This window comes from Acinetobacter baretiae (genome assembly GCF_015627105.1).
Classification (GTDB): domain Bacteria; phylum Pseudomonadota; class Gammaproteobacteria; order Pseudomonadales; family Moraxellaceae; genus Acinetobacter; species Acinetobacter baretiae.
In genome coordinates this window covers 1-115,343 of record NZ_VTDM01000002.1, presented here as the reverse complement: position 1 = coordinate 115,343, position 115,343 = coordinate 1, and the positions used below count along the sequence as shown (strand labels likewise).

Annotated in this window: 100 protein-coding genes and 1 pseudogene (1 of these 101 running past the window's edge); 53 read left to right on the top strand and 48 right to left on the bottom strand. The window is 37.9% G+C overall.

Going from position 1 to position 115,343, the window contains the following annotated elements:
* Together I2F17_RS01305 and I2F17_RS01300 are read right to left on the bottom strand one after the other, a co-directional pair.
* On the bottom strand, positions 1-64 hold the 5' portion of the coding sequence (locus I2F17_RS01305) for a TonB-dependent receptor (RefSeq protein WP_211138896.1). Its footprint begins 2,195 nt before the window's first position; the window shows 64 of its 2,259 coding nt (coding positions 1-64); the start codon lies at positions 62-64; its stop codon lies off the left edge, out of view.
* Between the two features lie 270 nt (positions 65-334).
* The gene (locus I2F17_RS01300; protein WP_211138895.1) at positions 335-2,608 is read right to left on the bottom strand and encodes a TonB-dependent receptor; all 2,274 of its coding nucleotides are present in this window, start codon (positions 2,606-2,608) and stop codon (positions 335-337) included.
* Positions 2,609-2,992: 384 nt separating this feature from the next.
* On the opposite strand from I2F17_RS01300, the gene tig reads away from it, so the two are divergent.
* From tig to clpX, 3 genes are all read left to right on the top strand, one after another.
* Positions 2,993-4,330, top strand: a complete 1,338-nt coding sequence (gene tig, locus I2F17_RS01295) for a trigger factor (RefSeq protein ID WP_196423191.1) — start codon at positions 2,993-2,995, stop codon at positions 4,328-4,330.
* A 195-nt stretch (positions 4,331-4,525) separates the two neighbouring features.
* Positions 4,526-5,131, top strand: coding sequence for an ATP-dependent Clp endopeptidase proteolytic subunit ClpP (clpP, locus tag I2F17_RS01290; protein WP_196423190.1), 606 nt, complete (start codon positions 4,526-4,528; stop codon positions 5,129-5,131).
* 23 nt (positions 5,132-5,154) lie between these two features.
* Positions 5,155-6,450, top strand: coding sequence for an ATP-dependent Clp protease ATP-binding subunit ClpX (gene clpX / locus I2F17_RS01285; protein ID WP_196423189.1), 1,296 nt, complete (start codon positions 5,155-5,157; stop codon positions 6,448-6,450).
* 47 nt (positions 6,451-6,497) lie between these two features.
* Here the strand turns inward: clpX and I2F17_RS01280 are convergent, their stop codons facing one another.
* From I2F17_RS01280 to I2F17_RS01215, 14 genes are all read right to left on the bottom strand, one after another.
* Positions 6,498-7,025, bottom strand: coding sequence for a DUF2059 domain-containing protein (locus I2F17_RS01280; RefSeq protein ID WP_235985895.1), 528 nt, complete (start codon positions 7,023-7,025; stop codon positions 6,498-6,500).
* A 106-nt stretch (positions 7,026-7,131) separates the two neighbouring features.
* Complete coding sequence (locus I2F17_RS01275; protein ID WP_211138893.1) at positions 7,132-7,668, bottom strand: DUF2059 domain-containing protein; 537 nt, start codon at positions 7,666-7,668, stop codon at positions 7,132-7,134.
* A gap of 109 nt (positions 7,669-7,777) precedes the next feature.
* Positions 7,778-8,530, bottom strand: a complete 753-nt coding sequence (locus I2F17_RS01270; RefSeq protein WP_211138892.1) for a carbonic anhydrase — start codon at positions 8,528-8,530, stop codon at positions 7,778-7,780.
* A gap of 533 nt (positions 8,531-9,063) precedes the next feature.
* Positions 9,064-9,603, bottom strand: coding sequence for a DUF2059 domain-containing protein (locus I2F17_RS01265; protein WP_196423185.1), 540 nt, complete (start codon positions 9,601-9,603; stop codon positions 9,064-9,066).
* 148 nt (positions 9,604-9,751) lie between these two features.
* Positions 9,752-11,278, bottom strand: a complete 1,527-nt coding sequence (locus tag I2F17_RS01260) for a fumarate hydratase (protein ID WP_211138891.1) — start codon at positions 11,276-11,278, stop codon at positions 9,752-9,754.
* Positions 11,279-11,418: 140 nt separating this feature from the next.
* A complete protein-coding gene (pta, locus tag I2F17_RS01255; protein WP_211138890.1) occupies positions 11,419-13,536 on the bottom strand; it encodes a phosphate acetyltransferase in 2,118 nt (705 codons plus the stop codon).
* 35 nt (positions 13,537-13,571) lie between these two features.
* Positions 13,572-14,744, bottom strand: coding sequence for an acetate/propionate family kinase (locus I2F17_RS01250; protein WP_211138889.1), 1,173 nt, complete (start codon positions 14,742-14,744; stop codon positions 13,572-13,574).
* Positions 14,745-14,987: 243 nt separating this feature from the next.
* Positions 14,988-16,253, bottom strand: coding sequence for a glutamate-5-semialdehyde dehydrogenase (locus tag I2F17_RS01245; RefSeq protein WP_211138888.1), 1,266 nt, complete (start codon positions 16,251-16,253; stop codon positions 14,988-14,990).
* Between the two features lie 109 nt (positions 16,254-16,362).
* A complete protein-coding gene (locus tag I2F17_RS01240) occupies positions 16,363-17,022 on the bottom strand; it encodes a methionine ABC transporter permease (RefSeq protein ID WP_196423180.1) in 660 nt (219 codons plus the stop codon).
* Positions 17,003-18,058, bottom strand: a complete 1,056-nt coding sequence (locus I2F17_RS01235) for a methionine ABC transporter ATP-binding protein (RefSeq protein ID WP_196423179.1) — start codon at positions 18,056-18,058, stop codon at positions 17,003-17,005. The genes I2F17_RS01240 and I2F17_RS01235 overlap by 20 nt, the downstream gene beginning before the upstream one ends.
* A 5-nt stretch (positions 18,059-18,063) precedes the next feature.
* Positions 18,064-18,882, bottom strand: coding sequence for a MetQ/NlpA family ABC transporter substrate-binding protein (locus tag I2F17_RS01230; protein ID WP_196423178.1), 819 nt, complete (start codon positions 18,880-18,882; stop codon positions 18,064-18,066).
* Positions 18,883-18,900: 18 nt separating this feature from the next.
* A complete protein-coding gene (locus tag I2F17_RS01225) occupies positions 18,901-20,247 on the bottom strand; it encodes an LLM class flavin-dependent oxidoreductase (RefSeq protein WP_211138887.1) in 1,347 nt (448 codons plus the stop codon).
* Entirely contained in the window at positions 20,247-21,476 is a 1,230-nt protein-coding gene (locus I2F17_RS01220) for an SfnB family sulfur acquisition oxidoreductase (RefSeq protein WP_211138886.1), read from the bottom strand. The genes I2F17_RS01225 and I2F17_RS01220 overlap by 1 nt, the downstream gene beginning before the upstream one ends.
* Before the next feature lie 11 nt (positions 21,477-21,487).
* Positions 21,488-22,681 (bottom strand): SfnB family sulfur acquisition oxidoreductase, encoded by a 1,194-nt coding sequence (locus I2F17_RS01215; RefSeq protein ID WP_196423175.1) that lies wholly within the window; start codon positions 22,679-22,681, stop codon positions 21,488-21,490.
* Positions 22,682-22,896: 215 nt separating this feature from the next.
* Between I2F17_RS01215 and I2F17_RS01210 the strand changes: the two genes are divergently transcribed.
* The 8 genes from I2F17_RS01210 (at position 22,897) to I2F17_RS01175 (ending at position 31,172) form a co-directional block, all read left to right on the top strand.
* Positions 22,897-24,198, top strand: a complete 1,302-nt coding sequence (locus I2F17_RS01210; RefSeq protein ID WP_211138885.1) for an acyl-CoA dehydrogenase family protein — start codon at positions 22,897-22,899, stop codon at positions 24,196-24,198.
* 69 nt (positions 24,199-24,267) lie between these two features.
* Positions 24,268-25,629 carry an LLM class flavin-dependent oxidoreductase gene (locus I2F17_RS01205; protein ID WP_211138884.1) on the top strand — a complete coding sequence of 454 codons (1,362 nt, stop codon included), beginning with the start codon at positions 24,268-24,270 and terminating at the stop codon, positions 25,627-25,629.
* A 176-nt stretch (positions 25,630-25,805) separates the two neighbouring features.
* Complete coding sequence (locus tag I2F17_RS01200; RefSeq protein WP_211138883.1) at positions 25,806-27,254, top strand: MFS transporter; 1,449 nt, start codon at positions 25,806-25,808, stop codon at positions 27,252-27,254.
* Between the two features lie 141 nt (positions 27,255-27,395).
* Positions 27,396-28,115, top strand: a complete 720-nt coding sequence (msuE, locus tag I2F17_RS01195; RefSeq protein WP_211138882.1) for an FMN reductase — start codon at positions 27,396-27,398, stop codon at positions 28,113-28,115.
* Positions 28,116-28,140: 25 nt separating this feature from the next.
* A complete protein-coding gene (gene sfnG, locus I2F17_RS01190; protein WP_196423099.1) occupies positions 28,141-29,223 on the top strand; it encodes a dimethylsulfone monooxygenase SfnG in 1,083 nt (360 codons plus the stop codon).
* A gap of 306 nt (positions 29,224-29,529) precedes the next feature.
* On the top strand, positions 29,530-29,838 hold the full coding sequence (locus tag I2F17_RS01185; protein WP_235985893.1) for a cupredoxin domain-containing protein: 309 nt from the start codon (positions 29,530-29,532) through the stop codon (positions 29,836-29,838).
* A gap of 10 nt (positions 29,839-29,848) precedes the next feature.
* Positions 29,849-30,661, top strand: a complete 813-nt coding sequence (locus I2F17_RS01180; protein WP_211138881.1) for an FTR1 family iron permease — start codon at positions 29,849-29,851, stop codon at positions 30,659-30,661.
* Positions 30,651-31,172, top strand: a complete 522-nt coding sequence (locus I2F17_RS01175) for an iron transporter (RefSeq protein ID WP_196423102.1) — start codon at positions 30,651-30,653, stop codon at positions 31,170-31,172. Before I2F17_RS01180 ends, I2F17_RS01175 begins: the two co-directional genes overlap by 11 nt.
* 88 nt (positions 31,173-31,260) lie before the next feature.
* Here the strand turns inward: I2F17_RS01175 and nagZ are convergent, their stop codons facing one another.
* The gene (gene nagZ / locus I2F17_RS01170; protein WP_211138880.1) at positions 31,261-32,271 is read right to left on the bottom strand and encodes a beta-N-acetylhexosaminidase; all 1,011 of its coding nucleotides are present in this window, start codon (positions 32,269-32,271) and stop codon (positions 31,261-31,263) included.
* Positions 32,272-32,467: 196 nt separating this feature from the next.
* Between nagZ and I2F17_RS01165 the strand changes: the two genes are divergently transcribed.
* Together I2F17_RS01165 and lysM are read left to right on the top strand one after the other, a co-directional pair.
* Complete coding sequence (locus I2F17_RS01165; protein WP_196423104.1) at positions 32,468-34,654, top strand: carboxy terminal-processing peptidase; 2,187 nt, start codon at positions 32,468-32,470, stop codon at positions 34,652-34,654.
* A 182-nt stretch (positions 34,655-34,836) separates the two neighbouring features.
* Positions 34,837-35,349, top strand: coding sequence for a peptidoglycan-binding protein LysM (gene lysM / locus I2F17_RS01160; protein ID WP_196423105.1), 513 nt, complete (start codon positions 34,837-34,839; stop codon positions 35,347-35,349).
* Positions 35,350-35,444: 95 nt separating this feature from the next.
* Here the strand turns inward: lysM and I2F17_RS01155 are convergent, their stop codons facing one another.
* The 4 genes from I2F17_RS01155 to I2F17_RS01140 all read right to left on the bottom strand — a co-directional run bounded on the left by I2F17_RS01155 (position 35,445) and on the right by I2F17_RS01140 (position 39,673).
* Complete coding sequence (locus tag I2F17_RS01155; RefSeq protein ID WP_196423106.1) at positions 35,445-35,603, bottom strand: hypothetical protein; 159 nt, start codon at positions 35,601-35,603, stop codon at positions 35,445-35,447.
* Between the two features lie 134 nt (positions 35,604-35,737).
* Positions 35,738-37,207, bottom strand: a complete 1,470-nt coding sequence (locus tag I2F17_RS01150; protein ID WP_211138879.1) for an amino acid permease — start codon at positions 37,205-37,207, stop codon at positions 35,738-35,740.
* 22 nt (positions 37,208-37,229) lie between these two features.
* A complete protein-coding gene (locus I2F17_RS01145) occupies positions 37,230-38,237 on the bottom strand; it encodes a class I SAM-dependent methyltransferase (protein ID WP_196423108.1) in 1,008 nt (335 codons plus the stop codon).
* Positions 38,238-38,305: 68 nt separating this feature from the next.
* Positions 38,306-39,673 (bottom strand): uracil-xanthine permease family protein, encoded by a 1,368-nt coding sequence (locus I2F17_RS01140; RefSeq protein ID WP_211138878.1) that lies wholly within the window; start codon positions 39,671-39,673, stop codon positions 38,306-38,308.
* Positions 39,674-39,843: 170 nt separating this feature from the next.
* Here I2F17_RS01140 and typA point away from each other — a divergent pair, with 170 nt between their 5' ends.
* The 3 genes from typA (at position 39,844) to I2F17_RS01125 (ending at position 43,061) form a co-directional block, all read left to right on the top strand.
* On the top strand, positions 39,844-41,682 hold the full coding sequence (gene typA / locus I2F17_RS01135) for a translational GTPase TypA (protein ID WP_196423110.1): 1,839 nt from the start codon (positions 39,844-39,846) through the stop codon (positions 41,680-41,682).
* Positions 41,683-41,866: 184 nt separating this feature from the next.
* Positions 41,867-42,304 carry a large conductance mechanosensitive channel protein MscL gene (mscL, locus tag I2F17_RS01130; RefSeq protein ID WP_196423111.1) on the top strand — a complete coding sequence of 146 codons (438 nt, stop codon included), beginning with the start codon at positions 41,867-41,869 and terminating at the stop codon, positions 42,302-42,304.
* 109 nt (positions 42,305-42,413) lie between these two features.
* Positions 42,414-43,061, top strand: coding sequence for a hypothetical protein (locus I2F17_RS01125; RefSeq protein ID WP_235985891.1), 648 nt, complete (start codon positions 42,414-42,416; stop codon positions 43,059-43,061).
* Between the two features lie 193 nt (positions 43,062-43,254).
* On the opposite strand, the gene I2F17_RS01120 is transcribed toward I2F17_RS01125, so the two are convergent.
* Both I2F17_RS01120 and mutM read right to left on the bottom strand, forming a co-directional pair.
* Positions 43,255-43,542 carry a peptidylprolyl isomerase gene (locus tag I2F17_RS01120; protein ID WP_211138877.1) on the bottom strand — a complete coding sequence of 96 codons (288 nt, stop codon included), beginning with the start codon at positions 43,540-43,542 and terminating at the stop codon, positions 43,255-43,257.
* Positions 43,543-43,549: 7 nt separating this feature from the next.
* Positions 43,550-44,362: a bifunctional DNA-formamidopyrimidine glycosylase/DNA-(apurinic or apyrimidinic site) lyase gene (gene mutM / locus I2F17_RS01115; protein WP_196423113.1), complete on the bottom strand. Its 813-nt coding sequence runs from the start codon at positions 44,360-44,362 to the stop codon at positions 43,550-43,552.
* Positions 44,363-44,505: 143 nt separating this feature from the next.
* Here mutM and I2F17_RS01110 point away from each other — a divergent pair, with 143 nt between their 5' ends.
* The 7 genes from I2F17_RS01110 to I2F17_RS01080 all read left to right on the top strand — a co-directional run bounded on the left by I2F17_RS01110 (position 44,506) and on the right by I2F17_RS01080 (position 52,931).
* A complete protein-coding gene (locus I2F17_RS01110; RefSeq protein ID WP_211138876.1) occupies positions 44,506-46,623 on the top strand; it encodes a TonB-dependent receptor in 2,118 nt (705 codons plus the stop codon).
* Positions 46,624-46,652: 29 nt separating this feature from the next.
* The gene (locus I2F17_RS01105; protein WP_196423115.1) at positions 46,653-47,768 is read left to right on the top strand and encodes an NADH:flavin oxidoreductase/NADH oxidase; all 1,116 of its coding nucleotides are present in this window, start codon (positions 46,653-46,655) and stop codon (positions 47,766-47,768) included.
* Between the two features lie 32 nt (positions 47,769-47,800).
* Positions 47,801-48,715, top strand: coding sequence for an AEC family transporter (locus I2F17_RS01100; protein ID WP_211138875.1), 915 nt, complete (start codon positions 47,801-47,803; stop codon positions 48,713-48,715).
* 470 nt (positions 48,716-49,185) lie between these two features.
* Entirely contained in the window at positions 49,186-50,163 is a 978-nt protein-coding gene (locus I2F17_RS01095) for an aliphatic sulfonate ABC transporter substrate-binding protein (protein ID WP_196423117.1), read from the top strand.
* 15 nt (positions 50,164-50,178) lie between these two features.
* On the top strand, positions 50,179-51,348 hold the full coding sequence (gene ssuD / locus I2F17_RS01090; protein WP_211138874.1) for an FMNH2-dependent alkanesulfonate monooxygenase: 1,170 nt from the start codon (positions 50,179-50,181) through the stop codon (positions 51,346-51,348).
* Positions 51,345-52,133, top strand: a complete 789-nt coding sequence (gene ssuC, locus I2F17_RS01085; RefSeq protein ID WP_196423119.1) for an aliphatic sulfonate ABC transporter permease SsuC — start codon at positions 51,345-51,347, stop codon at positions 52,131-52,133. The genes ssuD and ssuC overlap by 4 nt, the downstream gene beginning before the upstream one ends.
* Before the next feature lie 12 nt (positions 52,134-52,145).
* Entirely contained in the window at positions 52,146-52,931 is a 786-nt protein-coding gene (locus I2F17_RS01080; protein ID WP_196423120.1) for an ABC transporter ATP-binding protein, read from the top strand.
* A gap of 45 nt (positions 52,932-52,976) precedes the next feature.
* On the opposite strand, the gene I2F17_RS01075 is transcribed toward I2F17_RS01080, so the two are convergent.
* Positions 52,977-55,181 (bottom strand): OsmC domain/YcaO domain-containing protein, encoded by a 2,205-nt coding sequence (locus I2F17_RS01075; protein WP_211138873.1) that lies wholly within the window; start codon positions 55,179-55,181, stop codon positions 52,977-52,979.
* Between the two features lie 465 nt (positions 55,182-55,646).
* On the opposite strand from I2F17_RS01075, the gene I2F17_RS01070 reads away from it, so the two are divergent.
* Positions 55,647-56,531 (top strand): alpha/beta hydrolase, encoded by an 885-nt coding sequence (locus tag I2F17_RS01070; RefSeq protein ID WP_211138872.1) that lies wholly within the window; start codon positions 55,647-55,649, stop codon positions 56,529-56,531.
* A gap of 157 nt (positions 56,532-56,688) precedes the next feature.
* Here the strand turns inward: I2F17_RS01070 and I2F17_RS01065 are convergent, their stop codons facing one another.
* Together I2F17_RS01065 and I2F17_RS01060 are read right to left on the bottom strand one after the other, a co-directional pair.
* Positions 56,689-57,909: a glycosyltransferase family protein gene (locus tag I2F17_RS01065; protein WP_211138871.1), complete on the bottom strand. Its 1,221-nt coding sequence runs from the start codon at positions 57,907-57,909 to the stop codon at positions 56,689-56,691.
* A gap of 17 nt (positions 57,910-57,926) precedes the next feature.
* Entirely contained in the window at positions 57,927-58,736 is an 810-nt protein-coding gene (locus I2F17_RS01060) for an HAD-IIB family hydrolase (RefSeq protein ID WP_211138870.1), read from the bottom strand.
* 314 nt (positions 58,737-59,050) lie between these two features.
* Here I2F17_RS01060 and rpmI point away from each other — a divergent pair, with 314 nt between their 5' ends.
* The 5 genes from rpmI (at position 59,051) to I2F17_RS01035 (ending at position 63,576) form a co-directional block, all read left to right on the top strand.
* Complete coding sequence (gene rpmI / locus I2F17_RS01055; protein WP_001096359.1) at positions 59,051-59,245, top strand: 50S ribosomal protein L35; 195 nt, start codon at positions 59,051-59,053, stop codon at positions 59,243-59,245.
* A gap of 11 nt (positions 59,246-59,256) precedes the next feature.
* The gene (rplT, locus tag I2F17_RS01050; RefSeq protein WP_195769113.1) at positions 59,257-59,616 is read left to right on the top strand and encodes a 50S ribosomal protein L20; all 360 of its coding nucleotides are present in this window, start codon (positions 59,257-59,259) and stop codon (positions 59,614-59,616) included.
* A gap of 227 nt (positions 59,617-59,843) precedes the next feature.
* Positions 59,844-60,824 carry a phenylalanine--tRNA ligase subunit alpha gene (gene pheS / locus I2F17_RS01045; protein WP_196423123.1) on the top strand — a complete coding sequence of 327 codons (981 nt, stop codon included), beginning with the start codon at positions 59,844-59,846 and terminating at the stop codon, positions 60,822-60,824.
* A gap of 77 nt (positions 60,825-60,901) precedes the next feature.
* On the top strand, positions 60,902-63,280 hold the full coding sequence (gene pheT / locus I2F17_RS01040) for a phenylalanine--tRNA ligase subunit beta (RefSeq protein ID WP_196423124.1): 2,379 nt from the start codon (positions 60,902-60,904) through the stop codon (positions 63,278-63,280).
* Positions 63,277-63,576 carry an integration host factor subunit alpha gene (locus I2F17_RS01035; RefSeq protein WP_196423125.1) on the top strand — a complete coding sequence of 100 codons (300 nt, stop codon included), beginning with the start codon at positions 63,277-63,279 and terminating at the stop codon, positions 63,574-63,576. Before pheT ends, I2F17_RS01035 begins: the two co-directional genes overlap by 4 nt.
* Positions 63,577-63,642: 66 nt before the next feature.
* On the opposite strand, the gene I2F17_RS01030 is transcribed toward I2F17_RS01035, so the two are convergent.
* From I2F17_RS01030 to trxA, 4 genes are all read right to left on the bottom strand, one after another.
* Positions 63,643-64,248, bottom strand: coding sequence for an HAD-IB family hydrolase (locus I2F17_RS01030; RefSeq protein WP_235985114.1), 606 nt, complete (start codon positions 64,246-64,248; stop codon positions 63,643-63,645).
* 52 nt (positions 64,249-64,300) lie between these two features.
* On the bottom strand, positions 64,301-64,537 hold the full coding sequence (locus tag I2F17_RS01025) for a hypothetical protein (RefSeq protein WP_196423126.1): 237 nt from the start codon (positions 64,535-64,537) through the stop codon (positions 64,301-64,303).
* A 391-nt stretch (positions 64,538-64,928) separates the two neighbouring features.
* The gene (gene rho / locus I2F17_RS01020) at positions 64,929-66,191 is read right to left on the bottom strand and encodes a transcription termination factor Rho (RefSeq protein WP_196423127.1); all 1,263 of its coding nucleotides are present in this window, start codon (positions 66,189-66,191) and stop codon (positions 64,929-64,931) included.
* A gap of 325 nt (positions 66,192-66,516) precedes the next feature.
* Positions 66,517-66,840 carry a thioredoxin gene (gene trxA, locus I2F17_RS01015; RefSeq protein ID WP_211138869.1) on the bottom strand — a complete coding sequence of 108 codons (324 nt, stop codon included), beginning with the start codon at positions 66,838-66,840 and terminating at the stop codon, positions 66,517-66,519.
* A gap of 266 nt (positions 66,841-67,106) precedes the next feature.
* Between trxA and ppx the strand changes: the two genes are divergently transcribed.
* Genes ppx through I2F17_RS00990 form a run of 5 tightly spaced genes read left to right on the top strand, consistent with a single transcriptional unit; the run spans position 67,107 to position 72,250 of the window.
* Complete coding sequence (gene ppx / locus I2F17_RS01010; RefSeq protein WP_196423129.1) at positions 67,107-68,627, top strand: exopolyphosphatase; 1,521 nt, start codon at positions 67,107-67,109, stop codon at positions 68,625-68,627.
* 34 nt (positions 68,628-68,661) lie between these two features.
* Positions 68,662-69,486 carry an acetyl-CoA carboxylase carboxyltransferase subunit alpha gene (locus tag I2F17_RS01005; protein ID WP_196423130.1) on the top strand — a complete coding sequence of 275 codons (825 nt, stop codon included), beginning with the start codon at positions 68,662-68,664 and terminating at the stop codon, positions 69,484-69,486.
* Positions 69,423-70,778, top strand: a complete 1,356-nt coding sequence (gene tilS / locus I2F17_RS01000) for a tRNA lysidine(34) synthetase TilS (RefSeq protein WP_211138868.1) — start codon at positions 69,423-69,425, stop codon at positions 70,776-70,778. Before I2F17_RS01005 ends, tilS begins: the two co-directional genes overlap by 64 nt.
* A gap of 22 nt (positions 70,779-70,800) precedes the next feature.
* Positions 70,801-71,640 (top strand): pyrroline-5-carboxylate reductase family protein, encoded by an 840-nt coding sequence (locus tag I2F17_RS00995; protein WP_196423132.1) that lies wholly within the window; start codon positions 70,801-70,803, stop codon positions 71,638-71,640.
* 10 nt (positions 71,641-71,650) lie between these two features.
* Positions 71,651-72,250 (top strand): YggT family protein, encoded by a 600-nt coding sequence (locus I2F17_RS00990; protein WP_196423133.1) that lies wholly within the window; start codon positions 71,651-71,653, stop codon positions 72,248-72,250.
* A 37-nt stretch (positions 72,251-72,287) separates the two neighbouring features.
* On the opposite strand, the gene trhA is transcribed toward I2F17_RS00990, so the two are convergent.
* The gene (gene trhA / locus I2F17_RS00985; protein WP_211138867.1) at positions 72,288-72,932 is read right to left on the bottom strand and encodes a PAQR family membrane homeostasis protein TrhA; all 645 of its coding nucleotides are present in this window, start codon (positions 72,930-72,932) and stop codon (positions 72,288-72,290) included.
* A gap of 101 nt (positions 72,933-73,033) precedes the next feature.
* Between trhA and I2F17_RS00980 the strand changes: the two genes are divergently transcribed.
* Positions 73,034-74,245 (top strand): class I SAM-dependent methyltransferase, encoded by a 1,212-nt coding sequence (locus I2F17_RS00980; RefSeq protein WP_196423135.1) that lies wholly within the window; start codon positions 73,034-73,036, stop codon positions 74,243-74,245.
* Between the two features lie 34 nt (positions 74,246-74,279).
* On the opposite strand, the gene I2F17_RS00975 is transcribed toward I2F17_RS00980, so the two are convergent.
* Positions 74,280-75,314: an AraC family transcriptional regulator gene (locus I2F17_RS00975; RefSeq protein WP_196423136.1), complete on the bottom strand. Its 1,035-nt coding sequence runs from the start codon at positions 75,312-75,314 to the stop codon at positions 74,280-74,282.
* Between the two features lie 401 nt (positions 75,315-75,715).
* On the opposite strand from I2F17_RS00975, the gene I2F17_RS00970 reads away from it, so the two are divergent.
* From I2F17_RS00970 to I2F17_RS00950, 5 genes are all read left to right on the top strand, one after another.
* Entirely contained in the window at positions 75,716-76,954 is a 1,239-nt protein-coding gene (locus I2F17_RS00970; RefSeq protein ID WP_235985889.1) for a carbohydrate porin, read from the top strand.
* A gap of 195 nt (positions 76,955-77,149) precedes the next feature.
* Positions 77,150-79,558: a glucose/quinate/shikimate family membrane-bound PQQ-dependent dehydrogenase gene (locus I2F17_RS00965; protein WP_196423138.1), complete on the top strand. Its 2,409-nt coding sequence runs from the start codon at positions 77,150-77,152 to the stop codon at positions 79,556-79,558.
* Between the two features lie 160 nt (positions 79,559-79,718).
* Positions 79,719-81,362: a nitrite/sulfite reductase gene (locus I2F17_RS00960; protein WP_196423139.1), complete on the top strand. Its 1,644-nt coding sequence runs from the start codon at positions 79,719-79,721 to the stop codon at positions 81,360-81,362.
* Positions 81,355-81,843 carry a DUF934 domain-containing protein gene (locus I2F17_RS00955; protein ID WP_196423140.1) on the top strand — a complete coding sequence of 163 codons (489 nt, stop codon included), beginning with the start codon at positions 81,355-81,357 and terminating at the stop codon, positions 81,841-81,843. The genes I2F17_RS00960 and I2F17_RS00955 overlap by 8 nt, the downstream gene beginning before the upstream one ends.
* A gap of 131 nt (positions 81,844-81,974) precedes the next feature.
* On the top strand, positions 81,975-82,589 hold the full coding sequence (locus I2F17_RS00950; RefSeq protein ID WP_211138865.1) for an HAD family hydrolase: 615 nt from the start codon (positions 81,975-81,977) through the stop codon (positions 82,587-82,589).
* 10 nt (positions 82,590-82,599) lie between these two features.
* Here I2F17_RS00950 and mdtD read toward each other — a convergent pair whose 3' ends face one another.
* A complete protein-coding gene (gene mdtD, locus I2F17_RS00945; protein WP_407926535.1) occupies positions 82,600-83,997 on the bottom strand; it encodes a multidrug transporter subunit MdtD in 1,398 nt (465 codons plus the stop codon).
* A gap of 62 nt (positions 83,998-84,059) precedes the next feature.
* Complete coding sequence (gene ygfZ / locus I2F17_RS00940; protein WP_196423143.1) at positions 84,060-84,791, bottom strand: CAF17-like 4Fe-4S cluster assembly/insertion protein YgfZ; 732 nt, start codon at positions 84,789-84,791, stop codon at positions 84,060-84,062.
* Positions 84,792-85,026: 235 nt separating this feature from the next.
* Here ygfZ and I2F17_RS00935 point away from each other — a divergent pair, with 235 nt between their 5' ends.
* Positions 85,027-85,368 (top strand): YegP family protein, encoded by a 342-nt coding sequence (locus I2F17_RS00935; protein ID WP_196423144.1) that lies wholly within the window; start codon positions 85,027-85,029, stop codon positions 85,366-85,368.
* A gap of 121 nt (positions 85,369-85,489) precedes the next feature.
* Here the strand turns inward: I2F17_RS00935 and I2F17_RS00930 are convergent, their stop codons facing one another.
* Positions 85,490-86,929, bottom strand: coding sequence for an NCS1 family nucleobase:cation symporter-1 (locus I2F17_RS00930; RefSeq protein ID WP_211138864.1), 1,440 nt, complete (start codon positions 86,927-86,929; stop codon positions 85,490-85,492).
* A 196-nt stretch (positions 86,930-87,125) separates the two neighbouring features.
* On the opposite strand from I2F17_RS00930, the gene I2F17_RS00925 reads away from it, so the two are divergent.
* Positions 87,126-87,824, top strand: coding sequence for an aspartate/glutamate racemase family protein (locus I2F17_RS00925; RefSeq protein WP_211138863.1), 699 nt, complete (start codon positions 87,126-87,128; stop codon positions 87,822-87,824).
* 202 nt (positions 87,825-88,026) lie between these two features.
* Here the strand turns inward: I2F17_RS00925 and I2F17_RS00920 are convergent, their stop codons facing one another.
* From I2F17_RS00920 to I2F17_RS00910, 3 genes are all read right to left on the bottom strand, one after another.
* Positions 88,027-88,572 (bottom strand): YceI family protein, encoded by a 546-nt coding sequence (locus tag I2F17_RS00920; protein ID WP_196423169.1) that lies wholly within the window; start codon positions 88,570-88,572, stop codon positions 88,027-88,029.
* Positions 88,573-88,783: 211 nt separating this feature from the next.
* Positions 88,784-89,737, bottom strand: coding sequence for a tRNA dihydrouridine synthase (locus tag I2F17_RS00915; RefSeq protein ID WP_196423146.1), 954 nt, complete (start codon positions 89,735-89,737; stop codon positions 88,784-88,786).
* 71 nt (positions 89,738-89,808) lie between these two features.
* A complete protein-coding gene (locus I2F17_RS00910) occupies positions 89,809-90,618 on the bottom strand; it encodes a cytochrome C assembly family protein (protein WP_196423147.1) in 810 nt (269 codons plus the stop codon).
* A gap of 144 nt (positions 90,619-90,762) precedes the next feature.
* Between I2F17_RS00910 and ffh the strand changes: the two genes are divergently transcribed.
* A complete protein-coding gene (gene ffh, locus I2F17_RS00905; protein WP_196423148.1) occupies positions 90,763-92,163 on the top strand; it encodes a signal recognition particle protein in 1,401 nt (466 codons plus the stop codon).
* Between the two features lie 380 nt (positions 92,164-92,543).
* The gene (locus I2F17_RS00900; protein WP_196423149.1) at positions 92,544-93,713 is read left to right on the top strand and encodes a GGDEF domain-containing protein; all 1,170 of its coding nucleotides are present in this window, start codon (positions 92,544-92,546) and stop codon (positions 93,711-93,713) included.
* On the opposite strand, the gene I2F17_RS00895 is transcribed toward I2F17_RS00900, so the two are convergent.
* Both I2F17_RS00895 and I2F17_RS00890 read right to left on the bottom strand, forming a co-directional pair.
* On the bottom strand, positions 93,692-94,423 hold the full coding sequence (locus I2F17_RS00895) for a type III pantothenate kinase (RefSeq protein ID WP_211138862.1): 732 nt from the start codon (positions 94,421-94,423) through the stop codon (positions 93,692-93,694). The two genes, I2F17_RS00900 and I2F17_RS00895, sit on opposite strands and share 22 nt — an antisense overlap.
* A 29-nt stretch (positions 94,424-94,452) precedes the next feature.
* Positions 94,453-95,205, bottom strand: a complete 753-nt coding sequence (locus I2F17_RS00890) for a biotin--[acetyl-CoA-carboxylase] ligase (protein ID WP_196423151.1) — start codon at positions 95,203-95,205, stop codon at positions 94,453-94,455.
* 28 nt (positions 95,206-95,233) lie between these two features.
* Between I2F17_RS00890 and I2F17_RS00885 the strand changes: the two genes are divergently transcribed.
* The gene (locus tag I2F17_RS00885) at positions 95,234-96,043 is read left to right on the top strand and encodes a sulfite exporter TauE/SafE family protein (protein ID WP_211138861.1); all 810 of its coding nucleotides are present in this window, start codon (positions 95,234-95,236) and stop codon (positions 96,041-96,043) included.
* On the opposite strand, the gene I2F17_RS00880 is transcribed toward I2F17_RS00885, so the two are convergent.
* Positions 96,015-96,632, bottom strand: coding sequence for an alpha/beta fold hydrolase (locus I2F17_RS00880; RefSeq protein ID WP_196423153.1), 618 nt, complete (start codon positions 96,630-96,632; stop codon positions 96,015-96,017). The genes I2F17_RS00885 and I2F17_RS00880 overlap by 29 nt on opposite strands.
* 155 nt (positions 96,633-96,787) lie before the next feature.
* Here I2F17_RS00880 and smc point away from each other — a divergent pair, with 155 nt between their 5' ends.
* The 4 genes from smc to ftn all read left to right on the top strand — a co-directional run bounded on the left by smc (position 96,788) and on the right by ftn (position 103,967).
* Positions 96,788-100,225, top strand: a complete 3,438-nt coding sequence (smc, locus tag I2F17_RS00875) for a chromosome segregation protein SMC (protein ID WP_211138860.1) — start codon at positions 96,788-96,790, stop codon at positions 100,223-100,225.
* A 4-nt stretch (positions 100,226-100,229) separates the two neighbouring features.
* Positions 100,230-101,156: a cell division protein ZipA C-terminal FtsZ-binding domain-containing protein gene (locus I2F17_RS00870; protein ID WP_211138859.1), complete on the top strand. Its 927-nt coding sequence runs from the start codon at positions 100,230-100,232 to the stop codon at positions 101,154-101,156.
* Between the two features lie 55 nt (positions 101,157-101,211).
* Positions 101,212-103,248 (top strand): NAD-dependent DNA ligase LigA, encoded by a 2,037-nt coding sequence (ligA, locus tag I2F17_RS00865; protein ID WP_211138858.1) that lies wholly within the window; start codon positions 101,212-101,214, stop codon positions 103,246-103,248.
* A gap of 254 nt (positions 103,249-103,502) precedes the next feature.
* Positions 103,503-103,967: a heteropolymeric bacterioferritin subunit Ftn gene (ftn, locus tag I2F17_RS00860; protein WP_196423157.1), complete on the top strand. Its 465-nt coding sequence runs from the start codon at positions 103,503-103,505 to the stop codon at positions 103,965-103,967.
* Positions 103,968-104,092: 125 nt separating this feature from the next.
* On the opposite strand, the gene I2F17_RS00855 is transcribed toward ftn, so the two are convergent.
* The 3 genes from I2F17_RS00855 to I2F17_RS00845 form a co-directional block, all read right to left on the bottom strand.
* On the bottom strand, positions 104,093-105,391 hold the full coding sequence (locus tag I2F17_RS00855; RefSeq protein ID WP_211138857.1) for a flavin monoamine oxidase family protein: 1,299 nt from the start codon (positions 105,389-105,391) through the stop codon (positions 104,093-104,095).
* Between the two features lie 49 nt (positions 105,392-105,440).
* Positions 105,441-106,793: a WS/DGAT/MGAT family O-acyltransferase gene (locus I2F17_RS00850; protein WP_196423158.1), complete on the bottom strand. Its 1,353-nt coding sequence runs from the start codon at positions 106,791-106,793 to the stop codon at positions 105,441-105,443.
* A gap of 101 nt (positions 106,794-106,894) precedes the next feature.
* Entirely contained in the window at positions 106,895-107,632 is a 738-nt protein-coding gene (locus tag I2F17_RS00845; protein WP_196423159.1) for a phosphoadenylyl-sulfate reductase, read from the bottom strand.
* A gap of 382 nt (positions 107,633-108,014) precedes the next feature.
* Here I2F17_RS00845 and I2F17_RS00840 point away from each other — a divergent pair, with 382 nt between their 5' ends.
* The gene (locus I2F17_RS00840; protein ID WP_196423160.1) at positions 108,015-109,217 is read left to right on the top strand and encodes a sugar transporter; all 1,203 of its coding nucleotides are present in this window, start codon (positions 108,015-108,017) and stop codon (positions 109,215-109,217) included.
* 561 nt (positions 109,218-109,778) lie between these two features.
* Here I2F17_RS00840 and I2F17_RS00835 read toward each other — a convergent pair.
* Positions 109,779-111,131 carry an amino acid permease gene (locus tag I2F17_RS00835; RefSeq protein WP_211138856.1) on the bottom strand — a complete coding sequence of 451 codons (1,353 nt, stop codon included), beginning with the start codon at positions 111,129-111,131 and terminating at the stop codon, positions 109,779-109,781.
* Between the two features lie 216 nt (positions 111,132-111,347).
* On the opposite strand from I2F17_RS00835, the gene I2F17_RS00830 reads away from it, so the two are divergent.
* The gene (locus I2F17_RS00830) at positions 111,348-111,692 is read left to right on the top strand and encodes a zinc ribbon domain-containing protein YjdM (protein WP_196423162.1); all 345 of its coding nucleotides are present in this window, start codon (positions 111,348-111,350) and stop codon (positions 111,690-111,692) included.
* A 33-nt stretch (positions 111,693-111,725) separates the two neighbouring features.
* On the top strand, positions 111,726-112,631 hold the full coding sequence (locus I2F17_RS00825) for a polyprenyl synthetase family protein (protein ID WP_211138913.1): 906 nt from the start codon (positions 111,726-111,728) through the stop codon (positions 112,629-112,631).
* A gap of 1 nt (position 112,632) precedes the next feature.
* Here I2F17_RS00825 and I2F17_RS00820 read toward each other — a convergent pair whose 3' ends face one another.
* The 3 genes from I2F17_RS00820 to I2F17_RS00810 form a co-directional block, all read right to left on the bottom strand.
* The gene (locus I2F17_RS00820; RefSeq protein WP_211138855.1) at positions 112,633-113,490 is read right to left on the bottom strand and encodes an SPFH domain-containing protein; all 858 of its coding nucleotides are present in this window, start codon (positions 113,488-113,490) and stop codon (positions 112,633-112,635) included.
* A gap of 28 nt (positions 113,491-113,518) precedes the next feature.
* A complete protein-coding gene (locus I2F17_RS00815) occupies positions 113,519-113,965 on the bottom strand; it encodes an NfeD family protein (RefSeq protein WP_211138854.1) in 447 nt (148 codons plus the stop codon).
* Between the two features lie 80 nt (positions 113,966-114,045).
* Positions 114,046-114,975 (bottom strand): patatin-like phospholipase family protein, encoded by a 930-nt coding sequence (locus I2F17_RS00810; RefSeq protein WP_211138853.1) that lies wholly within the window; start codon positions 114,973-114,975, stop codon positions 114,046-114,048.
* 262 nt (positions 114,976-115,237) lie between these two features.
* Here I2F17_RS00810 and I2F17_RS00805 point away from each other — a divergent pair.
* Positions 115,238-115,343 (top strand): annotated as a pseudogene (locus I2F17_RS00805) (IS982 family transposase); the annotation flags it as partial.

The following is a 115,343-nucleotide window of genomic DNA, read 5'->3' as shown; positions in this document are numbered from 1 at the left end:
CAAGAGAAAGCGAAGAAAGCAGGGCTGAGGAAACGATAGTTTTTCGTGTTTTAATGAACGACATGTATTTTCTCGTAACAAACTGTAGTGATTTTATAAACAATAATGATTATCGTTAGTTTTCATATTTTTTAAAATAGAAAAATATATATTTTTAAGTTGTACTATTTTCTTAATGTTATATTTTTAGATATATTTTTGATTTATATACTTATTTTTATTAACAATGAGTTTTGAGTTTTGATTGTTATTATGTTTGATTTATTTTTTAATTTTAATATTCATTTAAGATTAAACCTAGACACATGTTTTTTATGTGACTAGGTTGATGTATCTAGTATTTAAAGTTGATCGCTAACACAGCATTGCGTCCGTCTGCTTGCATGGCATAATGATAGTGTGCATTTGTGAAATAAAGTTTATCGGTTAGGTTATTGATGTTGAGTTGTACATTAATATTGTTGGTGACTTTGTACTTTAACATGGCATTGTACACCGTATACGCAGGCACGTACTTTGGTGCATTATTGTTGGCAAGATAAGACACTACAGATTTATCATTGTACTGTGTGCCTGCACCAACAATAAACTTTGGTGTTATTTTATAGGTTGTCCAAAGGGTTGCACTGTTTTTAGAAACAAATGGCAATGCTTGACCTTGACCTGCAAGAGATCTTGCGTCAAATGGAGATGCTTTCGTTAATTTACTGTTTAAGTAACTATAACCAGTTGCAATGTTCCATCGATCTGTAAGGTCACCTGTTAAACCCAACTCAAACCCATTGACACGACTTTTACCAATATTGGCATATCCTGAAGTATCAATTTGAATACGTGTATTTTGTTTTTCGGTACGAAAGACTGCAGCAGTGACATTGGCGTGGTTATTTAAAATGTTCCACTTAGTTCCGATTTCGTAAGTGCGTGCTTCTTCTGGTTTTAGTGAATTTGCTTGACTGTTGTTGGTAATGGAATCTGAACCATCGCCTTGGTCAACACCAACAGGGTTAGCAGAGGTTGCAAAGCTGGTATAAATACTGCCATTTTCAGTGGGTTTGTAAATTAAACCTGCTTGATAAGAGAAAAAGTCGGTATCGCTACGATAACGTTGGCCTGCACTATATTGGGTGCCACGAAGTTTCAATGCATAATTATATTTTACATCGGTATTAAATTTATCCCAACGTAAACCCAAATTGAGTAACCATTGCGGTGAAAATTCAATACTGTCTAGAGCATATAAGCCTACAGTTCGACTGCGTGTTGTTGAGTAGTTTTTTACAGCCGTTGCAGTGTCGCTGTATGTATCATATGGGGTTGGACTATATAAGGTCGTGCAGTAACCATAGCTACGATTCTGACAAGATTCTCCGTTGCCATTGGCATTATGGCTTTGGTCTTGTATATCTAAGCCAGTGGTTGAATTGAAACCATTAAATGAATAAATGCCCATATCGGTAGATTGATAACTCCAATCTGCCCCTGTGCTAAAGTTATGTTTGATACTGCCTGTATTAAATTGACCCGACAATGCCATTTGATCGTTGTAAGCATCGGTATTGGAAATACGGCTGACTGCACGACGGAAAATTGTTCCATATTTTGCAATGTTTCCGCTAGAGTCATCTGGGTTGGTGGCAATATAATTGGTGGTTGAGCGATTATACGTTAAGGTGTTACTTATGTTTAATGTGTCGTTAAAATCGTGTTCTAATTTTAATGTACCGACTTGATTTTGACGACGATCAAAGTCTCGATTTCGCCAACCATAATATGTGCCTTTTGCAACAGAATATGGTGCACCTCCTGTGATAGGAAAGGGGATGCCTGCATCAGGTAAATCATCGCTTTGCAGGTAATAATAGCTTAACGTCCCTCGAGTAGGTGTTCCTAATCCAAAAGTCAGGCTTGGGGCAATACCGACACGGTTGTATTCTGCGCCATTTTTTTCACCTGCTTTATCATTTTGATGCCCCATAATAATGACACGCCCTGCCATGCCATCTCCAAAATCTTTATTGGCATCTAGGCTAATATGTTTGTAATTGGCTGTTCCACCTGCGATCGTGCCCTCATAACTGTCGCCTGCATGTGCTTGTTTAGTAATCAAGTTGATGCTACCACCGGCACCTCCACCGCCTGAAATGGCAGAACTAGATCCTTTTGTGATTTCGACTTGTTCTATATCAAACATATCTCGATTTTGAGACGTCGCATTTTTTACACCATCGACATAAATGGACGATTGAGCGCTATAGCCACGAATATATGGAATGTCTGTAAAAGGTGTACCACCTTCACCTGCAGCGAGAGTCACACCGGGCGTGTTTTGTAATGCTTGAGTCAGTGAATTGGCACTTGTGTCTTGCAGAAGTTTTTGTGAAATAACATCAATGCTTTTGGGGGTGTTTATGAGTGGTGCAACATATTTATGATTTGCAGATTGGGTGGTGGTGTAACTGGCGGTATCTACTTTTTCTAAAGCAGCATGGGCATCAATGGTACCGAGAGTTGTTGCTTCTTGTGCAAAAGTCACCCCAGCAACTAAAGATAATGAAGAGGCAATGGTGGAAGAAACGAGTTTTTTGTGTGCTTTGATAAACGACATAATTGGTATGTAACCCTGTATTGGTGTTGTTGTGGGATAAATAATAATCATTATTAATTCTGTTGCTAGCGTGCTGTATAGTGAACACGTAAACGCTATGTGTACTTGTGTAACTTTTTTTGTATTTTTTTATTTAAATCATGTATTTAATATGTTATTTTTTATAACAATGATCATGTGCAATTTAAGTATTATTTTAAATAAACAAGTTGTGTTTTGTTAAGTTTTTATTAAGAAGATTATGAAATAAAATAAAAAACTAACATAAAATTTTGGATAAAACATAAACTTACAGCAAATCTTTGTATATATTGCTGGTATAGAATATAATATTCCACTTTAAAAATTGTTTATTACTCACACATTAAGTAAATAGAGGAAGCCATGCAAGTAACGACTGAAGCGGTTTCGGGCGTTGCCCGTCGTTTAAACGTATCTGTACCGACGAGCCGTATTAATGAGCAGTTTGAAGCTCGTTTAAAGCGCACTGCCAAAACTGCCAAAATCAACGGCTTCCGTAAAGGTAAAATTCCTTTAAATGTGGTGCGCCGTGAATTTGGTGCAAGCGTTTATCAAGAAGTTGTTAACGACATTATTCGTGACACGGTATTTGAAGCAATTCAACAAGAAAAAATCAATGCTGTTGGCATGCCAAACATTGAAAAAGTTGAAAACAAAGAAGATGCTTTAGTGTATGAAGCAACGGTTGAAGTTTATCCTGAAGTTGAAGTGAATGCATTTGATGCATTGGAAGTTGAACGCCAAGTAGCTGAAATAAAAGATAAAGATGTCGATCAAATGATTGAGAACTTGCGTAAGCAACGTCAAACTTTTGTTACAACAAAAGGTATGGCGAAAAAAGACATGCAAGTGACTTTCGATTTTGAAGGTTCAATAGACGGCGAAAAATTTGAAGGTGGTTCAGCACAAGACTTTAAATTAGTGTTGGGCGCAGGTCAAATGATTCCTGGTTTTGAAGATGGCATTATTGGCATGAAAACTGGCGAAGAAAAAGTGATTGATGTCACTTTCCCAGCAGATTACCAAGCAGAAAATCTTGCAGGCAAAGCTGCACAATTTAAAATTAATGTAAAATTGGTTGAAAAGCCAAAATTACCAGAAATTGATGCAGAATTTCTTGAAATCTTCGGTTTGACGGAAGAGCAAGGCATTGAAAAACTTAAAGCAGATGTTCGTAAAAACATGGAACGTGAAGTGAAAAATGGCTTACGTAACCAAGTGAAATCTGCAACATTTGATGCACTTGTTGCAGCAAATGATATTGAAGTGCCAAATGCAATGCTTGCACAAGAAATTGACCGTCTACGTCAACAAATGATTCAACAATTTACTCAACAGTTTGGTGAGCAAGGTGCAAAAGCATTTGATGCAAGCTTACTGCCAGATGAATTGTTTAAAGAGCAAGCTGAACGTTCTGTAAAATTAGGCGTTTTGGTGAGCACTGTGTTGGCAAATGCAAAACTTGAAGCAGATGCTGCTCGTGTAGAAGCGTATATTGAAGAAATGTCATCTTCTTATGAAGATCCAACAGAAGTGATCGAGTACTTCAAAAATGATGCACAGCAACGTGCACAAATTGAAGCTGTTATTTTAGAAGATCAAGTGGTTGATCACATTTTAAGTACAGCTAAAGTCACTGAAAAAGCAGTATCTTATGAAGAATTGTTGAAAGAGCAACAAGCTCGTCAGCAACAAGGTTAAGACAATCAAATAAAAAAAGGCGCACAAATTGCGCCTTTTTTTATGAAAAAATTTGAAAACCACCAGCTTGTATAAAATCAGTACAACTATTTGCGCCAAGTCGATACGAATTTTAGGATACACTTTGCAATTTTAAGGATTATCCCTCATATTGTTGTCGTAAGTAACAAGAAAATTTTAGGAATAAATAAAGCTATGTATGTTTCAAATATAGAAAATGCTTTAGTCCCAATGGTTGTCGAACAATCTTCTCGTGGTGAGCGTTCTTTTGATATTTTTTCTCGCTTACTGCGTGAGCGTGTGATTTTTCTCACAGGTGAAGTTGAAGACAACATGGCAAATCTAATTGTAGCGCAAATGCTATTTTTAGAAGCAGAAAACCCAGACAAAGATATTCATTTATATATAAACTCACCGGGTGGGTCGGTGACTGCAGGCATGGCAATTTATGACACCATGCAGTTTATTAAACCAGATGTGTCGACCATTTGTATGGGGCAGGCAGCATCAATGGGTGCATTTTTGCTTAATGCAGGTGCAAAAGGTAAGCGTTATTGCCTAGACAATGCTCGTGTGATGATTCATCAACCTTTAGGTGGTTTTCGTGGTCAAGCATCTGATATAGAAATTCATGCGCGTGAAATTTTATTTATTAAAGAACGTTTGAATCGCTTGATGGCAGAGCATAGTGGGCAAGACTATGAAACTTTAGCGCGTGATACAGACCGTGATAATTTTATGACAGCACAAGCTGCAAAAGAATACGGTTTAGTTGATGATGTACTGAGCAAACGCCCATAATTTAATTAGTGATTGGAGAAACCATGTCCGATAATCCTCAAGGACAAAAACACTGTTCATTTTGCGGAAAAACTCAGGCAGAAGTCGGTAAGTTAATCGCTGGTGAAGATGCATATATTTGTAATGAATGTGTTGATGTATGCTTAGATTTAGTACAAACCAGTCAGCAAGTTGATGGTGGTGATTGGGCATCACGTCCGTTGCCAAAACCACATGAGATTCGAGAAGCACTTGACCAATATGTGATTGGACAAGATGTGGCGAAAAAAACCTTATCTGTGGCTGTATATAACCATTATAAGCGATTGAAAGTGACTGCTACAGCGCATCAGCATGCAGAAGTTGAACTGGCAAAAAGTAATATTTTGTTAATTGGGCCGACAGGCTCGGGTAAAACATTACTTGCACAAACGCTAGCACGTTTGCTCGATGTACCTTTTGCTATGGCAGATGCAACAACACTTACAGAAGCAGGATATGTTGGTGAAGATGTTGAAAACATTGTACAAAAGCTATTACAAAAATCTGATTATGATGTAGATAAAGCACAAAAAGGCATTATTTATATTGATGAGATTGACAAAATCACTCGTAAGGCTGAAAACCCATCTATTACCCGTGATGTGTCGGGTGAAGGGGTACAACAAGCTTTATTAAAAATGATTGAAGGAACTGTTGCTTCTATTCCACCACAAGGTGGCCGTAAGCATCCACAACAAGAGCTGATTCAAGTAGATACTTCAAATATTTTATTTATTTGTGGTGGTGCTTTTTCTGGTTTAGAAAAAATTGTACAACAGCGTCAAGAAAAAGGCGGTATTGGCTTTAATGCAGAAGTAAAAAACAAAGATGACAGTAAAAAAGCATCTGAGTTGTTTAGTCAAGTTGAAGCGACTGACTTAGTCAAATTTGGCTTGATTCCAGAATTTATTGGACGCTTACCTGTACTTGCTACACTAGAAGAGCTTAATGAAGATGCACTCATGCAAATTCTTACAGAGCCTAAAAATGCGTTAACACGCCAATATCAATATTTATTTGATATGGAAAATGTAGATTTAGTCTTTGAAGATGCAGCTTTACGTGCTGTTGCTAAAAAAGCATTAGAACGTAATACAGGCGCACGTGGACTACGAACAATCTTAGAAAATGCATTATTAGAAACAATGTATGATTTACCGAGTCGTAGTGATGTAGGGACAGTTGTCATTAATGCAGATGTTGTAAACAATAAAGTACAACCTGAGCTTCAATCTGAACGTCAGCCGAAGGTGGCATCAGAGCATAAGCACAGTGACCTCACGTTATTAAATAAATAATCAGACATTGGTTTGATGTGGAAAATCGCACTTTAGAGTGCGATTTTTTATTTTTGAAGAGGTAGTTGATTTAAAATACTTTGCGTATCTTGGGCAATTTTTTGCTGAAAGCTGACACTTTTTGCAAGATTTGCAATGGATACAGCAATTTGTTGTTCCACCGCAGCATTGAGCTGTGCATTTTTACTGGTAATTGAGCGGCCTTCTGGCGATTTTAGAAATTTCAAATATGCCTGAATTTCTTGGTCGGTATAGTAAGTGGCATAAACCCCTTCAATGCTTTGTAGCATGTTCATACGCTTCAAATAGTCTTGTGAAGTGTTAAACATACTTTGTGTGAGTTGGTCAACGACCTGTATATCTTTGGCATTGAGCGTAGTATGGCCTGTTCGTTGTTGAACCATTTGTGTTGCACGCTGTTTGTAAATCGGCAACATACTATTGACTGTATTGTTTAAATTACGATTTGCATCGGTAATGCTCATTAATTCTTGTGTTGGTGTGTTCGCATACAAATGAGTGCTTGATGTGACTGCTACAGTCCATAAAGCAATGTGTAATAGTTGTTTATACATGAACATCTCAAAATAAAAAGGTGTATTAAGGTAAATTTACAATCGTTGTGATGTCAGAAGTTTTGGCTCGTAAAAATGATGTCTTACCAATCAAAACAATAAACGATTATTTATGGGTTTCAGGTAAAGTTTTTAAAATCTCAGCAATCTGCTGATACGTTTTTTTCATCTCTGCTTTGTGTTCTTCAGTATTGAGAATATTGAATACATTTTGAATCGTTTCTTGAACAATTAATGGTTGTTTTTCATTAATTGATTGTCCTTCGGGGGTTTCTAAAAACTTAATCAAAACTTGTAATTCTTCTTCAGAATAATATTTTTTAAAGGATTGGCTGGCTAGTGCAGATAAATTTGTTTGTTGAATGAGATGATGGGTATTATTTTTAATCATTTGCCCAATGTCTTGTGCAACTTTTTGCTCTTGTGGTGAAAGAGTTTGATGTCCGGTTTTCTTTTGCACAATCTGTACAGCTTGTTGGTCTAAAATTGTACCTGCGCTTTGCATATTTTTTTCAAGAATTTGCTGAATATGACTTAATTCAATCGCTTTTTTTACCGATGCATCTGTTGCAGAAGCTGCAAATGTTGTGTTGAGTAAACTGCTACCAATGAGTGTGGTTGTCAATAATACTGTTTTTAACATAAAAAAATCTCATGATGTTTATGATGATTAAATCGATTATTTTCAGCTACTTTATATGAAAGAAGGATGAAGGAAAAGCTTAAATCTGCTTTCCTTCATGCCATGCATTTTAATCTTCGATAATAATACGACCATTTAAAGGCTGAATAGGGCGCTGATTATGTTGATGTAATAGTCGTGATTTAAATGTTGTTAATTGTTGGGGGGAAAGTGTTAATGGTTGTTTTAACACGATCCAAACAATACCTTCGGTGCATGGAGGTGTAGTGAGTGACCCAGAAAAACGATAATAACCATGATTTTTAGGAATGAGTTTTTCAATATTAATTCTTTGACTGAAGGTTTTTTCTTTATTTTCTTCAGGAGAGAGATCTTTCCATAATTTACTTAGTTCACTGTTCGGTTTGCCAAGGTTAAACATGACAGCCAATACTGCAAGTTCTCCTTTTGTGTTTGCGTGAACAAAGTGCAATTCGAGTGGATATTGTTTACCATAAATTTGATTTTCACTTGGCGTATGAAAATGAAATTGTTTTAGAAAAAATTGGTCGTGATCTATGACAATATAGTCATGATGGTCATTGGTTTTAGTGTTGATTTGTACAGTATGGCCATTAAATATAATGTCATTTGGTGAAGTTTTATATTGAATATTTAACTGGTGTATTGCTTGGCTTTTATATGTGTTTTGGATATTGATGGGCGTTTGATTCTTACCTGTATCACAACTTTTAAATTGATCACTTAAATGTCCCCAATGTTCTGGTGATATTTGCTCATCATACCCCCAATGTATAGATTCAGAGGCCATAACAGGTAAATTTAAAGCAAAAGCAAAGCAACCGAGTAAAAAATTTCTCATCGTCGTAAAGCCTAATTGATATAAATGGATCTTTTATTGTGATTTAAATCACATTTTTATCATAGTAACGCAAAATTAAGTGAATCTTAGTTTTTATGATCGATCCGCAATATCTGTGTTTAAGTGTAATGAGAGCATCTCATTATTTATATTGCCCAATAGCAAGGTCTTTTCTCATAAGATTCTTGCTTTACTGTTTTGTATTTTTAAGGGTTTTACCATAGCTCTCTAAAAAAATATGAAATAATTAAACACAGAAATGATTGTGATGATGAACATAGACGCAATTTAATCAAGTGAAAAATGTAGTCAAATAGCAGTAATTTAAGCTTTGAATGTGAAAAGATCTTGTTTTAAAGAGCACTTTTTAGAATTGAATGTGAAAGAAGCGAATGCTTCTTTCACATGATAAAGTCTGTGTCGGTTTTACAATGAAAGCCTCTTGTTATATATATCGCCCAATACTAAAATCTTTTCGAGCGCAGGTCTTTCATCTTTATTGGGTTCACTATATATACTCAATATCCGTTTAATCACTTTCCTTTTGGAAGTACAGAAAGAATTTGACCAATTTCTTGATTTGTTTTCTCTGTCATATTTTGTTGTGTGCTTACCATTTGAGTTTTTTGTGTAATGGCTTGATTGAAATTACTACTAAACGTAGGCATTTTTTTGATGATAGATAAACCTTCAGGTGACTCTAAAAATTTTTTATAGGCTTGTAATTCTTCTTCAGTGTAATTTTGGCGATATATTTCGCTTCCTACTTGTTTTACATCTACAGATTTTGCGATGGTTGCAGTATTTTTATTAAATAATTGAATGATTTTTTCAATAGCTTGGTTATCTGCGGCGGTGAGGGTTTGATGATTGGTGTAATCAGTCACTAATTTAGTGGCTTGGCTGATATACATCGACTGTAAGTTACTCACGTTTGTATTAAATTCATTTTCTAATTGTGTAAGCTGTACGATCTTTTGTGCAGTGTCTAGCTGCGCTGGCGTTGCAAAAGCAGTTGCGATTGACTGAGAAAGAATACATGTGAACAAAAATGATTTTGCATATTTAGTCATTATAAATGCCTTTTGATTATATAGATTTATGATAGAAATTGTGATTCAAAAATACTATGACTTGAATATGAAAGCAATTTTGTTGCTGAAAGTAAAGTAGATATCGTGTAACAGTGCGCAACATCATATCCACTTTACTTTCATCGTTTTATGGACTCATTGCATCTACAAGTGCAATGTTTGCTATTTTTTCTTGCCAAATTTTTGGTGCAATGGCATGGATTGAGGTTCCATTGACATCTACCGCAACCGACACAGGCATGTCTTCTACTACAAATTTATAAATCGCTTCCATACCTAAATCAGCAAATGCAACCACTTCTGCATGTCGAATGGCTTTAGACACTAAATACGCAGCACCACCTACAGCCATAAGGTAGGTGGCTTGATTGTCTTTAATCGCACTAATGGCAAGTGGGCCACGTTCTGCTTTGCCAATCATGCCAAAAAGCCCTGTATTTTCGAGAACTTGGCGAGTAAATTTATCCATACGAGTGGCTGTGGTTGGGCCTGCGGGGCCAACGACTTCATTGTTAATTGGGTCTACAGGGCCGACGTAATAAATAAACTTTCCTTGAAGATCGACAGGTAATGGCTGTTGCTTTTCAATCATTTCAACTAAACGTTTATGAGCCGCATCTCGACCTGTATACATAGTGCCACTTAAAAGTAACGTATCACCGGGTTGCCACGTGTTCATTTCAGCTTGGGTGATGGTGTCTAAATTGACATGTTTGGCTTTTGACGATGACCATGTAATTTCTGGATAATCATTTAAGCTTGGGGCTTGAATGTGTGCAGGACCTGTACCATCGAGGTGAAAATGTGCATGGCGTGTCGCTGCACAATTTGGAATCATACCCACAGGTTTACCTGCCGCATGACATGGATAATCTTTGATTTTAATGTCGAGTACTGTAGTTAAACCACCTAAGCCTTGTGCACCAATACCTAAAGCATTCACTTTTTGAAAAATTTCAATTCTAAGTTCTTCAATTTTGTTACGTGGTCCACGTTGAAGTAACTCATGCATGTTAATTTCTTCCATGAGTGACTCTTTGGCAAGCATCATGGCTTTTTCAGCAGTTCCTCCAATACCAATACCGAGCATACCCGGTGGACACCATCCTGCGCCCATTGTTGGTACAGTTTTAACAACCCAATCGACAATGGAGTCTGATGGATTGAGCATGGCCAATTTTGATTTATTTTCAGAGCCACCACCTTTTGCTGCAACGGTAATATTGACGGTATTTCCTTGTACTAGCGTATAGTGAATGACAGCTGGTGTATTGTCTTTGGTGTTTTTACGACCAAAAGCTGGATCTGCCAATACAGAGGCACGTAAAATATTACTATTTTCTAGATAGCCTTGGCGTACACCTTCGTTAATTGCATCGTCTAAACTGCCACTGAGTTCAAACTTAACATCGAGTCCAACTTCAACAAAAACGTTGACGATGCCTGTGTCTTGACAAATCGGGCGATGGCCTTCAGCACACATGCGAGAATTAATTAAAATTTGCGCAATGGCGTCTTTGGCAGCAGGGTTCGCTTCATAATCATAGGCACGGCTCATGGCTTGTATGAAGTCTTTAGGATGGTAGTAAGAAATAAACTGGAGCGCATCTTTGATAGATAGGATCAAGTCTTCTTGCTTGATAATTGTGGTCATCGTGTATTCTCTATGTGCGGGCGTTGGCTGGCAAATCGAATTATATGACAAAATATAACGACTGTGCGGGATTTGGTATTTTTTAGTGGTGGAAGCCATCACTGCGTGTTCTTGGACATCAACACGCAGTGATAGTCACACTATACTTGTGCTTGAATTGCCGTTAGTGCAATGGTAAAGACAATATCATCGACCAATGCACCACGAGATAAATCATTTACAGGCTTGTTAAGCCCCTGAAGCATTGGACCAACACTAATGACGTTTGCAGAACGCTGTACGGCTTTATACGTGGTATTGCCTGTATTTAAGTCAGGGAAAATATAAACATTGGCTTTTCCTGCAACTTGTGAGTCAGGGGCTTTTGATTTACCAACACTTTCAACAGACGCGGCATCATATTGTAATGGGCCATCAATCACCAAATCAGGACGTTTTGCTTTTACAAGTTGTGTGGCTTGTGTGACTTTTTCAACGTCTGCACCAGCACCAGATGAGCCTGTAGAGTAGCTGATCATGGCAATACGCGGTTCAATGCCAAAGGCTTTGGCAGAATCTGCTGATTGGATGGCAATTTCAGCCAATTGCTCAGCATTTGGATTGGGGTTAATCGCACAATCGCCATACACATAGACTTCATCGGGTAAAAGCATGAAAAATATAGAAGAAACAAGAGAGTATTCAGGTGCAGTTTTAATGAGCTGAAATGCAGGTCTTACTGTATTTGCTGTGGTGTGCACAGCCCCTGAAACGAGACCATCGACCTCATTGAGTGCAAGCATCATGGTGCCAAGCACTACAGTGTCTTTAAGTTGCTCTTGGGCTTGTGTAAGTACCAGTTTGCCTTTACGCCGTTCAACCATGGCGTCTGCATAACGATCTTTAATTTGCTCTGGGTCTATAATTTCTAAATCTGGTGGAAGTGTAAGCTGTCGTGCTTTGACAATGTCGTATACGGCTTCTGGTTTGGCGAGCAGTACGCACTGTGCAAGACCACGTGTTTGACAAATAATGGCTGCTTCAATGGTGCGAGGTTCATCGCCTTCAGGTAAGACGATACGTTTTTTGTGTGCGATAGATTTTTGTACCAACTCATAACGAAATGCAGCAGGTGAGAGTCGTGCTTGGTCTTGCGATGTGGTGTATGTAGATAACCATGTTTGATCAATATGGCTAGCAACAAAGCGAGATATTTGTTGTGCACGTTCAATATCTTGAATCGAAATTTCGTAATTTAAATGTTTTAAACGCTGTATAACATCAAGTGAGCTTAATGGTGTGTGTAATATTGGCAATCCTTGCTCAAGTGCAGATTGACAAAAGGCCAAAACATGCTCATGTGGGGGCTGTCTTTCAGTCAGTACAAGACCTGCTAATGGAATACCATTTTGAATGGCCATACTGCTGGCAAAAAGAACATCTGTACGTTCGCTTGCACTAATAATCAATTGGCCTGCACTAAAGTGTGCTAGCTCCACATCAATATATGAGTGAATTAAACGATGGCCTAATACACGCCGTTGTTTTGCTAGACCTTGGTTAAGCCATGTTGCATTGAGTGTATCTGCAATATCGAGTGTACGAGGGACGCTTAATATATTACTAAAAGGCACTAAACCGACAATAGGAAAAAGAGGCGTGGCAACAATTTGACTGTATTGTTTGAGTTGTTGACTAAATTGTTGAATTTCGCGAGTGAGTTTTAAACTTGGATCAAGTGTAACAGGAATGTGTGCTGAGGGTTCAGGCAGTCCTTTGGTTCGCATGAAAAGGACACCCATGACCCGATGGTTGTCTAATCCACCAAATGACTTGAGGTTGGCTTCAAGGTGAAGAGCTGTTTGTTTCGGTGCTGTTAAATCAGCTTCACTAACAAACAAAATTTTAGCATTGAGTGCTTTGGCCAATTGTAAATTAAATTGTTGACTGGCATATCTGTCATTCAGTGGTGGTAGCCCTTCAACCACGACTACATCTCTAGATTGGGCGACATGGCGGTGTAGGCGAACTGTTTCTTCGAGCAGTTCATCTATTTGATTAGAGGTGATGGCATCGAGTACTTGTTGCTGTTGTAACGAAGCGACAGGTAAATCTTGAAATAGTTGTTGATACAATTCCGATGTTTGGCTATGGGGCGCTTCAAATGATTTTAAAAAACTTGATTTAATACCATTACAGTCAAGTGCGTAGATTAGGCCTAAACTGGCAGATGTAAGACCAACACTTTCTTTTGTAGGTATAAGGAGCAAAGTATTCATAGTTTAAATTCCGACAAAATAAAGAGGCAAAGAAGTTATAAATGACGAATGACGTGCTGTGTTTCTTGAGCAATACGGCCTTCTTCATCCGTTGGAATGACCCAAATTTGTGGGCCTTTGCCTTGATCGATACGTCCTTCTGTACCACGAGGTAATGTCTTATTTTTTTCAAAATCGAGTGAAAAACCAAAATGAGGTAAATACTTTAAGGCTTTTTCTCGAATATATGCAGAATTTTCGCCAATACCGCCTGTAAACACTAAACCATGAATTTGTGGCAGGGCACAACTAATGGCTGCCAACGATTTTGCTAAATGATAAGCAAATACTTCAATGGCCAGTGTTGCATCTGCATGACCTTGTTCGGATGCTTCGACTAAGGTACGCATGTCATTAGAAAGATTAGATAACCCAAGTAGACCACTTTCATGATTGAGCATTTTATCAATTTTTTCTAAACTCCAACCTAAATTGTTGGCCAGAAATTGATGTAGGCTTGGGTCGACATCGCCACTGCGTGTGCCCATGACAATACCCTCAAGCGGTGTTAGTCCCATAGAAGTGTCTAAACTTTTACCATTCCAAACAGCACATGTTGAACTGCCATTGCCTAAATGGGCTGTTAACCATCCACCATGTTGAATGGCACCTGCAAGCTGTGATGCACGTTCTGAGACATAAGCATGGCTTGTGCCATGAAAACCATAGCGACGAACATGATGTTCATGAAATAAAAATTGAGGAAGTGCATATCGGTATGCATGCGCAGGCATGGTTTGGTGAAAGGCCGTATCAAATACAGCAACTTGAGGTAAATCTGGAAATAGACGCATAGTGGCTTCTATACCAATCAGATGTGCAGGATTGTGTAACGGAGCAAGTGGTGTTGCATCACGAATAGATTGAATAATTTCAGGGGTGAGTTTTTCGGCTTTGGTGAGTGTGCCACCATGAACAACACGATGACCAATCGCGGTAGGTTGATGCTGAGAAAGTCGCTGTAAAAGTATTTCAAGTGCTTGTTCGTGATCTGCGTAAGGAATACTAAGGTCAAGCGGTTGTTCGCCAAAGGTCATGCCTCGAATTCGTGCATGTTCTGAACCTAAATTTTCGGCAAGACCTGAAATGCGGGTGTCGAGCTGATCAGAAAGAAGGGCATACTTAATGGAGGACGAACCGCAATTAATAATTAATGTAGATGTTGACACGTCATATTTCCTTATTTGAGCAAATGTTACTTCACCGTAAGCAAATTTAAGCGCCGAAAATACCCTCTCAACGCATTGCTTATGTTATGACTTTAACAGCATGTTTATGAAATGGGAATGGATTTTTACGTATCAAAGATCAAGAGTTAAGTATGAGTTTTTTGCTTTTTTTATGAAGATTTAGATAGAAAAAAAGCACATGGTAAATGCACCATATGCTCGATGAAACAGGTATTTTTGATTTTATTGGCGAATTTCACCATGTCCGAACACAATCCATTTTTGTGAGGTTAAACCCTCTAAGCCTACGGGGCCTCGTGCATGAATTTTATCTGTAGAAATACCAATTTCAGCACCTAAGCCATATTCAAAGCCATCGGCAAAACGTGTAGATGCGTTAATAATCACTGAGCTTGAATCTACGCAAGCTAAGAACTGTTGTGCTTTAGAAAAATTTTCTGTCACTATGGCATCGGTATGGTGTGAACCATAATGATTAATATGTTGAATCGCATCATTCATATCTGTCACGACTTTAATGGCTAAAATAGGTGCAAGATACTCTGTGCCCCAATCTTCTTCTGTGGCTGCAATGACATGTTGTCCTAAAATGGCTTGTGTCTGTTCACAGCCTCGTAGCTCTACATGTTTTTCGAGATAATACGGTGCAACCTTGGGTAAGAATGTTGCTGCAACGGCTTGATCCACTAATAACGTTTCCATGGCATTACATACGCCGTAACGATGTGTTTTTGCATTGATTGCAATGGGTAATGCTTTGGCGAAGTCTGCTTGAGCATCGATATATACATGGCAATTGCCATCTAAATGTTTAATCACAGGGATGCGAGCATCTTGAGTAATACGTTGAATAAGTCCTTTGCCACCACGTGGAATAATAACATCTACGTAGTCTGTAAGCGTAATCAGTTCACCTACGGCTGCACGATCTGTTGTTGAAACCACTTGTACGGCTGCAGTTGGAACATTAACCTGTTGCAATGCAGTTTGAATCACTTGAGCCAAGGCCTGATTTGATGCGAGTGCTTCTGAACCACCGCGTAAAATAATTGCATTACCTGATTTAAGCGCTAAAGATGCAGCTTCTAAGGTCACATTTGGGCGTGATTCGTAAATCATACCCACAACGCCTAAAGGCACACGCATTTTACCAAGCTGAATACCGCTTGGGCGATAAGACATATCTGTAATTTCACCAATTGGATCTTTGAGTGAAATGACATCTTTTAAACCTTGCAACATGCCATCAAAACGTGCAGAAGTGAGTTCTAAGCGGTCTAGTAAAGCTTCATCGAGTTGGTTGGCTTGGCCATTTTTCATATCAATGGCATTGGCTGCTAAAATATGTTCTTTTTGTGCAATTAGTGCATCATGTATGGCGTGTAATGCGTCATTTTTCGTTTTCGTAGATGCAGCTGCTAAAAATTGTGCAGATGCTTTTGCATGCTTGCCAAGCGTGCGCATATAGTCTTGAATAGAGGATTGCATAGATAAAAATAGTCGTCACGAGGTTGCTTTAAATATTAACAGCCTCGTCGTTGAAAGAGAATCAAATGAGGCGATTGAATTCGACTAATTTACCAAATATATAGGATATTTATAACGTTCGTTTATTGAGATGTTGTGATAATTGATCGCCAAAATATTGAATGAGCATGACCAATACAACCAATACAACAATCACGGCTAACATGATTTGCACATCAAAACGTTGGTAGCCATAACGGTAAGCAACATCGCCTAAACCACCTGCGCCAATTGCCCCTGCAATGGCAGATGAATTAATCATGGTCACCACAGTCACTGTAAAACCAGCAACGATACCCGATAAGGCCTCGGGTAAAAGAACATGCCAAATGATTTGTCGTCGGTTACAGCCCATGGCTTGTGCAGCTTCAATTAAACCCAAGTCGACCTCTTTTAAACTCACTTCTGCAATTCGAGCAAAAAAAGGTGTAGCCGCTAAAGTCAGAGGAACAGTTGCAGCCCATAATCCATAGCTTGTGCCCACAATCCAACGGGTGATGGGAATCAGTGCTACCATTAAAATTAAAAAAGGAATAGATCGAGTAATATTTACTAAAGTACCAATGATGGTATTGGTCATTTTAGAGGGGTAAATTCCTTTTTGGTCGGTGCAGACCAGTGCAATTGCCAAAGGTAATCCAAAAATAAAGGCAAAAAATGCCGATACACCAACCATAACAAGGGTATCTAGAGTACCTGAAAAAAGAAGATCAAATAATGGATTCGACATAGCCATGCTCCTTAATGTGTAACGAACACAATGTCGATGTGTGTGTGATACGTGGCGTAGATGGCTGTATAGGATACGCAATCAAAAGATGCCCAACACTGTACTGTTGAATATGGTTGATCTGGCTGTAGAGCAAAAGCGCAGATGGGAAATCTTGCAACAGTATTTGTAGGTCTAAAGGATCTTTTATTGCATGTGCATACTGAACACTCACCAAATGAAAGCGGTGTTGTGACAATCGTTTTATTGAAATGTCAGTGGGTAAAGATGGCGTATCTCGTTGTAATAATTCTTGGGTGATTTGATGTTGTGGTGAGGAAAAAACCTGCCAAACTTGCCCTTGTTCAATAATTTCCCCTGCATCAATGACGACCACTTCATCGCAAATTTGTTGAATAACCTGCATTTCGTGAGTAATTAGAACAATAGTAATACCTAAGGTTTGATTAATTTGTTTGAGTAATTGCAAAATAGTGTGTGTACTTTCGGGATCTAAAGCAGAAGTTGCTTCATCACACAATAAAATTTTAGGTTGATGAATTAATGCTCTAGCAATACCTACGCGTTGCTTTTGACCTCCTGAGAGTTGTGAAGGGTAATGTTGTGCTTTAGTGTCTAGTCCAACGAGGGCAATGATTTTTTCAACTTGCTGTTTAATTTTGATACTAGAGAAACCTGCCACTTTAAGTGGTAGAGCAATATTTTCCCAAACCGTTTTACTAGAGAGTAAATTGAAGTGTTGGAAAACCATGCCAATGTCTTGTCTTAGATGAATAAGCTGTGCATGGTCTAGCTCGGAAATAACGTGGCCTAACACATGAACTTCACCACTACTGATCGATTCTAATCCATTAAGTGTACGTAAGAGTGACGATTTACCTGCGCCACTACGACCAATAATACCGCATATGTGACCATGTTGAATGTCTAAATTAATGTTCTTCAGAGCATGTGTGTTTTCATTGCTGCTTCTGCCAGCATAGTATTTATTCACATGTTGGAGAGAGATAAGAGGCTTAGGATGCAGGTCTGTCATTATGATTACCAGCCTGCATACCATAAAGAAGCACCAATTTCACGATCTAAAGCGGCTTTGACTTCAGGTGAGTTTTGATAAATTTCAACAAATTTTTTCAGTTGGTCATTTTTATCATCGTAATTATTTTTTACTGCAAATACAATCGCATAAATCTTATCGGCATTTTTATTGAGTAAAAGTGCTTGATCGGGGGCAATGGTTTTTGCAAGTTTTAAATATTGAGGATAACTAAATGCAAGGTCTACATCATCCACAGCTCGTGCTGTTTGAGGACCTTCCATTTCTATAAATTGTAAGTTTTTTGGATTTTGACGAATATCTTGTAGCGTTGAAAATGGATTGTTCGGATCTTTTAATGTAATGAGTTTTGCTTCTTGCAATAAAAGCAATGCACGCCCTTCATTGACAGGATCATTTGGAATAGCAACGCGTGCTTGGAGAGGTAAATCATCTAAATGTTGATATTTTTTAGAATATAGTCCGACACGAGATGCAGCGCCTACACCAAAGATTTTGAGTTGATAATTTCCTTCTTTAATTGCATTGTTTAAAAAAGGTTGATGCTGAAAAAAGTTAGCGTCAATGTCGCCATGATCTAATGCGATGTTAGGCATTTTCCAGTCGGAAAATTCAACCAATTTGACATGAACCCCTTGTTTTTTTGCTTCATTGACAGCAACGTTTAAAATTGAAGTGAAGGCAGGTGTAGTACCAATAACCAGTTCATGAGATTGAGCTTGACGCTGTTTATTCCATATAAATAATCCAGCAATCACAATGACGACTGTGATGATACTAAGAAGTGTTTTTTTATTTGACATAATAAGACTGCTCTATATTTATTCAGGTTTTTTTGCAGGGTGCGTGCTTGGAAGTTGTGCGCCTTTTTGAAAAAATTTATCTCGCAAAGTTCCCGTGTTGTATTGCGTTTTATAACGTCCGTGTTGCTGTAGTGCAGGAATGACGTAATCAATAAAATCTTGGTAAGATTCAGGCGTGACTGTACGTGTTAGATTAAAACCATCAATGCCTGTTTCATCTAAAAAATGAATGAGTTGTTGAGCAATGTGTTGTCCACTACCGACAAACAAGGGGTAGCGTCCACCCAATTGATGCTGTTTTTTAAGGCTGTGTGGTGTAATTTCTTGTGTTTTAAATTTTTGATTAATAGATTGAATACTATTGGTTTTTTGATAGGGAATCGCATCGTGTTCTGCATATTGAGACAGATCTATGCCGACAGAACTTGAATAGTGCGCTAAACCAGCTTCGGGGCTGGCATAAGATTGGTATTCTTTAAGTTTATCGTCTGCTTGTTGTTCGGTCTGTGCAGTAACAACGGTGATTCCAACAAAAATTTTCACCTCAGAACGATCTCTGCCATGCTCTAAAAGCTGTTGCTGAATATTGTTTACATGTTGTTTGATGTGTTCAATTTGATCGCCACCAATAAAAATACATTCGGCATGTTGAGTGGCAAAGGACATTCCCTTGTTTGAAGCCCCTGCTTGAAACAATACAGGTGTTCTTTGTGGTGATGGAGACACTTGAAAAACGCCTTGGCTTTGGTAAAAATTGCCGTGATATTGGACAGAATGAACTTTAGAAGGGTCTGTAAAAATACGTGCTTTTTTGTCGTGGAGTAGGGCATTGTCTTGCCATGAATGTTCCCAATATTGGTAACATACGTTTAAAAACTCGTCAGCTTGTTCATAACGTACATCATGATCACGTAAATGTTGACGGCCAAAGAGTCGTTCGGCACTGTCTAAATAGCCTGTCACGATATTCCAACCCATTCGGCCTTGTGTGAGGTGATCGAGGCTGGCAAAACGTCGTGCAAGTGTATAGGGCTGTTCGTAACTTAAATTAACGGTTACGCCAAAACTGATATGCTTTGTAACCGATGCCATGGCTGAAATGAGTGTCATTGGGTCATGACTAGGCAATTGCACAGATTCTTTTAACGTCACATCGAGGTTGTTTTGATACACGTCATACACGCCAAGAATATCTGCAATAAAAAGGCCATCAAATAAACCTTGTTCAAGTGTTTTGGCCAAATCCGTCCAATACTTCAATTGATTAAATTGAGCAGATTGATCACGAGGATGTGTCCATAATCCATGATTAATATGCCCAGCACAGTTCATGTCGAAGGCATTGATTAAAATGTGCTTGGGCATCACAAAGTTCCTCGTCTAGGGGGTGAAATCTGATTGAGTACATAATTACCTATGAAGTAATATTTCCACCGTGCGGCATCGTGCAATGTATGTACTCGGGTATTACGCCAATAACGATCTAATCCTTTGTTGCGTCTGCTTCCTCGACTGCCTGCAAGTTCAATTAATTTAGACGATGCTTTTAAGGCAGTGTCGGTGCTATGTGCACGAACACGAGCTACATCTATAGAGGCTTGGGCAATATTTTCAGCATTGGCTTGGCTGACTTTAATGTCATGAATAGACTGTGCTGCTTTTTTTAATAAGAGTTCAGACGCTTTTACATCTACAGCGATCTGCCCAAGTTCGTACAGGGTTAAAGGGTCTTGTGTGGCAGATGTAACATTGGCATCAATCCAAGGCCGTGCATCTTTAACATGATGTAAGGTTTCTTCAAAAGCTGCTCTAGCAATCCCCACTTCAATAGAGGCATGGAGTAGCTGTGCATAAGGACCAACCAATGTGGGTTTTAAAAACACATCACTAAACGCCACAACATCTTCAGCATCTACATAGACATTTTCAAGTTTGACGGTACCACTGCCTGTGAGGCGTTGTCCAAATGCAGTCCAGTCATCAATAATCGTTAAACCTTCTGCATCTTTAGGAATAAAAGCAAGAAACTCATGCCCTTGTTGATCTTTAACTAACGTTGAAATTCGATGGGCAAATAGACTTCCTGTACAATAGAATTTTTCACCTTGAATCGCATAGCCTTTGCCATGTGGTGTTAAATAACTATGTTTTTGCGCTGATGTTTTTGATTTAAACTCGGCCAATGCATTACCAAAACGAGCACCGTTTAACACTTCGGTATACAAGCGTTTTTTTTGTTCTTCTGTCCCTGTATTTCGTAAAACTTCTAAAGCATAAAAATGATTTTGTGGTATTTGTCCGATTGAGCCATCTGCACCACTTAAGAGTGCAATCACTTGTGCGATGGTATATGTAGAAACATCTGCACCACCATATTGTTTAGGTACACTAATTGCCCATAAGCCTGATTGACTGAGCGTATCTATTTCTTGAAAGGGTAAAATACGTTGCTGATCTCTTTGTACGGCATGCGTTTTAAATTGTTCGCTGAGTTTTTTTGCAACGTCTAATGCTTCTTGATCTGAGCGAATAATATGCGCAGGTATATGGTTTTTTTCTACTGAGCGATGATGCGTAAAATGAGATGAAGTCATGTGATGTTCTCTTAGATCCAAGCATGTTTATTTGGAAAAACTTGATTTAAGTAATAGTTGCCAAGGGCGTAGTATTTCCACCGAACAGGGTCGTGTAAGGTATGTACCCGAGCATTGCGCCAATGCTGATCTAAATGGTGTTCAGCAAGTGCCGAACGACTGCCACCGAGCTCTAATAATTTTTCTGATGTTTGAAGTGCAGCATGGTGTGCATATATTTTCGCCTCAGCCACTTCAATAGATGCTTTGGCAATGTCTGCATCTGTTAATGTATCTTTTTTATCGAGTTCATCTAGCGTTTCAGCCGCATGATTTAACAATAAAATACTGGCTTGAAGGGTGACATCTAATTTTCCTACTTCTTGCAATAAGTAGGGCTCTTGTGATGCTTGGTCGACATTTGCATCGGCAATTGGACGAGCTTTTTTAACAGTGCTTTGTAAGTCTTGGAATGCAGATTCTGCAATACCTACATCAATGGCCACTTGTAGCATTTGAGAATATGCACCTCGATAGTGGGGAGATTGTGTTAACTGTCGTTCGTCAAAAATAAGAAATGGGTCAACGTGAACATGATTGAATTTTACGCTACCACTTGCTGTGGTTCGCTGTCCAAAACTATCCCAATCATCAATCACTTCAACGCCTTGAGTTTCTTTAGCCACCAATACTAAAGCGACATAACCTGCTGGGTGTTGTGCTTTAACGGCCAACCAGTCGGCAAAAATACTGCCTGTAGAGTAAAATTTTTCACCATTTAAAATATAGTCTTGTCCAACTTTTTTTAATGAGGTTTGTATATCTTGAACATCTGTAGTGTTTTTTTCAGGTCCTGCATTGGCTAATAATTTACCTGCTAAAATTTCTTTAAAAACAAATTCTTTTTGCTGTTCGGTACCAATTAAATCAATGCTATAGAGTAAGCCAAATTGATTTTGTGGAATTTGACCAATATTTGCATCTGCTTTGGCCAAAGTACGAAAGATTTGACAGAGGGTTTGGTGTGAAACATGTGCACCACCATATTTTTTAGCAATACGACAGCCAGTTAAACCTTTACGAGCCAGTGTTTGAATGATCTCAGTTGGTAAAATTCGGTGTTGGTCACGTATATTTCGTTGTTCTAATGCAATGTCTGCAATGTGGTAGGCAGCATTGATTGCATCAATGTCATTGTGAATAATTTTTTGTTTAAATAGACTCATAACCAACACCTCGTTTTTTTATAAACTAGTGTGATGGTCAATAAATCACAAATAAAAAATATCGCAAAACTTATCATATAATATGCAGTGTTTATATTTTTCAGCATACATATGTAATAGCATATAAAGCTATTTACTTATCTAAAAATAATGGTGTTCTTTTAAAATAATTCTTTTAGTTTAATAAAAATACACATAACAAGAGTATTTAAAATATGACACATTTAAACCCTGAATTTAACTTCACAAATTTATATGTAAAAACAGATCAACATTCTTTAATTGGTCAATTGTGGGGAAATCCACCATCTGAACGTTATGAAGAATTAGCACGTCAATTTAGACCGACTTTTTTAAAAATAAAACAAGGCGCATTGCACAGAGAACAGCAACATATTTTACCGCATGAACAATTACAGTGGTTAAAACAGGTGGGTTTTACTCGTTTGAGATTGCCAAAAACATATGGTGGTGCCGATGCCACGATTCCTGAGCTTTTTGCATTGCTCGTAGAGCTTGCAGAGGCAGATGCAAATTTACCTCAAATTCTTCGGGTACATTTTGGTTTTAGTGAAGAATTATTGTTGTCAAAAGATGAGGTATTTAAGCATAAATGGCTGCAAAGATTGGCCAACAATGAAGTGGTCGGCAGTGGTTGGTCTGAAGGAGGCAACGAACCCCAACAACAATTTAAAACACATATTTATAAAGATGATCAAGGACGCCTTAAAGTCTCTGGCAAAAAATACTATACCACGGGAAGTTTATTTGCAGATTGGGTCGATGTTGGAATTACTGATTTACAAGGACAATCTGCCTCTGTATTGGTTAATCGTCATCATGAAGGGGTATCTATTGTTGATGATTGGAACGGGTTTGGTCAACAGCTCACAGCCAGTGGTAGTGCTATTTTTCACGCTGTTCATGTGGAAGAAACAGATGTGTTACCAGATGCTGTGCGTTTTAAATATTCAGCAGCATATTATCAGTTGGTTCAATTGGCCATTATTGTTGGATTAGGCCGTGGGTTAACGCAACAGCTTTCTCAGGCCGTACAAAAACGGACACGTAACTACAGCCATGCTAATGCAAATTATAGCCGAGATGATGCCCAAGTCTTACAGGTTGTGGGGAAAGTGCGTAGTGCTACCTATACTTCTGGGGTGATTGTCGAAAAAAGTGCTCAGGCGTTACAGCGAGCTTTTATTGCAGGATTGGCAACTGATTTACAAGCCGAAGCTGAACAAAATGCACTGGTAGAGTTGGAAACAGCACAGGCACAAACCATTGTCACTGATTTATTACTCAATGCATCAACCATTGCTTTTGACGCATTAGGTGCATCGGCGATAGATAAAAAAAATGGGTTAGATCGATATTGGCGTAATATCAGAACATTAGCATCACATAATCCACGAATATATAAAGATCGAATTGTTGGTGATTTTAGTGTGAATGGAACATTGCCACCCTATCAATGGCGTATTGGTCATATTGAGTCATTAAAAGCCAGTTAATTAATAATAATATACATTATTTATATCTCATTTTTTTATGAGTAATATAATGTGAAGTGGTGATTTAAAATGACAAAAAGAATAAGTTTTAATGCGTTTGAAATGAATTGTGTTGCTCATCAATCTCCCGGTTTATGGCGTCACGAACAAGATCGATCATTAGAATACAATCGCATTGAGTATTGGACTGATCTGGCAAAAATTTTAGAGCAAGGCAAGTTTGACGGTATTTTTATTGCGGATGTTTTAGGGATTTATGATGTTTATCAAAAAAGTACCCATGCCGCATTAAATGGTGCAGTGCAAGTACCTGTCAATGACCCTTTGCAGGTCATTCCAATTATGGCAGCCGTCACGAAGCATTTAGGTTTTGGTTTAACAACATCTGTTTCGTTTGAGCATCCTTATCCATTTGCTCGCCGTATGAGTACGTTAGATCATTTAACGCAAGGGCGAGTAGGGTGGAATATTGTTACCTCTTATTTGGAAAGTGGATCAAAAAATATAGGCTTAAAGCAACAGTTAAATCATGATGAACGTTATGACTTTGCTGATGAGTACTTAGAGGTCTTGTATAAGCTATGGGAAAATTCTTGGCAACAAGATGCTGTTCATAGAAACAAGGCCAGTGGGGTTTTTGCAGATTCAAACAAGGTGCATGCCATTGAACATGCTGGAAAATATTTTTCAGTCCCGGGCATTCATTTGTGTGAACCATCACCACAGCGTACTCCTGTACTTTATCAAGCAGGTGCATCACATCGAGGGCAAATTTTTGCAAGTCAGCATGCTGAATGTATTTTTATTGCAGCACCATCTAAAATTGCTACACAAAAATTGGTTAAAAGTATTGAACAACAATTGATTCATGCAGGCCGTAGGCGTGAAGATGTAAAAATTTATGCTTTAGTTTCAATTGTGACAGATGAAACAGATCAAAAAGCAACGCATAAATTTAAGCAGTATCAAGATTATGGCAGTCGTGAAGGTGCTTTGACTTTATTGTCGGGTTGGTCGGGTGTTGATTTTTCACAATACCAAGCGACAGATCATGTGCAATATGTGCATAGTAATGCCATTCAATCTCTGCTAGACGCTTATGTTAATGCCGATCCTCATCGTGTATGGACGGTCGATGAAATTGCACATTGGAATAGTGTGGGGGGAAATGGTCCTGTTTTTGTGGGATCCGCCACCACAGTGGCTGATACTTTGCAGTCTTGGGTTGAAGAAACAGGAGTAGATGGATTTAATCTTGCTTATATTTTAGCGCACCAAAGTTTTATAGATGTTGTGCGTTGGATTGTTCCAGAGTTACAACGAAGGGGTGTATATCAACTCGATTATACCGATGGAACACTACGACATAAATTGTTTAAGCAAGGTGATTTTGTTGCTCAATCACATCAAGCATATCAATATAAACGTTAGTTTGGATTTTATTTTAATATTTTAAGTATTATATATGAGTTTTACTTAGGGCTTTAATGCCCTATTTTTTATTTTATTAAAGATTTTTTGTTTATTAATAAAGCATTTATAATTGTTTTTAAATACTTAAAAATACACATATATTTAATGGAGGTTTTCATACAAGGTAAATAATAATGTCTAATAAAACATATGAAGCTAAACATGCAGAAGATATTACAAGATTGATTTCACAATATGCGGGAAAAGGTAAATCAAATAAAGTGATTTGGCTTGCGCTAGTAGGTGTGTTTATCGATGCTTATGACTTAACGACTTTATCTTTTGGCATAGAGCAAGTCATTTCTGAGTTTTCACTCACCCCTCTAATGACAGGAGTTGTGGCATCTTCGATTGTCTGTGGCACCATTGTGGGGAATTTGGTCGGTGGCTTTTTGACAGATAAAATTGGACGTTATCGTGTGTTTATGGCGGATATGGTTTTGTTTGTTGTTGCGGCCATAGTTGCCGGTTTGGCACCAAATGTATGGGTACTTATTGCTGCTCGCTTTGTGATGGGCATGAGTGTGGGTGTTGATTTGCCTGTTGCGATGTCATATTTATCTGAATTTTCTAAGTTTAGTGGTAAAAGTAATAAGGCTGCTCGTTTAGCTGCGTGGTGTCCAATGTGGTATGCGGCTTCTTCTGCATGTTTTGCCTTAGTTTTGGCACTTTACTTTTTATTGCCAGAGCATTATAGCCATTGGTTATGGAGAGTTTCTTTAATTTTTGGTGCTGTTCCTGCATTATTCATTATTTTTATTCGTGGTAAATATTTGACTGAATCGCCAATCTGGTTGGCAAACCAAGGGCGTTTAAAAGAAGCGACCGAGATTTTAAAGACATCGTATGATATTCATGCTGTTGTATCTTCAGATTTAACAAAGACTCAAAAATCTATTGAAAAAAAGGTTAAACTTAGTTTTAAGGTTTTGTTTAATAAGAAATATTTTTCTAGAACGATGGTTGCAGTCACAATTCATATTTCAGTTGCTTTTCAATATACAACGATTGCTTTTTTTCTACCGTCTATTTTAACTCGATTTTTTCACACAACAACATTGACCACACTTACAACCACTCTTGGGCTGAATTTATTGTTTGCGTTTACAGGTGGGCTACTTGGCGTTTATTTGGCCAGTAGATTGGCATCTAGGCATATTTTACTTTTGGGGTTTGTATTGCAATTCATTGCACTTATTGCGCTTGCTTGGATTGGTCATCCTTCAGATCCATTCTTGCTGTATTTGGCAATTGGTTTACTTGGATTATGGCTTTTTGCCGAAGGTTTTGGTCCTGGTGCACAAATGATGGTGTACCCAACCATGGCGTATCCTGCAGAAATTCGTGGTGTAGGTGTGGGCTTTAATCGGGCAGTAACAGGCATTGCACAAGCCATTGCATTATTTGTATTACCTGTATGGATGACCAAATACCAAACCGATGTATTTAATATTATTGCAATTTTTGCATTTATTCCTTTAGTAGTGATTGGATTTATTTTTAAATTTGAACCCACAAAAAATGATGTGGATTTAATCTCTGATGATGTTGTTCAAGAATCAGGAGTAAAACAATTGAATTAATATTATTTTGATGATTTAAATAATTATATATTAATAATTCATTAGTTTAAAAGTGTATAAATAATACCGTATTTCATATTTTACAAAAAATGAAATACGGTTATTAATAGATGAAATATTTTATTTAATGTGGTTTTTAATATGTCAAACAATAATGGTCATGTACTTCAGGTTGTTGCTGTATCTGGTGGATTAAATACACCTTCAAAAACAGAAAGCTTGATTCAAAATATTTTAGATGAATTATCAAGTGCAATTGCGATTCAAGTTCATTTTGTCAAATTGAGTGAAATAGGCCCATTACTTGGTGGTGCAATTTATCGTCATCAATTGCCAGAAAAAGTACAAGATGACTTGGCGAAAATAGAATCTGCAGATGCGTTAATTGTAGGAACGCCTGTCTATCGTGCTTCATTTACAGGATTGTTTAAGCATTTATTCGATTTTGTTGAGCAAACAGCTTTAGTCGATGTACCTGTACTGTTGGCGGCTTCAGGTGGTAGTGAACGTCATGCGTTGGTACTTGAACATCAGTTACGTCCGTTATTTAGTTTCTTTCAAGCTCAAACACTTCCGATTGGCGTTTATGCAACAGATAAAGATTTTACACCAGAATATACCTTGCATAGCGAACAGTTAAAACAGCGAATTACTTTGGCGGTTGCACGTGCTTTACCTATTTTAGAGTGGGCGCCTGCTAAAGGAATTCGTGCAACCGCATTAGAACAAAAATCTAAACAAGCCAACCAACACTTAGGAATTAATAAACAAATCGAGCAAGATGGTGTGTTGCCTTCCATTACTATTCCCGATCTAAATACAGCAGAGGCTCGCATTCATAAAAAACCATTTATTGTTTAATTTATGATTATAAAAGGAAAATAATATGACGACTGTATCTTCTGAAGAATTAAAGTTTGCCTACTGGGTGCCTAATGTAAGTGGTGGCTTAGTTGTGAGTCATATTGAACAACGTACAGATTGGAGTTATGACTACAACGTACGTTTAGCTCAAACGGCTGAAAAAAATGGTTTTGATTATGCGCTCACGCAAATTCGATTTACTGCAGGTTATGGTGCAGAAAATCAACATGAGTCTGTTAGTTTTAGTCATGCTTTATTGGCTAAAACCACACGCTTAAAAGTGATTGCTGCCATTTTACCGGGGCCTTGGAAACCTGTTTTAGCAGCCAAACAGCTAGCAACGATTAGCCATTTAACACAAGGCCGTATTGCCATTAATGTTGTTAGTGGTTGGTTTAAAGGTGAGTTTGATGCAATTGGTGAAAAATGGCCAGAGCATGATCAACGTTATGCACGTTCAGAAGAGTTTATTCGTAGTCTCAAAGGAATTTGGGCAACAGATCAATTCTCTTTTCAAGGTCAATACTATCAATTTAAAGACTACACCTTAAAGCCAAAACCAGAAACACCATCTACAATAGAGGTTTTTCAAGGTGGAAGTTCCAAGGCTGCTCGAGAAATGGCTGCTCGAGTATCAGATTGGTATTTTACCAACGGTAATACGGTTGAAGAGATCAAAAAACAAGTTGATGATATTCGGGAAAATGCTCGAATGAATGGGCACAATGTAAAAATTGGTGTGAATGCATTTATTATTGCTCGTGATACAGAAGAAGAGGCAAAAACAGTTCTTCAAGACATTATTTCACAGGCCAATAAAGAAGCTGTTCATGCATTTGCTGATGCAAGCAAAGAAGCGGGTGCATCAACCAAAGAAAAAGAGGGGAATTGGGCCAATTCAACCTTTGAAGATTTTGTACAGTATAATGATGGGTTTAAAACCAATCTGATTGGTACACCGCAACAAATTGCACAGCGAATTATTGCGTTAAAAAAAGTAGGTGTAGATTTAATTTTGTCTGGGTTTTTACATTTTATAGAAGAAGTTGAATATTTTGGTCAGCATGTTCTACCGCTTGTAAGGGCACTAGAAAAAGAAAAATAAAGCATGATTGTTAAAACATAAAAAACATTCAATAGGTCACGTATCACAGTGGCCTATTTTTATAATGATTTTGAAATTTAAATGATTTAATATATTGTTTTTTATAAAAAATAATTAATAAATGGCATTGACTATAAATGGGATAGATGAAAAATATAACCCATACTTTACATATTATTTTTGATAAAAATGGATTCTTATGGCGAATAGATGATCTATTTGCTATAGTTTTTGATAATAAGAATTATTTAAGATTACCTGTATATGATAAAAATCAAGCAAACATTGAACCTGATGATGGCGATAATGAGTTTCTTTTTAACCCCTCTTGTGGCACATGCCGCGGAGCGAGAAGTGATTCATTTGAAATTGACAGATCAAGGATTTCTACCTAATAAAATAGTGGTTCATCAAGGTCAGAAGATTTTAATTCAAATGACCAACGACACACAAAAAGTTGCAGAACTTGAAAGTTATGATATGAAATTTGAGAAAATTGCCACACCACATGCCACCATCACTGTGTTTGCAGGGCCTTTAAATGTTGGAACATATACATTTTTTGATGATTATAGCTCAACGGGCGTAAAAGGAAGTCTTCAAGCGACGCCATAAGGTAATAACCATGTTTGCAACTCTTCTCATTGTATTTAGAGAAGCTTTTGAGGCGGGCTTAGTCATTTCAGTTATTTTGTCTGCATGTAAAGGCATTAACATTCGATGGCAAGTGATTACAGGTATTACACTCGGTTTGATCTTTGCCTGTCTCTTAGCTGTATTCACAAATAGTATTGAAAATTTACTCTCAGGCCGTGGACTAGAAGTATTTAATGCATGTTTATTGTCACTCACCGCAGTGATGTTGGTGTGGCAAATTACATGGATGTCGACACACGGCAAAGCTTTAGCGCAAAAAAGTTCAAATCAAGCCATTGATGTTATTAAAAATAAAACCAATCGATTTTCTATTGCAGTGATTGTTATGGTCGCGGTGATGAGAGAAGGCTCTGAGGTGGTGATGTTTTTATACAGCATTATGGTGTCTACAGGTACAGGCATACACAGCATTATTGTGGGCGGCATACTTGGGATCTTATTGGGTGTGATGGTCTCTTGGATTACCTATAAAGGTTTAGTGCTCATCTCAATTCGTAAAATATTCTTGTACAGCAACATTTTATTGTCACTCATTGCCGCTGGCCTTGTTTCACAAGCCATAGGACTGTTGGCTTCCATCGATCTGTTGCCTGCGCTTGGCTATAACATTTGGGATACTTCACGTTTTCTTTCAGACAATGGCTGGTTAGGTAATGTCATGCGTGCAATTTTTGGCTATACCTCTACACCTATGGGGATTCAATTATTGTCATGGGTTGTCACTATATTGGTCATTATTACACTTACTCAAATATTTAAAAGGGTTGCACATGCAAATTAAACCGTTATTGATGAGCGTATCGCTCAGTACATTACTATTTTCAGGTGCTGTTTTTGCCAAAGAGTACCCTGTTGGCGGACCAGTGAAAAAAGAAGGCATGGAAATAGCTTCTTCTTATCTTTTAGGTATAGAAACCAATCCTATGCCTGTATCTATGGATATGGGGCAAGATGTCATTCACTTAGAAACAGATGTTCATGCAACTGCAGACAATAAATGGGGATTTCCAGCAGATGCATGGATTCCATATTTAACCATTAACTATGTGGTTCAAAAGATTGGGGACAGTAACTTTTTAGAGTTTGGTCAACTGATTCCAATGTCTGCGGCAGACGGTGCACATTATGCGCATAGTGTACATATGGCAGGTGCGGGCACCTATAAAGTCACCTTTAAATACACTGCACCAGATGAAATGGGGTATGAACGCCATGTCGATACAGCCACTGCTTTGCCACAGTGGTTTAAACCATTTAATGAAACGTTTACTTTTAAATATCCACAATCTTAGAAAAACAGCCAATAGATAGATGGCTGTAAAAAGTGTGCTGAGGTAGGGCATCGGTGTTTTTGATGACACAGATGCTTTAGACTCGAAGTTATTCGATTTGCATGATACGCTGTTTGGTGTTGAGCCACTCATCGCCAAGGTCAAGCTCATCTTTAATGCTAAGAGCAGGAATATTTCCTTTCATACGTGTTAAGCGTGTTTGATCAGGTAGAGGTAGGTCTTGAATGGCTTGCAGGGCTAATAAAGCATCACTGCGATTATTACACACCAGTCCCATATCACAGCCTGCTTCAAGTGCAGCTAAAATACGTGCATCTGCACCACCCACAACACAAGCAGCTTGCATGGTTAAATCATCAGAAAATAATACCCCTTCAAAACCCAATTGTTTACGTAAAATTTCTTGAATCCAATATCGAGAAAAACCCGCAGGGTTTCGGTCAACTTGAGGGTAAATGACGTGTGCAGGCATGAGGGCATTGAGTGTTGGCATGAGCCCAACAAAGGTTTGCATGTCTGTTGTTGCAATTTCTTCATAACTACGATGATCAAGTGCAGTGGCAATATGTGAGTCTGCTTTTACTGAGCCGTGACCGGGAAAGTGTTTTCCTGTAGTAGCCATACCTGCGCGTTGCATTCCTTGCATAAATGCGCCTGCAAGCAGTACAACATCTTCAAGATTATTTGAAAAACTACGATCACCAATCACATCGCTAATGTTATTTAAATCTAGTACAGGGGCAAAACTTAAATCAATGCCTACAGCCAACACTTCGCTAGCCATGAGCCAACCGCATTGTTCTGCAAGTATAAGTGCCTGCTCAGGTGCAGTTTGATAAAGGTTGCCGAATTTACCCATGGCAGGCAAAGCAGTAAAACCGTGTTTTAAACGTTGTACTCGGCCACCTTCTTGATCAACTGCAATTAAAATCTCTGGACGAATTTGCCGAATGTGGTCAGTTAATGCTCTGACTTGGCTTGGAGATTCGATATTACGAGAAAATAAGATGATGCCGCCCACCTGAGGGTTTGCTAAAATCTGTATATCTTCTGTAGACAAAGCAAGGCCTGCAATGTCTAACATGAGCGCACCAATCATAGTATGTGTTCCATTTACGCAGTATATTTTTTAGATAAGTATATTTTGCAATGATTTGCTACATTGTGTTGCTACAGAATATGATAAAACTAAAACATATAGAAGATATAGTTTGTATTGATCGATGCAATACACAACAGCTTCATCGACTAGATTTAGTATGGTCAAGCAAAACCCAAGGAAATATAATTCGTTTATGAAACTACAAATGATTGCGTGTGCTGTTGCTTTGGTAACAGGTAGCCTGTTTTTTAATCATACAATGTCGGATGCGATTGCGGCCACTAATACAGGCACAGATCGCCGTAGCATTGAACCCACACAAGAGCAAAAATTAGTGACTCGTCAATTAGCCACTTTAATTGATCGTCAACATTACTTGAACATGCGTCTAGATGCAGGTACATCACAACGTATTCTAGATATGTATTTAGACAGTTTAGACCCTGACCATACATTGTTCCTAGCCTCAGAAGTAGAAAGCTATAAAAAAAATTATGGTGATATGTTAGGCGCAGGATTAAAAACAGGTGATTTGTCTGCAGCTTATCAAATACATGCGCAGTACAGAGAGCGTTTAAACACATATTATAACTACATGCTTGCTGAGCTGAAAAAAACGCAAGATCTTGAACAAAAAGGTGTGTATTTAGACACAGATCGTGAAAAAGCAGCCTATTTTGCAACGACTGCGGAGCAAAAAGAATATTGGCATAAAGTGTTAGTATCACAACTGATTAATTTAACCATTACTAAACAAGAAGATCTTGCCAAACAAGCTGTGGTAAAAGCCGATCCAAGTTTGGCCAATGGTCAAGATTTAACAGAATCTGAAAATTTAACACCTGCACAAACCTTAACCAAGCGTTATAAACGTAAACTTGAACGTATTGGTCGTTTGAAAAGTGATGATGTTTTAGAAAAAATACTCAATGCCATGACATTGACTTACGATCCTCACAGTAACTACTTTCCACCTATAGATGCGATGGAGTTGAATCGTCAAACGACATTGGAGCTAGAAGGCATTGGGGTTTCTATTCGCCCTGAACGTCGTAATGAAGATTACACTCGTATAGAAACCATTGTTGAAGGTGGCCCTGCAAGTAAGTCTGGGCAAGTGCATTCAGGTGATCGTATTATTGGTGTGGCCCAAGACGGCAAAAAAATGGAAGATGTCGTGGGGTGGAGCAGTCAAGAAATTGTTGGCTTGATTCGTGGTAAACGAGGAACAAAAGTTACTGTACGTCTGTTAGGTGCAGGTATGTCTATGAACCAAGCACGTAACGTTACGTTGGTGCGTGGTGTAATTAAAGAAGAAGATGAAGGGGTGCGTACACGTACAATAGATATTGTGCGCGACGGTAAAACACATACTTTTGGTGTGCTTGAAATTCCATCTTTTTACTTAAATTATCGTGCACGTCGTGATGGGGCTGATTACCGCTCAGTGGCACAAGATACTGCAAAAGCGTTACAAACACTGCAAGCACAGCGTGTAGATGGCATTATTGTTGATTTACGTAATAATCCCGGTGGTTCGTTAGAAGAAGTTGCACGAATGATTGGTCAAGTGATTAAATCTGGGCCTGTGGTACAAATTCGTGACGGTAATGGTACTGTTAATATTTTCCAAGATAACGACAGTGGTGATCAGCTCTACGCTGGGCCTTTGGCGGTCTTGATTAATCTTGCATCTGCATCTGCAAGTGAAATTTACTCAGCAGCCATTCAAGATTATGGTAGAGGAATTATTATTGGGAGTACCACGTTAGGAAAGGGAACTGCACAAGTACAGCTCGATAGCTTGGCATATGGTCAAGCCACACTAACGCAACGTAAATTTTATCGTATTACGGGGGGGAGTACTCAAAATAAAGGGGTTGTCCCAGACATTAAATTGGTTGATATTTACAACGATGAATTTGGTGAACGCAAAGCTAAAAATGCATTGAAATGGGATACTATTCCGACAGCACCCTTTAAACGAGAGGGTGATTTGGCAGGATACATGCCACAGTTGGAAAACCTTTCTGCACAACGTGTAGCAAAAGATCCACAGTTTAATTATTTAGAAGCACGGACTAAACTTCTAAAGAAAGAAGATGATCAAAAGAAAGTGGTATTGAGTCTAACAGAACGCCGTGCTGAAATTGATACGATGGAACAACGTACGCTTGAGGCTGAAAATAAACGCCGTGAGCTTACGAATTTAAAGCCATATACCAATTGGGAAAGCTACCAAGCTGCACTTGATGCACAAGCGGAATCTCGAGCAAAAATGAAAGCCAGTAAGCGTCCTTTATTGCCAGAAGACAAAGCATTTGTAGATGAAGCTGCAAATGTATTATTAGACTATGCAGGTGCATCTGCCAAGAAATAGTCTGACGCATGTTGTAGGCAATGATATAAAAAACGATCTGCTCAATAGCAGGTCGTTTTTTATGTCGAACTGCTTACATAATTTTACGTATTGTTGAGTAATGTAAAAGAAAAATCAAAAAAATTTGTTATAGTAAAAATGGTTAAGACAACAACATCATTTTAATAACGGAGTAAATTTACATGGGTATTTTTGATTTTGTAAAAGGAATTGGTGATAAGCTACAAGGTAAAAAAGAGCAGTCTCAACCAACCACATCTGAGCCAACAGCGTCTACACCTACACCTGCACCAACAGAACCTACTGCTCAGGAAATTGCAAATCAATTACTATCGCATATTCAAGGTTTAGGTTTGGCAATCACCAGTTTATCTGTAAATTATAACAGTGATACAGATACTGCTGTGATTCATGGTCAGGCACAAAGCCAAGCAGATAAAGAAAAAGTCATTTTAGCGGCAGGAAATGTTGCACATGTTGCACAGGTCGATGATCAAATGACAGTTGTAGAAACGGCAGAACAAGAAAGTCCAAGCCAGTTTTATACAGTACAGTCTGGCGATACACTGTCAAAAATTTCTAAACAATTTTATGATGATGCAAACAAATACAATACGATTTTTGAAGCGAATAAACCGCTACTAAAAGATGTAAATTCAATTTACCCAGGCCAAGTTCTACGTATTCCTGAGTAATTTGACACTGTAAATTGTGCATAAAAAAAAGCCTGATTGAAGATCAGGCTTTTTTTTGCTTTTAAATGGATATACATGCGATATCTCCTGATGGGTTATTGATTCCAGTCCATACGTTTAAGTGATAATTTTGATTGCTTGCGATTCTTACGGTGGACTGTTTGAATGTCTTCGCTGTGGTGTAACCCACCTTTATGTAATAAAGGCGAACGCGCAACAGGGTTTCGTACTTTAGTGTGTGCTTTTAGCTTCATGCTAAATATCCTTTACTGAAAGAAAAAAGCCTAGCTTGAGCTAGACTTTTAGTCATATACAATACATTGATTTATTGTAAAGTATATATTTTATTGCTTATACATTGTACAGTAAAACAAATGTGGATCAAGCATTAGTCCATGGTGTCTTTTGTCATGGGTTTGACATCCATGTCTGTATAAGAGACCATTTTAGTCTTGTATTTGAATTTATAACCTAACCAAATGGCTAAAAATACAGGGATAGTAATGTATGTGGCAACAATCCCTTTCCAGTCAATTTGATGGCCAATAAAAGCTTGATAGTTTTGGCCAAGCGTAATCATTAAACACAAAGCAAAAGCAAATAAAGGGCCTAATGGAAATAATTTAGCGCGGTAAGATAAGTCTTGTAGTTTGTATCCTTGTGTGATGTAACCTTTACGAAAACGGTAGTGACACACAGCAATGCCTAACCAAACAATAAATCCACACATACCAGACATATTGAGTAACCAGAAATAGACTTCTTTTTCACTAAAAAAATAAGTGAGCAAGCATAAAGCAGCAACAACAGTTGTTGCATATAAGGCATTCATAGGAACACCACGTGCATCAAGTCGAGCAAAGGCTTTAGGTGCACTTCCTGATTTTGCCATATTCCATAACATACGTGTAGATGAATATAATCCTGAATTTCCAGCTGAAAGAACAGCTGTTAAAATCACGGCATTCATTAATCCTGCAGCAAATGCAAGCCCTGCTTTTTCATATAAGAGTGTAAATGGCGATAACGCAACGTTATTGTCATTTGCAGCTTGAAGCAGTAACGGGTCATCATAGTGAATTAAAGTCGCAATAATAAAAATACAAAAAATATAAAATAATAAAATACGCCAAAAAATTTGCTTAATGGCTAAAGGAATGGTTTTTTCAGGGGATTTCGATTCGCCTGCGGCAACTCCGACCATTTCAGTGCCTTGAAAGGAAAAACCTGCAATCATTGCAACACCAATCATGGCTTGTAAGCCACCAACAAATGGCGCATCTTTATACTGCCAATTTGCAAATACTGCACTAGGTTCACTAAACATGATTTTACCAATCATAAATAAACCTAAAATAATGAAAGCAATAATGGCAATGACTTTAATCAAAGAAAATACAAATTCACTTTCCCCAAATCCTTTCACAGTCATCGCATTAATGGAAAAAATAATACCAATAAATGCTAAACTCCACCAAAAACCTGCAATCTCTGGAAACCAAAACTTCATAATAAACTGTACAGCAACCAACTCAAATGCAACCGTAATGGCCCAGTTATACCAATAGTTCCAACCGAGTGCAAAACCAAAGCCTTTATCTACGTATTTGTTACCATAGGTGAAAAATGCACCCGATGTCGGGTTATGTGTTGCAAGCTCACCAAGGCTTGTCATGAGAAAGTAGATCATGACGCCAATCAGTGTGTAGGCAAGTAATGCACCCCCTGGTCCTGCATTGGCAATGGTCGAACCAGATGCAAGAAAGAGCCCCGTACCAATAGATCCACCGATCGCAATCATATTGAGATGTCTAGCACCCAATTGGCGTTTTAAATGGGTGGGTTGATTTTCGCTCATTTAAATTCCTTATGTCTTGCTTTTAAGCATGGGCATATAGCACTTTAAAACCATTTTCATCGGTTTTTACCGTACATTTCCCAAAAGATTGTTCAATAATTGGAGGGTAGTTTAAGAAGCGGTTAGCCACTAACCACAATTCACCTGTCGTTTTAAGATGTAGTTTGGCGTCACGACACAAAGTTTCACTAACAGCATAATGAGTATTCACCCCTTGATGAAATGGTGGATTACTCACAATGGCATCTAAGCGATCAGGCGCATCAGCAATTCCTTGAACAGCACAACACTCAAGTTGTGAGGTGAGTTGATTGGCTTCAAAGGTCATTTTGGTGGATTCAAGTGCAAATGCATCTACATCTAAGGCATAAATTTTATTTTTGGCATTTTGTTTTGCTAAGTAACACGCAATTACACCTGCACCACAGCCAAAATCTGCAATACGTCCTGTACGAATATGGTTGAGTTGAGGAAGTAATACGGCTGTTCCGATGTCTAAGCGGTTTTGACTAAAAACACCCGGTAAAGCACAAATGTGTAAAGTGGTCTTTGCGGTGGGGATTTGATAAGTCTTTACCCAATCTTGAAGGGGTTTTTTTTCTACAATGGTGTCGAGTTGTGTAAGCCATAGTTGGCAGTGTCGAGCACTATCTAATTTTAATGTTTGACCATAGTATTTTAGTTGTTTTGCAGCGCGTTCAATACCAATTTTTTTTTCACCCACTAAAAAAATTTGACTACCTTGTGGGAGGTGGCTTGCAACTTGATGGAATACGTAACTTAACAACTCTTTAGATTTTGGGACAAAAATCACCACTTGATCGTAATGTTGTGTGGGAATAGTGGTACCAAAATGCGTATTGTATTCAGGATGATATTGTTGATGGTCTGTAAAATTCCATGTCCAAATACTGGCGTCAATGTGGTCATCTAAATGTGAGAGTAAGGGGTCACTAGGTGCATTAATAAAAAGAATTTTTCCTTTTAAGTACGCTTTTTGGCGTAAGATGACCTCACTGCGTGGATCCATAATTTACTCTCATATCTATACAACAATAGGTTGTCCAATGCATTGGCAATTGGGCAAAGCAGGGTACTTTATTCGTTATTTTCAGGCAAGACAATATTTAAAATAAGTGCAGCTATACCACCTGTGGCTACCCCAGAGCTAAAAATATTGCGCATGAGCTCAGGCATATGTTTTAAAAAGTCAGGTACTTGAGAAATGCCTAAACCTAAAGCTAAAGCAACGGCAATAATTAGCAGTGCTCTGCGGTCAAGTTTAATACTGGCTAAAATATTAATTCCTGAAGCTGCCACTGCACCAAACATTACAATGACTGCACCACCCAATACAGCCTGTGGTACGGCTTGAATAATGCCTGCAATTTTAGGAAATAAGCCTAAAATCACTAACATTGCAGCAATAAAAAGACCAACATAACGACTAGCCACACCTGTAATTTGAATCACACCATTATTTTGCGCAAATACAGAGCTTGGAAAAGTATTAAAAATACCTGCAATAAATGAGTTAACCCCATTAACTAATACACCACCTTTAATGCGCTGCATCCAAACAGGACCGCTTACAGGTTGCTGAGAGACTTTACTTGTTGCGGTAATATCACCAATTGCCTCTAAAGAGGTGACTAAATAAATAAAAGCTAAAGGAATAAACAAAGACCAATCGAAAGATATGCCAAAATGCAAAGGGGATGGCACTTGAAACGTGGGTGCGTTATAAAAACTATCAAAGTTTAAATGGCCAAGTAGACCTGCTAAAATGTAACCTGCGATAAGAGCAATAAATAATGATGCACTCTTGAGCCAAATAATACGTGTACGGTTAAGTAAAATAATTAGTGTTAATACAAAGCATGACATGAGTAGATTATCACCATTGGCAAAAGATCCATCTGCCATTGCACCATAACCACCACCCATACTAATCAAACCTTCCTTCACTAAAGTCAGACCAATTAATAAAACGACAACCCCCGTCACAAGTGGTGTAATCAGTTTTTTAATCCATGGTAGAATTTGTGACACGCCCATTTCAATAAAGGCACCTGCAATGACCACACCAAAAATGGCTGCCATAACGTGTTGGTAAGGTGTTCCATTGGCAATTATTAAGCTACCAATGGCCATAATTGGACCAATAAAGTTAAAACTTGTACCCTGAACAATCAGTAATCCTGCACCCAAAGGGCCGACTTTTTTGCATTGTAAAAAAGTGGCAATTCCTGAAATCACCAAAGACATCGATAAAATCATGGTGGTTTCATGTGCAGGCACTTTTAGTGCGCCACAAATTAAAAGACCTGGGGTTAAGATCGGTACAAGAATCGCAAATAAGTGCTGTAACGCTGCAAGTAATGTCACAGATGCTTTTGGGCGCTCATCAAGATGAATAATTAACTCCGACGAATGCTCTTTATGAGATGATAGTGGGTCAGACATAGAAAAGTGTGGTATAGTTTGGGAGTCGTTATTCTAATCGACTTACATGTCTTTACAAAATAAAACATGTGATTGAACCGAAAAAAGTGTGATTGTCAATTAAATGTCACTACTCAATGGTAGTGTTTTTTTGTATAATTTGCCCTCAAATTTTAGGCGTATCGAAATTCATGTCATCAGATATTAAAAATCTCCGTAATATTGCAATTATTGCGCACGTCGACCATGGTAAAACAACTTTGGTTGATAAACTTCTTCAACAATCAGGTGCTTTAGGTGATCGTGCAGGCGAGATTGAGCGTGTCATGGACTCGAATGCGCTTGAGAGTGAGCGTGGTATTACCATTCTTGCTAAAAACACGTCTATTACTTGGTTAGACAAGCGTACAGACACTACGTATCGCATTAACATTGTAGATACCCCAGGACACGCAGACTTCGGTGGTGAAGTTGAACGTGTAATGTCTATGGTTGACTGTGTACTACTTCTTGTCGATTCACAAGATGGCCCAATGCCACAAACACGTTTTGTAACGTCTAAGGCGTTTGCTCGTGGTTTAAAACCAATTGTTGTATTAAACAAAGTTGACCGTCCGGGCGCACGTCCTGATTGGGTAATGGATCAAGTATTTGATCTATTTGATAACCTTGGTGCAAACGATGAACAGCTTGACTTTCCAATCGTATACGCATCTGGTTTAAACGGTATTGCTGGTCGTGAAGTGGATAACCTTGCTCCAGACATGACTCCGTTGTTTGAAACGATTGTTGATATTGTTGAACCACCAAAAGTAGATGCTGATGGTCCATTCCAAATGCAAATTTCATCACTTGACTATAACAGTTTTGTTGGTGTAATTGGTGTTGGCCGTATTCAGCGTGGTTCAGTGAAATTAAATACTCAAGTGACTGTGATTGATAAAGAAGGTAAAACCCGTAACGGTCGTATCTTAAAAATCATGGGTTATCACGGCCTAGAGCGTGTAGATGTGGAATCTGCAGGCGCAGGTGATATCGTATGTATTACAGGTATTGATGCATTAAACATCTCTGATACGATTTGTGATCCGAAAAATGTGGAAGCATTACCGCCATTGTCTGTTGATGAACCAACAGTATCGATGACATTCCAAGTAAACAACTCACCATTTGCTGGTCGTGAAGGTAAATTTGTTACTTCGCGTAACATTCGTGAGCGTTTAGATCGTGAATTGATTCATAACGTGGCTTTACGTGTTGAAGATACAGACAGTCCAGACCGTTTCAAAGTATCAGGTCGTGGTGAGCTTCATTTATCTGTATTAATCGAAAACATGCGCCGTGAAGGCTTTGAGATGGGTGTATCTCGTCCTGAAGTGATCATGAAAGAAGTTGATGGTAAAATTGAAGAGCCATATGAAAATGTAACGTTTGATGTTGAAGAACAACATCAAGGCGCAATCATGGAGCAAATGGGCAACCGTAAAGGCGAAATGACCAACATGGAGCTTGACGGTAAAGGTCGTATGCGTATTGAAGCGACTGTTCCTTCTCGTGGCTTAATAGGTTTCCGCTCTGAATTCCTAACCATTACTTCTGGTTCAGGCATCATGACATCAAGCTTCTCGCATTATGGCCCTGCAAAGCAAGGTGCAGTTGCGAAGCGTCAAAATGGTGTACTTGTATCGATGGTTAACGGTACATGTTTAGCGTTTGCTTTGTTTACTCTACAAGACCGTGGTCGTTTATTTGCAGAACCACAGCTTGAAGTGTACGAAGGGATGATTGTGGGTATTAACTCTCGTTCAGACGACATGACAGTCAACCCAACTAAAGCGAAGCAATTAACGAACATGCGTGCATCTGGTACAGATGAAGCATTAACGTTAACGCCTGCAATTCGTATGACCCTTGAGCAAGCGCTTGAGTTCATCGAAGATGACGAGCTTGTTGAAGTAACACCAAAATCGATTCGTGTTCGTAAAAGATATTTAACTGAAAATGATCGTAAGCGTAATCGTGGTAAATAAGTAAGTACCATATTCTCGCATTTGAAAAAGCCATCTTTAAGATGGCTTTTTTATCTTCATATTTGTATATTTCATGTATTGATTTTTTTTGTTTGTCAGATAAACATGGTTTAATTAGTGTCAGTAAATAATTTTTAATAAATGGACTGATCCTGTCTAACTGATAATAATAGCGGAGATTAATATGAGTATCGTGAAGGAATTTCGTGAGTTTGCAATCAAGGGTAATATGATTGATCTTGCAATTGGTGTGATCATTGGTGGTGCTTTCGGAAAAATTGTCGATTCTTTAGTAAAAGATATTTTTATGCCAATTATTAGCTTGATTACAGGCGGTGGCGTTGACTTTACTCAGAAATTTTTTGTGTTAGGGCGTAATCCAAATAATTTGCAATCTTTAGCAGATTTACAAAAAGCGGGTATTAATGTTTTAACGTATGGTAATTTTATTACTATCTTCCTGAATTTTATTATTTTGGCATTTGTAGTATTTATGATGGTGCGCTTAATTAATAAAATGCGTCGTAAAGAAGAAGAAGCACCTGCAAAACCTGCACCAACCCCAGAAGATATTCAGTTACTTCGTGAAATTCGTGATGAATTAAAACGTAAAGATGCATAATTAACTTCTTGAAAAGCCACCCGAATGGGTGGCTTTTTTTGTTTGATATAAAGTGGAATAGTTAGTTATAACTGTGCTAATTTTAAGGTAAATACTTAAAAGTGATTTAATGATGTATGCTCCCCATCCAAATAAACAGCTTCATCAAGTGTTTAGTGAAAAACCATATCAGGGCTGTTGTCCAATTGCAGCAGAGTTTTTATTTATTGGTCTCGATGCAAATTATGCCAGTGATATAGAGAACCAGTTAATTTTCCCTAAGCTCATTGAATATCATCAAGATGCCGTTTTATTTTGGAAAAGATATGGTTTACATCATCCATTTTTATTGGACAGTTACAAAGGGAGTGGTCGGAAGTATCACAAAGAATTTGCTAAAATTGGAATATCTGCAAAGTATGCAGATAAAATTTCTTTTATTGAGGTATTGCATGTGCCAACAACAGGAAGAAATGTTTTAACATTGGCTGATTTAAATGATCATCATCTCGATTACATTAAACAAGCAATCTTTTCTCAGCAGAAGAAAGCTGTTTTTATATCAGATACTGTGTTTAGGTTATTGAAAAAAACAACTATGTTTGCATGGTTAAATGATGCAGTTGTTGTCACAAGTTCTGTACTGAAAGTATTTCATCAACCATTTCCAATGATCTATAAGCATTTGCACTTTTCGACATATGGTAAGTTTCAAGTGCAAAAAGAGGCCGAAATGAAAGCAATATTTGACATCATTTGCCAAGAAAATAAATGTTAATAGCTAGGGGCGTGTCCTCATTTGGAAAATAGCTCAAAAAATGGTTTTTTACCATTGAAATATAGCTGCTCAGCAAGAGTAGTGACCATAAATTAAACGATTTATCTGCTATTTAGACATGAATTTTCATCATAAAGTGATGAACTGGTTTGATTAAATGAAATGAGGACACGCTCTAATGTAATTAAAAGGGTTAAAAGTGAGACATACGAAATTTCACTTCAACTAAATGATAGCCAAATTTACTTTTAACAGGCCCTTGAATGGTTTTTTCAGGGGCAGAAAAAACCAATTTATCAATGACGGCAACGAGTTGTCCTTTTTTTATTTCACCCAATTCACCACCGCGCTTTGCTGAATTACAGGTCGAGTGTTGTTTGGCCAATTTTGCAAAATCTGCACCATCTGCAAGTTTTTTTTTCAGTTGTTGAGCAAGAGTAATATCCTTGACTAAAATATGACGAACAATGGCAGTACTCATAAGTAGTTTAGACCTTTAAGGGTTGGCATTGTGGACAAAATACGCTTGCACGTTGTCCAAGTTTAATATTTTCTAGTGTGGTTTCACAATTCACACACATTTCACCTGCACGTCCGTAAGCCAATAAGGTTTGTTGAAAATATCCATTTTCACCCACGGCATTGGTATAGTCTCGTAAGGTTGAGCCCCCAAGTTGTATTGCTTGAGCCAAAATACGTTTAATTTCTAAAGTGAGTTGTTCAATATGTTTTTCTTGGAGTGTATTTGCAGGTTGGGCAGGATGAATGCCGATATTAAATAAACTTTCTGTGGCATAAATATTGCCAACACCCACCACAACATGATTGTCCATGATCGCCACTTTAATTGGTGTTTTTTTACGTTGTAAAGCTTCTTTAAGGTACTTGGCATTAAATGCTGTACTGAGTGGTTCAGGCCCTAACGGTTGAATGAGTTTTTGTTGGGTATCTTCATTGAGCCATAAAATACAGCCAAATCGTCTTGGGTCATGGTAGCGTAGTTCGATGGTTTCAAATTGAATGACTAAATGATCATGTTTGCGTAGCGGTTCATCTAGTGCACATAATCTAAAGCTACCAGACATTCCTAAATGCCATAGCATACTGTGTGTTTCAAATTCGGCAAAAATATATTTAGAACGTCGAGATAACGAAGAGAGTCGTTGACCAATCAGTTGCTCTATGTCTGATGGCATAGGCCAGCGTAGTTTAGGCTGATAGACAGTGACGGCCATAACTTTTTGGTTCAATAGTGGTAATAAACTATTTTTTGTGGTCTCAACTTCAGGAAGCTCTGGCATATTGTAGAAATGGTCATTTAAATATGATGCGTTATTTTAGCATGCTTCGTTTTCTTGAGGGAATCGGTACTGATTTATCTGTGCAATGCCTGCTATACTTTGTCGTGATTGAAATCATAATAAAGCATAGTTAGGAATAAATAATGTCATTGTTACACAACAAAAGATACAACTTTACTTTGGCGTTATTGACCTATTGTATTGGACAACATCTATATGCAGATCCACTCGCGCCACGCGTTGAACATTTAGCCACAATTGTGGTCGATGCTACCCGTACAGATACGAATTATTTAACGACACCTGCCTCGGTATACCGCATTGATTCAGCGCCTTATAACAATAGTCTAGGGGTGAATTTAACCGAAGCTGTGCAAGGTGTTCCGAGTTTACAATTAAATAATCGACAAAATTATGCACAGGATTTACAGCTCTCTATGCGGGGGTTTGGTGCGCGTTCTACTTTTGGTGTGAGAGGAATTCGTATTTATGTGGATGGTATTCCTGCCACAATGCCTGATGGGCAAGGTCAAACATCTAATATTGATTTAAACAGTTTAGATCATGTTGAAGTATTGACAGGGGCATTTTCATCGCTGTATGGCAATTCTTCAGGAGGTACATTGTTGACCACAACAAAGGAAGGAAAAGGCCCAGACAGTGTCACAGTGAACTATAGTGGTGGAAGTCATGCAAGTCATCAATCGAATGTGGTTTTACAAGGTGGTTCAAATACAGCATCACAGCCTGCGTATGTAATCAGCTCTTCTTATTTTGATACCCAAGGTTTTAGAGATCATAGTGCAGCAAATAAAGTACAAAATAATGCAAAATTGACGTGGCGTTTAGATGATGGCAGTAAAATTAATTGGATCACCAACTATACTAAAATTAATGCCGATGACCCTATGGGTTTAACACGCCAAGATTGGTTGAAAAATGCGAAGCAAGCTGTGAGTTCCGCGTATACTTTTAATACTCGTAAAGCTGTTGAACAATTACAAACTGGCGCAACGTGGAATAAACCACTGACAGATCATCAATCTATTTCAGTGATGGGGTATGTTGGACAGCGACAAGTTACACAGTATCAATCTATTCCTAAAGCCAGCCAAACCAATCCTAAACAAGCAGGTGGCGTGATTGATTTTGATCGTCATTACTACGGTACAGATATGCGTTGGGTTGGGCGAAATTTATTGCCTAATACAACCTTGAATGTGGGGGTTGCTCTTGATGCAATGAATGAAAGCCGTAAGGGATATGAAAACTTTATTGGTAATCAGCTTGGAATTACAGGAAATTTACGCCGTGATGAAAATAATACGTTATGGAATATTGATCCATATATGCAAGCCTCTTGGCAATTTTTGCCAACATGGCGACTAGATACAGGATTACGTTATAGCAATGTACATTACAAGTCTAAAGATCATTACGTGACTTTAACCAATCCTAATGATAGTGGTCAAACAAAATACAATAAAGCATTGCCATCGGCTGCCATAAGTTGGCAAATTTTGCCGAATTTGATGGCTTATACAAGTTATGCAAAAGGGTTTGAAACACCGACATTTACAGAAATGGCTTATCGTACAGATCGTTTGTCTGGTTTTAATTTTGATCTATTGGCATCAAGCAGTGATAACTATGAGATTGGTTTGAAAACAGACAATATGCTGGGCTTTTTTACTCTAGCAGCTTTTCAGAGTCGTACAAAAAATGACATTGTTTCCGCAGGTAGCTTAGAGGGTCGTGCTACATTTCGTAATGCAGATCAAACGTTACGTGAAGGCATTGAGCTGAGCTGGAATAAGAAGTTATGGAAAGAATTAACAGCACGTGCAAGTTATAGTTATTTAGATGCCACATTCAATGCAGATATTCCTGCAAAAGGCAGTTTAACTCAAATTAATCGGGGAACGTATATTCCAGGTGTTGCAAAAAATCAGGCATTTACTCGCCTTGAGTGGCAACCTGAAACAGGGTTTCATGCAGGCATAGATCTTCGTTATACAGATCGGATGTATGTGGATGATCGAAACTCAGATTCAGCTCCAAGTTATGTCGTGACTGCATTAAATATAGGGTACAACTATAAGGTGAAAGATTGGTCATTTAATACCTATGCCCGTGTAGATAACCTATTTGATCGTCATTATATAGGTTCTGTGATTGTAAACGATGGCAATGCTCGATATTTTGAACCTGCAGATGGGCGAAATTGGAGTGCAGGACTGAGTATTAGTAAACCATTTTAAGTCAAACTTAGTGTGAAGAGAGGTTGTATATGAGTGAGTTATTTCAATCTATTGCGTTCGATTCATTGACTTTAGACAATAAAATAATTATTGCCCCAATGTGTCAGTACTCGGCTGTAGATGAAGGATGTTTGAGTTATTGGCATGAGCAACAATGGGCAAGTTATGCACTTTCTGGTGCAGGTTTGTGTATTGTAGAAGCGACAGCCGTTCACCCTGCAGGGCGGATTAGTTATGCAGATTTAGGCTTATGGAATGATGATCAAGCTGAACGCATGAAAGCATTACTGCATAAAATACGTGCAATTTCACCAATGCCATTTGCCATTCAACTAGCACATGCAGGAAGAAAAGCATCGACTGAACTTCCTTGGCGTGGCCGTGGGCAAATTGCAAAAAATGATGTTTTAGGTTGGCAAACGGTTGCACCTAGCCCGATTCCATTTTCTGCCGATGATGCTGTACCACATGAGTTGAGTATTAAAGAAATTAAAAGTATTCAACAAGATTTTGTCGCTGCTGCACAACGTGCTGTAGAAGCAGGTTTTTCATTAATTGAATTACACGCAGCACATGGGTATTTATTGCATCAATTTTTATCACCTTTGTCTAATCACCGTACAGATGAATATGGTGGCTCACTAGAAAATCGTGTGCGTATGCTGTTAGAAACATTTCAAGCCATTAAAGAGGTCGTGCCAACGCATTTCCCGATAGGTGTACGTGTTTCTGCAACAGATTGGATGCAAGTAGAGAGTTGGGATACTGCCTCGACAATATATGTATCACAAGTATTACAGCAATTAGGTGCAGCATACATTCATGTCTCTAGCGGTGGCTTACATGAACACCAAGTCATCGATGTGAAAGAAAATTATCAAGTACCTTTTGCTCAAAGTGTTAAAGAAGCGGTGCATATTCCTGTAATTGCAGTAGGGTTAATTACAGCACCTCAACAAGCTGAAGATATTTTGAAGCAACAACAAGCGGATGCTATTGCATTAGGACGAGTTATGCAATATAACCCACGTTGGCCATGGCATGCAGCTGCAACCTTGGGTGCGGAAATGAGAATTTCTCCACAATATATGCGATGCCAACCCCACGGTTTAAAAGATTTTTTTAAACCATTTAGAACGAGCTAAACTGATTTAGAGAGTGCCACGTGTTGCTGAGCATGATGTTACCCATTTTTATACTGATCCTAATGGGGTATGCCAGTGTTGGCATGAGGCTGATTCACTTAGATCAAATCAAAGTTTTAGGCACTTTTGTGATGAAGGTGTCTTTACCTGTATTTATGTTGTGTGCTTTATCTCAAGATCGAACATTTAATCATTTGTGGATATCTTCTTATTTTTCTGTATATGGCATATCCTCTTTAATTGTTTTTTTTATGGCATATTATTGCTTTAAACATTGGTTTATACAGCGTTCTGCATCTGCTTTAATTCTATCTTTAGGCGCAGCCACTTCAAATACAGGATTGGTCGGTACAGCAATTTTACCGCTATTGATTGGTCAAGAAGTCATGCATTATTTGGCGCTGACCATTTTGTTTGAAAGTTTTATTTTGACCAGCTTAATGCTGTTTTTAGCAGATTCAGGTCAATCATCTTCTACTCCATTTTCTATTTTATCTAAAAAAACACTACAGCATATCTTTAGAAACCCATTGGTTTTAGCGATTTTAATCGGTTTGCTATGCTCGATTTTTGAGTATGAGCCACCTTCATTTTTGATGGAGCCATTGGAATGGTTAGGAAAAGTATCTGCACCACTTGCTTTATTTGTTATTGGAGGCACACTCAGCAAGTTACGTTTAAGGCAAATAGATCGACAAGCAATTTGTTTAATGTCATTTAAAACCCTCATTTTGCCTGCATTGGTTTTTACGTTATTTACAATGCTTCCTAAGGTTGATGATGCCATGATTCATACTGCTGTGATTATTGCGATGCTTCCAATGCCTACCTTATTTATGACCTTAGGGCAAATTTATGGTATTGAAAAAAGAACTAATAATGCCTTTGTTTTAAGTAATATAACAGCACTGTGCGTACTGAGCGGTTGTATTTATTTTTGGTATTAGCCACTAAAATGGTCGAAAACAGTGATATTTAGTTCATGATGAGGGCAGTTTATTTCGCTGGGTAAATATAATAAATAGAAAATTAAATATTAAACTTAGATAATAGATATGAGTAAAAATCATAAATAGAAATTTTCTTTCAGCTGGTTTTTTAATTAAATATTATATATCAATAAGATAGATGTTTTTTGTTTTTTGGTATTTAGTCTTTAATCAGATAAGCATAGCAAGATTTATTTTATATTTTTATGGCATAAACAATTCTAAAAAATATACTTTTATAAAAAATGCACAAAAGATACGGTATATAAATCAATCAATAACTCTTTTGGTTTCACGAGTAAACACATGGAATATCAGCAAAAAAATTTAGCATGGGTCTTGGGCTTTACATCATTTTCGTATATGTACATGTGACTAAAAATAAATCTAACAGCACTTTTTTTTGATATTACTTTTTGAGGTCACATATGGCGTATTTAAAATCTTGGGCGACACTTACTTTAGCAACGATGAGTGTCGGTTTAACTGCATGTGCTGAAAAAAAAGCAGAACCAAATGCCACAACAGATATTCAAACATTGACGATTGGTTTTCAAAAAGCATCTTTGAGTTCGATTGTTTTAAAGTCTGAACAAGAATTACTTAAAAAACAATTTCCAAACACCCAAGTACAATGGCGTGAATTTCCTGCAGGCCCACAAATGCTTGAGGCACTTTCTGTAGGTGCGATTGATTTTGGTTCAGTTGGGAACACGCCACCTGTATTTGCTCAAGCTGCCAATAAAAATATTACCTATGTGGGGTATGAAAATATTCATCCTAAATGGCAATCGGTTTTAGTGCCTCAAGACAGTGATATTCAAACCATTGAGCAATTAAAAGGTAAACGTATTGCGGTACAAAAGGGATCTAGTGCTCATGATTTACTTGGGCGAGTATTGCAAAAAGCCAACTTGAAATGGTCTGATATTCAACCAATTTGGTTAGCACCTGCCGATGCACGTGCAGCATTTGATAAAAAATCGGTAGATGCATGGGTCATTTGGGAACCGTTTTTGAGTGCTGCTGAAGTCGAAGGTAAAGCACGTTCAATTGTAGATGGTTCAAGCTTTGAAACCACTTATAATTTTTTAATTAGTCGTCCAGATTTTGTAAAAGCACATCCAGAAGAAGTGAAAAAATTTATTAGTGTGTCTAATGATGCTGCACGTTGGATTGTTGACCATCCACAAGAAACACTTAAACTTTATTCACAAGCCATTGGTTTAAATGAAAATATTGCACAACGTGTATTAGATAAGCGTGACAAACCATCACTCATTCACAACATGACTGATAGTGTGACACAAGCGCAACAACAGATTGCAGACCGCTTTTATACAGAGCAATTAATTCCACAAAAGATCGATGTTCAGCACGCTGTTTTCAATGGTGCATCACAGTAAATTTACGAGGGTGGTATGAAAATTTTTTGGTTTATTCCAACACATGGCGACAGTCGTTATTTGGGTACAAGCAAAGGTGCTCGTCAAGTTGATCATGCATATATGAAGCAAATCGCTGTTGCAGCAGATCATTTAGGATATGAAGGGGTACTCATTCCGACAGGTCGTTCATGTGAAGATCCATGGATTGTTGCTGCAAGTTTAATTGATGCAACAACACGACTTAAATTTCTTGTAGCGCTACGCCCTGGTGTAACTACACCTGCATTAGCAGCACGTATGTCTGCAACGTTTGATCGTTTATCGGGTGGTCGTATATTACTTAATTTAGTGACAGGTGGTGATGAACAAGAGCTGAAAGGCGATGGAGTGTATGAAGATCATGCAACTCGCTATGAAACAGCACAAGAATATGTTCACATTTGGCGTGAAGTTTTAACGCGTTCACACACAGGTGAATCACTCACTTTTCATGGTCGACGTTTAAGTGTGGATGATGCCAAACTTTTATATCCGCCTATTCAAAAACCATATCCACCATTGTGGTTTGGTGGATCATCGGATGTCGCTACCGATTTAGCTGCTGAACAAGTAGATACTTATTTAACATGGGGTGAACCACCTGCGGCAGTCAAAGAAAAGTTGGCTGTGGTGCGTGAAAAAGCTCAAGCACGTGGTCGTACGCTAAATTATGGTATTCGATTACATGTGATTGTTCGTGAAACCAATGAACAAGCATGGGCAGCTGCCAATGAATTGATTGGGTATTTAGATGATGCCACCATAGAAGCTGCACAAAAAAAGTTTGCTCAAATGGATTCAGTGGGTCAACAACGTATGGCTGCACTGCATGGTGGTCGTAAAGATCGTTTAGAAGTGTCGCCAAATCTATGGGCGGGTATTGGTTTAGTGCGGGGCGGTGCGGGTACTGCTTTAGTGGGTGATGCGCAAACTGTTGCCGCACGTATTCAAGAGTATGCCGATTTAGGAATAGATACTTTCATTTTTTCAGGGTATCCGCATTTAGAAGAGTCGATTCGTTTTGCAGAATTGGTGTTTCCATTATTGCCATTAAAGTTACAGCAAAAACTCACCCAACCACATTTGACAGGGCCATTTGGTGAAATTGTTGCCAATAATTATACACCAGAGGAAAACACTAAAGCGAAGCAGGTGGCAACATGAGTCAAATCAAAAGGGCGTTACGGCAACCCGTAAAATACCTTTTGCCGTGGCTTGTACCCATAATATTGATTGTGCTGTGGCAAGTTGCATCGTCTTATGGTGTGTTGAGCGCACAAATACTACCTGCTCCAAGTGCGGTCGTGTTGGCATTTTGGCATTTATTGCTCAGTGGAGAGCTTTGGCAAAATGTTAAAGTCAGCGCAGGGCGAGCTTTGCTTGGGTTACTTGTAGGAGGTGGGTTAGGTTTTGTTCTTGGGCTGTTAAATGGCTCTTCAAAAATTGCCTCTACACTTTTCGATACCAGTATACAAATGGTACGTAATATTCCTGCATTGGCGCTAATTCCATTGGTCATTTTATGGTTTGGTATAGACGAATCTGCCAAATTATTTTTAGTTGCTGTAGGTGTATTTTTTCCAATTTATTTAAATACGTATCATGGCATTCGTTCTGTTGATCCAGAACTCATTGAAATGGGAAAAAGCTACGGTTTGAGCCGTTGGCAATTGTATAAAGATATTATTTTACCCGGTGCGATGCCGTCTATTTTAGTTGGACTACGTTTTTCACTCGGTTTAGTTTGGGTTCTTCTGATTGTTGCAGAAACTATTTCGGCACAAGCGGGTATTGGTTATATGACCATGAATGCCAGAGAATTTTTGCAAACAGATATTGTTTTGGTCGGTATTTTATTATACGCCTTATTGGGTAAATTGGCTGATGTGTTTGCGCAATATCTCGAACGTTATTTATTGCGCTGGCATGCTGGGTATCAGCGTAAATAGGAGTGAGAAAGAATGTCAAATTTAAATGTAACACATTTGGAACAACAAGCTTTCACACGTTCAACACCTGTGTTACCGACGTCAGAATCAAAAGGTGTTGAAATTCAGATTAAAAATCTGCACAAGTATTATGGTCAAGTGACTGTTTTAGAAAATTTGGATTTAAACATTCAAGCAGGAGAGTTTCTCGCGATTGTTGGGCGAAGTGGCTGTGGTAAAAGTACCTTACTTCGTTTGATTGCAGATCTAGAGCAAAGTAGTTCAGGTCAAATTCAATTAGATGGTAAACAGGCCAGTCATCAGCCAGATGTAAGAGTCATGTTTCAAGATCCAAGGCTATTACCTTGGCGTAGTGTGGTTGATAATGTGAATCTGGGGCGTTCTAAAGCACAAAAAGTACAGGCTTTTACGTTGTTAGAAAAAGTAGGTTTGAAAGATAAAAGCCAATTATGGCCAGCACAGCTGTCTGGTGGTCAACGCCAACGTGCTGCATTAGCACGTGCCTTACTACATCGCCCTAAGGTATTGCTGTTGGATGAACCACTTGGTGCATTAGATGCACTCACACGCTTAGATATGCAACAATTGATTGAAAATTTATGGCTAGATCAAGGATTTACCGCAATTTTAGTCACACATGATGTTAGTGAAGCTGTTCAACTTGCAGATCGCATCATTTTACTTAATCGGGGTGAGATTGAAGCGCAATTTACAGTTGACTTGCCACGACCAAGACAAAAAAGCCCAGCATTTACCCAACTTGAACAAGAGGTGTTAAATGCGGTCTTGGCGACTTAATGTTAAAGCACCACTCGATGTTTTTAATCATCGAGTGGTGTTGTTTTAACGATGGTTTTGAAATGCACGAGCACGAGCAGCATGCAGTTTTTTATAACTGTCAATGAGTCGTAAGTGACGGTCTAATCCTTCTAGTTGCATATTGGTTGGAGTGAGGCCAAAAAACTTAATCGTACCATTGATTGATCCAATGACTGCCTCTATACGCTCATGACCAAACATACGACGGAAGTTAAATAAGTAATCCTCAAGCTCTAACTCATCATCGAGCATCACTTCTAACACCACATTCATGGCTTGGTAAAATAAACCACGTTCAACCGTATTTGTGTTGTATTGTAAGAATGCCTCGACCAAGTCTTTGGCTTCTTCAAACTGCTTGAGTGCGATATAAATCAATAACTTTAGCTCTAAAAGTGTCAGTTGCCCCCAGACTGTATTGTCATCAAACTCAATACCAATTAAAGTTTTAATTTCGGTGTAATCATCAAGCTCAGATTCTTCTAAACGCTCAACTAAAGCTGTTAATGCATCATCATCGAGTATATGTAAATTTAAAATATCTTCACGGAACAGGAGTGCTTTATTGGTATTGTCCCAAATGAGATCTTCCACTAAATACACTTCAGAGTAGTTTGGTACTAAAATACGGCAAGCAGTAGCTCCAAGCTGATCGTAGACCGCCATATACACTTCTTTGCCCATATCTTCTAAAATTGAAAATAAAGTTTTGGCTTCTTGAGCAGTGGCATGTTCACCTTGTTCAGAAAAGTTCCATTCTACAAAGTCAAAATCAGATTTGGCACTGAAAAAATGCCAAGATACAACCCCTGTTGAATCAATAAAATGCTCGACAAAGTTATTAGGCTCAGTGACTGCATGGCTGCTAAACGTGGGTTGAGGCAAATCATTAAGGCCTTCAAAACTGCGTCCTTGTAACAGCTCTGTTAAACTCCGTTCAAGCGCCACTTCAAGTTTAGGGTGTGCACCAAATGATGCAAAAACACCGCCTGTTCGTGGATTCATTAAAGTGACACACATGACAGGGAATTTCCCACCCATTGAGGCATCTTTAACGAGTACAGGAAAACCTTGTTCTTCAAGTGCTTGAATACCTGAAAGAATGCTTGGGTATTTGGCTAAAACATCTGTTGGAACATCGGGTAAAGTGATCTCTTGTTCTAAAATTTCACGTTTTACTGCACGTTCAAAAATTTCAGATAAGCATTGTACTTGCGCTTCCGCTAAGGTATTTCCTGCACTCATACCATTACTTAAAAATAAGTTTTCAATCAGGTTTGATGGAAAATAAATGGTTTCACCATCTGATTGACGTGTATAAGGTAAGGCACAAATACCACGTTCTGTATTGCCTGAATTAGTATCGAATAAATGTGAACCACATAATTCTTGATCAGGATTGTAAATCCTTAAGCAATACTCATCGAGTAATTCGTTAGGTAGTTCATCATTTGGCCCAGGTTTAAACCAGCGTTCATTGGGGTAGTGAACGAAGTCTGCATGGGCGATGTCTTGTCCCCAAAATTGATCGTTATAAAAGAAATTACAGTTGAGGCGTTCAATAAATTCTCCGAGTGCAGATGCTAAAGCACTTTCTTTGGTTGCGCCTTTACCATTGGTAAAACACATTGGAGATTGTGCATCTCGAATATGCAATGACCACACATGAGGTACAATATTTCTCCAAGATGCAATTTCAATTTTCATACCGAGATCAGCTAAAAGCGCTGACATATTGGCAATGGTTTCTTCAAGTGGTAAATCTTTACCTGCAATGTAGGTATGAGCGATTTGATCTGTATTTTTGATGAGTAAAGCTTGAGCATCTGCATCTAAATTATCGACTTCTTCAATAATAAACTCAGGGCCTGTTTGTACGACACGCTTTACTGTGCAGCGTTCAATTGAACGCAAAATGCCTTGACGGTCTTTGGCTGAAATATCATGTGGTAATTCCACTTGAATTTTAAAAATTTGTTGATAACGATTCTCTGGGTCAACAATATTATTTTGTGATAATCGAATGTTTTCGGTAGGAATATCACGTGTTGAACAATACAGTTTGACAAAATACGCAGCACAGAGCGCAGATGATGCCAAAAAATAATCAAATGGGCCAGGTGCAGAACCATCGCCCTTGTAGCGAATGGGTTGATCTGCGATGACAGTAAAGTCGTCAAACTTTGCCTCAAGTCGAAGGTTGTCAAGAAAGTTAACTTTAATTTCCATGCAGGCACCTAATTTCTACGTACACGATGTGCATCGTATTTTGAATCAATGTATGTGAGTGTGAGTGCGAAAAAACGAACTGACAGTGAATTGAGCGCTATTATACGGTGATTTGTTTTAATTAATGAAGTCGCTGTGGTGGGTTCGGGTAAATTTTAAAAACTTTAAGGCTATTGTTTAATTTAGATTTCATTTGAGGAGTTGAAATAAGTTAATGTTTTATACTTGTTGGGTATATAGCCTATTTATTAATTTATTTTAAAATCAAATATTTATATTGCATTTATTTTATGTCACTTGTACTTAGCTTTTTAAGCGAAATCCCCTTGTTTGTCATGCAAGATGGTCAAGAAGAGTTTATGATTTATATAATAGTATATAAATCATAAACTTAATTGTATTTTTTATTCGTAATTAGGGTTAAAATATTGGTGTTAAAGTAAAATAATTGGGGGGCGTACGTAGTTGATTGATTTTTCAAAATTTATAGAATCTTTAAAAAAGCATGATTTTTTTGTAGAACACTCTACAAATATTCTAGAACATTATCTCGATGAGTTATATCTACGTATTTATAAGCCCATTTTGGATATTGAAGAAATCATCATTGTTTATCATGGTGGAGGTGTTAATTCAGATGCAGGGTACGATATATTAGCAAAACAATTAATCCAATACGAACAAACGTGTGTTTGTCTTGTAGACATTCGAGGACATGGACGCTCATGTAGAAACGAAAAAAATTTAAGTTCCAAGCAGATTTGGCAAGATGTTGATATTGTTGTTCAGTACTTTAATCATTCTTTTCCTCAGGCACGGATTCATTTGCTTGGGCATTCTAGTGGTGGAGGAATGCTTTTGAATTATCTTACAAGATATATACCTACAGTTAAAATTGATAGTCTAATTCTACTTGCTCCTGAATTTGGTCCATTTACGCCAACCAATTTACATATAAGCTCTTCAACTCCATTTGCTTCAGTAAACAAATGGATATTTATTATCAATGCCTTCAGCTTCGGTTTTGTATTTGGTAATCATGTTGGTGTTAAATTGAATTTTCCTCAAGAAGTTATTCAGTTAAAACCTGATTTTGTTCAATATTATAGTGTAAATGTGGCAAATGCATTGACTCCACATCAGCCATTGCAACAGCTAAAAAAAATAGTATTACCTGTAGCTATTCTTATTGCTGAAAATGATGAATTATTTGATGCAGATCAAATGCTAGCTTTTGCTAAATTAGCAAAAAACACAAATTTAACCAGTAAAATTATTAAATCAAGTACTCATCTAGATTGTATTTTTAACGCAAGTGAGGCCATTCAAACATTTATAAAAAACAAATAAGCTAAATCATAGTTATAGAGTATGGTGGATTAGATTCATTTAGGACATGACATTATAGATAAACCTAAGTTCTAACGACCATGTGTGAGATTACACTTTATTTATATAGCATAGCCAAAATTTTTTCTAAAATTAGATGAATACCCATCACAGTTGACTACACTAGGCCAAGGTTATCTTGCTCTACTGCATGATAGATGTCTTCATAAATATGTGGAAAGGCTGAAACCACACGATTCCAACTAGGTACAAATGGTTGTTCATTGGGCTTTGCGATAAACTCTTGGCCTGCATCTAATATGGTTTGAGCGAATAACTCTACAGCCACCTCTTCCATATGTTGATCAAAATCAAATCCATTCATCTTGGCATCATGACTATAAATTTCAATCATATCTAACGCATTACGATAATAGGTCGCTTTGAGTACTCGAAAGGAGTCATTGGTAATATTCACGCCAAGCGTGGCTAATTTTCTAAGTACAGATTCAATAATATCGGTACTCATGCGAGCAAGCCCACCTGTACCATCTTCATCACTTAAAGGTTGATGTTTGTGTTCATAATTATCTGAAATGTCGACTTGGCAACTTCGACGTGTACTATAATTTCGATAAATTTCAGACAACATACCCATTTCAAGTCCCCAATCACTTGGAATTTTCAAATCATTGAGTACACGAGTACGCATAGCAAACTCTCCTGAAAGAGCGTAACGGAAACTGGTTAAATATTCTAAATATTCAGAATGGCCATATACCATTTGCATTGAACGTAACAGTGGCCCAACCAATAAACGACAGACGCGACCATTGAGTTTGTTGTTAGCAACACGTGCATAAAAACCTTTACAGAAGGTGTATTGAAACTGTGGGTTTGCTACAGGGTAGAGTAGACGTGCTAACATGCCACGCTCATAAGTCACGATATCGCAATCGTGTAATGCAACGCAGTCGGTACGATCTGAGGCTAAGGTATATCCCATACAAAACCAAACATTACGTCCTTTACCTGCTTCATTTGGAGATAAACCTAAGCCTCGTAATTTTTGATCAATGGCTTGTAGTCTAGGGCCATCATTCCATAAGATTCGATGTCGTTGAGGGAGCCTTGAAAAAAATGCTTTGGCATACAAAAACTGTTCTCTATTGGCACGATCAAGTCCAATAACAATCTCATCTAAATATGGAATATGTGCAATTTCATCAATAATATGGTTAAGTGCAGGTCCTTCAAGTTCTGAAAATAAAGATGGTAAAATTAAGCCCATTTTTCGTTTTTCAGAAAATGTACATAACTCTGCTTCTAAAGAGTCGGTAGATCGATGACTTAAATTATGAAAATTTGTAACAATTCCATTTTGATAAAAATCTGACATAAATATACCTCTATTATTTAAACGTTTTTGTGCTGAATAAAGAAAGTTAACCCTTCAGCCCAACCTGTTGGACCACACGCATTTGTATATTTAACTTGTTGTTGTTTTTTTAATTGAACATGTTGACCCTGATGATTTTTAATGGCTACAGCGTAATTTGTATATTCTAGAAGTGGAATGTCATTTGGACCATCTCCTAGTCCAATGGTGCACCATGTTTTTTGATCACGATGCGGGTAATGTTTCAGTAAGTAATCTAAAGCAAATGCTTTATTGGCACCTTGATTAATTACGTGCCAAAAACGCCCACCCTGAATCAGCTCTAATCCCAAAGTATTTAATCTCTTGATAAAATGTATGCGCTGTTGTTCGTTATCTTGCCATAATAAAGGCTCTGATCCTGTTCGATCTTTGGCGTGTTCTGCTTGTGATAAAGATAAGCCTGTATAATGGTGAACATCTTGTGCTGACATTTCAGAAAAACCGATAAAACTATAGGTATATTGTTGCTTAAGCTCTGCTACTTTTTGACATATTTGAGCATAATTTAAGGCATGTTGAGGGTGGGTTGCCATGATATGAAATGATTGATTGATGCAAACGGTTGCACCATTTTCACAAATGAAAGGCCAATGCTCCAATTGCATGGATCGCTGCAACGTTTGTACTTCTAGGGCTGTTTTACTTGTACAGAAAACCACAGGAATTTGATGTGCGTGTAATTGATTTAACCATGCTTGAGCAGGTTGCCAATCATAACTATGGTGGTCTAATAATGAACCATCTAGGTCGGTAATGACCATCAATGGGCTAGACAAATCTAACATAAAAAACCTCATATAGTTTTTTAAATGAGCTAAAGGAAAGGTGCTCCTGACTGAAATAAGAGTACTGAATGATTGACGTCATAGTTTGTTTTACAGTGTTTAAGAATTAAACACCATATTTTTTATAAAATAAGTGGTTAAAGAGAATAATTAAAGATATGGGCATGTGATGCTTTTGAGTCAAATCATATGCTGTATAAACAGTGTGTTTTTCTTTGACTTTATGTCATTTTACTATAAAATGTGCGCTTCCTTACCTGCAGGGTGATTGCAATGGTGCAAACATTCCGAACAGGTGCTCAAAAGAGATTACTATGGCTAAGCTAAAAACACGCCGTGGTGCAGCTAAACGTTTCAAAGCGACTGCAAACGGTTTCAAGCGTAAACAAGCGTTTAAACGCCACATTTTGACCAAAAAATCTGCTAAGCGTATCCGTCAATTACGCGGCTGTGTAATGGTTCACGTGAGTGACGTTGCTTCAGTTCGTCGTATGTGCCCGTACATCTAAGGAGATTATAAATGGCTCGTGTAAAACGTGGTGTAGTGGCGCATCGTCGTCATAAAAAAATTCTTGCTCGTGCAAAAGGTTACTATGGTGCTCGTTCACGTGTTTATCGTGTTGCGTTCCAAGCAGTAATTAAAGCGGGTCAATATGCATACCGTGACCGTCGTCAAAAGAAACGTCAATTCCGCGCATTGTGGATTGCACGTATCAACGCAGGTGCTCGTCTAAACGGTCTGTCTTACAGCCGTATGATTGCTGGCTTGAAAAAAGCGCAAGTGATTGTAGACCGCCGTGTACTTGCTGACATCGCTATGCATGATGCAGTTGCATTTGCTGCTTTGGCTGAAAAAGCTAAAACTGCGCTTGCTGCATAAGTGTAGAGATTCAAAAAAAGACCGTCATTGAACGGTCTTTTTTTATGGCTGTTCTTTGTAGAAGAACAAGATGCAAAATGCCACGACTTATGCATAAAAATGCAAAAAATACTCAAAAAACAATACTCGTTTGTACGTAAGCGAGGTTTAAAAATACATTAAATGAAATAAAAGCTGTTAGAATAAAAAGAATTTATGTTTATTGAAAAGATGCTTTGAGATTAACTATGTCATTGGAAAACTTGACCACGGAAGCACTGACAGCAATTGCTGCAACACTCGACTTAAACGCACTTGACCAAGCACGTGTACAATTTACAGGTAAAAAAAGTCAACTTGCAGAACAGTCAAAAGCCTTAGGGAAAATGGATCCTGAACAACGTAAAGTTGAAGGGGCAAAAATTCATGCAGTCCGTGAAGCGATTCAACATGCATTAACTGAACGTCAGCAAATTTTAGTACAACAAGCGCTTGAGCAAAAACTGGCCAGTGAAACCATTGATATTACTTTACCCGGACGTGGACAGCAGGTCGGAAGCATTCACCCTGTGACACAAGTACAAGAGCGAATTTGTCAATTTTTTACCAAAGCAGGTTTTACGGTTGCAACGGGGCCAGAAGTTGAAGATGACTATCACAACTTTGAAGCATTAAATATTCCGGGTCATCATCCTGCACGTGCTATGCATGATACATTTTATTTCGATGCAACACATTTGCTACGTACGCATACTTCAGGTGTACAAATTCGCACCATGGAAACATCTGCGCCTCCTATTCGAATTGTTTGTCCAGGTCGTGTGTATCGCTGTGACTCCGACCAGACACACTCTCCAATGTTTCATCAAATTGAAGGCCTTTACGTGGCTGAAAATACAAACTTTGCAGAGCTAAAAGGTTTATTAATTAATTTACTTCATGAGTTTTTTGAGAAAGATTTGAAAGTACGTTTTCGTCCGTCTTATTTCCCATTTACAGAACCAAGTGCTGAAGTGGATATTATGGATGAACGTGGTAAATGGCTTGAAGTTTTAGGCTGTGGTATGGTGCATCCAAGTGTTTTACAATCGGCAGGTATTGATCCTGAAAAATATAAGGGCTTTGCTTTTGGTTTAGGGGTAGAGCGTTTTGCAATGCTTCGTTACGGCATTAATGATTTACGTATGTTTTACCAAAATGACGTACGTTTCTTACGTCAGTTTGCTTAATTTATTTTAAATAAAACAATGCATTGATGCAGATGTGTTTATTGATCAAGTCAATAAAATTTTTAAGGTTATATTCGATGAAAATTAGCGAAAATTGGTTGCGTACGTGGGTTAACCCTTCTGTAAATAGTGAAGATTTAGCCAATCAATTAACCATGCTAGGATTAGAAATAGATGATATTTCCCCTGTGGCAAAACCTTTTTCAGGTGTGGTTGTCGGTGAGGTGTTAACGGTAGAGCAACATCCAGATGCAGATCGTTTACGTGTAACGACTGTCAATGTTGGGCAAGATGAACCGTTACAAATAGTATGTGGCGCACCTAATGTCCGTATCGGATTACGTGTACCTGTTGCTTTAATTGGTGCGGTATTGCCGGGCGATTTCAAAATTAAAAAAGGGAAACTCCGTGGTGTGGCATCGCATGGTATGTTATGTGGTGCATCGGAGATTGATTTAGAAGATAAAATTGATGGCTTACTTGAGTTGCCAGTAGATGCTCCAATTGGTGTGGATATCCGTGATTATTTAAGTTTAGATGATCAAGTATTAGATATCTCAATTACACCTAACCGTGGTGATTGTTTTAGTTTACGAGGTATTGCTCGTGAAGTGGCTGTGATCAATCAACTTGCTGTGACTACCCCAGAGATCAAAGACGTTTCTTCTACACTTAATGAAGAAAAGTCAATTGAATTGGCGACTGATGGTGTTGCACGTTATTTAGGTCGAGTTGTTCGTCATCTTGATTTTAATGCAGTTACGCCAGATTGGATGGTACAAAGGTTACAACGTTCAGGTATTCGTACTCATAGTTTGTTGGTGGATATTACTAACTACGTGTTAATTGAGTTAGGCCAACCCATGCATGCATTTGATCTTGATAAAATCTCAGGTCAAATAACGGTTCGTCAAGCGTACCCAGATGAAGAATTGGTTTTACTCAATGAGCAAAATGTTAAATTGTCATCAGATATCATGGTAATTGCCGATGAAGAAAAAGCACTGGCGTTAGCAGGTATTATGGGTGGTTTGCATTCACGTGTGACTGAAAATACTCAAGCAATCTTTTTAGAAAGTGCTTTTTTTAACCCATTGGCAATTGCGGGTCAGGCACGTCGTTTTGGTTTACACACAGACTCATCACAGCGCTATGAGCGAGGGGTTGATTTTGAACTCCCACTACAAGCAATGCAGAGAGCTTCTCAACTGATACAAGAAATCGCAGGGGGAGAGTTTGGCCCAATTACTGTGGTGGAAAAAACGGATCATTTACCAAAGCGTGAACCGATTGATTTGCACTATACTCAAGTCAATGGATTGTTAGGTTATGATGTAGAAAAAGATTTTATTCGTCAGGCGTTAACGAATCTAGGCTGTAAAGTCATTGTATCTGACCAAAGCTGGCGAGTTACCCCACCATCTTACCGTTATGACTTAGTGATTTATCAAGATCTCATTGAGGAAGTTGCACGTATTTATGGGTATGATCATATTGAAGTGGCATTACCTAAAATAGATGTTAATTTGTCTAAATACCAAGATCAATTTGAATTGACACAGTTGCGTCAAACGATTGTGACGTTAGGGTATCAAGAAGCCATTAGCTTTAGCTTTGCCGATGCAAAATTGGAAAAACAACTAAATCCAAATGCACAACCATTGATGCTCGCAAATCCAATTTCTAGCGATTTGGCTGCCATGAGAAGCACACTATTATCTAGTTTGATTCCTTGTGTGCAATATAATTTAAATCGTCAACAAAACCGAGTGCGATTTTTCGAGCTAGGCTTACGTTTTGATTATCAAGGTGCAAGTCATTTAGATGAATTAAAACAAATTCCAACACTTGGTCTAATTGCTGTGGGTGCACGTACACCAGAACAATGGCATGAAAAACCACACAATATGGATTTTTTTGATTTTAAAGGTGAAATTGAGGAAATTTTAGCTGCTGGGCGTGTGAGTGTTACATATGAACGTTCAGAGCGTTCATGGTTGCATCCTGGTCAATCAGCAGAAATTTTACTTAATGGTCAATCGATTGGTTATTTGGGTCGTTTACATCCGTCGTTAGAGTCAAATTTAGATTTAGGCGTAACGTGGGTTGCAGAGATGGATCAAAGTGCTGTTTTACAACCTTATGTATCTAATTTTACAGAATTATCACGTTTTCCTTCGATTAGACGTGACATTGCACTTTTAATTGATGATAAGATAAGTGTAAAAGAAATTCAGCAGTTAATTAAAAACACGGGTGGTGAGTTACTCGATTCAACATGGCTGTTTGATGTATATACTGGTCAAGGTGTTGAAGAAGGTAAGCGTTCATTAGCATTTGCATTGTTATGGCAACATCCATCACGTACTTTAGAAGATGCTGAAATTAAATTAGGTATGGATCAAATAATTAACGTGCTCGCAAGCACATATCAGGCAATATTGAGGGCGTCATGACAGCATTAACGAAAGCAGAAATGGCAGATCATTTGAGTGAGCTTACCGCGTTAAATCGTCGAGAAGCAAAGCAAATGGTCGAATTATTTTTTGATGAAATCAGTCAAGTGCTTATTGAAGGCGAGCACGTCAAACTTTCTGGTTTTGGAAATTTTGAGTTGCGTGATAAGCGTCAGCGCCCAGGCCGCAACCCTAAAACAGGTGAAGAAATTCCAATCTCTGCCCGCCGCGTGGTCACATTTAGAGCAGGTCAAAAATTCAGACAGCGTGTAGGCACAGAACAAGAAGATGAATAGTACTTGAGCGTGTAAATACATGCTCAAGTAAAAAGCCCTAAGTACATTTACATTGTGCTTAGGGCTTTATTGTTTTTGCCAACGATAAAATTTGTGATCTGCAAGTGCAAGCATTGCTAAATCATTTTTAGAATCACCATACGCAAAAATATTGAGATAATCAGATAAATGATACGACTGTTTGACTCTACGTGCTTTTTCTGTATAGCCACAATCACCATGAAGTAGTGCACCTGTGTAATGTGTACCGTTGTCAACTAAACGATTACAAATCACATCAATCCCTTGTTTTTGACACCAAGGTTCAAGATATACGTCTAAAGATGAAGAAACGACAACAATATGATCACCTTGTGATTTGTGCCATTCAAGACGTTGTTTGGCATGAGAAGAAATGATGCTATCAATATAATGATGAGCAAATGATTGACCGATATGAATTAATTGCTCTTTATTATATTGAGTGTAAGCCACTTTACAGATTTTTTGTCGTAATATTTGATCATTAATAAGCTTGCATTTATACGCAATAATATAATGCATGATTTGAATGAAGCTGATGTAGTAGTGCTTTTTAGAAAGGCTGTATGAAAGAAAAGATGTAAAGCTATCACGATGTGTTAGCGTATGGTCAAAGTCGAATAAAACAAGATTCATATAGATTTTAGCCATAAAAAAAGAGCCGTTAGGCTCTTTTTTCTACTAAATCGAAAATAACTTCGGATTAGTGAGCAGCTTGAGAAGCAGCAGGCGCAGCGTCAGATGCTACAGCTACAGCAGAAGCAGCAGAAGCAGTTGCTTGAGAAGCTACAGCAGTTGCTTCAGATGCAGCAGCTACAGCTTGAGAAGCGGCAGCAGTTGCTTCAGATGCAGTAGCAGGCGCGCTTTCTTTTTTAGCACAACCAACGAAAGCTAAAGTTGTAGCAACAGCAGCTACGATAGCGAATTTTTTGAATAACATGGCATCACTCTCATAATATAATTGAGAAAAAAAAACCAACGCTAACCTGTTTAAGCTTTTATTATCACTATACGTTTTCGATAGGTAACAACGCATGGAGCAGGTTAACTGGTATGCGTGTATGCTATCACTGAGCATATTGAATTACTACTAGGCAGATGAAAAAAAAACAAAAAAAACGATTCTTTTTAGCTCGTTTTTAACAGAAAATAACAATCAACTTTGTAGAGTATATTGGTTTAATTATTCACTAAGTGACTTAGATTACGGTAGTTTTTTACAGAAAAATAAAATCTGTGAATCGATTGAATTTCTCAAAAAAAATGCTTTGTTATTTTATGTAAAACAAGTCAACCGAAGCCTTTGATATATAAAGACTTCGGCAAAATCATTACTGCTTTCGTTTCATTTGTTCAAAGAAATCATCATTAGTTTTGGTTTCTTTCATGCGATCGAGTAAGAACTCCATTGCTGCAAGTTCATCCATAGGATGGAGGAGTTTGCGTAGAATCCATACTTTACGTAAATTATCTTCACTCATTAAGCGTTCTTCACGGCGTGTACCAGATTTTTTCAAGTGCATCGCAGGGAAAACACGTTTTTCTGAAATACGGCGATCTAAGGTAATTTCTTGGTTACCTGTACCTTTGAATTCTTCGTAAATGACTTCATCCATTTTACTGCCTGTTTCAATGAGCGCAGTAGAGATAATGGTTAAAGAACCGCCTTCTTCAATATTTCGAGCTGCACCAAAGAAGCGTTTAGGTCTTTCTAGGGCGTGTGCATCTACACCACCTGTAAGTACCTTTCCTGATGAAGGTACAACGGTATTATATGCACGTGCTAACCGAGTGATTGAATCGAGTAGAACCACGACATCTTTTTTGTGTTCAACCAAACGCTTTGCTTTTTCAATGACCATTTCTGCAACTTGCACATGGCGAGCAGGAGATTCATCAAAAGTAGATGCGATGACTTCACCACGCACACTACGTTGCATTTCAGTCACTTCTTCTGGTCGTTCATCAATAAGAAGAACGATTAAAAATACTTCGGGGTTGTTGCGAACGATAGATTGAGCAATATTTTGTAGCAACATTGTTTTACCCGCTTTAGGCGGAGCAACAATGATTGAGCGTTGCCCTTTACCAATAGGAGCAATCAGGTCGACTACACGTGAGGTTAAATCTTCACGGCTTCCGTTACCTAGTTCCATGACCAACTGTTCTGTTGGAAATAAAGGTGTCAGGTTTTCAAATAGAATTTTATTACGAGAGTTTTCAGGCGTATCGTAGTTAATTTGATTGACTTTGAGTAAGGCAAAATAGCGCTCTCCTTCTTTTGGAGGACGAATCGTTCCTTCAATATTATCGCCTGTACGTAAGTTAAAACGGCGGATTTGAGATGGGCTCACATAAATATCATCTGGGCCTGCAAGGTATGAGCCTGCAGCTGAGCGTAAAAAACCAAAGCCGTCAGAAAGAATTTCTAGTACGCCATCTCCAAATATTTCTTCGCCATTCATGGCATGGCGCTTTAAGATCGCGAAGATAATATCTTGTTTACGGTTACGTGCCATGCCCTCGAGGCCCATAAACTCAGCAATTTTAATGAGTTCGCCAATCGGTTTTTTCTTGAGTTCAGTTAGATTCATAGGTGGTTCAGTATAGATGAGAACATTGAAGGTCAAAAAGAAGAAAAGTATAAAATCGGTCGAATACAGCAAGCATTGATAAGCTTCTGTCTGTTATACAATATAAACTCAGATGTATGTTTATTTGAAAGTGGAAATAAACAGTTCAATTGCTGTGCCGAACGGCGATTTTGTATGTTGTATCTTGTTAAAAAAAAGCAGGCTGTGGTGCTTGGCTTTTCTTAGACTTGAAATATAAGTGACGTGTGAGAAATTGTCAATTTTATTGTAGGTAAAATACGCTAATTTATAGCGTATTTTACGATTAGATCGGAAATATTAAAAATTAAATGTTTTCGTCAATAAATGAAACAAGTTTCGAGCGAGGAGATGCTCCAACTTGTTGTGCAACGACTTCACCATTTTTAAACAGTAAAAGAGCAGGAATATTACGAATATTGTAGTTAACAGCTGTTTCTTCGCACGAGGTAACATTTACTTTAACGATTTTTACTTTACCGTCGTACTCGCGAGAAAGATCTTCTAAAACAGGTGCAATTGCTTTACATGGACCACACCAACCCGCCCAGAAGTCTACAAGCACAGGGGTTTGCGACTCAAGTACATCTGATTGAAATTGAGAATCAGTTGTATTAACAATGTTTGACATGCGTTTGCTCCAAATGAGAATGGTATCTTTTGCGCTAGTCTAGCTAAACTCTACACGGTAGGGCAAATGATTTAAGAATTATAGTAAAGTGAATTTAATTTAATTGTCTGTGAAGGATTTGTCTAATAGAGGTTTACGATATGTATCATTGTATTCAACAATCGGTTGAAAATTGAAAAAACTTCGGTTCATTGTAACTAAAGCACTTTTCAATTCAAGGTATGTGAATTACTCTAAGGAAAATTTAATTTTGAGCGCTTTGCACAATGTCTGACTTTTTAATCGATGAAGAATTACTTGCCGCAATTGACATGGGCTCTAATAGCTTTCATTTAGCGATTGCCCGCTTAGATCATGGTGAAGTAAAAAAAGTAGTATCCATGTCAGAAAAAGTTCAACTTGCCGCAGGTTTAGATGATAATAATAATTTAACAGAAGTTGCACAGCAACGAGGGCTTGCATGTTTATCTCGTTTTGTTGGTCGTTTAAGTTCTGTACAGGCCAGTCGTCTACGTATTGTTGCAACCAATGCATTACGTCAAGCAAAAAATGGTCAAGAATTTATTGATAAAGCCGCAGAAATTTTACCAAAACCGATTGAAATTATTGCTGGTCGAGAAGAGGCACGTCTTATTTATTTAGGTGTTTCTCACACCATGGCCAATGGTGGTCGCCGTTTGGTGGTTGATATTGGTGGGGGGTCGACAGAGTTTATTATTGGTGAACAATTTGAGCCTATTTATACCGAATCACTGCAAATGGGCTGTGTTGCATTTACCAATAAATTCTTCACAGATGGCGAAATTAGTGCCAAAAACTTTAATAAAGCAGTATCTGCGGCAACCAAAGAATTATTAGTCATTGCAAATGCATATAAAGAAGAGGGTTGGGAAACAGTTGTTGGCTCAAGCGGTACGATTAAAGCATGTCGCCAAATAATTATTAATATGGGGTGGAGCGATGAGCAACAAACCATTACCCGAGCAGGGGTCGAAAAGCTTAAAGAAAAGTTGCTGAAATATAAACATATTTCTGAGCTAGATTTTGACGGTTTAAAAGACGATAGACGAGCAGTTTTGCCAGCAGGATTTGCCATTCTTTATGCCATTTTTAATGTAATGGATATTGATCGGATGATGTATTCAGACGGGGCATTAAGAGAAGGTGTAATGTATGATTTGCTCGGGCGATTTAAACATGAAGATATTCGTGACCGTAGTGTTCAAGCACTCGTTGGGCGTTATGGAATAGATGTTAAACAAGCAGAGCGTGTCGTTAAAACAGCACAAAAATTATTCGATGACGTGGCTGAATCTTTAAAATTAACCAATGAAGACAGTGATTTACTACGTCGAGCAGCTTATTTACATGAAATTGGTTTAGCCATTAGTCATGGTGGTTATCATCGTCATGGTGCGTATGTGTTAGAACATTCAGATATTCCTGGATTTTCTCAGATTGATCAAAATTGTTTATCGCATTTGGTGGCACATCATCGTAGAAAAATTAAAGCAGATTTAAAAAATGAGATCTTAAAAGTTGCAACACCTGCTTTGGTGTATTTATGTTTACTTCTTCGCTTAGCTGTTTTATTAAACCATAGCAGAAGTGATCAGATGCTTCCTGCCATTGAATTAACAGTTGCGAATGAGCAACAATGGCACTTAACTGTTTCTGGTGATGCGAAACAATGGCCATTATTGATTGCTGATTTGCATGATGAGCAAGCGCAATTTAAGCATTGGAACATTGATTTGATCATTCAGTCGGAAAAATTTATTGATTAACGCAATAAGTTAATTTAAGGATAATATTCGACCTATGAAAAATAAATCAGCACAAATGAAAGCATGGAAAACGGTACAAATTGCCCGCCATGTTGAACGTCCACAGTTTTTGGACTATGCCAATGTGCTCTTTGATGACTTTGATGTCTTACACGGCGATCGGTTGTTTGGTGATGATGGCGCAATGGTGGGTGGACTTGCACGTTTTGAAGGGCAACCTGTAATGGTGGTCGGCCAACATCGTGGACGTTCAACTCGCGAACGTTTAAAGTATAACTTTGGAATGTGTAATCCTGAAGGGTATCGTAAATCTCAACGCTTACTTGATTTGGCCGAACGCTTTAACTTACCTGTACTTACATTTATCGATACGATGGGCGCTTACCCTGGGGTAGGTGCAGAAGAACGTGGTCAAGCCGAAGCAATTGCAACCAGTTTGGCACAACTTTCACGCTTAAAAGTTCCTGTTATTGCAACAGTGTTAGGTGAAGGTGGCTCTGGAGGTGCATTAGGAATTGGTGTGGCTGACCGTGTGATCATGTTATCACATAGTATTTATTCTGTGATTTCACCTGAGGGTTGTGCGTCTATCCTATGGAAAACAGCAGATAAAGCAGAGCAGGCCAGTGAAGCTTTAGCACTAACAGCAGAAAAACTGAAAAAAATGGGTATTGTTGAGCATATCGTTGATGAAGGCGAAGGTGCACATTTACATGCTGACGTGGTGATGGAGCGACTACGCAGTGTGATTCAACAGAGTTTGGCCGAATTACAAACGATGGATGCAGATGAACGATGCGAAGCACGTTATCAACGTTTAATGAAGTTTGGCAGCGAGAATCCAGGGCTGGTATCTTAGCTGTTGAAGAAAGTGTCTTTACGCAAAAGCATTTTTTAATTGGGTGTAGTGGCGGCATGGATTCTATGCTGTTACTTCACCTATTTTATTGTCTTTTCCCTCATCGTATTCGTGTGATTTATGTAGATCATCAATTACAAAGCCAAAGTGCTTTGTGGGGAGAGCAAGTCAATGAATATTGTACGCAACGAGATATTGAGTGTGTGTGTGTGCGTGTCACAGTACAGCAAGGAAACCTTGAAGCTGAAGCACGTCATGCACGTTATGAGGCATTTCAGCAATGTATTCAAGCCAATGAAATATTGGTACTTGCACATCATGAACAAGATCAAGCAGAAACGCTCTTACTGAATTTATTTTCTGGTGCAGGCGTTTCTGGTTTGGCTGCCATGAAGCCTATTGACTGGCGTCAAAATTTAACAATATGGCGCCCACTTTTAGATTTATCTCGTGAGAAAATCAGTCAATGGGTTAAGACTCTCAATCTTCCTTACATAAATGACCCAACAAATCTAAACGTATATTATGATCGTGCATGGGCAAGATCTGTACTGTGGCCTGTGTTAGTGTCGCGTTTTCCACAAATGCAATCCGCTGTGTCTAGAACGACAGTGTTGATGCAAGATGCAGAAGATATATTAAGTGATATTCTTGCGATTGATTTACAAGCATGTGTCATTGCCAATAGATTAGATTTAAAAAAATATCAGTTACTGTCTGCTGCACGACAACGTCAAATGCTTTCATCTTGGTTGAAAGCCGATCAATTGTATCGCCCAAGTTATGCACTTGTACAGCGATTACAACAAGAGGTCATTCAAGCGAGAATAGATGCAAAAGCGGCCTTATTTTGTAAGCCTTTTTGGTATGTACGGTTTGGTCAGTATGTGTATCAATTGTCTTCGTCAGAATATTTGGCTAAAAAATATGATCGCATTGAAATGAAAACAACCATGCAATGTGCTAAAAATGTACCATTTCAACTCATCAGTGGGATGTTTGAAGTACAAAGTAGCTCAAAAATGGGGTTGTCATGGCACTTATTGTCTCAAGAACTGGTACTTCATCAAAGAGTGGGTGGGGAAAAAATACACTTATATGGTCGAGTAGGGCACTGGCCACTCAAAAAAGCTATTCAACAGGCTGAAATTTTTCCTTGGTTGCGTCACAGAGTACAAATTTTGCAATCAGATGATGTTATTCTAGGCGTCTTTACCCCACATGGGTTTTGGCTTGCGAACTCTAAATTTTGCGAGCCCAATGGTTGGTTACCCGTATTGGTGCAACAATAAATTGAGTGTCAGGCGAAAAGATATGAGTATGACTTTAGGTTGCAAAGTAGGTTTTTTGGGAGGTGGTGGTCTAGCACAAGCACTGATTGGTGGGCTATTATCACGAGGTTTCAATCCAGAACAAATTAAAGTTGCTGATACAGAATTGCATGTACATGAGCGATTACAAGAAAAGCATGTTGTTGTCAGTATGGATTATACCGATGCTGTGCAAGATGTTGATATTATCGTTCTTGGATTAGAGTGGGACGTGCTTTGCCAAGTTTTACCAACTTTAGCTGATCAATTGAACAATAAGTTAATTTTGTCGTTACAACGTTGTACAAATCTTGATACGTTAGCAAAATTGCTAAAAAATGATCGAATTATTCGTGTGATAAGTAATTTACCAGCACAGATTCAAACAGGTGCACACGGCATGTATGCACATACATTTATTTCGGAGGCCGATCGTACTTTGGCCACGCAAGTCGTATCGAGCACAGGTTTGGTGGTATGGGTTGCTCAAGAGTCTGATTTAAATGCAGTCTCTGCAGTGTCTGGTTCTGGGTCAGCATACTTTTTTTATTTGATGGAAAGTATGATTCGTGCAGGAAGAAATTTAGGGCTAGATGAAAAATCAGCAACTGCATTAACATTGCAAACAGCTTTAGGTGCGGCACAAATGGCCATTAGTAGTGGCTTATCACCTACAGATTTACGTAAAAATTTAATTTCTGCTCAAGATGAAACTCGAGCAGCTTTAGAGGTCTTTGACCGATTGTCGGTATCACAAGGTATTCAAACGGCGTTAGCTGCAGCACAAAAAAGTAGCCAAATGCAAGTACAAGAACTCAGTGATCGTACCAAATCATCGAATTAGAGGTAGTTATATGGGTGCAGGTAGTGCGCTAATTTTTAGTGTGATTGTCAATGCTGCAATTTTGTTGGTGTTTTTTAGGTTTCTAACGCAACTGGCTATGGTGAGTCCATATAATCCTGTTGTTTTAGCCACGTTAAAATCAACCCGCTTTGTAGATATATTTAGTCGAATTTTTCCTACGTTAGCAAAAGGTCGCATTAATGTCGCTGCTATAGTATTACTGCTTATACTCTTTTTGTTTAAAGTATGGGGATATAGTACTTTTGGCAAAGGGATAGAAATTTTTGACCAAAAATACGTCGATTTAGCCAGCAGTGCGATTGGGCTGTTGCTTGGTACGTTTATGGCTGTAACAGAAAGTGTAATTTTGTTTTGTCGCTACTTAATTTTTGCAACAATTATTTTAAGTTGGGTCGTGATGTTTACACAATCTCGTTCTCCATATATTGAAGTGATTCAAGAGTTGGCAGAACCTTTATTGGCACCATTTCGCAAAATTCTACCCAATATGGGAATGATTGATTTATCTCCAATCGTTGCTTTTTTAGCATTACATTTAATTGAAATAATCATGCGGCAAATTTCTCTTTCATTATTAGCAACATTTTAAAAAAATAAGGGCATATCATATGCCCTTATTTTTTAGCTTATGTAATGCCATATTGAGCAATGGCTAAAAAGTGGGCTCCTGCACCAATCAGTACAAAAACGTGCCAAATCGCATGTGTGAATCTTACACGTTTGAGCGCATAAAATATGGCACCTACAGTGTAGGCAATGCCACCAATTACTAAGAGTTGAAGACATTCAGGTTTCAAGTAAGTTTGCATATCGTTAAACATTAAAATCGCAAACCATCCCATGCTCACATATGCAATTAAAGATACTTTTCCAAAACGATGTGCGAAAAAAATTTTAAAAATAGTCCCAATCGCTGTAATCACCCACAGACTAATCAAGATATAATGTGCTTTAGTGGTGGGAATGTTGATATAAAGGAGCGGTGTATATGTTCCTGCAATCAAGTAATAAATGGCGGTATGATCAAGTTTCTTGTATACACGTCGTTGTTTTGGAGTTTTTGACCAATGGTACAACGTCGAGCTACTCAGTACGAAGATTAAACCAAAGCAATACACCCATAAACTGAGCCACGACCCTGTTGCAAGTTCACGTTGCTGATACAGTAAAATTGCGCTTGCAATACACGCGATTACAGCACCTATACCATGAGTGAGTACATTTAGTCTTTCTTCTGTTGAATCATAATCTACGGTTGCGATATGGTTCATTATCCACGCTTTATTAAAAAATACATTTGTATATTAATTCAAATTTCGTTGAAAAGTAAACCACTTTACAGTGAAATTGTCATTATTTTAAGGATCACATGATGTCTACAGGTACATTACTTTCTGAACAGGCCATTTTATTTATGGCATTATGGCGTGAGTGTTTAGAAAATGGACAGTTTGATCGTTTAGTATTGAGTCAATATACAGGTGCAGATACTGATTTAGAGAAAATTACTTTTCGAGTAGTACAGTTGCAACAACAAAAAATCTCGGTGTTATATCACTACAAAACTCAAGATATCACCAAAAATTATACGATAGAACAAGCTATACGTGTTTTCGAAGATTTATTTTTACATGTTAAGCAAGCCAATTTATGGGAGATCAAACAGCAGGTACAATTTAAACGAGGTAAGAAAAGAGATTTAATAACCACTCAACAGCTCACACAACAAAAAATACCAACAGTACAGCATAATCGTGAAAAACAACGTCCTATAGAGCAAACATCACCTTATTTACATCATTTAGGTATTACGGACCATGCAGGTGTATTGGTACCTACAATGGCAAAAAAATGGAAACAAATTAACAAGTTTATAGAAATATTTTCTCAAGCACTGACTGAGCAAAAGTCACTGAAAGACGAGGTGCATATTGTTGATTTTGGTTCGGGGAAGGGATATCTCACTTTTGCAATGCATGATTATTTACAGAAAAATGGTTGGACGCCCGATGTGACAGGGGTCGAGCTTAGAGAAAATTTAGTACAGTTTTGTGAGAGTGTGGCCAAAAAAAATAATTTTCAGCGGTTAGATTTTTTTGAAGGGGATGTGCGAACCTATCAGCCTAAACGTCTTGATGTGATGGTGGCATTGCATGCATGTGATATAGCTACAGACTTTGCAATACACTGTGGTATACGTTTAAATGCATCCTTAATTTTATGTGCACCTTGTTGCCATAAAGAGCTGAGACCGCAATTATCAAGCCCAGATGTATTACAGCCGATGTTACAGTATGGCGTACATGCAGGACAGCAAGCAGAAATGTTGACAGATACCATGAGAGCATTGTTATTAAATGCATATGGATATGAAACGAAAGTGTTTGAATTTGTGGCATTAAGTCATACCAATAAAAACAAAATGATTTTAGCTGTTAAGAAAAAACAGGGTGAACAACCTGATGAGAAGATCATGAAACAGATTCAAAGCCTAAAAGAAATGTATGGCATACAAACACACAGTTTAGAACAGTTATTAGCAGATGAAATGGTCGATCAAAGTCAACAGGGTTGTCGTTGTTAGTAAAAAATTGCCCAGTATATGAACTGGGCAATTGTTAAATAGAACCGTGTAATTGGCGGTAGAGTCCCGGAGTAACGCCCGTCCATTTTTTAAAAGCACGGTGAAATGTACTGGTTTCACTAAAGCCAACTTGTTGTGCAACATCTTCTAAAGTGAGTTTAGGTTGTAAGAGTAAATGAATGGCAGCATCACGCCGTAAAGCATCTTTTACACCTTGATAACTGCGTCCTTCTGCTGCCAAACGACGACGTAATGTTTGTGGTGATAAATACAGCATAGATGCCACATCATTAAGTGTTGGCATTTCTTCACCAATATGACTTTTGAGCACATCTCGAATACGAGAGGTCAGTGAGTTGGTGTTTTTAAATTTAACCAAAAGTTGAGTTGGGCCAACTTTTAAAAATTCTTCTAGTGTGTCAATATTTTGGCGAATGGGTAAATCTAAATAATCTCTAGCAAACGTAATTTCTGTTCTTGGCATATCAAATTGAATGACAGGGGCAAAAAAGAGAGCATCATATTCATCTGCTTGTTCAGGGCGTGAATAGTTAAAATGAACACGTTCGAGTGGAATACGGCGGTCGATAAGCCAACAAGCTAAACCATGCCAAATCATGAGCATGCTTTCTGTCATATAATGATCAGGATCATCGCTTTGAGGAATAGTAGGTACAAAACGTGCTTCGTGCTTATCTTTTTCGACAGAGATAAACCAATCATCACCAAATAAACGATAAAATTGGCTTGATAATTCTAGTGCCTCACCTAAGGTTTTAGAGTGAATAATCAGTTGGCACATAATGGCAAATGTACCGAGTTTACGGGGCTGTGGTGAGAACCCTGCATGTTCGTCTTGGGTGACCATCCATAACATTTTAACAAATCGAGTATACTGCTCGGGAGAAATACGGGCTTTAGGCTGTTTAAGGAGCTCAGCTTCAATCCCGACATGTGATAGCAGTGCTTCTGCATCCATTCCGAGTTTTTTTACACCTTTGAGTGCAGCATTTACAAAATAAATGCTGATGGTGTCACGGCTTACGTTCAGTTCTTCAAGTGCTCTCATTATCACAGCAGGTTAACCTAAATATTTGTCATATAATCATATTGTGGTCGCATATTTCATGGGCTCTAACATAAGTCTACTTCGAGTTGGTTTGAAGCATTAATTATGTATTAGTTGATCACAAAAAATTTTTGCTAGACCTATAAATTGAGCATGATATTAGCATATCTCAGTGAAATAGAGTAAATACTTTATTTGTTTTTATCGTTGTTATTATATATTTGATAAGTAAAAACAATGAGTTATAATGTTTCATTGGGTTGTTGATTGAAAAAATATAGATTTGAGTTTTAATGAAAATTTAAATTGTTTGAAATCAATTGCTTAACAAAATAGTTTACAAGTGTAACAAAATAAATAGTATGCTATACAAATCAACAAATAACATAGGATGTGTAACGTTGAAAACAAAAAAATTAACACTAGCGTGTGGCGTATGTGTGGCTGTATTTGCAGGATTATCACAAGCTCAAGCAACTACTGCATTTGATCGCAATAGTCCTTACATGCTAGGCGATTGGAACGGACAAAGAACAGCGCTTAAAGCACAAGGTTATGACTTCTCACTGGGTTATACAGGTGAATTAGCAACAGTTTTAGATTCAAAAAATACCTCTAGTCATCCTACAAAGTATTCAGACCAATTTAGTTTAGGTGCAGATTTAGACTTAAACAAAATATTAGGTTGGCAAGATACTCAAGCAGGAATAACACTCACATATCGTAACGGCCAAAACTTAACTGGCTCAGCGGATGCGCTACAACATCAGATCAGCCAAGTGCAAGAGGTGTATGGGCGTGGGCAAACATGGCGTCTGACAAACTTATGGATTAAAAAGCAATTTTTTGATCAAAAGTTAGATGTTAAGGTTGGACGTTTTGGTGAAGCCAGTGAGTTTAATAGTGCAAGCTGTGATTTTCAAAACCTTGCATTATGCGGTGGCCAAGTGGGTAACTGGGCTGGTGATCAGTGGTATAACTGGCCGGTGAGCCAATGGGCGATTCGAGCTAAATATCAGTTACAACAAGACTTATTTTTCCAAGTGGGTGCATTTGAGCACAATGCTGAAAATTTAAAGCGTGGTAAAGGCTTCAATTTAAGTACAGATGGCTCAAATGGTGCATTAATTCCTGTAGAAATGGTATGGCAGCCAAAACTCACTGTACATGCTTTGCCCGGTGAGTATCGTGTAGGTTATTATTATAGTACAGTAGATCAAAATACGAGCGGTCAAAGGATTGACCATAAACAAGGTGCTTGGATCTCAGCGAAACAACAATTCACTGCGCAAGCAGGGGATTCAAGCCGTGGTTTAACTGCTTTTGCAAGTGCATCATTCTTTGATCAAGATCAAGGAAACAGTGATGACGGTCAAGTTTCAAATATGCAAAATATTGGCTTAAGTTACGTGGGTCTATTTGATGCAAGAGCAAAAGACGAAATTGCATTAGGCGTTGCTCGTATACATAAGAATTTATCAGGGTATAATAACGAATATAATGCTGAACTTTATTATGGCATGAATGTGACAAATTGGCTTACAATTCGTCCAAATGTTCAATATGTATACCATGTTGGTGCCTTGAAAGATGGTAATAATGCTTGGGTTGGTGGTGTGAAGCTAACCACAGCATTTTAATACACATACTGCCTGCAACCTTTGTGTAGACAGTGAATTTTTCATCATAGATCAATGCTTGTACGTTTTAAGCATGAATAAAAACATCATATAAGCGTAATACAAGCATGGGTCTGTCCCTATTGATATAAAAGATTGGCAAAGCAAAAGTCAGATGTGTTTTCGCTTGGCTGTCGTCATAAACTAGAGGTGATTATGGATCAACCCTCAAAGAGCTCAGGAATGAGGAGCTTTACTGCTTTTATCTTAGTGATAATAGGTCTTATTTTACTTGTTGCTGGTGTTATTCTTGCAGTAAGTGATGGCTCGATGTACTACGTTATTGCAGGCTTGATGCTTATTGTGTCGGGTGTTTTGCTGTTTCGTGGTTCAATCGTATCTTATCTTATTTATGCAGCATTAATGCTCGGTACGATTATCTGGGGGCTTTGGGAAGTCGGTTCAGATTTTTGGGCATTGGTACCACGCTTAGATATTTTAGGTGTTCTTGGTGTTTGGATGTTAATTCCTGCGGTTACACGTGGTATTAAACAACCTGTTGCACCAAGTCGTCTTGTGCTTGCAAGTTCATTAATCATTGCGATTTTAGTAATGATTTATTCTATTTTTAATGATCCACAAGAAATTAATGGTGAAATTAAAACACCACAGCCTGAAAAAGCAACGACAACGCCAGGTGTTGCCGATGCCGATTGGCCTGCGTATGGTCGTACTCAAGATGGTCAACGTTATTCACCGTTGAAGCAAATTGATGACAAAAATGTCAAAGATTTGAAAGAAGCATGGGTGTTCCGTACAGGTGATTTTAAAACAGCCAATGATCCGGGTGAAATTACAAACCAAGTAACACCGATTAAGATTGGCAACAATATGTTTATGTGTACTGCACATCAACAGTTAATTGCGCTTGATCCGAAGACAGGTAAAGAAAAATGGCGCTTTGATCCTAAAGTGAAGTCAGACATTACGTATCAGCATTTAACATGCCGTGGTGTGTCTTACTATGATGCAAATAATACACAAGAATTTGCAACAAGCCTTAAATTCAAACAATCTGAATCGAATCAATGTCCTCGTAAAGTCATTTTACCAGTCAATGATGGCCGCTTAGTGGCAATTAATGCAGACACAGGTCAGCCATGTACTGATTTTGGTAAAAATGGTGAGGTTGATTTACAAAAAGATATGCCGTATGCGTATCCAGGTGGTTATAACCCAACATCACCGCCAGTAGTAACAGGTACAACTATTGTCATTGGTGGTGCAACAACAGATAACTTCTCAACCAAAGAGCCATCAGGTGTACTTCGTGGTTACGATGTGAATACTGGTAAGTTGCTTTGGGTATTTGATACAGGCGCACAAGATCCAAACTTGATCCCTGGTCCAAATCAAACATTTGTGAATAACTCACCAAATGCTTGGGCACCTCTTGCATACGATGAAAAATTAGACATCGTGTACATTCCAACAGGTGTAGGTACGCCTGATATTTGGGGTGGTGACCGTACTGAGCTGAAAGAGCGTTATGCAAACTCTGTACTTGCATTAAATGCAACCACAGGTAAGTTGGTTTGGCATTTCCAAACAACACATCATGATCTGTGGGATATGGATGTACCATCACAACCAACATTGGCTGATGTTAAAGATAAGTCTGGTCAAATGGTTCCTGCGGTTTATGTAACCACAAAAACAGGTAATGTATTTGTATTTGACCGTCGTGATGGTAAAGCAATTGTTCCTATCACAGAACGTCCAGTGCCACAAAAAACATTGATTGGCCCTGAAACCAAAGGTGAGCGTTATGCGCCAACACAACCTTTCTCTGAACTAAATCTTGCACCAAAAGATAAGTTGACAGATAAGGATATGTGGGGTGCAACGATGTTTGACCAGTTGTATTGCCGTATTTACTTCAAAAAGTTAAATTATCAAGGTATTTATACACCACCATCTGAAAATGGTACGTTAGTATTCCCGGGTAATTTGGGTGTGTTTGAGTGGGGTGGTATTTCAATTAACCCTGACCGTCAAGTTGCTGTAACGAACCCATTGGCGCTACCATTTGTATCTCGTTTAATTCCACAAGATCCAAATCGTGAAATTGCAGCGAAGGGTGCGGGTACAGAACATGGTATTCAGCCAATGTATGGCGTACCTTATGGCGTAGAAATTTCAGCGTTCTTGTCTCCACTAGGTTTACCATGTAAACAACCAGGTTGGGGTTATGTGGCTGCTGTTGATTTAAACACACATGAAGTTGCATGGAAAAAACGTATTGGTACAATTCGTGATAGTTTACCTAAACTATTCCAATTGCCACCATTGAAAATCGGTGTTCCTGGTCTTGGTGGTGCAATTTCAACTGCGGGTAACGTGATGTTCGTTGCAGGCACACAAGATAATTATATCCGTGCATACAACATTACCAACGGTGATAAATTGTGGGAAGCTCGTCTACCTGCAGGTGGTCAAGCAACGCCAATGACGTATGAAATTGATGGTAAGCAGTATCTTGTGATTATGGCAGGTGGCCATGGTTCATTTGGTACTAAGATGGGCGACTATGTTGTAGCCTACGCTTTACCTGACAGTAAGTAATTCCTCATAATGTAAAAAAGCCCAGTCTAGACTGGGCTTTTTTATGTTTATATTTTCTTTATAAGAAAAATCGCTATTAAATATGCAAAAAAAGCATTTCGCTGATAGATGAAATGCTCGTATGCTATGAGCATAAAATTCATTTTACTAGCTAGACGCCATGTATTTATATACTGATGATGACCAACAACTTGTGAATGAGCGAGTTGCACAATTTAAAGACCAAACTCAACGTTACTTAGCGGGTACTTTATCGGAAGATGAATACCGCCCATTGCGGTTACAAAATGGTCTATATGTCCAGCGTTATGCACCCATGTTGCGTATAGCTGTACCGTATGGCTTGATGAGTTCAACGCAATTGAGAAAGATTGCAGATATTTCGACACAATATGATCGTGGATATGGGCACATATCAACACGCCAAAATATTCAATTGAATTGGCCTGCTTTAGAAGATGTACCAGATATTTTGGCAGAATTAGCCACAGTACAAATGCATGCCATTCAAACCAGTGGTAACTGTATTCGTAATACAACTACAGATCAATATGCAGGTGTAGTGGCAGGAGAGGTTGCTGATCCTCGTCCAACTTGTGAATTGATTCGTCAGTGGAGTACATTCCACCCAGAATTTGCATTCTTACCTCGTAAATTTAAAATAGCTGTGTCAGCGGTTGCAGAAAAAGACCGTGCTGCTGCTTCTTTTCATGATATTGGGGTTTATATTGTTAAAAATGATGCAGGTGAGGTCGGTTATAAAATTAAAGTTGGTGGCGGCTTAGGCCGTACCCCTGTGATTGGTAGTGTCATTCGTGAATTTCTACCTCGTCAGGATTTAATAGGCTATCTTGATGCGATTTTACGTGTGTATAACTTACATGGCCGTAGAGATAATAAATATAAAGCGCGTATTAAAATTTTAGTGAAAGCCATGACACCTGAGGTGTTTGCTGAAAAAGTAGAAGCTGAGTTTCTACATACACGTGATCATTTAACAGTCGATCCAAGTTTATTACAAAAAATGGATCAGGTGTTCAAGCCATTTGCCTATCAAAATAAAGTCGATGAAAATTTTGAACCGCTGTTTCAAGAACATCCTAAGTTTAAGCAATGGTTTAATGTGAATACACATGCACATAAAATCTCAGGATATCGAATCGTTAATATTAATTTAAAACGTGCAGGTGTCGCACCGGGTGATATGACCACTGAAGAAATGAACTTCATTGCAGATTTGGCGGATCAATATACATTTGGTGAGTTAAGAACCACTCACGAGCAAAATATTTCTTTGGTTGATGTCGAACAAACACGTTTGTTTGAATTGTGGCAAAAGCTAGATGCCGCGAACATGGCTAGAGCACATATTGGCTTTTTGACGGATATTATTTGTTGCCCAGGCGGTGATTATTGCTCACTGGCAAACGCAAAATCTATTCCAATTTCTGAAGCGATTACACGTCGTTTTGATGATTTAGATATGTTGTACAATCTAAGGGAAATAGATCTAAATATATCAGGCTGTATGAATGCATGTGGACATCATCATGTGGGTAACATTGGTATTTTGGGTGTAGATAAAAAAGGTGCAGAGTTTTACCAAATTACTTTAGGTGGACATTCAGATCATGATGCATCTATTGGTAATATTTTAGGCCCATCATTTGCAGCAGATGCGGTACCTGATGTGATTGAAGAAATTTTAAATACTTACCTAGATATTCGTGAAAATGACGAAAAGTTTATTGATACTTATCGTCGTGTGGGTATTAAACCATTTAAGGAGAGAGCATATGCTTAACCTTGATTTTCCTGTACTAAACAAAGATGGTTTAGTCACCCAAAACAGTTATCAAGCCATCACGGAAACTGGTGAATTGCCATCTACAGATGTTTTGTTAGACACAACACAGCTTGATTTGCTTTCTCAGATTAATGGCAAAGTTGCACTATTGATCACTGCCAATGATTCACCTGAAGAGCATGTTTTTCCATTGGCAGATTTGGACTGCATTTTTATTGAATTTGCAGGTTTTAATGATGGTCGAGGGTATTCTTTTGCAACGCTATTGCGCCGTCAAGGTTTTACAGGTGAACTTAGAGCTGTAGGTGATATTTTTAAAGATGTTTTAAATTATTTAAAGCGTTCAGGCTTTGATAGTTTTGTTTTAAAAGAAGGTAAAAGTTTAGAAGAAGCAAAATCAGGGTTGAATGATTTTACGCAGCCCTATCAAATGTCAACAGCAGTACCGAATGCACATTATCAAACTGGGCAGGTATAAACGAAAAAAATTAAAAAAAATAGAGCCTCAGCGCTCTATTTTTTTTTAATTGAAGCATGAGCCGTGAGGATTTTTATACTATATTATTTAAATCAAGAGAGATGATCAGATAAACATGGATTTGTGAATCAATGAAAATATGTAGAAAACCTTCGGTTATTGTTTTTGATGTTTTTGGAACATTGGTGAAAATTAAAAAAAAATGCTCTCCATACAAAAAACTCTTACGTGTTTTAAATCAACAAGGCCGTGTACCGCAAGCGAACGATGTTTCTGTAATAATGTCTACGTGTGCTGATTTTTCTCAATTGGCACATATATTTGGATATGATTTACCTACAAAAGTCCTTCATGAACTCCAAGCCGATCTTGAAGAAGAATTAGCTTCGATATGTTTATATGAAGATACTTTAGACACCTTAGCTGATTTGAAAGCCAAAGGTTTTAAATTGGCTGTATGTTCAAATCTTGCTCTGCCTTATGGCGATACGGTATTAAAAAAATTACCCATGTTAGATGCATACATATGGAGTTATGAGGTGGGTGTAACTAAGCCTAATCCTCAAATTTATCAGCATGTTGTTAAAATGTTAAATTGCCAAGCAGAAGATGTTTTATTTATTGGTGATACACCTAAAGCTGATGTGGTTGGCCCAACTTCATTTGGTATGTCTGCTCGCTTAATTCAGCGTCGTCAAGGCCAAACATTATTACATGTGATCGATGATTTTTATTCTAAGCCATAATGTTTAAAGGTCATTCATGCTTGAGTACCCTTGCTTTTAATTTAAAGAAAATTAAACTTGCACCGCAAGTCATGAGCCCTAAACATAAAAAAGTGTACTGAAATGACTGTAAAATATGTGTTTTTCCATACATTTGTGAAAATGCATTGAGTGCAACACTGGCTAAAGCAATGCCCATACTCATAGACAACTGTTGTACGACAGAAAGAATACTATTGCCTTGACCTGCTTGTTGTTGGCTTAAGTCTTTAATACTCACGGTATTCATTGTTGTAAATTGTATAGAGTTGACCATTCCAAATAGAAAAAAGTGAATGACTTGCCACCAAATGGGTGTGTTTACTGAAAGAAATGCAAAACTCATCATGCCTAAACCAACCAGTATTGTGTTGACGGTAAGTACATAACGATAACCAAAGCGTTCGACCAATCGGGTGATGTATTTTTTAATTAACATCGATCCAAGTGCTAAAGGAATCATCATCAAACCTGCAATGGTTGGATTTAAATGAAGTACAACTTGTAGCATGAGTGGCAATAAAAAAGGAATTGCACCATTACCTAATCGAGCAAAGAAATTGCCCAAAATACCAATTTTAAAATTGCGTATGGTGAAGATTTCAGTTGAAAAAATCGCGTTTGGTTTTTTGCGAGCATGAAATCGATACATGAAGATGGCAATGAGTGTAATGCTCAGTAAAATAAAAATGCTACTTTTTTGTTGTTGTGGTTGGGTGAAATGTTCGAGTAGGAAAGAAAGACTTAACATGCTGGTTGCAATTAAAATAAATCCTTTATAGTCAAATGCTTGAATGTTTTTTTCTTTTAAATCAGGCAGTATTTTTAGTGTAAATAGAGCACCGATAAGTCCAATAGGAATATTAATTAAAAAAATCCAATGCCAACTCGCCCATTCAACCAATACACCACCTAAACTTGGGCCAATTAAAGGGCCAATTAAGCCAGGAATACTGACAAAGCTTAGCGCAGCTAAAAGCTGTGTTTTGGGCATCACTTTTAAGAGTGTTAAACGCCCGACAGGTTGTAATAATGCCCCCCCAATGCCTTGAAAAACGCGAGCGATAATCAATTGGGTAAGATTTTGAGATAAAGCACAGGCAATTGAGGATACACTAAATAAGATAATTGCTGTGAAATAGGTTTTTTTTAAACCATATTTATCGGTGATCCATCCACTAATAGGAATAGTGACAGCCATTGCAAGGACATAGGCCACGACAATACCATGCATGCTTAGAGGGTCTTCATTTAAGTTTGAAGCAATTTGTGGAAGTGCAGTATTAATAATGGTACTGTCGAGCTGCTGCATAAAAAAACCCATGGCAACAAGCCATAAAATTGCACGGTATTGCTTTTCTATAGGTTGTTGCTGGCGTGTTTTCATTATTGTTCTCTATTTTATTATGGTGTTTTACTCGTAGATAAAACACCATCTCAAGATGTATCTGTTTATTTGGGTCTTGCAACATCACCTTGTAAATGTGATGGGAGTGGGAGTACCGAAATATGTGGGTGATCTTCTAAGCTTTGTGGTCGTGCAATGACTAAGGCTTGATATTTATCAGGGCTTAAGTTAATGCTATTGACCACTTGAATGCCTGTTTCTAGTTTACAGAGTACTTCTGGCGCTACGCCTTTTGCTTCAATTAAGTGTAACCATTGTTTAGGTTGTGCTTTAAACCATAATCGAGCAATGACTTCTTGACCTAAATAGCAGCCTTTATCATATGCTACGCCATTTCGTTGGTGTAAGCGTAGCTCTTGTGGTTGAAAGGCATGCGCTGTTGCATGTGTGATCCATGCTTGACCATCTATAATAGCAGCATGTTGCCATGCGACCAGATCTGTTGGCTCTGTTGTAAATACCGTGCAGTGATTTTCTAAAACAGGAAATACATGACCAAGTGAACTAAGTGTGATTTTTGCAAATGCACCATATTTACGAATATGTTGCTCAAAGTCATCTGCTTGGTCTGAAACTACGGTTATTTTAAAGTGTTCTGTATTGATTTTTTGCAACCATATACCGAAGTGAATACGTCCTTTAAGATCACAAATCACAGTATATTGTGTGATCTGATCTTCTAAACGTTCGGTATGAATACTGACTTGTCCTTGTAGAAATTTAGTGGCATCTGCTCCAATTAAATGATATTGAGTGAATGCAAGTGTGCGACTCATGAGAAGCCTCTCGTAATGAATTATTTAGCTTATTTTGTCGGATTCTGCAAAAAAAATCAGCCGTTTATTGTGATTGTTTCCATTTTACTCAAGATAAAATCAGTGATGAAAACATAATGGTTACAATATCATCACTTTTAAAAACCAAGATCAAGCTTTATATTAGATGAAACACTGACGATTGTGTTGGTTTAAACATAAAGAATTGAATTAAATTAAATAATGAGGTGAGAATATGTCGGGTTATTATGAAATATCAAAAGCAAAAGATGGGCAGTTTCATTTTGTACTTAAAGCAGGAAATGGGGAAGTTATTTTAACCAGTGAATTATATAAAGCCAAAGCATCTGCACATACGGGTATTAATTCTGTGCAAAAAAATGCGGCTGATGATACAAAATATGATCGTTTAGAAGCAAAAAATGGTAAAGCATATTTCAATTTAAAAGCAGTCAATCATCAAATTATCGGGACGAGTCAGATGTATGCCTCAGAAGCATCACGCGACCACGGTATTGATTCGGTGAAAAAAAATGGTGCAACAGACAATATTAAAGATTTAACACATGTTGAGTAAGGCATACCATTAATGTAAACAAAAAACCTCGCCTAATCTTGCGAGGTTTTTTGTTAATGCTGATCTGGTGGATGAACGTATGACATATGCCATCTCACCCAAATCTAGTTTTCCAACATAATTAATCTTGTGATGGGCTTAAGTTGGTTGCTGGTGAAGAAATTTTATCTTTGCATAAAAAACTATAGATGGTGAGACCCAAAAAGGCACCAATAAACCAGTTAAAAGGGGCAAACGGATGAAATGAAGGGATAAAGGTAATAGAGAGCCCGACAAGAACTGAGGGGAGTAAAGTTAAAATTGCTTTAGGATTAAAACCATTTTTATACCAATAAAGACCTGCTGGACTTTCGCTAAACAATTCTTGCGTTGAAATCTTTTGTTTATTTACAAAGTAAAAATCTGCAATCAAAATACCAAAAAGTGGGCCAATAAATGCAGCAAGCGTATCTAGTGTATAGTGAATTAACTCTGGTGAATGAAATAAGTTCCAAGGGGTAATTAACACAGAGCCGATGGCAGCGATCATTCCACCGATTCTAAAACTAATTTTCTTTGGAAAAACATTAGAAAAATCAAACCCTGCCGAAACAAAATTGGCAACAATATTAATACCGATGGTAGCGGTCAAAACCGTAACAAGCCCAAGTACGACAGCAAATGTGCTATCTACTAGTGCAACACTTTCTAGTGGGTCGGTAATCATTTTTCCAGTAATACTGTACGTTGCAGACACTGTCACAATGGTAATTAAAGAGAAAAAGATAAAGTTAAAAGGTAGACCCCAAAAATTTCCTTTTTTTACATTTTTCATATCTTTACTGTAACGAGAAAAATCACCAAAATTGAGTAAAGGGCCAGAAAAATAAGACACCACTAAGGCCACTGCTACTGCAAATTGCATCCATTGTTCGGATGAAGAAAGAACTTTTTCACTCAAATTTAAGGAAATATTTGACCAACCCACTTGGCTCAGTAGCCATGCGACAAGTGCTAGCATCACCACATACACCATTGGGCCTGCCCAATCAATAAAGATTTTAATGGTGTTCATGCCTTTCCAAAACACGAGGGCTTGCAAAACCCACATGATTCCAAAGCAGATCCAACCAAGTGCGCTTAAACCAACAAAGCTTGCAGTTGTAAATGTAGCAAGACTAGGAAAAAATTTGAGTAACATGAGCATCAGTGCATTCGATGCAAGCCATGTTTGTATGCCATACCAAGACACTGCAATCAAACCACGAATAAGTGCAGGAATATTTGCACCATACACCCCAAAAGCTTGGCGACTGATCACTGCATAAGGCACACCACTGACTTGACTGGGCTTAGCAATTAAATTTGCACACAGTTGCACAATGACAATACCAACAAGTAATGCAAGAAAAACTTGCCAACTGGCTAGACCAAGTGTAAATAAACTGGCTGCGACAACGTATCCACCAATGCTATGTACGTCCGACATCCAAAAAGAAAAAATGTTGTACCAAGACCAATTCTGTTTTGCAGGCTTCAAATCTTCATTGGTCAGATTAGCACTATATGATTGATCGGTCATATTATAAATTCCTGAAACTTATTTTATACTTTGCTTATAAGCAGTAATCAGGCCAACAATCTACGCTATACTGAACGCAATCTAAGACTTAAGTCTATAACGGATGAAAAAATTATAAATAAATAATTTTTTACGATATTTCTGGCAAAATTAGGTATATAAATAAAGAAATTTATGCATTGAAATAATAGCTCCTATGAAAATACAAGTGATTAATCCAAATACTTCACAAGATATGACGCACTCAATTGATGCAAGTGCAAAAAATATTGCATCAGTTTTAACTGAAATTGTGACAGTATGTCCAAAAAAAGGCGTGGAATCTATTGAAGGACACTACGATGAAGCCATTTCTGCAATAGGTGTGCTTGATTTAGTGCAACAAGGACGCTCTGATGCTGTAGATGCACATATTATTGCTTGCTTTGGAGATCCTGCTTTACATGCAGCTCGTGAAGTGGCGGATGCACCTGTTATTGGTATTGCTGAGGCAGCATTTCATGTGGCTTCATTGATTGCGACAAAATTTACAATAGTAACAACACTCAGCCGAACAAAAATTATTGCTGAACATTTATTACATGAATATGGTTTTGCGCATAAATGTGCCAAAATTCGTTGTATTGATTTACCTGTTTTAGCATTAGAACAAGATGCAAATGCAACCTATGAACGCTTAAAGGAGAGTTGTTTGCAAGCCAAAACACAAGATGGTATTGGTGCAATTGTCTTGGGCTGTGGTGGTATGTCAAAAATGGTCAATCAATTGAGCGAGGAAATTGGTATTCCTATCATTGATGGTGTGGGTGCTGCAATTAAATTAGCAGAAGCATTGATTGGATTGGGTGTAAAAACCAGTAAATGGGGAGACTATGCTTACCCAACTATAAAATAAATTCGGTATTATTTTGACAATATCGTGAATGAATTTAGATGCTTTTAACCACAGCATGCTTATGTTTATACAGTGTAAGTGTGTTTGTTTAATCAGACATTTGGTGTAAAGCACGATTGATACATATACAAAGCCTTATGCTGTCATATTTTTAAATATATATGAATCATACATAAAGCTTTGTATTATGGTTTGTGATCAATTAATTGGTCACAGATGCTTCTGTTGTAATATTCACTGTAATTTTGTCGCCTACATTAGGAACATAGCTTGCGATGCCAAATGCTGAACGGTTGAAGGTGGTTGTTGCATTAAAGCCAATCGCTTGCGCTTTTGTCATTGGGTGAGTGCCTTGCTTATTTAACACAGCATTTAATACAACAGGTTTAGTCACACCTTTTACAGTAAGATCGCCTGTAATTTTAAAATGCTTTTTATCTTTGGTCTCTACTTTGGTACTTTTAAAAGTAATGTTTGGGTATGTTTGCGCGTCAAACCACTCTTTGTCTTGGAAGTGTTTATTAAGATCAGCCACATTTGTATTCACGCTTGATACAGGAATCGTAACATCAACCGATGAGTTAGATGGTTTTTGATTGTCTACGTGAATAGTACCTTGAATATCTGTAAAGTTTGCGCTTGGCGTAGAGAATCCGAAATGATTCCAGCTAAACACGGTTGCAGTATGCGATGGGTCAATTTTATAGCTAACGGGTGCAGCGACAGCGCACACGCTTGTGATTGCCATAGACAGGCCGAGAGCGATTTTTAATGTTAATTGGTTCAATGCGTTTACTCATCTCTTTTATCGTATAAATTTATATTACACGGTCAAAAGGTCTTTATATACTGCAATATTTATAACGTTTTGTTCTATAAATAGAACGAAAAATCGTCTGATTAAATATCGTGTTCAAAATAAACAATATGTTATTGTCATTTTTTAGCCATATGATCGATTAAAATTTTGTCTGTTGAGCCACGCTTTGGTATTTAAGTTGTTGAATCATTTCATCAACTGATTTGATTCGTTTAACCACTTGCCATAGGTCTTGTGCTTCAGGATAGGCTTTACTCATCATACCTAACCACTGTTTGTAACGGCCAACCATAGCAAGTTCTGTTTTACTTGGGCCACTTAAAAATTGAATTTGTAGTTCAATCAGCGCTGCCCAACTCAGTAAATGGTGATTGGCCTGTTGGCGAATACATTGGGTTAAATCGGGTGTGGTCACTGCACCTCGTCCAAGCATAAGATCATGGCAACCTGACTGTTGACGGCAGGCATGAGCATGCTCGTAATTCCAAATTTCGCCATTGGCAATGACGTTAATTGTTAAAGCATCTTGAATTGGATAAATTTTTTCCCAATATGCAGGCGGGGTATAACCATCTGCTTTAGTGCGAGCATGAACGGTAAGCCATTGAGCACCTGCATCTTCAATGGCATGGGCATTGTCTAAGGTGTGATTTTCATCTAAATAACCTAAACGCATTTTTGCAGATACGGGAATATGTGAAGGTACAGCATTTCGGACGGCTTTAACCAATTGATGAATCACCTCTGGTTCATCAAGCAAAATTGCACCCCCTTTGTGCTTGTTTACTGTTTTTGCAGGGCAACCAAAGTTTAAATCTATGGCTGGAGCACCTAAAGACACCGCCCGTTCTGCATTGACCGCAAGCATATCTGCATCATTGCCCAATAGTTGGACATGTACGGGTGTTCCTGCCGCTGTTTTCCCATCATTTTTGAGTTCAGGGCAGTAATTATAGTAAACATGGTCGGGTAAAATGCTATTTGTGATTCGGATAAATTCTGTGACGCACCAATCAAAATGTCCTACCCGTGTGAGTACATCTCTCATGACAGGGTCAGTGAGTCCTTCCATTGGGGCTAAAATAAGTTTCAAAACCACTCCGAACAATTAAATAATAAATAACGACAATAAATTATATCGTAGGTGGGTAAAAAACACAGATTTTATGAACGACCTAAGACCACTTCTAAAATAAATTTGCTTCCAATAAAACCTAAAGCCAATAAAAAGAAGCCAATGATCGTAAAACGAATGGCTTTTTGACCTCGCCAACCAAATTTAAAGTGCCCTATGAGTAATGTACCGTATACAAACCATGAAATAATGCTAAAAACCGTTTTATGTGCAAGATGTTGCTGCATGAAATTATCGACCATGAAAAAGCCAAACAATAAAGCTGCAGTAAGGCTAATAAAACCTGTAATGAGCATATCAAACAATAACGATTCCATCACTTGTAAAGGCGGAAGTAGATTAACCCACAGTCGTTTTTGTTTCTTTTTTAACTCTTGATTTTGTAGCCACATCATGACGGCTTGAATGGTTGCCATGAGCAATACAGCATAAGACGATAAGGACAAAATAATATGGAGGTCTAAACCAATGGTATGTTGGCTTGCATATTGATTAGGTTGACTAAACGCAAAGCCCAAAATAAGACCGCTTGCTGCTACAGGAATGCCCAAGAGGTTTAATGCTGATACAGGGCGATAACTGCTATATAACATGCTGAGAATCAGCATAAGACCTGAAGTAAATGACAGTAAATTAAATACATCATAGTTAATGCCAGATGCCGTCACCATATCATTGCGCAGTACGTTGGCATGTAGAACAATACCAATGAGTAAAGTGATGGCCACAAATAATGTATTGGATTTACGTTTTGCGACAAGGTGCGTAAACGTGTACCAAAACCCTGTGGTATAAGCAACTAAAGAGAGTATTGTGTACACCAATGGAAGACTGATCATGTCAAACCTTTGTTACAATGATGAATATTCATGCTATACGATATAAATTTTGAGAGAACTCAAGTATCCTATAGCAATTAATGCATAAATTTTCTATTTTGAAAAAGATTTTTTTGCAACAGACCATTTAAAGCGGAATTTGCAATGTTTGATACCTTAACAGAACGACTCACGCAGAGTCTAAAAAATGTCACTGGTTCAGGTCAATTGACTGAAGACAACATTAAAGACACTCTACGTGAAGTACGTATGGCACTCTTAGAAGCAGATGTTGCCTTACCTGTGACTCGTGAGTTTATTGCTAAAGTCAAGGAACAAGCGTTAGGCCAAGAGGTCATGACCCAACTTTCTCCGGGTCAAGCGTTTGTCAAGATTGTACATGATGAATTGACCCAAATGATGGGTGAAGAAAATCAGACGCTTGATCTTGCGGCAAAACCTCCTGTTGTTGTATTACTTGCAGGTTTACAAGGTGCAGGTAAAACCACCACAGCAGCTAAGTTATCACGCTATTTAAAAGAGCGCCAAAAGAAAAAAGTGATGACAGTGTCTGCCGATGTATATCGCCCGGCTGCAATTAAACAGCTTGAAACGGTATCGAATGAAGTGGGTGCAATTTTTATTCCATCTGATCCGTCAGAACAGCCGATTGATATTGTTAATCGTGCAATTGAACAAGCAAAAATTCAGTTTGCAGATGTACTGATTGTCGATACAGCAGGTCGTTTACATGTAGATGATCATATGATGGAGGAAATTAAAGCGCTACATCAAGCCGTTAATCCAACTGAAACACTGTTTGTTGTAGATGCAATGACAGGGCAAGATGCGGCAAATACGGCAAAAGCATTTAATGATGCATTGCCACTCACAGGTGTGATTTTAACCAAAACAGATGGTGATGCACGAGGTGGTGCAGCGTTATCTGTGCGTGCCATTACAGGCAAGCCCATTAAATTTTTAGGTATGGGCGAAAAGCTTGATGCATTAGAGCCATTCCATCCTGAACGTATTGCTCAACGTATTTTGGGTATGGGTGACGTTCTTTCTTTAGTAGAAGAAGTCGAACGTAAAATTGACAAAGAAAAAGCCGAAAAGATGGCGAAAAAACTGCAAAAAGGCGGGAGCTTCAATTTTGAAGATATGCTGATGCAGTTTGAGCAAATGAATAAAATGGGCGGCATGATGGGCTTTTTAGATAAATTGCCCGGCATGAGTAATGCAGGATTACAGCAGGCCATCGAGCAAGCCAATCCTGAAAAACAAGTAAAGAAAATGCAAGCGATTATTCAGTCGATGACGGTTAAAGAGCGCCGTAATCCAGATTTAATGAATCCGAGTCGTAAAAAACGAATTGCAGCGGGATGTGGTACTGATGTGGCTGAGGTAAATAAACTCATTAAGCAACATACGCAAATGGCCAAAATGATGAAGAAATTTGCAAATCCAAGTGGCATGAGTAAGATGATGCGCTCGCTTAGTGGAATGCAAAAGCAATTTAGCGGTGGTGCAGGTCCACTATTTGGTGATAAAAGTAAAAAATAAAATCTAGAAATTTTATTTTAAAAAAGGCCTTCATGAATAAGATCGTGAAGGCCTTTTTTGTTGCACGACTCAGTTAGATTGCCGATAGAGATCATTTTTTATACTTATAAATAAGGCACATGCATGGTGTGGAATCTTGGAAAGATTGGTATATAAATATCCTAGTCAATCAAGCATATATGTACGGACTATACAAGTAGTTGGATGGTTTATTATTACTCATCGTAAGGCTTTATATCGTTAATTGTTCATTTTTTGTTATATTATGTTAAAATACAATCATGTTTTGGTTGTTTAGATGTGTTTTTTTCTAAAAAAATAGCAAAATCAATTGCTAAAGTTTAATACTAAATATAAAAATATAAAAAAGGGAATTTTATATGATTGATTTTTTGCAGGCGCTGGTGTTGGCGTATCCGCTCACCTTTTTCCTAATGTCAGTACTATTACTCCTAACATATCTTTTGGTGGGTCAAGCCAAATATTTAATTCAGTTGGGAGTTTCTTTTTGTTCCATCAGTGTTGGTGTGACACTGCAAATCATTCATGTTCCGAGTCAAGATGCCTTAAATGGTACGCTCAGTGGTTTATTCTTTTTAGTGTTTAGTTATTCTTTGGCGCAAGGAATTGTGTTATTAGAGGGCAAAACCTTAGATCCTATTTTGTCTTGTTCAATTTTTATTATTGCATTTATTGCTCGTTGTATCAGCTCACTGATGCCACATATTGACGAATATTATTTTATCTCTGTTTTTAGTGTATATACCGCATTGGTCATTTTTTTGAGTAATGCATTGTGGAAAGTCAAGCATTTGATTTTAGGTGATGCTTTAGAAAAGATGTGGTATATCGTTATTTCAATTTGGTTAGGGTCTTTAATTATTCGTTTGGGTTATGTTTCGTATTCGCCCGATATGTTACGAATGTTGCTATGGAAAACAGGAAAAATAAGTTATTCCTTTGAAGAGTTTTCGGTGCTACAACATTTATTTTATACCATGGCGTTATTATTTAGTATTTTAACTATTCTTGTGGCAATTAAACGATTAATTTTTGATATTAGTCGTAAGACTCGATTAGATGGTTTAACGGGGGCTTATAATCGTATAGGTTTACAATATTTGATTGAATTTGAACTACCAAAAACGAAAACAATGGGTTTAATTATGTTGGATATTGATTTCTTTAAATCGGTAAATACCCGATATGGCCATCCTGTAGGCGATGCAGTGATTAAAGAGGTTGTTTTATTAATTAACAGAAATTTAGCCAGTGTTAACCCACATACGGTTCGCTTAGGTGGAGAGGAATTTTTAATCATCTTACCGCACTTAACCATGCAAAGATTACCAGAGCTTGCCGAAAATTTAAGATGTTTTATTGAAAAACATGATTTTATACATATTGCAGATGGTTTGAGTATTACGGTGAGTATGGGAATTGGAGAATATGAGTCCACACTTGCATTTAAAGATATTTACAAAGAAATTGATCAAAAACTTGCAAGTGCTAAAAAAAGTGGCCGTAATCAAGTGGTTGAATCGATATAAGATTTTAAGCCTTTTAATAATAAGTCAGGCACAATGGTAGGATTAAAATTAAATAAGTGTTGTGCAAACAATGTGGCATCACCTCCTGTTAAAATAAGTTGTTGATGCGGTTTATGTTGCATCACTTTTTCAACACTGCTCACCAAACCTAATAAAATACCATGGTGTACGCAATCAATTGTATTTTCACCTGGTGTAAGAATTTGAAAAGCTGAATCTGGAATTTTAATTCCTTTGGTATTTTGAATCAGTGCATCGCGCTGTAAATACAGGTTTGGTAAAATATACCCTCCCAAATGTTGCATATTTTCAACTAAATCAATGGTTAGTGCAGTCCCACAACCAACGATACAATAATTTTTTTGTGGCTCTGCAATCGCAAGCATTTGTAACCAACGATCAATACCGAGCTGAGAAGGTACATCATAACCACAGCGCAAACCTGCACACTCTTGTTCTACTTGTGCAAATACAATAGGGCAATTGAGTTGTTGTAATGTTTTGGCAATTTGCGTGTTGTTTTGAGCGTCAAGTACTGATGAAATACCAATGTGTTCGATGTGTTGTTTTTTTAAATATTTTAATAAACCCAAGAGTAAATCCGCAGGTGATTGTAAATGTAACTCTGCTAAATAATCTATTGTTTGATCATGCTCTGTAATCCAATACTTTAAACGTGTATTACCAATATCTAGCCAAAGATTTTTCATAAAGGGTACCTATTAGAGGGGCATGTTGCTTAGACTATTGGACGTAAACGCCCTTGATAAAAGTAATGTGTTTGATCTTTTGCTTGAATGATCACCGCACCATCGTGTTGTATACCTAAAAAAATACCGCGTTGAACACCATGCTGGTGTTCGAAACTAACATCTTGATCTTTAAACAATGCTGACTGATTAAAGCGATGAGCTAAATTTTGACTATGATGATTAAACCATTGACCTGCATTTTGTATTGCAAGATAAATTTCTGCAATCAGCTCTAATCTACTACAAGCCAAATGTCCGATTTGGGTGAGCGCTGTGGCTTCTTGATCGAGGTTTTGCAGTGTTTGATGTGAAAATAGGTTAATTCCTATGCCAACAATCGCTTGGGTTTTGGACAGTGGCTCGACTAAAATTCCACCCCACTTTCCTTTTGAGCTATATAAATCATTGGGCCATTTGATGGTAATATCAAAATTTTCTAGACAAGGCATATGACGCACATTTAAAGCAACTTCAAGTGCCAAGCGCCCATCTAGAGGCCGTGTAGTATTGACCAATGTACTTAAGTAAATATTACCTGCAGGCGAAACCCACGTTCGATGGTGTTGCCCCCGTCCTTGTGTTTGAGATTCACTACAGACTAAAATACGTTGAAATCCTTGTTTAGCAAACATTTTTACATCATCGTTGGTCGATGTTGTGGTTTGCTTTAATAAAACAACATCAGGTGCGTAGGCACTCGACTCAAGATGAGCTGTTAAGGTGGCGGTGTCTGAGATCATTTAAACAATAAATTGCTGGGGAATAACTGTGGAGTTAATCATATATTTGGCTATTGGTGCAATCGCAGGATTTACCGCAGGGCTGTTTGGTGTAGGTGGTGGCTTAATTATTGTGCCTATTTTGTATATTGTATTTCGTCAACAAGGTTATCCAAGTGAAGTGTTAATGCATTTGGCTTTGGGTACGTCTTTGGCAACAATTATGGTGACCTCAATTAGCTCCATTATGGCCCATCATAAAAAAAGAGCAGTGCTTTGGCGTGTTGTTAAAAATTTAGCGATTGGTTTATGTGTAGGTTCATTTTTAGGTGCAGGAATTGCAGATCTATTACCAAACTATATTTTACAAGGTGTGATTGGTTTATTTGCAATAAGTGTGGCATATAAAATGTTTTTTAATCAAAAATCAGATGTAGATCAAACACGTCAACTACCATCTGCTTTAAAACAAGGGGGTGCAGGGGTTGGCATTGGTGTCGCTTCAGCCATTTTTGGGATTGGTGGTGGATCATTAACAGTACCGTATTTAAATCGACATGGTGTGGTCATGCAAAAGGCTGTTGCAACGTCAGCAGCTTGTGGGTTCCCAATTGCAGTTGCAGGTGCGATTGGCTTCATGTGGTTTGGTCACCACGGTAATGTCAGTTTACCAAATAGCATCGGTTATGTGCATGTGTATGCATTTTTAGGAATTAGTTGCATGAGTTTTATGACTGCAAAGCTTGGAGCGAAGTTGGCACACCATTTATCACCTCGTGGTCTACAGCAATGCTTTGCAGCGATGCTTTGTGTTGTGGGTTGTTACTTTATTATTCAGTCTTTACAACAGATGATGTAATGAACGATTCAATGACAGAGGCGACCTCTAAAGCATGGGTTGCTGCAAAGTGATGGTCTGATGCATGGATCGTATATTGTTGAGCATGTGGTAAGTAATTGTTTAAACGAGTTGCAATACTCAAGGGACTAATGGGATCTTGATCTGCCCAAATAAGTAATACGGGTTGTTTAATTTGATGCAGTTTTGTTTGGTAATTCGGTGTTTTTTCCGTAAACCAATGCGGAATGGTTGGATGGTCTGCTTTGTAGTGCTCACGCCAATTTGCAACAGTTAAGTCATCGAGGTGAATACCACCTGATGTTGCTACTAAAACCAATGCTTGAACTTGGTCAGGGTTTTCGATGGCATGTCGGATTGCAAATAACCCACCCATGGATTGTGCAATAAGAATTCCTTTTCGAGGCATCTGTTGAATGACATGATCACTTAACTGATTGAAATTTGTAATATGTGGCAAGCTAGGTGTGTTATGAAATGCAGGATAAGACACGGTTTGGCTCTGATATTGTGGTAAATGTCTAATCACAGGTTGCCAAAATTCTGTGTTACCCAACGCACCGGGCAAAAAATAAAGGGATTGGTTCATCAGTGACTCAGTTTATTTTTGGTGTAATTTTAGCCAAAATGTATGCTAATGCATACATTTTAAGGATTTTGATGATTACTCTAATGCTAGATTACTGACAAATCTACACCAATATGACTTAAAATATCGCAAAATTTATTCAAAACAGAGACCCCATGCGTTTAAGTCGTTTAAAAATTTCAGGCTTTAAATCATTTGCTGATCGAACTGTATTGCACTTTAAGGGTAATCGAAGTGCAATTGTTGGGCCAAACGGCTGTGGTAAGTCCAATGTGATTGATGCAGTACGTTGGGTGATGGGAGAATCAAATGCACGCCAGTTGCGTGGTGGTCATATGCAAGATGTCATTTTTACAGGGACGGCCAAGAGAAAATCTGTGGGTATGGCCAGTGTCGAGTTAAAATTTGACAATACCGAGGGCAAACTCGGTGGGCAATATGGTGCTTATACTGAACTTGCAATACGCCGACAAGTGACACGAGAGGGAAAATCTGAATATTTTTTAAATGGTACACGCTGTAGACGCCGTGATATTACAGATATTTTTTTAGGAACAGGTCTAGGGCCTAGATCGTACGCCATTATTGAACAAGGCATGATTAATCGTTTAGTCGATGCCAAACCCGATGAAATGCGAGTGTTTATTGAAGAGGCCGCAGGTATTTCTAAATACCAAGCAAGACGTAAAGAAACATTGCAACATTTAGAACATGCCTCAAACAATTTATCACGATTAGAAGATATTGCTTCAGAATTAAATCAGCAATTAAAAGCGCTTAAAAAACAGTCAGCATCTGCGCTCAAATATAATGAGTTGGCCAAAGCTATACAACAACATAAAGTAGAGATATTGTCTTTTCAGTGTCAAAACAGCCAACAGCAGCAACAAGATCATATCGCCCAAATGGATGTCTTGAGTACTGCATTTAAAGATGCCTCTATTGCAATGACAGCATTAGAAGATCAGCAAAAAAATCATGCTGACAAATTTCAACAGTTACTTGAACAGTCATCGCCCTTACAACAACAGTGGCAAATTGCAGATCAAACACGTTTAGAAATGTCGTTGCAACTTGCGCAACAGCAAAAAGAACGGGAAAAATATACTGCGCAGTTAAATATATTAAAGCAACAATATACGGACATAAAACAACGTATTAAGCATATCGATATTCAACTTGATGATGGCTATACAGCACAAGACCCTTTACAACAACAGTGTCAAACTATAAGCCAACAGCAGCAGCATCAACAACAAAACATTCAAGTCATAGCACATACGTATAAAGAAATTACAAAAGACTATCAAGATTTAAAACAGCAATATGTGCAGTATCAACAACAGCATCAACAGTTAAACAATCAGCTTGATCATATCAATAAACACCTATTGAAATTACAGCATCAGCACGAAACATTATCGATGCAACATCAAGGCATGGTATTGCAAGATCAAGAGACGTACCAATTTTTACAGCAACAACATCAAGATGCACTGTCGCATGTGGCTCTTACAGAAAAAATATTACAAGATGATTTTCATCAATTGGCACAGATGGAAAAAACAAGAGATGATATGAAACATCAACACGATGAAATTCATATACAGCTCAAAGCATTAATGAGAGAAAAAGTGACTTTGACGCAGCGAATGCAAAAGCGAGAAGGCACATCGTCTAAACATAGATTACTCGACATTTTAGAATTACAACCACAAGCTAAACCATATGCACATGTCATTGAGCAGTACTTAGCGCACTGGTTGAGTGCGGATATTCTCAGTCATGAGCAAGAATATCGATTAAACATAGCTCGGCAAGTAAAGTTAGATGATCATATTCAAACAGTATCAAATCATCATATTACTTTGGCAACTTGGATTAAAACACCTAAGTGGCCTAGATGGAATAATGTGTGGCTCGTAGATGATTTAAAAGTAGCACTTGAGAAACAAGCACAACTTAAAGTGGGTCAAACTATACTGACGTTAGATGGTTATTGTTTGGGATGTGATTGGCTCATTGCTTTAAATTATGAACAGCATACAGAACATGCAACGGTTTTAAGTGATCGTGTACAACTTGAAAATCTTAATGAAAGCATTCAATCGCTCAACCAACAGTTACAGTGCAGTACAGCTCAGCTCAAAGATCAACAAGATGTACTACAACAGCATAAGCAAGTAATTCAAACACAACAGTTACAACTTAAACAACAGCAAAAGCAAGCACAAGAAGATGGAATTTTAGTGGCCAAAGCCGAAATGGCACAGCAGGCTCAAATACAACAACAACAGCTTTTTACAGAGCAATTAATGCACATTCATGTGCAAATTGAAGAAGAGCAGATGCAAAAAGAAGACTTAGAAGTAGATTCTCATGCATTGGCATTAAAACTAGAACGTATGCAACCTGAATATGAATCCCTACAACAGCAATATTATGATTTAGAGCAACAACAGTACACAGCCCGTGATCAACAACAAAAAACACAACAACAGTATGTACAATTTCAGCAACAACTGACTGAAAATCAAAGAAATATAGAATTGTTAGAAAAAGATCAAGCATTTGCAAAAATACAGTTGAAACAACTTCAAAGTCAAATTGAAACAATACAACAACCTCTTGAGCAGTATGAGAGATCTTTACCACAACAAGAAAAAGATTACATGATCCAACAAGATCATGTTGGTACTTTGAAGAAAAAATGGGATACATGGCAAGCTGAGTTGAGCACCATGCAATCGGAGCAACAAACTTTGGTTGAAACCCGCCGTTTACAAGAACAAAAAGTACAACAATTACGAGAACAATTAGAACAACAGCGCTTAGCTTGGCATCAGGCAAAATCGAATTATGAGCATTTTGCTGCACAATTAGATGCACTCGATACAGAGATCTTAATAGATGTAAAGATTGATTTAAGCCAACATCAAGCCAATTTAAAGCAATTACAGCAACAGTTTGATAAACTTGGGCCTGTGAATTTGGCAGCATCGCAAGAATATTTAGATGTTCAACTGCGTTATGATACATTAAAACACCAAATTGATGATGTTGAGCAAAGTAGTGAGCAATTAAAACAGGCCATGAAAAGCATCGACCAAGAAACGAAAAAACGTTTTATGATGACCTTTGATCAGGTGAACCATGAGTTACAGCAGTTATTTCCAAAAGTATTTCATGGTGGAGAGGCCAGTTTAAGTCTTGAAGATGGTTGGCAATCTGGCGTGAGATTAATGGCAAGACCGCCGGGTAAACGGAATAGCTCGTTGGCATTATTGTCTGGTGGTGAAAAAGCATTAACCGCATTGGCTTTGGTCTTTGCAATTTTTAGACTCAACCCTGCACCATTTTGTGTGTTAGATGAGGTTGATGCACCATTAGATGATGCAAATGTACAACGTTTTTGTAATCTGGTAAAAGAGCTTTCCGAACAGGTGCAATTCGTTTACATTACACATAATAAACTAGCCATGACCATGGCAACAGATCTACTGGGCGTCACCATGCCTGAACCAGGAACATCAACACTTGTTACGGTCAACTTAGAGCAAGCAAAAGAGCACAGTTTGGTTGCGGAGTCCTAAAAATATGGAACAAAATACAGTGATTGGCATTGTGATTGCCATTTTAATAATTATCTTCGCCTTGTATTTGCTTTTAAGAAAACCGAAGGCCACTGAACCATCATTTGATGGCGAGCTACACATTAATGCTGAAAGCAATCAGCCTGTGCTTCCGCGATTTGTTCGCCAAAAAATGGAACATGGAAAGTCTGAATCTGAAGCACAAAACATCGAAGAAGATAAAGCACAGGCGCAAAATTCTTCTACTGTAGAATCTGAAAAAGAACCATCAGTGGTACAAGAGCATACTGAAAAATTAAACACAGATTCAAATCATTCTTCTGAGATTGCAAATGAAAAGCAATCTAAAGAACATGAAGATGAAAAAGACAACTCACCTGAAAAAAAACAAGATGTTGAATATAAGCTAAACCCACACATGGAAAAGGCACAAATCCAAGCTTTTGACGATAACAGTGCTATCTTGGATCAGCATTTAGATGAACAACAACGTTTTGATGATGAAAGTGCACTTGCAAGAGCAAAAGAAATTATTGCATTAAATATCTATCCGACTCATCAACATGTTTTGTCTGGAGAAAGAGCATTAAAAGCACTTTTAAAATATGGACTACGTTTTGGCGAGTTGTCATGTTTTCACCGACATGAACAAACAGATACACCATCTTCATTGATGTTTTCGGTATTACGTATTACTGAAGAAGGGCCTGTTGGCTTTGATCTAGAAAGCTTATCTACTGAACAAATACAAGGATTAGCCTTCTTTTTAGCACTACCACACCCCCATGCACAGCAAGGTTTTGATATGATGGTGAGTATTGCAGGTCTGATTGCTCGTGATTTAGGTGGTAAAGTGTTTGATGAAAACAATGTTGAACTCTCACCACAAATGAAAGAGTATTTAAGACATCAAGTTATTGATTTTAAATAAATCGTTTTGTAACTTAAGGTGGAAAATATTCCACCTTTTTATATGGTGAAAGAGTATGTTGGATCATGAAGAAAATAAGTTAATTGAGCGTATGCGTCAGCTAATACGACTACTTTCGCAGCATAATCATGCTTATTATGTCATGGATCAACCGACTATTTCTGACCATGAATATGACCAACTCTTTCATCAATTGACTGCCTTAGAAGAAAAATACCCACAATATGTGCAAGCAGATACCCCCACCCAAAAAGTGGGAGGAAAAGCTCTAAACAAATTTTTAACGGTACAACATGTAGTCCCTATGCTGTCTTTGGGCAATGTATTTAAACAAGATGATTTATTCGCCTTTGCTCGCCGTGTAGAAGAACGTCTGCCTCAACAGAACATTCAGTATGATGTAGAGCTTAAACTCGATGGTTTGGCAATTTCTTTGTGGTATGAACAAGGTGTGTTGATCAAAGGTGTAACGCGTGGTGATGGTGAAACGGGTGAAGACATCACTCAAAATGTGAAAACCATTCGAAATTTACCTAAAGTTTTAACGGCCAAAACCCCTGTGCCTGCACTACTTGAGGTACGAGGTGAAGTTTTAATGCCCAAATCGGGTTTTGAAAAACTCAACGCTTACCATGAAGGCTTAGGTGAAAAAACTTTTGCTAATCCAAGAAATGCAGCTGCAGGAAGTTTAAGGCAATTAGATCCTAAAGTTGCGGCTTCACGGCCATTAGCATTTTATGCATATGGCATAGCACAGTGTGAACCAATGCATGATTTAGACAGTATGCATGAAAGTTTACATTGGTTGACCACGTTGGGGTTTGACATCGCAGAACGACAATTTTTGTGTGAATCGATTGTTGAAGTACAAGAAAAATATGAGCAAATTCAACAAGAGCGTGAAAATTTGTCGGTTGAAATTGATGGCATGGTGGTTAAGGTTGACAGTTTAAAACAACAAAAACAATTGGGATTTTTAAGTAGAGAGCCACGTTGGGCGACAGCATATAAATTTCCTGCGGTGGCAGCTTTGACCAAAGTTGAACATATCGATTGGCAAGTTGGTCGTACAGGTGCATTGACACCTGTGGCACGTTTACAACCTGTGGCTGTAGGTGGTGTTGTTGTTTCTAATGTGACTTTGCATAATATTGGTGAAATTCAGCGTTTAGATGTTAGAGTTGGCGACACAGTGAGCGTATACCGTACAGGTGATGTGATTCCTAAGGTAGAGCGAGTATGGCATGATTTACGTATTGATGATTTAGAGGTCATTACTTTACCTACACAATGCCCTGTGTGTGACTCACCTGTAGCGATGCCTGAAGGTGAAGCGTTAGCACGTTGTTCTGGTGGGTTATTTTGTGCCGCACAGCGTATTGAAGCGATCCGACATTTTGTTTCTCGTAAGGCGATGGATATTGAAGGTTTAGGTGATCGATGGGTTGAGTCATTGCTTCATTTAGAATTATTAAAAGATGTATCAGATATTTATCAATTACATTTACATCGTGAACAATTACTGAAGCTTGAAAAAATGGGTGAAAAATCAGTTCAGAACTTAATTGATGCCATTGAACGAAGTAAAAAAACAAAGCTTGCACGATTTATTTATGCTTTGGGAATTCGAGGTGTCGGGGAAACCACTGCACGAATGTTGGCGCATCATTTTGAACATCTAGATGCATTACGCACGGCTCAATTAGAAGAGTTACAAAAAGTTCCCGATGTTGGCACCATTACAGCCGAATGGATTCTAGATTTTTTTCAAGCGCAACATAATATAGATGTGATTGATAAGTTGATGACGTTAGGTCTAGTGTGGGATGTACCAGTGGCATCTACAACACAACCTTTCAATGGCCAAAGTTGGGTATTAACAGGCACTTTGTCAGAATTAACTCGAGAACAAGCCACGCAAATGTTACAAGCCTTGGGTGCACGTGTAAGTGGCAGTGTATCGGGTAAAACTAAGTGTGTGGTGGCGGGGGAAAAAGCAGGTTCCAAATTAGAGAAAGCTCAAAAACTTGGTATAGAAACTTTATCTGAGCAAGCGTTTATACAACTCATGCAAAGCCATGGCCAATTGTAAAATAGATTGCGAAATAATAGCTATTCGTTTTAGTTACAAAAAAATATATGATGTGTTTTGAGAGGAAGTGTACTAAAGCCGATCATATATTTTTTTTAAGCAGTTATTTTTTAATAATAAATTGCCTAAAATAGATGTAAATGCGTATGCTTCTCATTTTAATTTTATATAAATCAGTGGTTTAGTTGATTTTTGTTTTTGCAATCATTGTAAAATATCCGCATAATGCTCCTTATTAAATAAGGAGTATTCGCATGCGTGGCAACCCAGAAGTTATAGACTACCTCAATATGCTCATTGGTGGCGAGTTAGCAGCACGTGACCAATATCTTATACATTCACGTATGTATGAAGATTGGGGCTTAAATAAAATCTATGAACGTATTAATCACGAAATGGAAGAAGAGGCGATGCATGCAGATGCAATTATTCGTCGTGTCTTATTTTTAGATGGTACACCAAATATGGCTCGTGATGCCTTAGATATTGGGCATGATGTTGTATCTTGTTTGAAAGCAGATTTAGCACTTGAGTATCATGTACGTGAAAAATTAGCACAAGGCATTAAATTATGCGAAGAAAAAGGTGACTATATTTCGCGTGATATGTTGAAACAGCAGCTTGCAGATACAGAAGAAGATCATACGTATTGGTTAGAAAAGCAAATTCGTTTAATCGAATTGATAGGTTTACAAAATTATATTCAGTCTTTAATGTAGTTTAACCATGATTGCCACTCATGCCAAAGTGTGACGGTATTGAAGCGATATCTACATATGACGTCGACACCACGTACACAAGATATTTTTCCGGTGTGCGTGTTATAAACATGGCAATATCGACACTATAGTGTTTGTAAAAGACGAAAAGCAGTGTTTTGACCACTGATATAAGCACCGTGTACAGTCCCTGAATATTTTAAACTACAATGCTCACCTGCAAAAAAAACACGATCTTTTATGGGGGTGTTTAGAGTATCGGTGTATTTAGGGCTATGCTGTGGTGTGGGAAAACTAAATGAACCGTGACTGTAGGGGTCGATTCCCCAACGGGTAATCAGTAATTGTTTAGGCTGTACATCTGTGCCATATTCCAAGCTCTTTAAAACAAAACTCCATACCTCACGATCTGTAGCATGATCTACAAAATTAGATTGTTGACCACCGAGTAGCATTAAATAAGTGGGTTTCTTGTAGAGCGTTGATAAATCGAAAAGATTAAACAAATTTTGCTCTGTCCAATAAAAAGTATTGGTTATTGTGTCTGTTGTTGGAATAAACCCGATGGGTTGATCTAGTTCAAAAAAAACTTTATTGAATGATCCAAAGCCCACATGTTGAATCGCATCTACACAATCTTTGGGTAGTGATGGATGAAAGCAGATTTTATTTTTCTTTAAAACACCTAATGGTACTGTGATGATGACATGAGAACCTCGGTAAATATTTTTTTCTTGATCGATCACTTCTACACTAAATTCATTGTAGTTGATGTTTGTAATTTCACATGCAGTTTTAATATTTAATGTGTCCGCCATAATATTGATAATTTGATCATATCCTTTGGGAAATATGACCTCATCTCCCTCAAAATAGCCCTCATACTCGCTGTAATTAGAAGCTAAGAATTCTAAATCTGTTGCAAATGGATCACGAGCAAGATGTTGAAAAATATTCAGTAATATATTTTTCAGCTCAGATTCTGTGAAAATATTTCCTTGATAATTGAAAGTTGAGAGATAGGTATTGATGGCATCTAAGGCAGAGCAAGTTGGTATGGTTTTAAGGTACTGTTGTATTTTTTCAACGTATTGTAGCAACACTTTTTTTTCGAGCTCAGAAAAAGGCTGTTTGTTGTTATGGATATAATTTGAGTGATCGTCATTCAGAATTTGAGTTGTAATATGATGTTTTTGCACAATATCCCAAATAGGATTATGTTTAATACCATGAATCCATGATGCACCTAAATCAAAATAATTATTTTTTATACATTGAGAATGTATGCGTCCACCAAGTCGAGTTTGTGCCTCAAGTAAAACCACATTTTTCCCAGCATTTTTTAATGTTTGTGCGCAAGAAAGGCCTGCAATACCAGCACCAACCACTAAAATAGGTAAATCAATCGGTTTTTGATGGAGCATAATTACCGCCGTGTATGAGTGTGTCATTCAATGCTGTATAAGATGGGGGTTACACATTTCCTATTAAGGTTTCGTAGTGTTGAATTTCATCTTCTAAATATTGTAATAACATTTGCATTTTTGGAACAGTATTGCGACAAGCAACTAATCCTACTTCAAGCTGATCAAGATAGCTTGTTAATGTAATGTTAAGTGCCTGACCATCAAAAATGACAGATGCAGGATACATTTCTTCAAGTTTTGCCCCATTCCAATATAATGCTTCTCGTGGCCCTGCCAAATTAGAAATGACAATATTAAATGGTTGTTTTTTAGGTCTTAATCCTGAAATGACATTGATACCTGCTGCTGCATATACAAAAGCACTATAACCCAAAATCTGGTTTTGAGTCATGCGTTTAAATCGAGTTTTTGCCGTGTTTACGCTATTTGAAATAAGGTTTGTACGTTCTTTACGATCACTACAGTGTGTTGCCAAGTTCGCTAAAATCATGGTAATTCGATTACTGGTATCGGTTTGATCATTTCGAACAGATGCAGGTACCATTGCAATCAATGGTTTGGTGGGTAGTTGATTAAAATGAATAAGATAGCTTCGTAATGCACCTGAACAAATGGATAAAATCACATCATTGACCGTAACATGAAGCCCTTGAGCAATATTTCGAATACGAGATAGGGCAAACGACTGGGCTGCAAAACGTCTTGATGCCGAAATTTTTTGATTCAGCATCGACTTTGGAGCTTGAAAGCTTGTGACATAGTGCGGATCGGCTTTTCGATCATGTACAGTCTGTTTTAATTCTTGATAAATGATCTGTGGCGAAGTTTCAATTTGTTGTTTTAAATGAGTGGCTGTTTGCCACAATTGTTTAACTTTAGATGTTTTGATCTGTTCTTTTTTATGTTCGAGACACCAAGGTGGGATCATACTATGTATGTACTGATCTTTTGCAAATGCTTTTTCCATGAGGCGCATACCTGCGATGCCATCAGCAATAGCGTGATGCATTTTAAAATAAAGCGCAAAACGGTTATCTTCTATGCCTTCAATTAATGTACAGGTCCACAGCGGTTTTGCTCGATCAAGTAACGTGCTGTGCTCTTGTGAGATATAAATGAGTAATTCTTTAATACGTGCAGGGTGGGGCAAAGAGATGTGTCGAAAGTGATGATCGAGGTCAAAGTTTTCATCTGTTCGCCATGTCATGCCACTGAGCACTTGGTTAAATGGAGCCACAGGTGAGCATTGAGATTGTTTGATGTCTGTGACTAAAGATTGAATAAAGTCGCTAGGTGCGTGTTCTGGAATTTTAAAGAGAAGTAATCCACCCACATGCATAGGTTGTTGTCTTCTTTCTAAAGATAAAAAGACGAGATCAATGGGGTGGAGTAAACGCATATGGGTAAATCTCTATATCATTTTAGTGATGATAGTAAAGCCAAATCGGAAATTGTCCAAGTGTTAAGGCAGGATTGATGTATCAAGACATGCTCACAGCATTATTTTTCGACATTGCCTATATGTAAGCCACATTCTTTTTGCGTTGCTTCTTCCCACCACCAACGCCCTTCGCGTTCATGTTGGTTAGGCAATACGGGACGAGTACATGGCTGGCACCCAATAGAAATGAAGCCTTTTTCGTGTAAAGGGTTGTAAGGAATTTCCATCATGCGGATATAGCTCCACACGTCTTGACTTGTCCAATTGGCCAGTGGGTTATATTTAATTAATGATTTATTTTCACCTGAAAAGCCGTCGTCCGATTGTATAACAGGAATATCTGTACGAGTACCAGGACTTTGATCTTTACGTTGACCTGTAATCCATCCATCAAGGGTTGATAATTTTTTTCTTAAGGGCGCAACTTTACGCACGCCACAACATTCTTTGTGTCCATCTTCAAAAAAGCTAAAGAACCCTTTTTTTGTTACAAGAGCATGTACATCCATTGCATCGGGAAAACAAATTTCAATGTCTATGTTGTAGAATTTGCGTACAGTCTCTAAAAACTGATAGGTTTCAGGATGCAGACGGCCTGTATCTAAACTAAACACCCGAAAAGGTTTACGCAGGCGATAAGCCATATCAATTAAAACAACATCTTCAGCGCCTGAAAATGAGATAGCAATGTCACCGGTTTGATTTAAAGCCAGCTCAATAATATCACTTGGGTATTTGTGAGCATATTCTTTTGATAGTGCATCGATCAGATCAATAGAGGGAATGGTTGTGGTCATTTGCTGTTCCTGGCTGTCGGCTTGGAGCGAAATAAAAGACAGTAATTACAAGCACCAATATACTAAAGTAATTTAGTGATTCAAATTAGCATTTTTAAATAGATACTTATGCCTAAAGCTGATTTAGTTACCTTTATGTTGTGATTATAGCGTGATCGTGTTGCAAAATGTGTGAGTAAATCTTGCCAATATCAATGATCTCTGTAAAATTGTAAATTATTAGTCAATTGAAAAATAACAACTGTGAAGTGGCTTAAGTTTTGCCCTTTTACTTGACTTGTTTCTATACTGATGGAGTTTTTTAAATCACAGTATACGCCGTAGAAAATACGCTATTTAAAGTTATCCACTCTCTACATTTTTTAATAAAAGCCAATGCCTTATGAATATTTCCCCTCAAACAATTGCTCCTAGAACTGACTCCGATGGAAGCTGGGTGAGTGTGATTGCCTTAGCACTTGCTGCCTTTATTTTTAATACCACTGAATTTGTGCCTGTGGCTTTACTTACTGATATTGCAAAAACTTTTGATATGCAAGCTGCTCATGTCGGTATTATGATCACAATTTATGCGTGGGTCGTCGCTTTGGCCTCTTTACCTATGATGTTAATTACACGTCATATGGAACGTAAGCGACTGCTATTATCGCTATTTGTGTTGTTCGTGTTTAGTCATTTGATATCGAGTATTGCATCTAATTTTATTATTTTACTGATTAGTCGTGTCGGAATTGCTTTGGCACATGCCATTTTTTGGTCAATTACAGCATCTTTAGCGATACGTGTTGCACCTGTAGGCAAGGAAATACAAGCATTAGGCATGTTATCTACAGGTACAGTATTGGCTTTAGTACTCGGGATTCCATTTGGTCGTATTGTCGGTGAGTTGTTCGGTTGGCGTATCACGTTTGGTTTGGTGGGTGGGATAGCTGTTGCTACAGCGATTGTACTGTGGAGAACATTGCCTGAATTACCAAGCCAAAATACAGGTTCAATAGAAAGTTTACCTGTATTGTTTAAACGACCTGCATTGCTTTTATTGTTTGTGACCACGATTGTGATTGTGATCGCACAATTTACGGCATATAGCTATATCGAACCATTTACAACTGAAGTGGCGCATTTTACCTCAGATCAAATTACCACCTTGTTATTGGTATATGGTGGCTCAGGTATTTTAGGTTCTATCTTATTTAGTCGTTTAAGTCGTAAATTACCAAGAGCATTTCCAATCATTGCAATTTCAGGAATTACGATCAGCATGTTTTTACTGCTTCCATTGGCTGTCAGCACTTGGGGTATTATGGGCATATCTGTATTTTGGGGAATTGCAATTATGATTTTTGGTTTGGTGATGCAGTCCAAAGTATTGCATCTTGCCTCAGACGCTACAGATGTTGCCATGTCTGTTTACTCTGGATTATATAATCTAGGCATTGGTGGTGGTGCGCTCTTAGGGAGTATTGTTGGTTTAAATATGGGCATCCAATATGTTGGTATTGTGGGGGGCGCATTGGGTGTATTTGGCTTGATTTTAGCGATTTTGATGGTACGCCGTAAAGATTTTATGGTAGTACATCACTAAAAATAAAATGTCATTTAAAAAAAAGGCGACCATATGGTCGCCTTTTGAATATGAATTCAATGAAACGATTTAATCGTTTATACCGTGGTCAACACAAAGGTCTTTTCCAACAAATTTCTTTAGTTTTACGGTCGGTTTGTGCAAAACAATCATTTTAACCATAAGTCACTTTACTATTTTTTTTAAACAAAATAATACTGTAGAAATGAATAGTGAAATTATGATGCTAAATAACCCGATCGATTTCCATGGAATTGGGAATCCTTTGACGAAATAAACAATACTGGTAAAAGCGATAGAGACACTATAAATAATAGAAAAAGCAATCATGTATACTAAACCAATAGGCATGTTAATTTTTCTATCATTTTTTGCTAGATAATGTTCTAACGTACCACCGAAGAGTTCAACAAGAACAGAGAGAATTAAATTATCCATCATGTATGTCCTTTAATTTTTGAATAAACGCGATATGACTAACCCTCTCACGATTCATACCGCTAAAAATACTCAAGGCTGATCTATACATCGATGCTATATTTTGAATAGTCTCACTAAATATTAGTTTTGACGACGTAATGTTTTATAAATAATGAACATTAACATGACCCAAAGAGGTAGAATGATCACAGATTCTTTAAAACCTTTACACCACATAATATACAAAATCATTGCAATAAAAATAAGCACAATGTAGTTACTTATTGGATAAAAACAAGCAGGGTATGTTGTTTTTATACCTTCTTTTTTAAGATGTTGTCTAAATTTTAAATGCGTTAAGCTAATCATGGCCCAATTTAATACTAAAGCACCCACCACAATGTAAATAAGATGGCTTAATGCGCCTTCAGGCATAATATAATTTAAAATAACACAACCAAAAATAAGTAATGCTGAAAATAAAGTTGCATGAATAGGGACACCTTGCTTATTTACTTTTGTAAAAGCCTTAGGGGCATTTCCTTGTTTTGCTAAACTAAATAACATTCGACTGTTTGCATACATGCCACTGTTATATACAGACAGTGCTGCAGTTAAAATAATAAAATTAAGCAAATGAGCAGCCCAACCAATACCCAGTTGACTAAAGATCATGACAAAAGGGCTTTGCTCTAAGCTACCAAATTGTAATTGGTTCCATGGCACCAATGACAATAAAACAGCCAACGCACCCACGTAAAAGATTAAAATTCGAAAAACAACTTGATTAATGGCTTGTGGAATGGTTTTTTCGGGATGATCTGTTTCTGCAGCGGCCATACCAACAAGCTCAATACCGCCAAAAGCAAACATAATAATAGCGAGCATGTAAAATAGACCATCAAACCCATGGGGGAAAAATCCACCTTGTGTCCATAAATTTGAAAAGTGAGAAATTGAATCAGAGGGTGCTGTAATAATTAAATACGTACCAAATCCAATCATTGAAATGACAGCAATCACTTTAATTAGTGACAACCAAAACTCTGCTTCGCCATAAAATTTTACGTTAAAGGTATTAATAACCGTCACAAGAATAAAGAAAAATAATGCAGAACCCCATGCTGGCATATGAGGCCACCAATAGTTCACGTATTTAGCGATGGCAGTTAGTTCACTCATGGCCACGAGAATATATAAAATCCAGTAATTCCATCCTGTGAGAAATCCTGCAAATTTCCCCCAGTATTGATAAGCAAAGTGACTAAAAGACCCTGCAACAGGTTCATGGGTGATCATTTCACCTAAATGACGTAAAATGAGAAAAGCAATAAAGCCACCAATGGCATAGCCTAAAATGATTGATGGGCCTGCAGATTGAATAACTGAAGCAGAGCCAAGAAAGAGCCCTGTACCAATTGCACCCCCCATAGCCATGAGTTGGATATGTCTATTTTTTAAACCACGTTGTAGTTTATGACTATTATGATTCACGAGAATACAGCTTGTTGTGATAAAAAACTGATTATAGTCGATACAAAAGCAGAGACCAAATATAAGAACTTGAGACCGATGAAGCGATCTCATTGAGTATGTAAAATGTGCACTTTGCAACAAATTTTCTTCATTTGATGAAACAATAAAGAATTTTTTTTGAAAAAAATCATAATACGCGTGATAATACAGTTTTTAAGATTGAGCCATCATTTCATGACGTTACCTGCATGTATCCAATGTAAATCTGAATATACCTACCATGACGGTGATTTAATTGTATGCCCTGAATGTGCTTTTGAGTGGAAAGAAGGGGAACAACACGGATCTGCGGATGAAATACCAACAATTGTAGATAGCAATGGACAACCCCTTGAAGACGGTGATTTTGTCACTGTGATTAAAGATTTAAAAATTAAAGGATCTTCTTCTGTGGTTAAAGTGGGTACAAAAGTTAAGATTCGCTTGGTACCTGACGCATCTGATGGGCATAATATTGACTGTAAAATCCCAACGATTGGAGCAATGAAGCTCAAATCAGAGTTTGTTAAAAAAGCTTAATCTCAACTATTCGAGGCGACCGTGTCAATATCTATGCCAAGCGTTGAAGATGTCTTAAAGACTGCGCAAACACATATTCAAAACGATTTAATACAGGTACTGCAAACATTTAAGCTACCTGATTCATTACAGCGTGCTGTACATCATAGTGTTATGTTAGGTGGTAAACGGATTCGACCTGCCTTATGTTATGCCGTGGCGCAAATGACGACACCAAACTTAGCTTGGGCTGCGGTACGCCGTGCGGCTGTTGCTGTCGAGTTAATTCACTGTTATTCCTTAGTGCATGATGACTTACCTTGTATGGACAACGACGCATTGAGACGCGGTCAACCAACATGTCATGTGGCGTTTGGTGAAGATACTGCATTACTTGCAGGGGATATATTGCAATCTATAGCTTATGAAGTTTTAACCAGTCAAATGTTTGATGAATCATTTGATCACTCATCAAGTGCAATGATTGCTTTAAAACAAGTACGTATTTTGGCACAGGCAAGTTCTACTATGGTTGCAGGTCAGGTGCTAGATTTACAATCTGAAGGTATGCCTATAGACAAACAGATGCTAGAAACCATCCATAAAAATAAAACAGGGGCATTAATACAAGCGGCCATTGAAATGAGTGCAGTGACTCAATTTGAGCAATCGAGTCAAGAGATGTTGTCTTTAATACGTTTTGCTCAAGCCATTGGCTTGGCATTTCAAGTACAAGACGATATTTTAGACGTCACTGCTGAAACGGCTGTGTTAGGAAAAACAGCAGGCAAAGATCTCAAAGTTGAAAAATCAACGTATCCTGCTTTAATGGGAATTGATCAAGCAAAAGACTATGCATATCAGTTACATGAACAAGCACTTGGCGCACTAGAATCATTGGGTGATCGTACACAAGAGTTACGCGCGATTACCCAATTTTTGTTACAACGCCAAAGTTAGCTTAGGACTTAGCACGTCCCATAATACCGCGAATTGTACTTAGTACATCTGCAGGAAGCACCACTGTTTTGGCATTGTTTGATTTTGCCATGTCTTGCATGGCTTTAATGTATTGTTCACCTAGAAGGTAGGTGACAGGAATTTCTTGATCACCAACCGCACTTGTGACTAAACTAATGGCCTTTTGCGATGATTCAGCAAGTACAATTTGGGCTTCAGCATCTCGTCTTGAAGCTTCTAAACGCCCATCGGCCTCTAAAATCGCTGCTTGTTTTTCGCCATCTGCTTTTGTGACGGTTGCACGTCTTTGACGTTCAGCGGCAGCTTGTGCTTCCATCGCAGCTTGCATGGTTGATGACGGTTGAATATCTTGAATCTCTACGGTTTTTAAAGTAATGCCCCAATCTGCAATATCATCTGCAATTGATGCTTTCAGTTTTGCTTTAATGTGGTCTCTTGATGATAAGGCATCGTCTAAATCCATTTCTCCGACAATAGAGCGCAAAGAAGTTTGCACTAAATTTTGAATTGCCCAATTGAAATTCTCAATCCCATATACCGCTTTTTCGGGTGTGGTCAAATTAATATAAGCAACAGCATTCATTAAAAGAACAGCATTGTCTTTAGTGATGACCTCTTGTGATGGAATATCCAAAACAATATCTTTGGTGGTGATTTTATATGTAACGTCATCAATGTAAGGAATAATAATGCTTAAACCCGGAGTTAAGGTGGTGTGATATTTTCCAAGACGTTGAACGATCCATTGATAACCTTGAGGCACTATACGCACCCCCTTGACAATCGTAACGGCAACAAAAAACAAAAAAGCAATACTAATCATTGTTGTAATAGACATGACATGGCCCTATAAAGTAAAAGATTGATTAATGTTTTTGGACGATTAATTCATGATTTTTAATATGGATAACGTGTATTTTATCTCCAATCACCACGTGATCTTCGCATACAGCAGACCACTCATCTGAACCTAAAAGTGGCATGGGAAAACGGATGCGTATGTGGTGGTTGACTTGATTTTGAATCACCATTCCCACTTGTCCAATCATGGTGTGTTGTGCATGAGGATGTGTTAATTTAAGTTGTGATTTGGGCTTAATATATTTGAACCAAAAAATCGTGCATGCAATCGCTAAAATTGCCCATACAAAAATTTGCATGGCAGTCGTGAGCGCAGGATAAAGCCAATAGATAACGCTCACAATTAAGGCGGCTACGCCAAACCAAAGTAGGGCAAATGTGCTCACCAATAGCTCAGATAAAATGAGCAAAATACCAAAAACAAACCAATACCAAGGTTCAAGTACACTCACGTTCGCAGCGCCTATTTTTCATTAGATAATCGTATCATAACTGATCATCTTGTTAGGTTGTATGACAAAGTGATGTCGAGTTAAAATTTTGCTTGCGGTGCAGGGTTAAAAGCGGCTGGCGATTTTTTAAATTGCTGAATTGCATTTTCTATGGCAGTAATTTGCTGTTGAGTGGCTTTTTCACCTGCGTTGATTGCGCTGCGTGCTGAGCTTAAGTCCATGACACCCAATTGATTGACTTTAGGTGTGATAACAATATTGGCATATTTGAGTTCTTCTTGAATGCTTTGCTGTCCCATAATATTGATTGTCTGATCGAGTAGTCCCCATAAACTACTGGTACTTTTTTGATTTGTATCTGGACGTGCTGAAATATCAACAGCAATGATGAGATCTGCTCCCATATTTTTGGCTGTTTTCACAGGAATTGGGCTGACTAAACCACCATCGACATATTGAATTTTGTTAATGACAGTTGGAATAAATACATTGGGAATACTACAAGATGCACGAACAGCTTGTCCTGCATTACCACGAATAAACTCAGTCTTTTTCCCATTGTTGAGTTGGGTTGCAACAGCCGAGAAGCGAATCGGAAACTGTTCAATCGGTTTGTTTGCTACATTAGTGTTAATGTAATCTTGTAGTTTTTGACCTACGATAAAACCTTGCCGACTTAACGTTAAATCTCGAATATCTGATTCTTTAAGTTGATACGCCAAAGTTTCCATTTGTGAGGCTGTTTTTCCACTGGCATAAATACTCCCCACAAAACTTCCTGCACTTGTTCCTGTCACAATTTGTGGTTTGATGCCATGGGCTTCAAGAACTTTAATGACACCAATATGAGCAAACCCTTTTGCACCACCGCCACCAAGTGCTAATGCAATCACGGGCTCTCTGGCTTTAAGTGTGGGTATTGGTTGATGTATGTTGTGCTGAGTAGTGTTACAACCCAATAAAATAATGCTGAATAAAACAAATATAAGGAAGTGGCGTGACGTACGCATAGGTTGCAATAGATGACATATAAAAGGAGACATATCTGAGCAGATTTTCTTTTAATTTACTATATCAATTACAAAAAAATATGCATGATTTGAAAAAAATGATGTCATTTTATGTTGTGGGTCGACTATGGTCTAATAATATATTTATTTATACTTTAAATATATTATTAAAACCCGAATCCTGTTTAAGGATTTATTTGAAAAAGCCAAGGATTAGAGCCATAAGTTGAGTTACTAGACACGACTTACCACTCTAATCCTCATGACTGATATTACTGCTTTATTCTGTACCATTGATGATTTTTTTATAAAATTTGAATCCACTTATTTGAAATTTCTAAAACAGAATCAATACTTCAAACGAATAC

Excerpts from the sequence above, each read along its gene's own strand:
- I2F17_RS01300 (WP_211138895.1), bottom strand. The coding sequence starts at position 2,608 with ATGTCGTTTATCAAAGCACACAAAAAACTCGTTTCTTCCACCATTGCC.
- tig (WP_196423191.1), top strand. The coding sequence starts at position 2,993 with ATGCAAGTAACGACTGAAGCGGTTTCGGGCGTTGCCCGTCGTTTAAAC.
- clpP (WP_196423190.1), top strand. The coding sequence starts at position 4,526 with ATGTATGTTTCAAATATAGAAAATGCTTTAGTCCCAATGGTTGTCGAA.
- clpX (WP_196423189.1), top strand. The coding sequence starts at position 5,155 with ATGTCCGATAATCCTCAAGGACAAAAACACTGTTCATTTTGCGGAAAA.
- I2F17_RS01280 (WP_235985895.1), bottom strand. The coding sequence starts at position 7,025 with ATGTATAAACAACTATTACACATTGCTTTATGGACTGTAGCAGTCACA.
- I2F17_RS01275 (WP_211138893.1), bottom strand. The coding sequence starts at position 7,668 with ATGTTAAAAACAGTATTATTGACAACCACACTCATTGGTAGCAGTTTA.
- I2F17_RS01270 (WP_211138892.1), bottom strand. The coding sequence starts at position 8,530 with ATGAGAAATTTTTTACTCGGTTGCTTTGCTTTTGCTTTAAATTTACCT.
- I2F17_RS01265 (WP_196423185.1), bottom strand. The coding sequence starts at position 9,603 with ATGACTAAATATGCAAAATCATTTTTGTTCACATGTATTCTTTCTCAG.
- I2F17_RS01260 (WP_211138891.1), bottom strand. The coding sequence starts at position 11,278 with ATGACCACAATTATCAAGCAAGAAGACTTGATCCTATCTATCAAAGAT.
- pta (WP_211138890.1), bottom strand. The coding sequence starts at position 13,536 with ATGAATACTTTGCTCCTTATACCTACAAAAGAAAGTGTTGGTCTTACA.
- I2F17_RS01245 (WP_211138888.1), bottom strand. The coding sequence starts at position 16,253 with ATGCAATCCTCTATTCAAGACTATATGCGCACGCTTGGCAAGCATGCA.
- I2F17_RS01240 (WP_196423180.1), bottom strand. The coding sequence starts at position 17,022 with ATGTCGAATCCATTATTTGATCTTCTTTTTTCAGGTACTCTAGATACC.
- I2F17_RS01235 (WP_196423179.1), bottom strand. The coding sequence starts at position 18,058 with ATGACAGACCTGCATCCTAAGCCTCTTATCTCTCTCCAACATGTGAAT.
- I2F17_RS01230 (WP_196423178.1), bottom strand. The coding sequence starts at position 18,882 with ATGTCAAATAAAAAAACACTTCTTAGTATCATCACAGTCGTCATTGTG.
- I2F17_RS01225 (WP_211138887.1), bottom strand. The coding sequence starts at position 20,247 with ATGCCCAAGCACATTTTAATCAATGCCTTCGACATGAACTGTGCTGGG.
- I2F17_RS01220 (WP_211138886.1), bottom strand. The coding sequence starts at position 21,476 with ATGACTTCATCTCATTTTACGCATCATCGCTCAGTAGAAAAAAACCAT.
- I2F17_RS01215 (WP_196423175.1), bottom strand. The coding sequence starts at position 22,681 with ATGAGTCTATTTAAACAAAAAATTATTCACAATGACATTGATGCAATC.
- I2F17_RS01210 (WP_211138885.1), top strand. The coding sequence starts at position 22,897 with ATGACACATTTAAACCCTGAATTTAACTTCACAAATTTATATGTAAAA.
- I2F17_RS01205 (WP_211138884.1), top strand. The coding sequence starts at position 24,268 with ATGACAAAAAGAATAAGTTTTAATGCGTTTGAAATGAATTGTGTTGCT.
- I2F17_RS01200 (WP_211138883.1), top strand. The coding sequence starts at position 25,806 with ATGTCTAATAAAACATATGAAGCTAAACATGCAGAAGATATTACAAGA.
- msuE (WP_211138882.1), top strand. The coding sequence starts at position 27,396 with ATGTCAAACAATAATGGTCATGTACTTCAGGTTGTTGCTGTATCTGGT.
- sfnG (WP_196423099.1), top strand. The coding sequence starts at position 28,141 with ATGACGACTGTATCTTCTGAAGAATTAAAGTTTGCCTACTGGGTGCCT.
- I2F17_RS01185 (WP_235985893.1), top strand. The coding sequence starts at position 29,530 with ATGAGTTTCTTTTTAACCCCTCTTGTGGCACATGCCGCGGAGCGAGAA.
- I2F17_RS01180 (WP_211138881.1), top strand. The coding sequence starts at position 29,849 with ATGTTTGCAACTCTTCTCATTGTATTTAGAGAAGCTTTTGAGGCGGGC.
- I2F17_RS01175 (WP_196423102.1), top strand. The coding sequence starts at position 30,651 with ATGCAAATTAAACCGTTATTGATGAGCGTATCGCTCAGTACATTACTA.
- nagZ (WP_211138880.1), bottom strand. The coding sequence starts at position 32,271 with ATGATTGGTGCGCTCATGTTAGACATTGCAGGCCTTGCTTTGTCTACA.
- I2F17_RS01165 (WP_196423104.1), top strand. The coding sequence starts at position 32,468 with ATGAAACTACAAATGATTGCGTGTGCTGTTGCTTTGGTAACAGGTAGC.
- lysM (WP_196423105.1), top strand. The coding sequence starts at position 34,837 with ATGGGTATTTTTGATTTTGTAAAAGGAATTGGTGATAAGCTACAAGGT.
- I2F17_RS01155 (WP_196423106.1), bottom strand. The coding sequence starts at position 35,603 with ATGAAGCTAAAAGCACACACTAAAGTACGAAACCCTGTTGCGCGTTCG.
- I2F17_RS01150 (WP_211138879.1), bottom strand. The coding sequence starts at position 37,207 with ATGAGCGAAAATCAACCCACCCATTTAAAACGCCAATTGGGTGCTAGA.
- I2F17_RS01145 (WP_196423108.1), bottom strand. The coding sequence starts at position 38,237 with ATGGATCCACGCAGTGAGGTCATCTTACGCCAAAAAGCGTACTTAAAA.
- I2F17_RS01140 (WP_211138878.1), bottom strand. The coding sequence starts at position 39,673 with ATGTCTGACCCACTATCATCTCATAAAGAGCATTCGTCGGAGTTAATT.
- typA (WP_196423110.1), top strand. The coding sequence starts at position 39,844 with ATGTCATCAGATATTAAAAATCTCCGTAATATTGCAATTATTGCGCAC.
- mscL (WP_196423111.1), top strand. The coding sequence starts at position 41,867 with ATGAGTATCGTGAAGGAATTTCGTGAGTTTGCAATCAAGGGTAATATG.
- I2F17_RS01125 (WP_235985891.1), top strand. The coding sequence starts at position 42,414 with ATGATGTATGCTCCCCATCCAAATAAACAGCTTCATCAAGTGTTTAGT.
- I2F17_RS01120 (WP_211138877.1), bottom strand. The coding sequence starts at position 43,542 with ATGAGTACTGCCATTGTTCGTCATATTTTAGTCAAGGATATTACTCTT.
- mutM (WP_196423113.1), bottom strand. The coding sequence starts at position 44,362 with ATGCCAGAGCTTCCTGAAGTTGAGACCACAAAAAATAGTTTATTACCA.
- I2F17_RS01110 (WP_211138876.1), top strand. The coding sequence starts at position 44,506 with ATGTCATTGTTACACAACAAAAGATACAACTTTACTTTGGCGTTATTG.
- I2F17_RS01105 (WP_196423115.1), top strand. The coding sequence starts at position 46,653 with ATGAGTGAGTTATTTCAATCTATTGCGTTCGATTCATTGACTTTAGAC.
- I2F17_RS01100 (WP_211138875.1), top strand. The coding sequence starts at position 47,801 with ATGATGTTACCCATTTTTATACTGATCCTAATGGGGTATGCCAGTGTT.
- I2F17_RS01095 (WP_196423117.1), top strand. The coding sequence starts at position 49,186 with ATGGCGTATTTAAAATCTTGGGCGACACTTACTTTAGCAACGATGAGT.
- ssuD (WP_211138874.1), top strand. The coding sequence starts at position 50,179 with ATGAAAATTTTTTGGTTTATTCCAACACATGGCGACAGTCGTTATTTG.
- ssuC (WP_196423119.1), top strand. The coding sequence starts at position 51,345 with ATGAGTCAAATCAAAAGGGCGTTACGGCAACCCGTAAAATACCTTTTG.
- I2F17_RS01080 (WP_196423120.1), top strand. The coding sequence starts at position 52,146 with ATGTCAAATTTAAATGTAACACATTTGGAACAACAAGCTTTCACACGT.
- I2F17_RS01075 (WP_211138873.1), bottom strand. The coding sequence starts at position 55,181 with ATGGAAATTAAAGTTAACTTTCTTGACAACCTTCGACTTGAGGCAAAG.
- I2F17_RS01065 (WP_211138871.1), bottom strand. The coding sequence starts at position 57,909 with ATGTCAGATTTTTATCAAAATGGAATTGTTACAAATTTTCATAATTTA.
- I2F17_RS01060 (WP_211138870.1), bottom strand. The coding sequence starts at position 58,736 with ATGTTAGATTTGTCTAGCCCATTGATGGTCATTACCGACCTAGATGGT.
- rpmI (WP_001096359.1), top strand. The coding sequence starts at position 59,051 with ATGGCTAAGCTAAAAACACGCCGTGGTGCAGCTAAACGTTTCAAAGCG.
- rplT (WP_195769113.1), top strand. The coding sequence starts at position 59,257 with ATGGCTCGTGTAAAACGTGGTGTAGTGGCGCATCGTCGTCATAAAAAA.
- pheS (WP_196423123.1), top strand. The coding sequence starts at position 59,844 with ATGTCATTGGAAAACTTGACCACGGAAGCACTGACAGCAATTGCTGCA.
- pheT (WP_196423124.1), top strand. The coding sequence starts at position 60,902 with ATGAAAATTAGCGAAAATTGGTTGCGTACGTGGGTTAACCCTTCTGTA.
- I2F17_RS01035 (WP_196423125.1), top strand. The coding sequence starts at position 63,277 with ATGACAGCATTAACGAAAGCAGAAATGGCAGATCATTTGAGTGAGCTT.
- I2F17_RS01030 (WP_235985114.1), bottom strand. The coding sequence starts at position 64,248 with ATGGCTAAAATCTATATGAATCTTGTTTTATTCGACTTTGACCATACG.
- I2F17_RS01025 (WP_196423126.1), bottom strand. The coding sequence starts at position 64,537 with ATGTTATTCAAAAAATTCGCTATCGTAGCTGCTGTTGCTACAACTTTA.
- rho (WP_196423127.1), bottom strand. The coding sequence starts at position 66,191 with ATGAATCTAACTGAACTCAAGAAAAAACCGATTGGCGAACTCATTAAA.
- trxA (WP_211138869.1), bottom strand. The coding sequence starts at position 66,840 with ATGTCAAACATTGTTAATACAACTGATTCTCAATTTCAATCAGATGTA.
- ppx (WP_196423129.1), top strand. The coding sequence starts at position 67,107 with ATGTCTGACTTTTTAATCGATGAAGAATTACTTGCCGCAATTGACATG.
- I2F17_RS01005 (WP_196423130.1), top strand. The coding sequence starts at position 68,662 with ATGAAAAATAAATCAGCACAAATGAAAGCATGGAAAACGGTACAAATT.
- tilS (WP_211138868.1), top strand. The coding sequence starts at position 69,423 with ATGCGAAGCACGTTATCAACGTTTAATGAAGTTTGGCAGCGAGAATCC.
- I2F17_RS00995 (WP_196423132.1), top strand. The coding sequence starts at position 70,801 with ATGAGTATGACTTTAGGTTGCAAAGTAGGTTTTTTGGGAGGTGGTGGT.
- I2F17_RS00990 (WP_196423133.1), top strand. The coding sequence starts at position 71,651 with ATGGGTGCAGGTAGTGCGCTAATTTTTAGTGTGATTGTCAATGCTGCA.
- trhA (WP_211138867.1), bottom strand. The coding sequence starts at position 72,932 with ATGAACCATATCGCAACCGTAGATTATGATTCAACAGAAGAAAGACTA.
- I2F17_RS00980 (WP_196423135.1), top strand. The coding sequence starts at position 73,034 with ATGTCTACAGGTACATTACTTTCTGAACAGGCCATTTTATTTATGGCA.
- I2F17_RS00975 (WP_196423136.1), bottom strand. The coding sequence starts at position 75,314 with ATGAGAGCACTTGAAGAACTGAACGTAAGCCGTGACACCATCAGCATT.
- I2F17_RS00965 (WP_196423138.1), top strand. The coding sequence starts at position 77,150 with ATGGATCAACCCTCAAAGAGCTCAGGAATGAGGAGCTTTACTGCTTTT.
- I2F17_RS00960 (WP_196423139.1), top strand. The coding sequence starts at position 79,719 with ATGTATTTATATACTGATGATGACCAACAACTTGTGAATGAGCGAGTT.
- I2F17_RS00955 (WP_196423140.1), top strand. The coding sequence starts at position 81,355 with ATGCTTAACCTTGATTTTCCTGTACTAAACAAAGATGGTTTAGTCACC.
- I2F17_RS00950 (WP_211138865.1), top strand. The coding sequence starts at position 81,975 with ATGAAAATATGTAGAAAACCTTCGGTTATTGTTTTTGATGTTTTTGGA.
- ygfZ (WP_196423143.1), bottom strand. The coding sequence starts at position 84,791 with ATGAGTCGCACACTTGCATTCACTCAATATCATTTAATTGGAGCAGAT.
- I2F17_RS00935 (WP_196423144.1), top strand. The coding sequence starts at position 85,027 with ATGTCGGGTTATTATGAAATATCAAAAGCAAAAGATGGGCAGTTTCAT.
- I2F17_RS00930 (WP_211138864.1), bottom strand. The coding sequence starts at position 86,929 with ATGACCGATCAATCATATAGTGCTAATCTGACCAATGAAGATTTGAAG.
- I2F17_RS00925 (WP_211138863.1), top strand. The coding sequence starts at position 87,126 with ATGAAAATACAAGTGATTAATCCAAATACTTCACAAGATATGACGCAC.
- I2F17_RS00920 (WP_196423169.1), bottom strand. The coding sequence starts at position 88,572 with ATGGCAATCACAAGCGTGTGCGCTGTCGCTGCACCCGTTAGCTATAAA.
- I2F17_RS00910 (WP_196423147.1), bottom strand. The coding sequence starts at position 90,618 with ATGATCAGTCTTCCATTGGTGTACACAATACTCTCTTTAGTTGCTTAT.
- ffh (WP_196423148.1), top strand. The coding sequence starts at position 90,763 with ATGTTTGATACCTTAACAGAACGACTCACGCAGAGTCTAAAAAATGTC.
- I2F17_RS00900 (WP_196423149.1), top strand. The coding sequence starts at position 92,544 with ATGATTGATTTTTTGCAGGCGCTGGTGTTGGCGTATCCGCTCACCTTT.
- I2F17_RS00895 (WP_211138862.1), bottom strand. The coding sequence starts at position 94,423 with ATGAAAAATCTTTGGCTAGATATTGGTAATACACGTTTAAAGTATTGG.
- I2F17_RS00890 (WP_196423151.1), bottom strand. The coding sequence starts at position 95,205 with ATGATCTCAGACACCGCCACCTTAACAGCTCATCTTGAGTCGAGTGCC.
- I2F17_RS00880 (WP_196423153.1), bottom strand. The coding sequence starts at position 96,632 with ATGAACCAATCCCTTTATTTTTTGCCCGGTGCGTTGGGTAACACAGAA.
- smc (WP_211138860.1), top strand. The coding sequence starts at position 96,788 with ATGCGTTTAAGTCGTTTAAAAATTTCAGGCTTTAAATCATTTGCTGAT.
- I2F17_RS00870 (WP_211138859.1), top strand. The coding sequence starts at position 100,230 with ATGGAACAAAATACAGTGATTGGCATTGTGATTGCCATTTTAATAATT.
- ligA (WP_211138858.1), top strand. The coding sequence starts at position 101,212 with ATGTTGGATCATGAAGAAAATAAGTTAATTGAGCGTATGCGTCAGCTA.
- ftn (WP_196423157.1), top strand. The coding sequence starts at position 103,503 with ATGCGTGGCAACCCAGAAGTTATAGACTACCTCAATATGCTCATTGGT.
- I2F17_RS00855 (WP_211138857.1), bottom strand. The coding sequence starts at position 105,391 with ATGCTCCATCAAAAACCGATTGATTTACCTATTTTAGTGGTTGGTGCT.
- I2F17_RS00850 (WP_196423158.1), bottom strand. The coding sequence starts at position 106,793 with ATGCGTTTACTCCACCCCATTGATCTCGTCTTTTTATCTTTAGAAAGA.
- I2F17_RS00845 (WP_196423159.1), bottom strand. The coding sequence starts at position 107,632 with ATGACCACAACCATTCCCTCTATTGATCTGATCGATGCACTATCAAAA.
- I2F17_RS00840 (WP_196423160.1), top strand. The coding sequence starts at position 108,015 with ATGAATATTTCCCCTCAAACAATTGCTCCTAGAACTGACTCCGATGGA.
- I2F17_RS00830 (WP_196423162.1), top strand. The coding sequence starts at position 111,348 with ATGACGTTACCTGCATGTATCCAATGTAAATCTGAATATACCTACCAT.
- I2F17_RS00825 (WP_211138913.1), top strand. The coding sequence starts at position 111,726 with ATGCCAAGCGTTGAAGATGTCTTAAAGACTGCGCAAACACATATTCAA.
- I2F17_RS00820 (WP_211138855.1), bottom strand. The coding sequence starts at position 113,490 with ATGTCTATTACAACAATGATTAGTATTGCTTTTTTGTTTTTTGTTGCC.
- I2F17_RS00810 (WP_211138853.1), bottom strand. The coding sequence starts at position 114,975 with ATGCGTACGTCACGCCACTTCCTTATATTTGTTTTATTCAGCATTATT.